Here is a 115343-nt window from a genome sequence, read left to right on the forward strand (position 1 = left end):
AGCGGGGGAATATCGTGCGGGGACATGGGTGCGGACCTCCTTCAGGTTCTGGCCCACAACCAGCCTGCCACCTAGGGAAAAACTAGGAATTTGGTGTTGTGACCAACGAGCTTGACACCAAATTCGCGCTTTTCGAGTAGGCCCTGAAGCGTTTCCCCAGGTCGCGAAAATCCAATGCGGGAATTTGGTGTCACCCCAACCGAGCCGAGTGCCAAAAGACGCAACACCTTTTTCGCGACCTGGGCTTTTCCCGAGTTCCTCGGAAGGAAATGCGTCCTTTGGCACTGGCTCCTAGAGCGCTAGCGGCAACCTACCTGAGGCGCTCCTTGCGCAGCTGGTCCACCTCGGGCAACGCGAGTGGGGTGAGTTCCTGGGCGTCGATGCCGAGGGCGCGGGCGAGGAGGAGGTCGGCAAGTTCGGGGTTGCGGGCCAGGGCGGGGCCGTGCATGTAGGTGGCGATGACACTGCCCTGCACAACGCCCTCAACGCCAGCCCGAGAACCAGCACCCACGTTGTTACCCACGCCGCGTTTCACCTGGCCGAGTGGGGAGGCGTCGGGGCCGAGGGTGGTGCCGCCCATGTGGTTTTCGAATCCGGTGAGGGGGGCGGAGAGGCCGTCGAGAAGTGGGTGGGATTGGACTTCCCCGATGGCGCGCTCCGGCATGGGGGAGGTGTGGACGTCGAGGACGCCGATGCCGGCGACTTCCTTGCCGTGGGCGGTGAAGCTGTGGCCGAGGACCTGCATGCCGGCGCAGACGGCGAAGACGGGGCGGCCGGCGTCGATGGCGCGCTGCAGGCCGGGGGACGCGTTGAGGCGGGAGGCCGCGATGATTTGGGCGGAGTCTTCGCCGCCGCCGAGGGTGTAGATGTCGCAGTCGGAGGGGATGTCCTCGGTGAGGGGGATGGGCCGGATGTGGGCGTCGATGCCGCGCATGCGGGCTCGTTGGCGCAGGACGAGGGCGTTGCCGTCGTCGCCGTAGGTGCCGAGTACGTCGGGCAGCAGCAGGCCGATGGTCAAAGTGTTAGTCACGGTCCAGCTCCTTGTGTAGGTCCTTTTTGAGGTCGCGGAAGGCGGTGTAGTTGGCCAGCACTTCGACGCGGCCGGGTGGGCAGGCGCGGATGGCGTCGACGCAGTTGTGGATCAGTTCGTGTTCGATGTCGGCGTAGAGCAGGCGCACGGCGAGGTCGGTGCCGCGTTCGCCAGCGGCTTTGACGGCGATGCCGTGGAAGTCTTCGAACTTGACGTCCCAGAGCCAGGAGAGGTCTTCGCCGTCGGCGACTTGGCCGTTGACGGCGATGACGAGGCCGTCGGCGGTGCGGTCCACCATGGAGAGGGCCTCTTGCCAGCCTGCCGGATTCTTGGCCAGCAGGAGGCGGACTTCGTGGTCGCCGAAGTGGATGGTGGAGTAGCGTCCTGCGACGTCTTGGACGTCGGCGACGGCGGCGAGCGCGGAGGCGAGTGGTACACCGAAGACGTCGACGGCGCAGGCTACGGCCTGTGCGGCGTTGCCGCGGTTGGCCCGCCCCGGCAGCGCCAGGTCAAGCGTGACGACGCCCCCATCCGGGCAGCGCAGGCCGTCGTCGGTGACGGCGTAGGTGGGGGTGGGGCGTCGAAACTCGGAGCCGTCGGGGAGGGGTTCGACGGCGTACCAGTCGTCCTCGGTGCGTACGACGTGGCCGCCGCTGCGGGGGTTGGTGACGGAGTCGCCGAGCCAGCCGACGCCCGCGGAAACCCAGATGACGTTGGGGTGGTCCCAGGCGACGGAGGTCATCAGCACGTCGTCGCAGTTAGCGATGACGGTGGCCTCCGGGTGTGCGTTGACGGCGCCGCGGAGGGCGCGCTCGATCTTGTTGATCTCGCCGACGCGGTCCAGCTGGTCGCGCGACAGGTTGAGCAGCACGAACGCCTTCGGCTGCAGCCGGTCGGCGACGTGGGGGACGTGCAGCTCGTCGACCTCGAGGGCGATCGTGGAGGCGTCCTTGCCCGCCATGAGCGCGGAGATGATGCCGGCGTCCATGTTGTCGCCGCCGTCGTTGGTGGCGACGGTCCTGGTGGAGCGCAGCGCCGCTACCAGCATCTTTGTGGTGGTGGACTTGCCGTTCGTGCCCGTCACCAGCACGGACGGGCGCCCCTTGGACAGGCCTGCCATGATGTTCGGGTCGATCGCGTTGGCAACGAGCCCGCCGATCATGCCGCCGGCGCCGCGGCCGGTGGCGCGCGACGCGAACGTGGCGGCCTGCGCGGCGGCCAGCGCAACAGAGGTACGCAGTTGTGAGAGCATGCCTCTACGTTAGTCGCGCGCTACGGCCTGGAGAAACTCTTGCGCGCTGAGCACCGGGATGTCTTTGCGGTGCGCGTGCATCGCTTTGCCTCGCAGTTCGGCGCCGCGGGATGGGGCGTCGGAGACGACGAGGGAGGCGGTGCGTGTGAGCTTTTCTTGGTAGTTCAGCCCGGCGTCGAGCGCGGCCTGGATGAGCTCGTCGGGGTCGACGGCGACGTCGTCGGAGATGGAGATCTCCATGCCTGGCTTGAGGCCCGCACCCGTGTAGACGCCCGGATTATCGACGTCCCCTTCGCGCTTATGCGCGTCCACCCGCAGTGCGGAGCGCTGCAGGCCGAAGCGGTCCGCCTTGAGGTCCTCCGGTTCGATGCTGGTCAGCGTGCCGTTTTCGCGCAGCTGCAGGTACACCGCGACGAGCTTCAGTGTGGCCGCCCGGGAGAGTTCCTCCTCGGGGACGCTGGCGCGCTCGACGGTGGCGGTGGCCGGTTCGGAGAGCACGCCGACTTGGTTGGCCACGGCGTTGAGTCGCTCGTCGATGAGGATGTGGCCCTGGCGGCGTGCGCTGCCGAGGATGTCCACGATTGCTTCGGGGCGCGGGATGTGGCCGACGCGCTGGCGGCGCCGGTTGTGCTTGCGGGCGCGTTGGCGGTTGGCGCGGGCGGCGGCGTTCATGGCGCGGCGCGACTCGGAGACGAGGTACCCCCACTCCGTGGGGCTGTCGAGCACGATGAGGGTGCGGCCGTCGATAAGCTTGTTGAGTGTCTTGAGGTGCCGCGCGAACCGTGGCGCCTGGGCGAAGTCGCTCTTCTCCAGGTTGTGCAGGTGGCGTGGGCCGGCGTCTTTGACCGGGTTGAATACGGCGTGGAAGTCCTCGCCGACCTCGCCGTTTTCGTCGAACGTGACCGCATCGAGGGTGAGCAAACGCCCCGTGGAGGGGTGGATGCTTGTCGAAAGGGCGCTTACCGCGACGAACGGAAAGAGCTCGTGGTCAGGTGTTGTCATCACTCTGATAGTAGCTATGGCCACTGCACGCGGTGTAATGGCCCGCCGAGCGGCGTGTCCGACTGGATCTGCAGGCCGCCGAAATTGTACTGGTAGTCGGGGGCAGGCGCTGGTGCAGGGGCCGGCGCGGGCTGTTCCTGCGCGGGAGCGGGCTGCTGCACAGGCGCTGGTGCAGGCGCAGGGGCGGGCACGGGCGCAGGCGCTGGGGCCTGCCACACCGGGGCCGGTTGTGCTGGCACCTGGTACGCCGGTTCCTGTTGCGCCGGGGCTGGCGCCGAGGCCGGCTCAGACGCGGGCTCCGAAGAAGGCGGCGTGGTCTCCTCGGTGGTCTGTTCCGTCGACCGCTTCGAAGGTTCCGGCTTCTGGCCGGACTTGCTCGGGGAGTGCGCAGGCTCCGTCATGTACGTGGAAACTGTGTCCGGCGAGCCGCTCCACTGCTCGCTGAACGCCACCGAGCCGATCAGCGCGATCAGCAGCGCGCCGATGACAGCGGCTACCCAGCGCATCGGGTGGATCGGCTGGTTCTTCTTCGGCTGCGCCTCCGGGGCCTTCTCGTCCGCCGGGGTCTCCACGGCGGGGAACTCCTCCGAATCAGCCTTCGCTGCGGCGGACTTGGCCACCGCGTCGGCGCTGTCTTCCAGCTCCTCTGGGCGTACCACGGGGATCACGGTGGTCGCCGACATCGCCGAGGTATCCGGGTGGCGCGGGTGGACCTGCACCGGCGGAATCGGGGAGAGGGGCGGAAGCACGTCCGGGGCGAGTGGGCCAACGGTCACGCTCAACGACGGCTTGCCACCCAGCGGCGCGAGGTAGCCGTGAGCTACCGCCAGCAGGCCACGCTCGCTGAGGGACTGCAGCGTCGGCAGCAGCGCGGTGGCCACTGGCCCCACCAGGGTGCCGACGGCCCGATCCCCAATCGCGACCTGCACAGTATCTTCGGCGGCATCCTCAGTGGCGCTCAGCGTGAGCAGGTAATGCTTCCGGTCCAGCACCGAAACTTCCTGGGCTTCCTGCGCGTCCGGGAGGAAGGAGACGTCGTAGGTGCGGGTGTCGTCGAGAAACACCCACGGCTCGGTCGGGGGCTGGTTGGTGGGGATGCACAGGCCGGGGCGTGGCAGGCGGAGGACGGTTTGCAGGGAGCCGTCCGCAAGGCGGGTGGCGCGCACCGTGACCTGCGGGATCATCGAGGCTTCCACGATCCAGGACAGCTCCGCGTACTCGCGCGCGTCCGAGGCGCTCATGCTGCCGAGCACCGAGTCCTGGAAGTGAATGTCGAACCCGCCGCCCACAGCGCGCGGGATAAGCAGCGCCGCGAGGTCCGCAACGCCCGTATCGGCAGAATCGAGCAGGTGAATGATGTGCTCTTGCTCCGCCTCGTGCACCGGGATGTTGCGAACAGCACCAAGCCCGTGGTCTGGAACCACGTATGTTGTTGCCATTTCGCCCTGCCTTACCCGGTGCTGCCTCGCCAGTAGATAAATCTCCGAGCAATGAGTATAAGGCGCGCACCTGGGTAAACGCATGTCGACCTGTGGAGGCGTGTGACGCGTCACGGTCGTACGCAGCGCGGATTCTTATACGCTGAGAGAGGCGTAAGAGAAGCGAGCGCGCTTTATCACTCGCATCTCAGTCCGCCAGGCAGAACGACCCCCCTGACGGGGGTGGAGCTATGCGACGGTCGAGCGGTTCACCGCGGACACGATGGCCTGCATCGACGCCAACGTCGTCGATCCTGCCACGCCAGCGCCCCACGCACACTTGCCGTCGACATCCGCGTAGATGTAGCAGGCCGCGTCGGCGTCGTCACCCGCGGAGCGGGCGCGCTGCGAGTAGTCCTGCACCTCGACGTTGATGCCGATGTTCTCCAGAGCGTTCGCGAACGCCGCGATCGGGCCGTTGCCGACACCTGTGACTTCGTGGTCCTGGCCGTTGTAAGTCACCTTGGCGCGGATCCCGGTCGTCGTGGCGTCCTTGCCTTCCTCATCCGACGTGCGGAAGGAGTGCAGCTCCAGTGGCGAATCCGGGTCCAGGTAGGTCGTGGCGAAGATGTCCCACATGTTCTTCGAGTTGACCTCGCCGCCCTCGTTGTCGGTGATGTTCTGCACCACCGCGGAGAACTCCGGCTGCATCGCCTTCGGCATATCGATGCCGTGGTCCGTCTTCATGATGTAGGCAACGCCACCCTTGCCGGACTGGGAGTTGACGCGGATGACGGCCTCGTAGTCGCGGCCCACATCCTTCGGATCGATCGGCAGGTACGGGACCTCCCACACCGTCTCGCGCAGCTCTTCCCACTGCACCTCGGTGGAGTTTGCGCCTGGGCGCACCTTGCTCGCCAGTGCGTCCAGGCCTTTATTAATAGCGTCCTGGTGCGAGCCGGAGAACGCCGTGAAGACCAGGTCGCCGCCGTATGGGTGGCGCTCGGGGACGCGCAGCTGGTTGCAGTACTCCACGACGTCGCGGATGCGCTGGATATCAGAGAAGTCGATCTGCGGGTCGACGCCCTGCGTCAGCATGTTCAGGCCCAGTGTGACCAGGTCGACGTTGCCGGTGCGTTCACCGTTGCCGAACAGGCAGCCTTCGATGCGGTCCGCGCCCGCCATGTAGCCCAGCTCGGCCGCGGCGATGCCTTCGCCGCGGTCGTTGTGGGGGTGCAGCGACAGGATGATGGAGTCGCGGCGCTTCAGGTTGCGGTGCATCCACTCGACCGAGTCCGCGTACACATTTGGGGTAATCATTTCGACGGTCGCCGGCAGGTTGATGATCATCGGCTGCTCAGGGGTCGCGTCCATGATCTCGACGACGGCGTCGCACACCTCAGCCGCAAAGTCCAGCTCAGTGCCGGTGAAGGACTCCGGCGAGTACTGCCAGCGCCAGTTCGTGTCCGGGTAATCCTTCGCGATGCCCTTGATCAGCTCCGCCGCGTCCGTCGCCAGTTTCTTGATCGCCGGGCGGTCTTTCCGGAACACCACTTCGCGCTGCAGCTTCGACGTCGAGTTGTAGAAGTGCACGATCACGTTCTTCGCGCCCGAGCACGCCTCGAACGTGCGACGAATCAGGTGCTCACGGGCCTGTACCAGCACCTGGATGGTGACGTCATCCGGGATCATGTCCTGCTCGATGATCTCGCGCACAAAGTTGAAGTCAGTCTGCGAGGCGGACGGGAAGCCCACCTCGATCTCCTTGTACCCCATCTCCACCAGCAGGTTGAACATGCGGCGCTTGCGCTCTGGGTTCATCGGGTCAATCAGGGCCTGGTTGCCGTCGCGCAGGTCCACCGCGCACCACTGTGGTGCGTGCGTGATGGTGGCGTCTGGCCAGGTGCGATCCGGCAGGCGGATAGGCTCTACCTCCTGCGCAAACGGCAGGTAGCGGTGCGCTGGCATCTTCGATGGCTGCTGCTTATTCCAGGCTGGTTGGGTGGTCATTGTGGCTGTTCTCCTTCGTGGCGAGTTTCACGGTCGGCGTGCACAAACTCCGCGACGGGCGCCGGCCGTGTTACAACGAGGCCTGTATCCCGCCGCGGCAGATTAGGAGCAGCAGCTGATGTGACATGCGCCAAAGCATACACGGTTTGCGCCTATCCCACTTGAATACTGACCCGTGTGAGCATCGCCGCGCTGGCCAGCATCATAATTATCGACGCCACCATCGCCACCCAACCCCCAACACTGGACACGGCGAAGTTCTCCCCAAGCAGCACGATGCCCAAGGTGAGTGCAACCAGAGGCTCAACAACCTTCATGGCCGGCAGCGTGGTGGCCAGCTTGCTGGCGCCGAACGCGAACTGCTGCACTGCCGTGCCCAGCACCGCGCAGGCCAGCATGGCCCAGAACTGCCACGACTCCACAAGTCCAACGACTCCGCCGTGTACGTAGGCGTCCACAGCCACCTTGGAAAACACCGCCAGGTAGCCGAAGATCGCGCCGCACAGGATGCCGTAGGCCAGCGCCTGCGTAGCGGCGCCACGGGTGCGGGCGAACGCGACCGTCCCGACCATCCAGGCCAGCCCAACCCCGATTGCCAGCACCCAGCCGACCATTCCCGGCGGGGCGGTGCCCGGCACCGGGCGGCCCACCAGGATCACCACCGCAACGAAAATGGTCAGCAGCGTCGCCCACGCCGTGCCCTGCGGCGACATTGTGCGGTGCTCCACGCGCGCCGAAAGTAGCAGCGTGAACATCAGTGACAGCACCAGAATCGGCTGGACTACCAGCAGGGATCCGAACGCCAGCGCCAGCGCCTGAAATCCGTACGCGGCCAGCGCAAGGGCGAGCGATGCCCACCAGGCGGGGCGTCGCAAAGAAGAAAGCGGTGAGGGATTGACCTCCGTTGTGGAGCGGCCGGCGCGCAAGATGCGGTGGCGCCACACCGTCCCCACCGCGATGAGCAGCGCAGACGTGAGCGCAAAGCTAATCGCAAGGAAGTCGTTCTGCATGGTCAACGATAATACTAATTTTCTGTGCCATGTCGCCCCATAGTCGTTTTTGGGACGCTATTCTTATAGTGCGGATTTTCACGCGACAGTTTTTACACCGATGGAAGGTTCTACCATGGCATTGATCGTGCAGAAATACGGGGGCTCGTCCCTCGAAAGCGCCGACCGCATACGCGCGGTTGCTGAACGCATCGTTGCCACTAAGAAGCAGGGGCACGATGTCGTGGTGGTGTGTTCCGCAATGGGCGACACCACCGACGAGCTGCTGGACCTCGCCGCCCGCGTCAACCCAACGCCGCCAGCCCGCGAGATGGACATGCTGCTCACCGCAGGCGAGCGCATCTCGAACTCGCTGGTCGCGATGGCGGTCGCATCCTTCGGCGCTGATGTGCAGTCCTTCACCGGCTCGCAGGCGGGCGTCATCACCACCGAGCGCCACGGCAACGCCCGCATTATTGAGGTGACGCCGGGCCGCGTCCAAGAAGCTATCGACGCCGGCCGCATCGCCATCGTCGCCGGCTTCCAGGGCGTCAACCGTGACACTAAGGACGTCACCACCCTCGGCCGCGGCGGGTCCGACACCACCGCCGTCGCCCTCGCCGCCGCCCTCGGCGCCGACGAGTGCGAAATCTACTCGGACGTTGACGGCGTTTACACCGCCGACCCACGCATCGTCCACGATGCCCGCAAACTCGACAAGCTCTGCTTCGAAGAGATGCTTGAGCTCGCCGCGTCCGGCTCGAAAATCCTTGTGCTGCGCAGTGTGGAATATGCGCGCGCATTCAACGTACCCATGCGGGTGCGTTCGTCATACAGCAACGATCCCGGCACCCTCGTCGCCGGAGCATTGGAGGATATCCCCATGGAAGAAGCAGTACTGTCCGGCGTTGCCACCGACGCGTCCGAAGCGAAAATCACCATCCTCGGCGTCAAGGACCTGCCAGGGGAGGCCGCCAAGGTGTTCCGCGTCCTCGCCGACAACGAGATCAACATCGACATGGTGCTGCAGAACATCTCCAGCCTCCACAACCTGACCACCGACATCACCTTCACCCTCCCAATTGCCGACGGCCCCCGCGCCATGGAACTGCTCAAGGCCCTCCAGGCGAAAGAAGGCTGGGACAACATCACCTACAACGACCAGATCGGCAAGGTGTCCCTCATCGGTGCAGGCATGAAGACCCACCCGGGCGTCACCGCCGACTTCACCGAAGCACTTCGCGACGCCGGCGTGAACATCGACATGATCACCACCTCCGAAATCCGCATCACTGCCGTTGTACGCGAAATCGACCTTGAGGAAGCTACCCGCGCTATCCACGACAAGTTCGAACTCGGCGGCGACGAACCAGCCATCGTCTACGCTGGCACCGGACGCTAAGAAAGGACACACTTCATGACCACCATCGCAGTAGTAGGTGCAACCGGCCAGGTCGGCCGCGTCATGCGCGAAATCCTCGCCGAACGAGACTTCCCAGCGGACAAAGTGCGCTTCTTCGCATCACCACGCTCCGCGGGTAAGCACCTCGAATACCGCGGCCAGGACGTCGTCGTCGAAGACCTCACCCAGGTCACCGAAGACTCCGTCGCCGACGTCGACATCGCGCTCTTTTCCGCAGGCGGCGGCACCTCCAAGCAGTGGGCCCCAGTCTTCGCAGCCGCCGGCGCCACCGTCGTAGACAACTCCTCCGCGTGGCGCAAGGACGACGACGTCCCCCTCATCGTCTCCGAGGTCAACCCCGACGAAGCCAAGGCGCCAGCCAAGGGCATCATCGCGAACCCGAACTGCACCACCATGGCAATCATGCCCGTGGCCAAGGCACTCCATGACGCCGCCGGCCTTCACACCATGCGCGTAGCCTCCTACCAGGCCGTATCCGGCTCCGGCCTCGCCGGTGTGCAGGCGCTTGCAAACCAGGTCGCCGAAATCGGCGAGCGCAACACCGAACTCGCCCTCGACGGCTCCCTCCTCCAGCCCGAGGAGCTCGGCCCATACGTCGCACCCATCGCCTTCAACGCGCTGCCACTCGCCGGCAACCTCGTCGACGACGGCACCGAAGAAACCGACGAGGAGCAGAAACTCCGCAACGAATCGCGCAAGATCCTCTCCATCCCAGACCTGCGCGTCTCCGGCACCTGCGTCCGCGTCCCAGTGTTCACCGGGCACACCATGGTCGTCCACGCCGAGTTTGAGAAGGAAATCACCCCTGACCAGGCTCGCGCCGTCCTGGAGGCCGCGCCGGGCGTCTCCGTCGTCGACGTACCGACCCCTCTCGCCGCCGCCGGCAAGGACGATTCCCTCGTCGGTCGCATCCGCCAGGACCAGGCCGTCGACGGCAACCGCGGCCTCGTGTTCGTCGTCTCCGGCGACAACCTGCGCAAGGGCGCCGCACTGAACACGATTCAGATCGCGGAGCTGCTTGTGAAGTAGCTTTTCTGGCTTCTTGAGGGCGCTTGAGGGCGGTCCCCTGGGGTTTGCTCCCTGGCGGGGCCGCTTTTCTGCTTCGGCTTTTGGGGCAGGCCGGTCCGTGACCAGGGAAATGCCCCAATACTTTCTTGGATCCTGGGTTTGAGGTGTGGTTGCTAGGTAGCCAGTGCCAATGGACGCACCGGAAAACATCTAGCACATTGCTGACCTGCAGTGTTGAATGGCTGCACCAAAACCGGTTGCGTCCTTTGGCACTAGGCCTCTCTGGGTGCACACCAAATTCGCCCATGCAGAATCAACGACCTGGGGAAACGTTCCGACTCCTCTCCTGGCACTAAGGGGAAAAACAGGAATTTGGTGCGCTCACCCTTGTAAGAGCCAAAGAAAAAGTGCCAAAGCACGCATCTTGCGTCCCTTGGCACTTGGCTGGGCAGGATTATTTAGCCTGGCTCTCAGCCTCTTCCGTCTCGAGGACTTCTTCCGCTTCGAGGGCCTGCTCGGCCTCTTCGATCATGGCTTCCTTGAAGTCCTTATTTTCCATGACGGACTTCTCGGTAATCTTGTCCAGCTCGCGCTGGTCGTGGCGGGTGAACTTCACGCGCGGATCGAGTTTGTCCTTCATGAGCTCGAGGGCGCGGCGTCGCAGGCTGCCTTCGTGGCGCAGGGTTTCCGAGCCGCGGATGCGGGCTGATGTGACCACGACGATGAGTACCAGGCCCAGGTAGCCCAGGATCGGGTAGACGAACGAGATTAAGTCCTTGAAGCCGACGAAGGACAGGACGAACCCGATCAGGCACGCGGAGATGTAGATGACGCGGAACTTCTGCTGGCGACCGCGTGCCAGGCGCTTGCCCAGGGCGTAGAACATGCCCAACGAGGTGGCGAAAATCATGCCGAAGATCACGAACGTCATGATGAGGCCGAGTGTTGGGTTGATGTTGTTGATGAGGGTGAGCATCGGCATGTCGTGGCCGTTGACGTCGCTGATGCTGACCATGAGGCCCATGCCGAGCAGGAGCAGCATCGCGAGGTAGGCAATACCGCCGAAGAGGCCGCCGAGGCCGGTTTCGCGCGGATCGAGGTAGTTGCCGCCGATGACGACCGCCATGGACACAACGCAGATGAAGTTCAGGCCGGTGTAGTTCAGTGCGGCGATCCACCAGTTTGGCAGCTCGGTTGCGACGTCCTGGGCTGCGATGTTGATGCTATCCCAGTCTGGCTGCGCGTTGACGATGGTCCAGGTGCAGCCGCCGATCACGAAGATCAGGAGGAATGGGGTGAGGATGCCGATCGCGCTGGTCACCTTATTGACGTCCAGCATGCCAACGCCGAGCACCATTGCCAGCATGATGACCGCGCCGATCCAGACCGGGATACCGAACTGCTGGTTCAGGTTCGCACCCGCACCTGCGAACATGATGAACCCGATGGAGAACAGCGTGATGATGGTCGAGATGTCCAGAACCCAGCCCATGACCTTGCCAGTGATGTTACCGAGCACTTCCATGTGTTCAGTCGCCTGGAAGTAGGAGCCAAGCTGGAGGATGGAGATACCGCCGACCAGCATCAGGGCCGAGCTCAAGAGTGCTCCCCAAATGCCTTGCGTGCCGAAGGCTACAAAGTACTGCATCGCTTCCTGGCCGGACGCAAACCCGGCGCCGACAACGATGCCGATGAAGGCAAAGGAGATCGCTATTGCGTTTCGAATCATAAAAGGCAGTGTAGTTGATGGGTTGGGCCTGGTCGGTGAATTCGGAACCTTTTTGGTTTGGTTCCAGGTGGATCATTCGTCCGTGTTGGCGCGCTGCGCTGCGTCCCTTTTGCGTTTGAATGCGAAGACGTCGTCGGCGTAGAGGCGCCGGTGCGCCCCGACTTTGTGGCCGGCTAATTGGCCGGTGTCGATGAGCTTCACGACGTGAGGTCTGGACACGTGGAGGAGGTCCGCCGCCTGCTGGGTGGTGAGCTCTTTTTGTACCGGAACAATTTCAACCGGCCTGCCCTCCGCCTCGTTGGCGAGCACTTCGCGTAGTGCAGAGGCGGCGGATCGTGGAATCCGTAGCGGCTGCTGGGACCCATCGACGACAATGTCGACGCTGCTCGAGTGGGGTTGTGAAAGCGCGATGTCAAGGTCTTCGAGGGCCTGCTGTGCAATAAACGAAAAGGGGGTAATGAGCTAGGTCTGTTCCGTAAGTCGCATGATGTCTTTTCGTGCGCGGGCGACGCGGGAGCGGATGGTCCCGATGCGCACGCCAGCGATTTTGGCGGCTTCCTCGTAGCTGTAGCCGAGCACTTGCGTGAGGACGATGGCTTCGCGCCTGTCGGGGGCGAGTTCGTTGAGGAGGTTGTGGGCGTCGATAACTTCGGGCCACAGGTTCGGGTCGTCGGTGCTGGGCTGTTGGTTGGCGACGTCGTCGTAGTCACTGTTGGTGGCGCGCGGGCGACTGCGGTCGTGGCGCACGGAGTCGATCCAGGTGCGGCGCGCGATGGAGAGGAGCCACGTGCGGGCGGTGGAGCGGCCGGCGAAGCGCGGGAGGGCGCCGAGGGCGCGCAGGTAGGTCTCTTGGGTGAGGTCGTCGGCGGCGTCGTGTCCCGCGAGGTGGGCGAGGAGGCGCCAGACGTCGTCTTGGGTGGCGGCGATGAAGTCGGTGAGGGCAGCTTTGTCGCCCCGGCCGGCCCGGAGGGCGAGGTCGGTGACGTACTGGCTATCGCTGCTGTTCACGAATAAAAAGGGTACCAGTATTGGAAAAACCCTTGATGCCACTCTGATATTCGCGTACTGTATAAATCGAACCCTAACAATAAGGAGGGCCTAACAATGGCAGAGAAGAACGTAGACCACATCCTTTCGAACGGCGAACGTCCAGCGGGCAAGGGTCAAACCACCCAGCTCAGTGGCCAGCCCGTCCCATCGGAAAACGTGAGTGTTACGCAGGGCCGTCAGGGCGCGAATGTCCTGGATGACATTCACCTCATCGAGAAGCTTGCGCACTTCAACCGCGAGAATGTCCCCGAACGTATTCCACACGCGAAGGGCCACGGAGCATTCGGTGAGCTGCACATCACCGAGGACGTGTCCAAGTACACGAAGGCGAAGCTCTTCCAGCCTGGCACCGTCACCCCGATGGCTGCACGCTTCTCCACCGTTGCTGGTGAGGCAGGCTCCCCAGACACTTGGCGTGACGTTCACGGTTTCGCACTGCGCTTCTACACCGAAGACGGCAACTATGACATTGTCGGCAATAACACCCCGACGTTCTTCCTGCGCGACGGCATCAAGTTCCCGGACTTCATCCACTCCCAGAAGCGCCAGCCGAACTCCGGCCTGCGCGATGACGAGATGCAGTGGGACTTCTGGACCCGCACCCCTGAATCTGCTCACCAGGTGACCTACCTGCTCGGCGACCGCGGCACTCCGAAGACCTCCCGTCACCAGGACGGATTCGGTTCCCATACCTTCCAGTGGATCAACGAGGAAGGCACCCCAGTTTGGGTCAAGTACCACTTCAAGACCCGCCAGGGCTGGGAGTGCTTCACCGACGAAGAAGCCACCGAGAAGGCCGGCACGGACCCGGACTTGCAGCGCGAGGACCTCTTCAATGCCATCAAGGATGGGGACTACCCAATCTGGGACGTCAAGGTGCAGATCATGCCGTTCGAGGAGGCGAAGGACTACCGCTTCAACCCGTTCGACCTCACCAAGACTTGGTCGCAGAAGGACTACCCGCTTATCGACGTCGGCTACTTCGTCCTCAACCGTAACCCGAAGAACTTCCACGCCCAGATCGAGCAGCTGGCACTCGACCCAGCCAACCTGGTCCCAGGCGTTGGCCTGTCCCCGGACCGTATGCTGCAGGCGCGCGTCTTTGCGTACTCTGACCAGCAGCGTTACCGCATCGGCGCCAACTACAAGGACCTGCCGGTCAACCGCCCGATCAACCAGGTGAACACCTACGCAGAGCGCGGCTCCATGGCGTACTTCTTCAACGAGGAGAACGAGCCAAACTACAGCCCGAACTCCTACGAGAAGGGCGCCGGCTACCTCGACGACGGCGAAACCTCCGCCAGCGGCCAGGACCTCGGCCTCGCCGAGAACCTCTACATCAACCCGGACCCGGAGGGTACCGATCTGGTGCGCGCCGCCTACGTCAAGCACGCTGAGGATGACGACTTCGGCCAAGCCGGCACCCTCTACCGCGACGTCTTCGACGACGCCGCCAAGGAACGCTTCGTGCACAACATCACCAACAAGATGATGGCGATCACCAACAAGGAGATCGAGGAGCGCGTCTACGAGTACTGGGGCAAGGTCGACGCTGACCTGGAGACCAAGGTTCGCGAGTCCCTTGCTGCTAAGCGCGCTGCGCAGCAGAAGTAACCCTTAACGATTTAAGCCCGCCAGGACGGTGACGTCCCGGCGGGTTTAGGTGTTTGTTGGGTACAGACACGGCGCCACCCCGAGCGTTTTGTTCGTGTCGAGGTGTTAATGGAGTGCGATGCTGGTCGCCGGAAATCGGCTCGGGCGGGTGAAAATGCGCGACCTGCATCGCACTCCTTTAAGCCCACGCTATGAATGGTTTTGGGCGCCAGCAAACCCCAGAACCGGAACCTAGATCCGGTGGTTCGGCCGGTTCGGGTGCCGGTCGCGCTTATCGGAGACGGTCACGCCGTAGAGGGTGCGGCCCATGATGAAGGAGCCGACGGAGCCGACGATCCATACGCCGGCGATGGCGATGATGGCGCGGAGGAAGTCATTGAGGTCGAATCCGGTGGTGGACCAGGACCAGATCAGCTTCGCAACGACCAGGATCGGGAAGGCCAGGCAGACGGTTGGGCCGAGCAGGTTCGCGCGGGTTAGGGCGTCGGGGGCGCGCAGCTGCAGGAGCGCGGTGGCGACTACGAGCAGGGTGGCTACGACGACGAGCGCTGCGACTATGATTTCGATGATGGTCATTAGCGGCGTCCTCTCGTGATGATGCGGGCCATGGAGATGGTCGGGATAACGCCACAGACGAGGCCTGCGAGGATGGCGATTTCGTAGCCGATCATGGTCTGGGTCCAGATGGACCAGACGAGGAAGATGGTGACCATGGCGTAGAAGATGAGGTCGGCCATGACGGCGCGGGAGAGTTCGTCCTTGACCAGGATCAGACCAGCGAGGCCGACGAGCAGGCTGAGCGCCATGACGATGACGCAGCCCATGAGGATCGTTTCAAACATGTTCTAGTCCATCCTTTCCGCTGGTGGCAGGGTGTGGTCGTCGGGGTCGCCGAGGTCCACGTAGGGGTCCCACCCGATGGATGCGGGGTCCAGCGGGGTGGCTTTGACCGCCGGGTTGATGCGCTCCTCCATGTCGATGAGGCCGGCGATCTGATCTAATGGGTCGCTGCCGAACGCCGCTTGGACCAGCAGCACCATCGGTCTGCCTTCCTGGGCGGGGTAGCGCAGCCCGAGGGACAGCGTGCCCGGGGTGACGGTGATGGAGGTGGAGTACCAGAAGACCTGCCAGTCGGTGGTCAGGCGCAGCGGGTAGTAGATGATGATCGGGTCCAGCCCGGTGTTGGGCTTGAAGGCGGCCGCGGCGGCGCTGAAGCCTGCGGCGAAGATTTCCTTGATGAGCCAGGCGGTGTAGCCCACGCCGTGTACGAAGCGTTGCAGCATGGTTAGTTACCTCCTTGGAGGGTGTCCACATCGGGGATGCCGATGGCGTCGTCGCCGAGGACGGCGGTGGTGTAGGAGTCGACGTCGAGAAGGCTATCGACGGCCGCGGTGCTGGCTGCCCAGAGTGGGCCGGCGCCGATGAACATGCCGAGGGACATGAACATGAGCAGCGCGGACGGTGCGAGCAGCTTCGCGCGGACGTTGAGGGCCTTCGGGTAGTGCTGCATTGGGCGGCCCCAGAAGACGCGCTTCCAGACGCGCATCATGGACAGCAGCGCACCGAAGGACGCGACGATGATGGTGGTGATTGCCACCCAGGAGCGCCAGTCGCCGGGTGTAGCGGCGGCGAGCACGATGGTGACCTTGCCGAAGAGGCCGGAGAACGGCGGGAAGCCGACGATGGAGAACGCGCCGGCGACGAAGACGGCGGAGGTGAGCGGGTCGCGGCGTGCGAGGCCGGACAGCTTCGAGATGGTGCCGGTGCCGTAGGTTTCCTCGATGGCACCGACGTTGAGCACGAGTGCTGCGATGGTGATCATGTGGTGCAGCGTGTACATGAGGCCGGCGGCGAGGGCGTAGCGGGCGTCGTCGTTAGTAAAGGCCAGCATGATGAGGATGAACGGCATGCCGTTGACCATCTGGTAGCCCAGGACGCGGCGCATGGTGTGCTCGGCAAGGCCGGCGAAGCCACCGATGAGCATGGAGATCACCATGATGACGATGATCAGTGCGTTCCAGCGCGCGTCCATGTCGAAGATGACCACCCAGATGCGGAAGAGCATGTAGACGGCCACCTTGGTGTGCAGGCCGGAGAACAGGCCCATGACGGCGGCACTGGTGGAGGGGTAGGTGCGTGGCAGCCAGGTATGGACCGGGAAGACGCCGGCTTTGGCGGCGATGGCGATGACGACCAGGCCGGTGGCCACGGTGATCGGGCCGTTGCCGGCCGCGGCGCCGCGCAGGGCGGCGATGTTGACGGCGCCGGCAACACCGTAGATGTAGCCCACGCCCATCACGAGCAGTGTCGACGCTGCCAGGTTCACCAGCACGAACGTGCGGGCGGACAGCAGGCGGTTGCGGGTGCCGGTCATGGCGATGAGGCCGTAGGACGGCAGCAGCATGACCTCGATCATGACGAAGAAGTTGAACAGGTCCGCGGTGAGCAGTGCGCCGGAGACACCGGTGATAAGCACCAGGGTTAGCGGCGTGAAGTAGCGCGCCTGGGTTTCACCGGCCACGCTGGCGAACCAGTTGGAGGTCAGCGCCACGATCATGGTGGTGATCAGCATGATGGCCGAGAACTGGTCGGCGGCGAAGGAGATGCCGACGCCGCCCTGGTACAGGCCGATGACGTGGGAGATGGTGCCGTGCTCGGCGGTGTAGCTGTACAGCCAAATTGCCAGGCCGAGGTTGATGGCGGGGATGATGAGGCCCAGGGCGTCGTTGCCGCGCTTCCAGGGACTGAGCGTCGTCACCGCTGCCATGATGAGCGGCAGGGCGACGAAGACTGGGAGGATTGCGTCCGCACTCATGCGCGTGGTGCTCCTTCCGTGTTGTTCATCTTGTTCGGGTTGAGGCGCGCGGTGCGGCCTGCGGTGGACAGCGCGGACGGGCTCAGGCGCATCAGGTCGTAGGTGCCTGCGACGCCGGTCGGGTTGTCCATGGTGTCGTCATCCTTGCCAAGTGAGGCCAGCATGAGCAGGATCGTGGTCGTCGCCATGGCGATAACGATGGCGGTGAGCACGAACGCCTGCGGCAGCGGGTCGGACAGGTCGGCGAAGGCGGTGCGGGAGGGGAATGCCTCGCCGCGCCAGGCGCCGATGCCGGTGGCCAGCAGTGTCAGGTTGGAGGCGTGTCCGAACAGGGACATGCCGAAGATGATGCGGACCATGCCGCGCTGGAGGATCATGTAGACGGACCCTGCAACCAGGACCGCGATGGTAAGTGCCATGACCATGTGGTTTACAGCTCCTTCGTGGTAACTGGGCGCGGGTTTTCCGCGGGGTTGAGTGGGGCTGGGTGAGCGTCGACAGGCTCGGCGGGCGCCTCTGGCTCTGGCACGTCCGGCAGCGGGTTTTCGCCGCCGCGGGTGTAGGTGAGGTCGGAAATCTCGGTGCCGGGGCGTAGGTAGCCGCCGAGCGCGTTGAGCGCCTGCGTGACCATGCCGAGCACGGCGAGGTAGATGCCGAAGTCGAAGATGAGGGACGTCGTCATGTGCTCCCCGGCGATGGTGCCGTGGATGGCGTACATGAATCCGCCTTCGAGGAATCCGAGGAAGCCGGAGCTGATGGCGATGATGATGCCCCAGCCCGTCAGCCTGATCGGGGTGAGTTGCTTGACGACGTACGCGTCCGCGCCACGGGACAGGTAGTTGAGGCCGAACGCGGTGGCCAGCACGAGCGCTGCGACGAAGCCGCCGCCGGGCGCGGTGTGGCCACGGAAGAAGATGAGGACGGACAGCAGTGCGAGGATCGGTACGACGAGCGCGGACGCCTTGCGCAGTGGCAGCGAGTTGAGCTGCGACTGGCCGAATGGGCGTGGGCGGGTGCCGGCCTCGAACATGTGGCGTGGCATGGACTGGACGACGGCCGCGATGACCACTGCCGCCATGCCGAGCACGGAGAGCTCGCCGAGGGTATCGAAGCCACGGAACTCAACGATGATGACGGCGACGATGTTGTCGGCGCTGGTCATCTTTCCTCCCTCGGTGAGGTACCACAGGGCGAGGTCGGAGCGGTCGTGGCGGCCCAGCAGGGCGTAGACGCCGAGGAAGGCGACCACGCCGGCGATGGCAGCGACGACGGCCGCGAAGACCTTGCGTGAGGTCGGGGTCTTGGGGAAGGTGCGTGGCTGGTAGCGCAGCACCACCATGATGATCACGACGGTCAGCGACTCGACGAGGAACTGGGTCAGCGCCACGTCGGGTGCGCCGAGCATGAGCATCTGCAGCGTCATGCCCACGCCGGTGGTGCCCAGCAGTACCGCCGCGGCGAGGCGGGAGCGGGTGCGCACCAGGCCGATGACGGACAGGGTGATGATGGCGAATGGGATGAGGTCCCACCACACGTCGATGCCTTCGGCGCGCGGTGCGAGTGGCATCCCGTCGACACCCTCGGTGAACACCGCGGTGCTCACGCCGAGGACGAGGATGCACAGCACTGTCGGCAGCAGGTGGCGCGACGGGTTGAACGTGTCCGCCATCGCGCCGAGCCAGCGGCCCACCTTGGAAAGCCCGCGGACCATGGCGTTGAGCAGGTCATTGCCGCTGGTTGGCAGCAGCTGCTTGTTCTCGACGGCCGCGAAGAACGGCTTGCGCACGAAGAGGACGAAGCAAACACCCAGCACGAGCACGATGAGCGAGACGATGAACGGCGCGTTCAGGCCGTGCCACAGTGCCAGGTGCGAGTGGAACTCGGTGTCGCCAGTGATGGTGCGCACGCCCGCGTTGATCGGGTTGTCTACCCAGCCGAGCGTGAACGGCAGGACCAGGGAGGTCAGGCCGGGCAGCGCGGCTGGCAGCCAGAGCGCGACGGGCGCTTCGGTGACGTGCGGCATGGGCTTGGTGCCGTCGATAAATGCGCCGAAGACGATCTTCGCCGAGTAGATGAAGGTCAGCAGGGCGGCAAGCCCGGCGATGGCGAGCAGCAGCGGGCCGAAGCTTGTGGCGTCGAACGCCGTGAGGATGGATTCCTTCGAAATGAAGCCGAACAGCGGCGGGATGGCGGCCATGGAGGCCGCGGCCACGCAGGTGGAGGCGAAGGTGAACGGCAGCTGCTTGTACAGCTGGCCGAGACGGCGGATGTCGCGGGAACCTGCCTGGTGGTCAATGACGCCGATGAGCATGAACAGGGAGGACTTGAACAGCGCGTGGGCCAGCGTGTGCACCATCGCGGCGGCAAGCGCCGCCGGGGTGCCGATGCCGATCGCCGCGACGATCCAACCCAGGTGGGAGACCGTGGAGTAGGCCGTCAGGTGCTTCAGGTCCGTCTTCGTAATGGCGAAGGCTGCCGACATCAGCGCGGTAAACAGGCCGGTGACCAGTAGCAGCGTGTTCCACGCGGTGACGTCGTGGAAGATGGTGGAGAAGCGCAGCAGGACGTAGACGCCCGCCTTGACCACTGCCGCCGCGTGCAGGAACGCGGAGACTGGCGTGGCTGCCGCCATGGCTTCAGGCAGCCAGAAGTGGAAGGGGAATTGCGCGGCCTTGGTGAAGGCGGAGAAGCCGATGAGCAGCGCCACCGTGGTGGTCAGCCCCGGCGACTGCGCCCAGACCGGCGACGCGAGCACTGCGCTGAGCTGCGTCGTTCCTGCCGCGACGGAGACGACCGCCAGGCCCGCCAGCAGCGTCAGCCCGCCGAAGAAGGTCAGGATGAGCGTGCGGTAGGAGCCGGCCTCGCCGCCGGAGCCGGAGCGGGCGATGAGCATGAAGGACGCGATCGAGACGAGCTCCCAGCCGATGAAGAGGAGCACGGTGTCGTCCGCAAGCACGAGCAGCAGCACCGAGAGGGTAAACGCCGTCATGATGGTATAGAAGCTGGTGTTGCCCTCGCGCTTCGGCAGGTATGCGGCCGAATATATAAGGACAATGCCGCCAATGACGAGCGCGAGCAACGCAAAGAAGATGCTCAGGCCGTCCGCGCGCAGTGAGAACGCGATTTCGGTGCCGGGCCCGAGGATGTCGTTGGCCCAGGTGACGGACCACGTTTCCACGTTGCCTTGGGAAATGCTGGGAAATTCGCGGCCCAGCGTGACCGCTGCGGCGAACAGCAGGAGCGCCAGCGGCCAGCCTGCTTTCCTGTCGAAAACTCGCACGAGCAGCGGCGATAGCGGAACCGTCGCGGCCACGAATGCGAGCACGAGAGGTAGTGCCATGGTGAACCCTCTCTGAGTTTGGGATTTGAAAACTGTCAGTTGCTTTAAAGGGTAGCAACAAGCTTGGACAAGGCCACAACATCTTTGGGAGCGTGCGGTGTGCCTTCCAGCATTCATGCAGTTGCAGGGGTTACATTGTGCACCATGAAGTGGCGCGTGTTGTGTGTGTTGTTGGTGTGTATTGTTGCGGCGTTCCTGCCGCTGAGTCCGGTGAGTACCTGGATGTCCACGCAGGGGGACGCCAGCGCGCCGCAGCTGCCGTCGGATCGCGGCAACCCGAACGAGGCGCGCCGCGCGGCGGGGGAGGCCAACACGCAGGCGGGCTTTCTCACGCAGGGCACCAAAGAGCTTGTCGACGGCACCTCCCAACTCACCGGCGGCGCCGACGAACTCGTCGCCGCGATCTCCCAGGCGCAGGCTGGTGCGCAGGAGTTGTCGGCCGGGATGGTGCAGCTACAGGCGGCGACGGGCCAGCTCGGGGGTGGCGCGACGGAGGTCGCGGACGCGATTGGCCAGGTTGTTGAGCAGGCCACGGCCTTCGATGCGGTGCGTGGCCAGGTCACCGCTGCCATCGACCGCGCCCTCGTATCGACGAAGGCCTCCAAGGACCCGGACGTCATCGCCGCACGCGAGCAGCTTCAACAACTGAAGGTCCAGGCGGACAATGCCCAGTTGCCGCCGGAGGTTGTCGCCCAGATGAACAAGCTGCGCGACGGCTCCCGCGAGGTAGCCAACCAGCTAGCGGTGCCGGGCTACGCCTACCACGACGGCGTCTACACGGCCACGAACGGCGCCCAGCAGCTGGCGAGTGGACTGACTCAGCTCAATAACGAGGCGCAGGGCGCGGTCGGCGGTATTGCACAGCTTGATGAGGGTGTCGCAAAGATTGACCACATGGCGAACCTGACCGCCGACCAGATTCGCGCGGTGCGTGGCGCGCTCCCGGCGCCGGCGGCGGCGCAGGCGGGTGCGGAGGGCGCAGCGCAGGAGCCGCAGGAGTCCTCGCTGGCCCCGGTCGCGGCGATGCTGGTCGCGGCACTCGTGGGGTTGGGCGGCGTCGGCGTCGCCGCGGCGGCGTGGCTGTCCCGCACGAGGCGCTGGCTGGCGCTGGCGCTAGGCGTCGTGCTCCTGGCGGTTGCTGGCTGGGTGCTGGTGTTCATCCTCGGCCACAACCTGAGCCCGGCCGCTCTGGGAATCGCGGCTCTCGCGCTGCTGTGCGGTGCGGCCGCCTCCGTTGGTGTGACGACGGCGCTCGCGGCGCTGTTTGGCCGCGGATGGGGGAGTCTGGTTGCCGCAATCCTGATAATTCTTCAGATGGGGGTAGTCGGGTGGGTTTGGAAAGCCGCCGCGGCTGCCCCTGTTAGTGGGGTCCTCGAGGCACTTTCTTCGGCGATGCCGATGCACTGGCTGGCCGCGTCGCTCTCGAGCGCGGGCAATAACGGCTCTGCGCAGGCACTATGGATTGGTATCGCTATGAGCGCGCTCGTCGCGGCGGTCGGGCTGCTGGGCGGAGTACCGCAGCGACGTGACGTTGCGGTTCACGTGGAGGAATAATCCGAGCACACGGACATGGTTCCTACTTTCGGATGGGTTTGTGTTAATCTAGCGGTGCTCATTTCAAGTAATAGGGGCTTGGATTGAGTGGTCTCCTTTCGCCCATTGTGGGCAAGAAAGGGGTTAGGGATGGGGAAGGCCCCGTCGGCTTCGGCTGGCGGGGCCTTCACTTATTGCCACTTATGCAACGTTAAGAGTGTACGAAGCACACAGCCCGAATTACGCTGTTACTGACCAATCGTTGTGAAAAGTGAAGGGCAGCCACATGCAAGGCACATTTCCGGGCGCGGGGCGTCGGAAAGTACGTGTTGGAATTACCGTAACGTCTGCGATAGCGCTCGCGTTGGGGAGCGCGGCTGTGGTTGTACCTTCCCCTGCTGCATATGCGCAGGAGAACTTGGCGTACACCGGTGCGGTGATCGGCGCTGAGCAGCAGGCGAAGTCAGAGGGGCTGGGCGATGATGCCTGCCGAGTGGTGCTGGAGAAGGACGATGTCGGCAAGGACGTTGCGGGTTTCAGGTTTGACGCGCTCAACCCTGGCGAGTACTCCGAGAGCGCAACTGAGTTCGGCATCCAGCTGCACTTCAACGCGGACAAGCAGCGCACCTTCACGGATACAGGGTTTAGCGACAGCGGGCCTGTTCCAGTCGAAGCTGGCGAGCTAGGCGTTGTCCCCGCGGACGAGAAGCTCGATGGCGGTAACCCGTTCACGGTGAACAACACTGCTGAGCCCGCCGAAATTACCGCTTCCCGAGTTCAGCGCAACTTGAACGGCGCGTTCCCCTTCACGGAACAGTTCCAGCAACAAGCCGTGAGCCCGGAAGGGCTCACCTTTGCGTGGAAAGGGGCTTACACAAAGGAAGACTCTGACCACAGGTTTTTCAAAAGCCAAAACTTCGTAGCTGACGCGAACGCCAACCCCTGGCCGAGCGAGACAGACGAATGCGTCCCCCTCAAACTTGATTGGGAACACATTTCGAAGGCCGTGATCAAGCCGGGGGAGAAGGTCAAAATCGCTTCCGCTGGCGGGATGTTCACGGAACGTGACCTGGATCGTCTGCGCATTCAGGTCGCGGACGGCAGCGGCAAGGTGCTCGAGCACGTCACCATCACGCGCGATGGCTCCGACTTCTTCCTTACCTGGCCGAAGTTCGCCGACGACGCCGAGCTCGACGGCCTCCAGGGCCTCACGTTTACCGCGGTTGCGCTGCCGCGCAGCGTCGAGGAGCTCGAAGCTATCGCTCAGAACCACGCGTACGAAGATACAAGGGTTGGGGTAACGGCCAGCTCCATTGCGCTGCCACGCTACAACACCGCCAACGAGCTCAGCTCGCACGCGATCAGCGTGGATGACACGCTTTACCACGATCCGCAGTTCACCAGGTCTGAGGTCAACATCACCTCCGGGATCTCAAAGGATGCGATTGTCTTCGAGGAGCTTCCCGACGCAAACGGGCACACCCTCGCCGACCTGAAAGAGAAGTTCGACGCCACCATCGCCCTCGACGAGAGCCTCGTCTACGACGGCTGGACCGCCAAGTTCGCCGACGAGGAAAAGGGCGACTACAGGGTGATCATGACGGCGCCGGAGGGCGTCGATAAGCCGACCCCTGGGACGTTTGCGCAGCCTGTGGTGCATGTTCGCTACTCGAACGGCTCTCAGGACGCGATCCCGCTGCTCGTGGTTGTCGAGCCGAATCACACGCAGCAGACCAACCTCGAGTACCCCGCGGAGCCAGTGCAGGGCTCCCAAAACACAACACTTACCGCGAAGGCGAGCCTGACACGGGTGCTGGGCAAGGGGGACGTCATCAAGCCGAAGAAATTCGAGCTTATCGACGCCCCCTCCGACAAAGACGGCTGGAACGTCACAGTCGATAAGGAAGGCACCGTCACCGCGAAGGCGAAGGCAACCGTGCCGAACTTCACCACCATCAAACCCGTGGTGAAGGCGACCTACCCGGACGGCACGACCGACGAAGCTCCGGTGTCCTTCCAGGTGTTCTCGGACGTGAAAGTGCCGTCGTATGGCTCGGCCTCGGGTGAGGTGGCAGACCGCATGACGCTCACGCCGACCGTGCCGAAGGTTGGCCTCGGCGGCAACGCGCACGACGAAACGCCGAACCGCTATACCTTCCCTAACGGCTCCCAGCAGTACAAAGTCGGCGACTGGAGCGTCACTCTCGACGCCACCACCGGCGAGCTGACCGTCACCATCCCGGACACCGCGCTGCCGGGCGCCTACATCACGGTGCCGGTGCGTACCCACTACGCCAGCGGCGCTGTGCCGCAGGAAACCACCGCCACCATCAACGTGATCGGCGACGGTACGGGCACCGACGTTGCGAACTACCCGCAGAGCTTCACCAAGCCCGGGCTGCCGGTCTCCTCGATGATCAGCACCCTGCTGGCGGACCCGATGAAGGCGAAGTACAGCCTGCCGGAGCAACTCCCGGACGGCTGGACGTTCGACGTGTCGAAGAAGGGCGTGGTCACGGCCACTCCGCCGAAGGACGCGCGGCCCGGTGACCAGGCGATCATCGACATCCACGTCCGCTACCCGGACGGCTCCGAGGCGGACGTCCCGGCGGCGTTCACCGTCGTCGGCGACGACAAAGGCATGAACAACCCGCGGTACCAAACCAAGTCGGGCAAGCCGGGAACCACGGTCACGAGCAAACTGGACACTGGAAGCGTCCGGGACATTTCGGAACCGAAGTTCGCACTGATCACGGACCCGGAGGACAAGCACTACATCGCTCCGCCGCGTAACCTCCGGTGGGAGCAGGTCAAGATCGACCCGAAGACGGGCACCATCACCACCCCGGTCAGCGAGCGCGCCGTACCGGGCAGCTCCGCGGACATCCCGGTGCGCGTGACCTATAAGGACGGCACGACCGCCATCATCGTCGCCACCGTGGTCGTCCTCGGTGAGCAGCGCGCCGTCTACGAGCCGCGATACGAGCAGCAGGAGGCGAAGCCGGGCGTCGACAAGCGATCTGAGATCACCGAGCCCACCCGCATCCCTGCCCGCGACCTCGCGGAAAAGACGCCGTTCAGCGTGCCCGCGAGCCTCGACGGCTGGAAGCTGCGCGTGAACGGCAAAGGCACCGTCACTGCGACCCCACCGAAAGACGCCGAGTCTGGCGACCACCTCAACGTCCCCGTCACCGTCACCTACCAGGACGGCTCGAAAGACGAGGTCACCGCGACGTTCGTCGTGGTCAGGGAGCCCGCGCCTGATGCCTCCTTCGACATCAACACCGAGTACGAAGTCATCGTGCCGTTTGAGACGCAGATCGTCTTCGACCCCACACTCGACGTAGGCACGCAGGTCGTCGACGCCGAACACCCCGGCGTGCTCGGCACCGACAAAGTGAACACGACCAGGACCATCACGAACTCCGAGGTGGTCAGCACACGCATCGAGCAGACGCGCATCGCGGACCCGCAGGATCGCATCGTGCGCGTCGGCACGAAGGAAACACCGGGCGTCACGCCGGAAATCCACTGGTCTGAAGAGACGCCGTACCGCGTCATCATCCGGGAAGACCCGACGCTCGAGGCCGGCACCCACAAGGTCGGACAGCGCGGCAAGGTGGGCAGGATCTCCTACAAAATTATCGACGGCATCGCGCAGAAACCGCAGGTCGTGGAGGCCGAGGACCAACTCATCCTGGTCGGCACCAAGAAGGAATCCAAGCAGACAGAGCTACGCGAGACCATCCACACCCCCGTGCCGTTCGAGACCGAAATCCGCCAGGTAGACAGCCTGCCCGCCGGCGTGGTCAAGACCATCCAGGAAGGCTCCTACGGCCAAACCATCACGGAGAAGACCTGGCAGCTTGTCGACGGCCACGTCGTCGGCAACCCAGTCGAACACACCACCACGACCAAGACCCCGGTCAAGCGCATCATCGAGGTCGGCGTCGGCCACATCGTGCCAACCTACGGCAAGGTCGTCCAGGAACCGGGAGCAACCGACGAGGTCCCTCTCCACGAAGGCTCCAAGGTTCCTTCCGACGCCACCTTCGAAATCGACCCCGAGTGGAAGCCAACCATCCCGGGCTGGACCGCCACCGTCGACGAGCACGGCCGCGTCTTCTCGACGCCACCAGCCGACGCCAAGCCCGGCGACTCCATCCTCATCCCCGTCAAGGTCACCTACACCGACGGAGCCATCCTGGTCGTTCCGGCATTCGCGGCCATCAAGGAAACCGACGAATCCCCGCACGTCAGCTACGCCTCCGCCTCCGTCCTTCCCGGCGAGACGAGTACTCAGCCTGCAACCAACGCCACCGACGGCAACCGCTACTCGGTACCCGACCGGGTCAATGGCTGGAAGGTCAGCGTTGACGAGCACGGCACCGTTACCGCGACTGCGCCGAAGTCTGCCACCCCAGGTGCCTGGATCGGCGTCCCTGTCACCGTCACCCCAGCCCACGGCGAGGCTTACACCACCCAGGCCGTCTTCACCGTGGCCAACGTGCCGACCGGGCCAGTTGAACCTACTTCTTCCGCGACTGCTGCGCCGGAGCCGTCCCCGACTGCCACTCCGACTGCTCCTTCAACTGCGCCGACTGAAGCGCCAGCACCGTCGTACCCGCCGGCCATCACCGCGCCGGGCGTGCCGACGTCCATCAAGATCAGCAGCCACACCGACGGCAACACCTACAAGCTCGGCGCCCTGCCGACCGGGTGGCGGGCCTCCGTGTCCGCCTCGGGAGATCTGCTGGTCACCCCACCCGCCTCCGCCGAAGTCGGTGAGAAGGTTGACATCCCAGTTACTGTCACCACCGCCACGGGCGCAACGTACGAGGTGAAGACCGTCGTGGGGGTCATCGCGAACGGCGGTGCAGCCCCGAGCTCGACCACGCCTGCGCCTTCTACGCCTACTCCCGCTCCCGCCGATTCATCTGCCGACGGCTTCAAGCGCTGCATGGCCAACATGTTCGCGCTCAACAGCCCGATCCTCTGGCTGCTACCAATCGGGCTCGCCGCCGCAGTTGGCATTGGCGTTGCGAACACGATGCAGCCACAGATCAACGCCGCTCTTGGGCAGTTCAACGACTCCCTGCGCCACGTAGGCCGCGGGTTCGAGGACCAGATTGCCGCCGTCAACAGGCAGTTCGGTATTGATGCCCGTCAGCTGCAGCCCGTTGCTATCGCGCTTGGAGCCATCGCAGTCGGCGGCCTGGCGATCTCCCTGATCGTCCAGGCATGCCAGCCCGAGGGATTCGACCACGGCATGACCGTCCTCGGATCCTCCAAAGATGGTGAGCCAGTGCCAAAGGACGCATCTTCCGAAAAGTAGGCCTTTTGGGACCTGCGGGTTTAGATGTCTGGTCCAAATGATGTTGCGTCCTTTGGCACTCGCCCCGGTTGGGGTGACACCAAATTCCCACCCTGCCCCTTGGCGACCTGGGGAAACGCCGACGGTGCTCCCCAAAAACAAGGAATGTGGTGCGCGGGTCCCAAGCCCATCTGAGCAACGCGAAACCCCGCCGCGAAAGCGGCGGGGTTTCTATTGGTCGGGATAACAGGATTTGAACCTGCGACCTCTTCGTCCCGAACGAAGCGCGCTACCAAGCTGCGCCATATCCCGTGGGCACCTGGTTACTTTACTCCTGTGCCCGCGAAAAACAAAAGCCGTGGTCAGGGCCGCTCCGTGATGTGGAGGAGCGCCGCGGATGGCGGGCAGAAGATCCGTACGGGGGCGTACTTGGAGGTGCCCAGCCCGTTGGAGACTTCCATCCACATACGGCCGAAGCGGTGGAGGCCGGAGGCGCGCTCACGGTCGATGTCGGCGTTGGTGACGATGGCGCGCTCGCCAGGTAGGCAGATCTGCCCGCCGTGGGTGTGGCCGGATAGCGCCAGTTGGTAGCCGTCGCGCTCGAAGGCGTCGAGGACTTCCCGGTAGGGGGCGTGGAGGAGCGCGATGGCGAGGTCCGCGTCGGGGTTGGGGGCGCCGGCGATGGTGGAGTAGTCGTGCAGGTTGTGGTGTGGGTCGTCGACGCCGGCGAGGGCGAGGCGGACGTCGTTAATTTTGAACTCGAGCCTGCGGTGTGTGGCGTCGTGCCAGCCGTGCTCCTGGAATGCGGCGCGCATGCCTTCCCAGGGGAGGTCGACGTAGGAGGGCTCGCGCTTGGTGCCGAGGAGGTATTTGAAGGGGTTGACGGGGCGGGGTGCCCAGTAGTCGTTGGTGCCGAAGACGAAGGCTCCCGGGATGTCGAGGAGCGGGCCGAGGGCCTGGAAGACCCAAGGCACGCCCTTGGGGTCGGAGAGGTTGTCGCCGGTGTTGATCACCAGGTCGGGTCGGAGTTCGGCGAGGCTGGAGACCCAGGCGACTTTTGCGCGTTGGCCTGGGATCATGTGGAGGTCGCTGACGTGGAGGATGTCGAAGGAGTCGCGTCCGTTGAGGGTGCCGGGCGGGAGGAGGGGGAGGGTGTATTCCTTCAGTCGGTAGTTGTTGAGTTGGCTCACGCCGTACGCGGCGGTGGCCATGCCGGTCGCAGCGATGACGCCGGCGGCACGCGTGAGGCGTTTGAGGGAAGTATTCACGCGTCCTAGCGTACAGATGGACTACGCTTTCCCACATGAGTGAATTGAAAGCACAGCTGCGCGCAGACCTGAAAACCGCGATGAAGGCGAAGGAGAAGGAACGCACCGGCACGATCCGTATGTTGCTGGCCGCGATCCAGACCGCTGAGACCGAGGGTACGAAGCACGAGGTGGACGATGCGGAGATCCTGAAGATCATTGCCCGCGAGGTGAAGAAGCGCCGCGAGTCCGCGGAGATTTACGCCACGAACGGCCGCCAAGAGCTTGCCGACGCCGAACTCCACGAAGCCGAAATCCTCGAGGCATACCAGCCCGCCCAGCTCACGGACGAGGAGGTCGATGTCCTGGTGGAGGAGGCCGTCGCCGAGGTCGGCGCCGAGTCCATGGCGCAGATGGGGCAGGTCATGAAGGCTGCGAACGCGAAAGCCGCCGGCCGTGTTGACGGCAAGCGGCTCTCCACGGCGGTCAAGGCCCGCCTGAGCTAAGGCTGAGCTAGCACCCAGCCTTATTGGAAGACGTTCGTGAGCGCATCGCGGGCGTCGTTGAGCGATTGCTGGATGCCGTCGAGGTCGACGGCGGGGGCCTGCGTGCTCGTTGGTGGCGGGGTGGACGCCGACGGCGACGCGGTGGGGGAGGCGGCGCTGCCGTCGGACACGTTGAGGGTCACCATGGTGCCCTGCGTGAGCGCGGGGTTGGCGGGGATCGCTGCGATGACGTTGCCGGCGGGCGCCCCGTTGCCGAAGACGGTTTGGGTGGTCACGTTGAACCCTTGCGCCTGGAGCTGCTGCTTCGCGGTGGCGGCCGGGAGGCCGACGACGGCGTCGAGCGCCGACTGCTTCGTGCCGCGCGTGTAGGTCGCACTGGTCGGTGGCAGGCCCGCTGCCGCGGCGCCGGGCACGCCGTGGGCGGCCTGGAACCAGGTGCGCGCGGCCTCGTTGCCGCCGAACAGGTTGCCTGCGGAGCACTGGCGCACCGGGCCGGTACACAGCGGGGTGGTCTGGGTGCCGTCATTGAAGATGTATGGCGCGCCGGCCATCCCGCGGGTGAACCCGAGGAACGCGGAGGACTGGTGGGACTCCGTGGTGCCGGTCTTGGCCGCGACGGGCGCGGTCCACCGGGAGGCGGCGGCTGCGTCCTTGGCGGTGCCGTCGATAGTGTCGTGTGACATGCCGAGGGCGAGCGCGCCGGCGATGTCTGGGTCGATGACCTGCTCGCACGGCGGGCGTTGGATGAACACTTCCTGCCCGTGCTTATCCACGACGCTCTTGATCGGGTTCGGCTCGCACCAGCGGCCACCGGCGGCGAGCGTGGCGCCCACGTTGGACAGTTCGAGCGGGTTCACAGCCGTGGGGCCGAGCACGAAGGAGCCCATGTTCTCTTCCTTCGCGGCTTGGGCGACGGAGCGGCCGTCGCCAAACGTATTGGGTTCGGTGTAGGAGCGAAGGCCCAGGCGCACCGCCATATCCACTGTTGGGGTGACGCCGACGCTCTGGATGAGCTCGATGAACGAGGTGTTCGGGGACTGAGCTAAGGCGTCGCGCAGCGTCATCTGCGGCGGGTAGACGCCGGCGTTCTCCACGCAGTAGGCGCCCGGCGGGCAGCCGGCGGCACCGCCCTTGCCCATGCCGTAGACCACGGAGCGCGCCGGGGTGTTCAGCATGGAGTCGAGGCCGTAGCCCTGCTCGAGCGCTGCAGCCGCCGTGAAAATCTTGAACACGGAACCGGCGCCGTTGCCCACCATGGAGGTCGGCTGCGGCATGATCGTCTGGTGCTTCTCCAGCTCGAGGCCGTAGTAGCGCGAGGATGCCATCGCGAGGATGTCGCGGGAGTCCGTGCCAGGCCGGATCACGTTGAGGACCTCGGCCACGCCGTGGGTGGCTGGGTTGACGTTGTTACGCACCGCCTGCACCGTCGAGGCCTGCACCGCCGGGTCGAGGGTGGTGGTGATGGTGTAGGAGCCGCGCTCGATCTCGTCGAGGCTTAAGCCTTTGCTCTCCAGGTACTGCAGGGCGTAGTCGCACATAAAGCCTGCGTCACCGGCGGTGATGCAGCCGTCCGGCAAACCCTTCGGCTTGTCCACCACGCCCAGTGGGGTCGCCGCGTAGCGGTCCGCTTCCGCCTGCGTGAGGTGGCCTTCGTTCACCATGTTCTGCAGCACGGTGTTGCGGCGCTGCGTCGCGCCCTCCGGGTTCGTGTACGGGTTCAGGTACTCCACGGACTGCAGCAGCCCCACCAGCAGCGCCGCCTGTGACGGGTTCAGTTCAGCGGCCGGGATGTCGAAGTAGATGCGGGCCGCGGCCTCGATGCCGTAGGCGTGGTTCCCGAAGGAAACAAGGTTGAGGTAGCGAGTGAGGATCTCGTCCTTCGTCAGCGTCTTGTCCAGGTCGGAAGCCATGCGCATTTCTCGCAGCTTCCTCGGGATCGACTGCTCGGTCGCCGCCTGCGCCTCCTCATCATTGCCTGCCTCAACCAACCACAGGTAGTTCTTCACGTACTGCTGATTAATTGTCGACGCCCCCTGCTCGACACCACCCGCCAGCACATTGGTCACCATGGCCCTCGCAAAGCCCTGCATATCAACGCCGTCGTGCATATAAAAGCGTCGATCCTCTGTGGAAACCAGCGCATGTTTTACATGCGCTGAAATTTTTTCGCTCGGAACCTCGTATCTACGCTGTTTGTATAACCACGCAATGGGGGTGCCGTTGACGTCCGTAACGGTCGTGACACCGGGGACATCGCCGTGTGTCAGGTCGAGCAGATTCGACTGCATTGTATTCGCGGTGCGCGCAATCGCGAGGCCCGTCAGGCCTGCGACCGGCGCCAAACACAGGGCAATCGCCAGCGCAACGGCGCAAAGGCCGAGCAGGAGGTTTCCAAAGGAACGAAGTGCAGTCACACCGTTACCTTAAATGAAACGCGGGGGAGAGTGAATAGGACGCCCCCACCTTTCGTGTGATGCATTTTACAAGGTGCATACCCTGTGAATACACTTACAAGCGCTTAATGGGTCTAAGTATTATACTTTGCCTCCGCTTGAAAGGAGACCGATTCATGACTGCCACTCTTGGAACCGCGACTTGCGAGGACACCCGCGCCATTCCGCGCCGCGTGAACTCTGCTGGGGATCTTGTGTTTGACCGTGGGGAGTGGATTACGCGTGCAATCTGTCGCACAGGTGACCCGGATGCTCTCTTCGTGCAAGGTGCCGAGCAGCGCAAGGCCGCAGAAATTTGTCGACGCTGCCCCGTCCAACTCGAGTGCCTCGCCGAGGCCCTCGAGAACCGGGTTGAGTTCGGCGTGTGGGGCGGCCTGACCGAGCGCCAGCGCCGCGCAGTCCTGCGCAAGAACCCACAGGTCAACGACTGGGGCGAGCACCTCGTCGCCGGCCGCGAGATTATCGGCCTCTAGAATTCGTCTAGGGTAGTGGCCATGACGAAATGGGAATACGCAACGGTTCCGTTGCTCACGCACGCCACGAAGCAAATCCTGGACACCTGGGGTGAAGACGGCTGGGAACTGGTCACCGTCACCCCAGGGCCGACGCCCGACAGCGTCGTCGCCTACATGAAGCGCCCGCAGGAGTAGGCCATGGCACACACTGATTGGGCCGCGCGCCTTACCGAACTCGGCATCACCCTGCCCGCCGTCGCCGCGCCCGTCGCGGCCTACGTTCCCGCGGTGCAGACCGGCAACCACGTGCACACCTCCGGGCAGCTCCCATTTATCGACGGCACCCTGCCCGCCACCGGCAAAGTCGGCACGGACGTCTCCGCCGAGGACGCCTACAGCTACGCCCGGCAGGCCGCCCTCAACGCGTTAGCTGCCGTCGATAATTTGGTGGGCCTCGAGCGCATCAAGCGCGTGGTGAAAGTCGTGGGCTTCGTCGCCTCCTACCCAACCTTCACCGGCCAGCCCGGCGTGATCAACGGCGCCTCCGATGTCATCGGCGACATTTTTGGCGATGCCGGCGCCCACGCCCGCTCCGCCGTCGGCGTTGCCGTGCTGCCGCTCGACAGCCCAGTCGAAGTGGAGCTCGTCGTCGAGCTGCAGTGATACCGCGCGGTGCCCCTAAGCGGGGGAATCGCGTTGTTTCGCAGCAAAATCCGCGCGCAAGGCGGTAGGGTGGGTGGCATGCAGCATCCCGCTTATAGTCAGTTGCGTCCTGTAACGGCATCCGTCGCGGTCGTTCTTGCGCCCAATCCAAGCTACGCGGCGCTCGAAGGCACAAACTCCTGGGTTGTGCGCGACCCCGAAGACGAGTACAGCATCGTCGTCGACCCGGGCCCAGAAGACGAAGGCCACCTCAACGTCCTGCAGTCCAAAGCGGACAAGGTTGCCCTCATCCTCCTGACTCACCGCCACCACGACCACGCCGACGGCGCCCGCCGCTTCTCGCAGCTCACCGGCGCCCCAATCCGCGCTCTTGACGCCCGCTACACCCACGGCGCCGAGCCGCTCACCGATGGCGAAATCATCTCCATCGAAGGCGTCTCCCCTAAGATCCAGGTCGTCGCGACCCCGGGTCACACCGCGGACTCTACCTGCTTCTTCGTCTACACCCACGACGTCGAAGACGACCAGCTCGAAGGCATCATTACCGGCGATACCATCGCCGGCCGCCACACCACCATGATCTCCGAAACCGACGGCGACCTGGCGCAATACCTGGAAACGCTGTCCATGCTGGAGCGCCGCGGTAAGAGCATCCCGCTGCTGCCAGGTCACGGACCTGATGCCCCGGACCTCTCCGCTTTCGCCCGCAAGTACATCGACCGCCGCGAGCAGCGCCTCGACCAGATCCGTGAGGCCCTGAAGAAGTACGGCGAGGACGTAGACATCAACACCCTTGTCGACGCCATCTACGACGACGTCGACCCAGTCCTCCGCGGCGCCGCCGAACAGTCCACGCGCGTCGCCCTGCGTTACCTGAAGGAACACTAGTTGTTGGTGTTTTGAGTTCTAGAGCCCTAGTTGCCTTAGTCGTGGATGCTGGCAGCTAGGGCTTTTGTGTTGCCTTTGGTGCTTGGCTGAATCCGCTCGGCACCAGATTCCCGGTTTTTGGCAGGGTAGTCTGCAAAAGCCCAGGTCGCCGAAGCCGAGTGTGGGAATTTGGTGCTTGGCTCAATCCGCTCGGCACCAGATTCCGGGATTTCTACAGGCCGGTCTGCAAAGGCCCAGGTCGCTGAAACCGAGTGTGGGAATTTGGTGCACACTCCCAGGGCTCCAGTGCCAAGGGACGCAATCCAGAAGAAGCTAGACATTCAAACAGCCTGGTAGTAAAAGGGCTATCCAAAATAAGGTGCGTCCTTTGGCACTGACGGTGAAAGAGGTCCCCACAAGTGCAGAAGAAAACCCCCGGGGAAGGCCCGGGGGCTCACAAAACAGGCAAAAACTAGAACAGCAGCCTACCGCGCGCGGCGGGCGAGGTGCTCCGTGTTCACGATGACCACGGACTTGCCTTCGAGGCGGATCCAGTCGCGGTGGGCGAAGGTTGCCAGGGCTTTGTTGACGGTCTCGCGGGAGGCGCCGACAAGCTGGGCGATTTCTTCCTGGGTGAGGTCGTGGTTCACGCGCAGGACGCCGCCTTCCTGGGTGCCGAACCGGTTGGCCAGCTGGAGGAGGGTTTTGGCAACGCGGCCGGGGACGTCGGTGAAGATGAGGTCGGCGAGGGACGCGTTGGTGCGGCGGAGGCGGCGGGCCAGGACGCGGAGGAGCTGCTGGGAGATCTCTGGGTGGTTGTCGATCCACTTCTTCAGCAGCGTGGAGTCCATGGTGGCCGCGGTGACTTCGGTGACGCACACTGCGGAGGAGGTGCGTGGTCCTGGGTCGAAGATGGACAGTTCGCCGAACATGTCGGAGGGGCCCATGACGGAGAGGAGGTTTTCGCGTCCGTCGGGGGCGTGGCGCGCGAGTTTCACTTTGCCGCTGATGATGATGTAGAGGCGGTTGCCGGGTTCACCTTCGTCGAAAATGGTGGTGCCGCGGTTGAAGGTGACTGTTTCCATGTCTTGGATCAGTGCTGCGACGGCCGCGGGATCCACGCCTTGAAATATGCCCGCGCGGGCGAGAATTTCGTGTGCGCCTTCCATGAATCCTCCTTGTGGACGGGTGTGACAGTCCGTGTCGGTTGTCACGTTAGCTCTTGAAGTGTGCGTGAGTCACACCACATTGGAACTGTACCACTAGTCGACGACTGCGGACTCTAAGTGTTCCATTTCTATGGTGAACAGCCCGAGAATGAGGGGAATCGCGACGACTAAGAGTACTGCCATGCGTCCATCGTATCGCTTACCCCGTTAAGGTGAGAAAGCATGTCTGGTTCGTTGACGCCGCAGCAGCGGCGGGTCCCTGGTAAGCATCCGGTGTTGAAGGGGGAGGAGTCGCCGTTGACGCGGAAGCGTCGCGCGCGGAGGATTAATCGTACGCTGGCGAAAGCGTTCCCTGATGCCCATGCGGAGTTGGATTTTTCGAACCCGCTGGAGCTGCTTGTGGCGACGGTGCTGTCGGCGCAGACGACGGATGTGCGGGTGAATCAGGTCACCCCCGCGCTGTTCCGGGCGTACCCGACGGCGGCGGATTATGCGGCGGCGTCGCAGGCGGAGGTGGAGGAGATCATTCGCCCGACGGGCTTCTTCCGCGCGAAGGCTGCGAACTTGATTGGCTTGGGGCAGAAGTTGGTGTCGGATTTTGGGGGTGAGGTGCCGGTCGCGTTGGAGGACCTGGTCAGCTTGCCGGGTGTGGGGCGCAAGACGGCGCACGTTGTGCGGGGGAATGCGTTTGGGAGGCCGGGGCTGACCGTCGATACGCATTTTCAGCGTTTGATGCACAGGCTGAAGCTTATCGACGCCTCCTTGGGCTCAAATGCGGTGAAAATTGAGCATGCTGTGGCGGAGTTGATTGAGCCTTCGGAGTGGACGATGTTTTCGCATCGGATCATTTTTGAGGGCCGGAGGGTGTGTCATGCCAAGTCGCCGGCGTGTGGTGTCTGCCCTATCGCGTACGATTGTCCCAGCTTTGGTCTGGAGGGTCCGACGGATCCTGCTGAGGCGGCGAAACGTGTCAAGGGCGAGATGGAGCAGGTGTGAGCGCGAGTAGGTCGGTGGTTGCGAGCGTCGCTGCGATTGTGGTGGTGTCGGCGCTGGTGGTTGGGGGTGCGTGGCAGTTGTTGCGCCCTGGGGAACCGGCGCAGCCGGGTAACCAGCCCGCCACGACGGCGCAGGTGGCGCAGCGCCCGGATTGCCCGGGCCCGACTGTGGCCGGCGTCGCGTTGCCGTGTTTGGGTGGGGAGTCGGGCCAGGAGGCGGAGTCGGGCTTGACGGTGGTGAACGTGTGGGCGTGGTGGTGCGAGCCGTGCCGCGCGGAGTTGCCGTTGTTTGACGCGCTGGCGAAGGCGCACCCGGACGTGCGCGTGGTGGGTGTGCACGCGGATGGTAACGCTGCGAATGGGGCGGCGTTGTTGGGGGATCTGGGCGTCGATGTGCCGAGTTACCAGGACAGTGAGAATGCGTTCGCGGGCGCGTTGGGGCTGCCTGCGGTGGTGCCGTTGACGTTGGTGCTGCGCGACGGGCAGCAGGTCGGGTTGTTCCCGAAGGAGTTTCACTCGCTGGAGGAGCTTGAGGAAGCGGTGGGGCTCTAGTGCTTATCGACGTCCTCATTCTCATCATCGTGCTCGCCGCCTGTGTGAGTGGTTGGCGGCGCGGTGCGTTTTCGGCGGTGCTGTCGGCCCTGGGGATCGTGGCTGGCCTGACGCTCGCGGTGGTGGGGGTGCCGCCGTTGATTCAGCGCGCGGACGCGCAGTGGGTGCGCGTGGCGGTGCTGATTGTGGTGGTTGTGCTGGTGGTCTGCCTGGGGTCCTTCGCGGGATCGACGGTGGGTGACTGGGTGCATGACAGGTTCCGTCGGAAGTCGGCGCAGCGTCTCGATTCGCTGTTCGGTGCCCTGTTCCAGGGGGCCGTAGCGGTGGCGTTGGTGTGGTGCGTGTGTATGCCGTTGGCGGCGTCGTTGCCGGGGGCATGGGCGAAGCACCTGCAGAGCTCGCGGGTGCTCACGCAGATTGATGCCGCGATGCCGGCGGCGGGTAAGCAGTTGCCGTCGCAGGTGGCGGCGGTGCTGGCGGATTCGGGCCTGCCGCCGCTGATTTCCCCGTTTGCCTCGGATGGGCATGCGGAGGTCGACGCCCCGGACCCGTCGGTTGCGCGCCCCGAGCTTGTCGACGCCGTCCGCGCCTCCGTGGTGCACGTGATGGGGGACGCGGAGTCCTGCAGTCGGCGGCTGATGGGCTCCGGCTTCGTGATCGCGGACGGCTACGTGCTCACCAACGCGCACGTGGTGGCGGGTACGGAGACGGTGTCCTTGGACACGGTGCTTGGGGTGAAGAAGGCCAAAGTGGTCTTCTACGACTCGGAGGCGGACATCGCGGTGCTGCACGCGGAGGCGCTGGGGATCGCGCCGCTGCGCTGGGCCGAGGGCACGCTGCGCACCGGCGACAGCGCCCTGGTGATGGGTTTCCCGGAGTCCGGCCCGTTTGAAGCGATGCCGGTGCGGGTGCGCAACCAAGTCAGCCTGTCTGGCCCCGATATTTACGCGAAGCGGCACGTGCAACGCCAGGTGTATACGATCCGCGGCAATATCCGTCAGGGCAACTCGGGTGGGCCGATGCTGACCCCGTCCGGCGCTGTCGCGGGCATGGTGTTTGGCGCCTCTGTGGACGCCACGGAGACCGGTTACGTGCTCACCGCGCAGCAGATCCTGGAGCGTACGGGCGAGATCGCTGGGCTGCGTGAGCAGGTTGGTACGGGGGCGTGCGTCGGGCGCTAGCTACATGCGGGCTTCGATGCGCGCGAGCTCCAGAATGTAGGGCAGCGCGTTGGTGATGTGGGTGCCGTCCCGGCGCAGGCGCAGGTGGTCGGCGGTGGCGTCCTCGGGCTGGTTGCGCAGCAGGTCACGCAGCCACAGTTGGTCGAAGAGGGCCGGGAAGTGGCGGTAGAGGGGCGTCGGCACAAAGGCGGCTTTGCTGCCGGTCCATGGTGCTGAGGTGTGGCGCGTGACCAGGTGCGGGGACCGCTCCCGCAGCGTGTTCGTGATCACGGTGGAGGCGCCCGCGCTGATCACCTCCGCGGAGTCGTGGCCCAGCGTGTGGATCGCGCCCTTCAGGTCACCGGCGTGCAGCAGGAGGGCGTCGCCGCTGCGGCGCACCGGCTTGTCGGACAGACCGCAGCCACGCAGGTCGAGGGCTGCGACGTGATAGCCGGAATCGGCAAAGTCGGCGATGCGGTTGCGGTAGTCATACCAGCCGCCGAACGCGCTGTGCAGCAGCAACAGCAGGGGATTCGTAGGGTCGCCCGCGACGGCCGCATGCAGACGCAACCCACGAGTGTGCAACCACTCGTGGGTAAAAGGACCAGGTAGGTCGATAGCCGAAGGGGACGTCGAAAAGTCTGGCACGCCCTAGTTCGAGCCCGTGTAGAGCCCCGAGCTGTCCTTGGCAAGGTTCTTCTGCGCCTGGCCTGGGCGCAGGTTCTTCAGCTCGTTGACGGAATCGATGGTCTTCTTCGGCGCGCGGATCTTCTTCAGGCTCTTCACGCCGACCAGCGCCAGAATGCCCGCCAGGGCGATCATGATGGCGAAGACAATCAGGAACGCCCAACCCCGGTGCATCCAGGAGGACAGCATCTCGGCGAACGCGAAGAAGAGGAAGAAGGAGGAGTACAGGGCGATAACCCCTGCGACGCCCAGCAGGCCGCCGCCGACGGCGCCCTTCTTGGCCTCGCCGATGACCTCGGCCTTGGCCAGCTCAATCTCGCCGCGAACCAGGGTGGAAACCTGCTCGGAGGCGTTCGAAATCAACGTACCGATGGAGTCCTTGCCCGGGTGGGTGACATCGGTGTCGTGCAAAGGAATCGAGTTAACCTTTGCGGACACTGCGGACGTTCCACTGGTGTACAGACCTTCGTTGCTCACTGTATGTTCAACCTTCCTGCGATTATTGAATGCACTCAACCCTAGCAACCATTGATGGGATTTGTCGCACACCCTCAGGGTCTAGGCAGACTTATCTTTCTTGATGGCCTTCGCCAGCAGCGTCCCTGCCACGGCTAACGCGGTCACGCCCGCGATGACGGACGCCCCGATACCGACCTCTTTCGCGTTCGGCATCTGGATCAGCGGCTCCGGGTTCTTGAACGTCTGCACGTCCCAGCCCTCCGCCTGCGCGTGCTTGCGCAGCGCCCGGTCCGGGTTGACGGCGACGGGGTTGCCAACCAGCTCCAGCATGGGGATGTCGGTGGCGGAGTCGGAGTAGGCGTAGCTGCGATCCAGGTCGTAGCCGTGTTCGGCGACGAATTCGCGGATGGCTTCGGCCTTGGCGTCGCCTTTGAGGTAGCGGGTGATGCGGCCGGTGAGGGTGCCGTCGACAACCTCGACCTCGCTGGCCACAATCATGTCGATGCCCAGCTCCTTCGCAATCGGCGCCACCAGAATATTTGCCGACGCCGAAATAATAATGACGTCGTGGCCGAGCGCGCGGTGCGCCTCGATGAGCTCGCGGGCCTCCGAGTAGATCGCCGGGGTGATCACGTTGTGCATGGTCTCAGTGGTCACAGCGGTGACATCCTCGACGCTCCAGCCGGTGATCATGTTGGCCAGGTTGTCGCGGGTGGTGTCCATCTTTTCGCTGCTCTGCCCGATGAGCATGTAGGCGGCTTTGGTCAGGTAGAGGTCCAGCGCTTCCTGGCGCGTGATCATGCCGTTGTTCAGGAACTCTTTGCCGAACGCGAACACGGACGAGGTGGCGATGATCGTCTTATCCAGATCAAAAAACGCCGCTACCGGTGCCGAGTTCGAAGCCATGTGGCACATTCTAACGCCATATACACGAACGCGTTGGGCTGTGCAGCGTCTTATCCACAAAAGGAGGTTGAACGTTCAGGCAGCGCGGGAGTTATCCACAGGCGCGCCTTGAACCGTTGTAGTGGCGGTGTGACGTCAGCGATGCTCGAAGCCATGAGCACGCACAACATCACCATCGCCGTCAACGACGCGGCGCTGCACCCCGAGGCCATGCACCTCGCGGCGGCAACGGGGATGCCCGTCACCGACCTTAGCGGCGCCGAGCCAGCGGAGGTCGCCCGCCGCTGTGAGCAGGCCTTCGCCATACTTATCGACGCCCACTTCGCCACCCACCTGCCACCCGCAGTGCTGCGCCGCCCGAATTGTTTCGAGCTCGGCCAGCAGCGCGGCGCCTACGACGTCCCGGATCAGTCCGGGCAGCTACTGCGCGCGCTCGGGGCGCTGCGGACACCGAAGGAGCGGGGTCGGGTCATTGGTGTGGTGGGCGCGTCCGGTGGGGTGGGGGCCTCGGTGTTCGCGGCGGCGTGCGCCAGGGCTGCGGCGCCGTCGACACTGGTGGATGGGCACGCGCACTCCGGCGGGCTGGACCTGCTGCTCGGTATCGAGGAGGAGATCGGCGCCAGGTGGGGCGAGATCGCGATCGGGGAGGGTGCTGTTGCCCGCGAGGACGTGCGCCGCGCGCTGCCCGCCACCCCGGACGGCGTGGCGGTGATGACGTGTAGCAGGGAGGTCGCTGGCGCGGGATTGGGCTCTTTCGCTTCTGTTGACGAGCTGGAGGCGCTGGTGGAGGTGCTCGGCGCCGGCGGGGTGACCGTGGTGGATGCCCCGTGCACGCAGCTGCCTGCGCGCGTTGACGTGGTGGCGATCCTGGTCGCGCCTCAGGTCAGGGCAGTTTCGGCGGCGGCGCAGCTGGTCGCCGAGTGCGAGCGAGCAGGGCTGCGGCACGTGCTGGTGGTCAGGGACATCGGATGGGCAGGCATCGGGGTGGATGAGATCGCCGCGATTGCGGGTTCGCGGGTGGTGGCCACCATCGGCCAGGTCCGCGGGCTGACGAAGCGCGTCGAGCAGTGCGGCCTACCGTCGCGCTTGCCTATGGGGCTTGCGAAGGCGGCAAAAGCTGTGCTCGAGGAGGTGGCCTAGTGGATCGGGACTTGTTACTACGCGTGCAACGCCGCATGGCCGACGAGCCCGGGGAGGTCGACGCCACCCGGCTTGCGGCGCTGATCCGCGAAGAGGCCGTCGTTATCAGTGACGTGGACGTGCTGGCCGCGATGCGTCAACTTCGCGACGACACCTCCGGCGCCGGGCCCCTGGAACCGCTGCTCGCCGGCGGGGAGGTGACCGACATCTGCGTCAACGCCCCCGACCGCGTGTTCGTGGACCGCGGGCACGGCCTTGAGTGCAGCGAGATTCGCTTCGACTCCGAGGAGTCCGTGCGCCGACTGGCCACGCGCCTGGCGCTGCGCTGCGGGCGCCGCCTTGACGACGCCCAACCCTACTGCGACGGACATTTCCGCAGGCCGGACGGCTCGATTATCCGCTTCCACGCGGTGCTGGCGCCCACGGCCGTGGCGGGCACGTGCCTGTCGCTGCGCGTGCTGCGCACCACCACCGCCACCCTCGACGAGCTGGTGGCTAGCGGCACGATGGACGAGGAACGCGCCGAGATGCTGCGCGAAATCGTGCGGGCCCGGCGCGCCTTCGTCATCGTGGGCGGGACCGGTTCGGGCAAGACGACGTTGCTCTCCGCGATGCTTGCGGAGGTGGCGCCGCACGAGCGGATCCTGGCGATCGAGGACACCCTGGAGCTGACCCCGAATCACCCGCACGTGCTGAACCTGAATACGCGGGCGGTGAACACGGAGGGCGCCGGCCAGGTCACGATTGCGGACCTTGTCCGCCAGTCGTTGCGGATGCGCCCGGACCGGATCGTGGTGGGGGAGATCCGCGGGGCGGAGGTGACGGACCTCCTCGCGGCGCTCAATACCGGCCACGAGGGCGGCGCTGGCACCTTGCATGCCAACGCGATCGAGGAGGTCCCGGCCAGGTTTGAGGCGCTCGCCGCGCTCGGCGGGATGGGGCGCGACGCCCTGCACGCGCAGCTTGCGCCGGCGCTGGACACGGTGATTGTGATGCAGCGCCGCCCCGACGGCCGCCGCGTCCTGCACCAGATCGGTGCCCTGGAGGGCAACCCGGTGACCACCCGAGTGATCTGGCAGCGGCCATGACGTACCTGTTCGCATTCGCGGCCTGTGTGGCATGGACGGGAGGGGTGCCTGCGCGCCGGATTCGCCCGCGCGCGGTGTCCTGGGGGTGGGGGCCGCCGGTGGCACTCGCGGTGGCGCTGCTGGTCATCGTGACGGATCGCGCGGCGGTGGTCATCGCTGCCGCGCTCGTCGGGGCGACGGTGCTCTACGCCTACTCGCGGCGCCGCGCCGGGCAGGCGTTGGTGCGGCGCCAGGAGGCGGCCTCGCAGTTTCTCGGCCACATCAGCGCCAGCCTGCAGGCAGGTTCCTCGCTTCTCGACGCCACCCTTCGCGCCACCGACCAACTCCCCGACACCACCCCCACCGACCTGCTTGCCGACGCCTCCCTGTTCTGCCACGTGCTACGCACCGGCGACGCCGCGGGGCTTCGCACCCCGGAGCTGTCCCGGGTGGAGGCGCTGTGGCGGGTCGGGGTGCAACGCGGCGTGCCGATCGCCTCCCTGGTCACCGCCGCACGCGAGGAGATCGACGCTGCGCTGCGCCACCGCGCCGCCACCGCTGCGGCGTTGGCCGGGCCGAAGACGAGCGCGGTGGTGCTCTCCCTGCTCCCGCTGGCCGGGATCGGGATGGGGGCTGCGATGGGGGCGCGCCCGCTGCACTTTTTGGCCGGGACCAACTTGGGCGGGGTGTTGCTCATCGTTGGCACTGCGCTGGTGGGGGCCGGTTTCTGTACATCACAACACATCATTGAAAGGGCAACCCAATGAGTACGTTTGTTACCGCTTTGTGCGTCGCTGGCGCGATGGCCGTCGCCGGGCACAGTCCGCGCGGCCGGGTGGGGCGCGACGTGACCCGTGCGCCGAAGACTCCGCGGGACGGGCCGTCGCCAAGCCCCGGCAGGAGCGCAACCGACATCCGGCTCTTCGCGGCGTGCTGCCGCGCCGGCCTGCCCGTTGCAGCCGCCGTGGGCGCAGTGGCCGACACCCACGGCGAGGACCCAAGCCCCTGGCACACCGTCGCGGCGCTCAGCGCACTCGGGGCCGACCCGGCACGCGCCTGGGCGGAGCTACGCGCGGTGCCGGGTGGGGAGGAGCTCGCGCACCTGGTGGCCTTATCTAACGCCACGGGTGCCACCCTCGCCGCGGGGTGTGAGCGCATCGCGGTCAGCCTGACCGCGGACGCCGCCGACCACGCCACCGCCCGCGCCGAGCGCGCCGGGGTGCTCATCGCACTCCCGCTGACCGTCTTTTTCCTGCCGGCGTTCTTCGTGCTCGGCCTGGCGCCCGTGGTGGTCAGCCTGGGCCAAACCCTGTTTTAAAACACCAACAACTAATAAGGAGATAAAAATGTCTATGAATCTTGTTCACGCTGCCGCTGCCCGAATTATCACGCGTATGCAGGCGAAACTGTCCAATGACGACGGGCTTTCGACCATCGAATACGCCTTTGGTACTTTGGCGGCCGCCGCCCTTGCCGGGGTGCTGTACATGGTGGTCACCAGCAACGGCGTCTCCGACGCCATCGAAGGAGTGATCACCGACGCCCTGACCAACAAGCCGGGTTAGGCCATGAACACCATCGAGGCAGCGCTCTCACTGAGCGCCCTGGTGGTCGTCGCCGGTGCGATCGTCGCGGCGCTGGCCGCGATGGGCGCCTACATCTCGGCGGTCGACATCGCCGGGGCCGCAGCCCGCGCGCACGCCATCGGCCTGGACTACGACCCGCCCACCGGGCGTGTCACCACCCAGGAACGCAGCGGCATGGTCACCGTGACCGCCCGCGTGCGCGGCATGGAAGCCACCGCAGTCTTCCCAACCGAGTTCGGGGGCTAGCCATGCTTGGTCAACTCCGAAGTGAGGAGGGCTCCGCGTCCGTCACCACGGCCGGCATCATCGCCGCGGTGACCGCGCTGGCTCTTGCCATTGCGGCGGTGGTTGCCGGGGTGGCGAATACCCATCGGGCGCGCGTCGCCGCCGACCTTTCGGCCGTCGCCGCGGCCACCGCCCTCTACCAAGGTGTCGACGCCTGCTCCGCCGCCAACGACACCGCCCAGGCCAACGGTGGAAGCGTCGAAACGTGCGAAGTCGACGAGCCGGACGTGCAGGTCAGCGTGCGTGTCGGCAGGGCCGTGCAGAAGGCGCGCGCCGGTCCGGTCTAGCGTTGCGAGTGCCGTATCGTCGTGAGCATCTCAGTGCGTGTGTGGTCTGCGCGTGGCTTGCCCCTCAACCGCAGATGCAGCGACGGAGATGTGCGTACATTGAACTTCCCCGAATAGTTACGACTCCCCAATGGCACGGGAACCACCTCGCCGGAGGCCTCCATGTCTTCGGCAACCTCAGTCACAAGATCAATCAAACCGCGCTCGGCCTGGTGTCGATCCGCATCCAGCCACGACAACGAGGGGAACTCAGCCACGGTCGCCACGTACTCCTGATCTTCTTCCGACCAGGAGACTTGATAGGTGTACTTATTGATGTCCATGCTGGCTACTCCGATTCATTCTTCTGCGTGCCCAGTTTCTCAATCGCTTCGAGAACTTGGTTCACCTGATATGGTTTGGCCTTGCCCTTCGCATTTTGGATATTGACACGAGGATCACCCGGCCACGGGGTCTTGTAGGTGCGGTGCGACGTCTTTCTTGAGCAACCTCCGCCTTGCCGATGTCCTTGGCGTACTTCATGAGCGTCTAGGCGTTTTCGCTTAGCGGCACACGAGCATGAGAGCTAACACCCTCCGAATGAGACAACACACTCCACTTACTCCTAGTCCTAGGAGGAGCATACAAATCCAACCCAGCCCAACGCCCGCAGTTTCGCCGGAATACTGGATGATGAGGTATCCAGCAACACCTAGCAAGAGAAATAAAATGTCGACGTAGAAAATTCTGATCGGAACGAAACTGAGGGGCAGCAGGCCGATAAAGGACAATAAAACTATCACATAAATAAGTTCGACGTCTGATTCGGAGAAACAGTCAACCGCGAACGTGGTGAGCAAAAGAGCGATCTCGATAAAGGGAATGCCATACCATTTTGCGCGGAATAAGGGTCTGTTGCTGCTCATGATGCTTTGCCTTTTCGGTTTGCGTGTTTGGCTTTTTGAAAGTGCTTTACTGCAGCGTACATATAGTTCGCTGTCGAAAAGCATCCTCGGTTTGTGACTTTATCCCGTTTCGTGCAGTTTCACTTTCGGGTAAGCGGGTGATTATCTATCCACGGGCGGACACATTAGTGGGTTGATGCCGGGATAGTTGCTGGTAGTTGGGGTGCCGCGGACAGTGGAAGCAGCGGTGCCTTTCTTATCGACGCCCCTTCGACACCACGTTTATCTTTAACGCCATGACCCGGCTTCCGGATGAGTGGTGAATGCCTGCCTGCGCCGCGGAACCCAGCGCCGTATATAACGTCGGCGATCTGTCCGCCCCGCGGAAAGCCAGCGCAGATGTTGGTTGTCCGCCCCGCGGACACCTCGAGCGCCGACCCTGTTGTCCGCGGCGCGGAACTTTGCATCAACACCCGACGCCCTATTCACCGGTGGTAATCTGTCCGCGCGGCGGACACCTAGATGAGCTTCAGCTCAGAAAGCCACTGATAGCTGTGCTGCCGCGGACAGTGAAAGCAAGATGATTTGCTGCCCCGCGGACACCTCGAGCGCCAACACTAGTGTCCGCCCGGCGGACACTTGAATACCGACTGTTGTCCGCCTCGCGGAATTGTATTCACCAGTGGCGACCTGTCCGCTCCGCGGAATTCCGTAGTGAGTTCGCTATCTCTCAGCTCTAAAGTTCTCCCGCGAACGCGTGAGAGGACAGGGAAACGTAGAGCTCATTTAACCTGTGTGCTTTCTCCTCTTGAAGGACGCGCGCCTGTCGGAAACCCGAAACGCGATCCGCTAGCTCGGCTTGCATCTGCTGGCTAAGTAAAGGGATTTTCAAGCTCCGAGCCTGTGAAATCGAAAACCCATTCAGCCCTGACGTTGTTCGTGCAAGCGCGACTAATTGTCGGCGCACAGGCATGCTGTTTATTGCTTGTTCTAGATAATCAGGGTGTACATCATTTTTAGGGCGTGCTCTAAAAAGATGGTTTTGGTACACCGTTGGGGTATCAAACTCTGGGACTTGGGCTGCGCGGCCTACTTCGTATGGGTTCGCGTTGGCTTCAACGAGCAACACGTCGCCTTTTCGCAGTTCACACCGTTGTATTTCGTTTTCTTTGCAGCGAATTGTCTTAACGGTTGAAAGCTCAAGAGACCTTCGTTGGACGTTGCCAACGCGAAGGTAATTCACTTCAATTGGATTATCTTTCCGGCGCTTGTTGAGGGTCAGTCCACCTTGAAGGTCTGCAATTTCCTCGAGCCGTATTTGTTCAGTGGCAGCGCTAAAGATCGCATCGCAAACTGCTATTTCGAGTGAGCTCAGCTCAGAGATGAGAGCGTCTTGTTTCGTCCGAGCCTCTTCCACCGTGCCCAGAATTGTCGCGATGCGCTGCTGCTCCTCCAAGGGAGGGATGTCAGGAACCGTAAGATTCAAAAAATCTTTTGTTGCTGCTCTGCGTCGGCGGGGGACGGACCCGTAAGAGATCGTGTCATACCTCTTGAGCATTAATGGGCTGAGAAGTAGGGCGAAAATATAACCAGGGTCAAACCCCTCTTTCAGCCTAAACGTGGGGTATACCGGTGAAATGATGCCTGGGTCGGGCCTTTCATTGACTGCAATTGCACCCGCCCAGAGAAGGTACGGGTTGTAAGCAAAATCTCCGGTATTGACAACTCGGTACTTGCTAGTGTCCTGAGTTGCAAGCCGCTTGTGAAAGCGGTCAGCTTGAGGAACAAATCCGTTTTTCTCAGTCAGCGTGAGAACTTCGAGGTTTTCGTGCGAAGGTAATTCTTTATACTCTTCCAGGATATCGCTCACCTTCATCTAGATCAGCCCCTTGAGTGTGCTCATGGCGTCGGCGATTTGGGCGTCGAGGGCCTCGATGTCGGCGAGGATGTCTTTCGGGTCGCGGGTTTCTTCGGTTTCGAAGACGATTTCTTTGTACCGGTTCATCGACAAGTCGTAGTCCGCCTCGCGGATCTCGTCGACAGGGACAGTGAAGGATGCTTCGGTGCGGGCGCGGTCGCGTTCGGCGGTCTGGTTGTGGAAGCGGGCCACAACGTCGGGCAGGTTGTTCAGGCGCAGCTGGGCGTCGTCAAGTGGAGTAGCGGGCCAGGGGCCGAGCAGTTCCTCGGCGAGCAGTGGGGTGCGTTTGTCGTCGAGGGAGCGCCCGTCAGCGGTGATGTCGTAGAACCAGATGTGCTCATTTTGGCCCGGCGAGTCGGTGCGGGTAAAGCACACGATGGCGGTGGACACCCCGGTGTACGGTTTGAACGCGCCGGACGGCAGTTTGATGATGCCGTCGATTTTTTGGTTGTCCACAAGCTCTTTGCGCAGCGTTTTGTGCGCGCGCGTCGAGCCGAACAGCACACCCTCCGGCACAACGACAGCCGCCCTGCCGCCCAGCTTCAGCAAGGTCAAAAACCTCGCGATGAACAGCAGCTCCGTCTTCTTCGTCTTTATCGACGCCAACTCCGGATCCAAAATGTCCTGATTAATCGAGCCCGCAAACGGCGGGTTCGCCAGCAGCACATCGAACGCTTCAAGCCGCTCTGGCGCCAGCTCCTGGAGGGAGTCAAGGTAGGAGATGTTCGGGTCCGCAAAGCCGTGCATCACCATGTTCATTGCGGCGATGCGCACCATGGTGGAGTCGAAGTCGAACCCGGTCAGGCCGCAGGCGAGGTACTGTTCGCGCTGCAGTTTGGTGGCGTTTTTGAAATCACCACGCAGGTATTCGCTGGTGGCGGCGAGGAAACCTGCGGTGCCGCAGGCTGGGTCGATGAGCCGGTCGGTGATTGTCGGTTCGGTGAGTGCCACGATGAGTTCGATGATGTGGCTTGGTGTTCTGAACTGTCCGTTCGTGCCGGCGGTGGCCAGTTTGGACAACATGTATTCGTACAAGTCGCCGGTCATGTCCTTATTGGAGAACTCCAGCTTCGAGATCATCGTCGCGACCGTCGTCAGCGTCGCCGGGTTCGGAATCAGGAACGCTGCGTCTTTCATGTGGGTGACAAACCCGCTGTCACGCGCGGCGCCGAGCTGTTTGATGTAGTCGAACCCTTCGCGGAACGCGGTAAAGCGTGCCTCGGGTGAGTCGACGGCCAACAACTTGGAAAAGCGCAGGTGGTCGTGGGTGGCGTCGTAAAATATTTGGGTGTCATCCGGCTGCGCACCCAGCGTGTTGGCGAGGAATTCGGCCTGTGCTTGGCGTTCGTCGAGCTGGCGCATGAACAGCAGGTAGGTGAATTGCTCGATGACGGTGATTGGGTTGGAGATGCCGCCGGACCAAAAAGCGTCCCAAATGCGGTCTACCTGGGACTTTAGTGCGCCTGTAATCATGGCGTCATTCTAACAACCGCGCGGGACAGAAGAGAACGGTGTCCTGGTACTCTGCCGTGTATTTCCTGCGTTGCTGGCTCCCGAATGACCACGCTCGAACGGACGCATCATGGGTGTCCGCTAAACGAGGATGACCCAGTAAGTTTTGGTTCGCAAGATTTATCTCAGAGAACGCTATGCACAATTCTTCGTTATTCCCGACATTCCTTGATGGACACGTACCCTTCCCGTTCGTCCCCGGGAAGGCATAGTGGCTGCTTTCCGAAATTCTCTCTTCGCTCATTGATGGAAAAAACAAATTGCGAAAACCGGGGAATGATCTGCGTCGAGGGGAATGAATCTCTCAAGGCGTACGTGATATCCCAGCCCGCGTCATACCATTGAAATCTATCGAATTGGTCTTTCCAGCGCGGGCGCTGATGAAAGCTATCGGGTTTCTCGAGAAAATTATCCTGAAATTCCCTCGTCCACTCAAGGATTTCGTTTCCTAAAGCTGGCTTAATCCCTATCTCCTCGGGAAGATAGAACCCTAGGTTTTTAGGCTCAGAAACTACTAGTTCTTTAGACGGCCATAAAGAGCTTGGATGGCTATACTCTGGACGAAGCAGAATTTTTCGAGAGGGCATAAACTACAGTATCCCAGCTTTACCTCCAGAGAAGCGGAAGATTTTTGATATACCCTGCCCCGATCGGTCTAGCGCGGGTTTATCCGGTGAGCAGTACTCCAAGCGCCGCGAGCGCCGCCAGGACACACGGCAGGACCTCCGCCTTGCCGATGTCCTTAGCGCTCCACCGCTTCCCGCGACGCGCGCTGAGTGGGAAGTACACCGCGCGGGCCAGTGCCAACACCAGTACCGCGACCATCCACCAACCGAACCCAACAAGGAGGGCATATACGACCATCACCACGATTGCCGCCACGTGGTAGCCGATACTGAACGCCAACATGGCGCTGCTGCCGCGGTCACGCACCATCGTCTTGACCAGCGGTACTGTCCCGGTGAAGTAGAGCGCCAAAAACGTCGTCGCGACGATCGCCGGGCTGGACCAACCAGTCGGCAACCCGGCTAGGTGCGCGATCACCGCGACCAACAGCGCGGAGGCGACCGTCGTCGCCGCGCCACTGGCCAGCGAGCGCGGCCTGCGTTGCGGCGTTTCCCACACCGCGATCCAGACCAGCGGCGCGTAACGCCACGCCCACTCGAGCACCGACGGATCCTGCACGACCACGATCGTCACCGCGACCAGGGAGATCGCTCCGTAGGTGAGTACTGGCGGCATGTACTGGCGGCGACGCTCCACGGTGCGCGCCCGCGCTGCCTGTCCAAATGCGAAGAACGCGCAATATCCAATTAACCACGCAATCAACAACCACACGATCGCGGCCGGGAAGCGCTCTGCACCGAACGCGACGCCGAGGGTCCCCACAATGGCGGGGGTGAGCGCCATCGCCCACGCGCCGTGCTGGTTCGGGATCCACATGCGGAGTGTGCGTTTATCCATGCCCAGCAGTGTATCAATCAAAAAGACTACGATTAAGCTGAAAAACCAATAACCCCGGCGATTTACTCCTACTTTCGTAGTGCAGGGATCGTTCCGGGGCTTTCAACACACAGACTAGCATTTCCATAATGAGTAATTCAAGATTGACCCCAGCACCGTTAGCACAATGGTTTTCGTCCGCGCGGATGAGTCGGTACGTTGACCACCCCGCACCAGAAGCGCTATATCTTTGGAATACTCACCTCACGAAGACCTATCTTGCCGACATCGAGCATCTTGAAGTGCTCCTCCGAAATTGCATTCACTATGCCTTAAGCAGAAGGTACGGTGACCGATGGTTTGACGACACTCGAATACCGTTCAACGACGCAGCTAAGAAGAACATCCGGAAGGCGAAGAAACGGGTTGGTAGAGAGGATGCGCCACCAGGAAAAATCATTGCTGAGCTAACCTTTGACTTCTGGCGCTTCCTCTTAAGCAGCCACTACCAAGCGGTCGTCTGGCCTCAGGTACGCAAGGCATTGAAGACGACCCCCGAAAGCAGACGACAGTTTGAAGATCTTGTAGTCATTGTCTACAAAATGAGAAATAGGTGCTCTCATCACGAATCAATCGTCCATCAACACGACAGAGCGCGTGAGGTTGCATATCTCAATTCGATTGATAACGCCATCCAAAAGGTAGCCTGCTTCATTGATCCTGATGCTGCGGAATGGATCAAGCAGAACTCCAGAGTCCCCGCTCTGCGAACACAGCGGCCTTAGCCGTCTACCGGGTACTGCCACGGGCAACAACGGAAATAGACTGCCTCCCGAACAAATCTGGTTGCACGACAGTGCCGCCTACTGCCGTGACACCTTGCTCAGGAGCCCCAACACCTTCAGCGCCGCCTGCTTATCCAGCGGCTGGTTCCCGTTGCCGCACTTCGGCGACTGGATACAGGACGGGCAGCCGTGTTCGCACGGGCAGGACTCCACCGCGCCGTAGGTGGCGGTGATCCACGTGTGGAAGCGGGAGAAGCCTTCGTCGCTCATGCCGGCGCCGCCGGGGTGGCCGTCGTAGACGAATACTGTGGGGAGCAGCGTGTCTTGGTGGAGGGCTGTCGATACGCCGCCGATGTCCCAGCGGTCGCACGTCGCGATGAGGGGCAGCAGCCCGATCGCCGCGTGCTCTGCAGCATGCAGCGCGCCGGGTACTTCGCCCGCGCTGATGCCCAGCGAGTCCAGGACCAGCGGGTCGATCGTGTAGGCGACGGCGCGGGTCTCGAGGTGCTGCGCGGGCAGGTCCAGCGGGATGTGCTCGCTGACCGAGCCGTCCGCCAGGCGGACAACGTAGCCGGTGACGCGGTCGGTGACCTCGACGTCCACGCTGGCCACCCACACGCCCTTCGCAAGCTGGCGGGTCTCGTGAGCTTCGCCCAGGATGCGGATGTCCGTCGTGGAACGGGCGCGGGTGGTGTAGTCCGGCTGCGCGGGCTCTACGAGGGCCACGTAGTCGTCCAGGTTGAGCTCCTGCACCACGAAGTGCTCTCCTTGGTGCACATACACGGCGCCCTCGTGGACCTGGGTGAGTGCGCGGGCGGCATCGACGGTGCCCAGGAGGCGGCCGTCGCTGACGTCCACGATCATCACCTCGGCACCAGCACCGCCGCGGATGGAGACGGTCACCTCCGCGTCGGGCGCCGGGAACCAGCCGCGGGGGCGCTTGCGCAGCAGGCCCTCCTCGCACATCTGCTCCACCACGTCGTGGGCGCCGAAGTCGTCGACGTCCTTCGAGGTCAGCGGGCGCTCAAGTGCTGCGTGGTAGAGGTGGCCGCGCAGGATGTACGGGTTCGACGGGTTGAACACGCTGCGCTCCACTGGGCGGCCCAGCAGTGCTTCGGGGTGGTGCACCAGGAAGGCATCCATCGGCTCATCGCGGGCAACGAGCACCACCAGTGAGCCCTGCCCGCGGCGCCCTGCCCGGCCCGCCTGCTGCCGAAACGACGCCACCGTCCCCGGGTAGCCCGCCATCACCACGGCGTCGAGTCCGCCGACGTCGATACCCAGCTCGAGCGCGTTCGTCGTCGCCATGCCCAGGATGTCGCCCTCGTCCAGGGCGCGCTCCAGCGCACGACGGTCCTCCGCCAGGTAGCCCGCCCGATACGCCGCGATCCGCCGCGCAAAATCCGGCCGCCCCGCAGCACTCAAATCCTCCTGCGCGCGCATCGCCACAATCTCCGCCGCCGGCCGCGAGCGCACAAACGTCAAAGTCCGCGCCCCCTCACGCACCAACCAGCCCATTATCGACGCCGCCTCCGTCGTCGCCGCGTACCTCACCGGGGCACCGTGCTCACCCTCCGCGCCCTCGATGAAACCCGGCTCCCACAACACCACGGTGCGCTCACCCGTCGGCGCCGTATCCACATCCACCGCCCGAACCGGCCTGCCACACAGCAGCTCGGCGTGCTCCGCCGGGGCCGCCGACGTCGCTGACGCAAACACCAACGTCGGCTCTGAACCGTACGCGCGGGCGAGGCGAAGCAGGCGTCGAAAAACAAGGGACACATTGGCGCCGAAAACCCCCCGATAAGTGTGCGACTCATCCACCACGATGAAGCGCAGGTGGCGCAACAGGCGCGCCCACCGCTCATGCGAACCAAGGATGCTCGCGTGCAACATGTCCGGATTCGTGAACACGAACCGCGACTGATCGCGAATCGCGCGCCGCGCATCAACCGGCGTATCCCCGTCATACGGCGCTGGCGTAATCCCAGGCAGATCCTTCGTCAGCGCCAATGTCGCCTGCAACTGATCCGACCCCAACGCCTTCGTCGGCGTGATGTACAGCGCGCATGCCCGCTCGTCCGCCGCCAGCGCAGACAGCACCGGCAGCTGATACCCCAACGACTTACCTGACGACGTCCCCGTCGCCACCACAACGTCCTCACCCCGCCAGGCCGCCTCGGCACACTGCTGCTGATGGCGAAACAGCCGCTGCACACTGCGCTCCTCCAGCGCGTGACGCAGCGCCGGATGCACCCACTCGGGCCACTCGCCGTACTCCGCCGGGCGCGCCGGAATCTCCTCCACGTGCGTGATTGTGGAGTGGGGGAACTGCTCGCGAAGCCCGCGAACGAGCTCGCCCCCAAAAGAACAAAAATCCTGCTTCATGACACAGCAAAGTATGCCAGTTTGTGGCACACTGGTTGGCAGTAACAAATTTTGTGCGCGCCTTCAACGGTGCTCGCGAGGGATTGTTTACGCGGGCGCCAGGACATCAGCCCTGGTGGACGGCTTCATTTATCCATCTTTTGAAAGGGAACACACCAATGGCTACAGGCATCGTGAAGTGGTTTAACGCAGAAAAGGGCTTCGGCTTCATCGCTCCAGACGACGGCTCCGCCGACGTCTTCGTTCACTACTCCGAGATCCAGGGCAGCGGTTTCCGCACCCTCGAGGAGAACCAGAAGGTCGAGTTCGAAATCGGCGAGGGCGCCAAGGGCCCACAGGCCCAGCAGGTCACCGCTCTCTAATCTATATAGGTGCACACCCCGGCTCCGGCCGGGGTTTTTGCTTTTGAGTTCCATTCACGTGCCAGTGCCAATAGACGCAATTCCTTCCGGGGGATTCGAGAAAAGCCCAGGTCGTGAAAAGCGGGGTGCGTCCTTTGGCACTGGCTCCTGTTTACTAGCACCAAATTCCCTCGCCGAAATTAGCCACCTGGGAAGCACGCGCGCAGCACTCAAGACCTACACGGCGGAGACGCCGCGCCGGACGTCGAAAAGTTCGAAGATGTAGGACTGGATGCGCTGCATGATCCCGCCGACGAGGGCGCCGAGGGCGATGCCGACGATCATGCCGAGGAGGGGGAAGTCGGAAAGGAGGGAGCCGCCGGCGTAGCCGAGGCCGACGGAGAGGCAGGCCCAGATGATGACGCCGATGGTGTCGTAGAGGAAGAAGGCGAACCAGTTGTAGCGCACGCTGCCCAGCACGATCGTGGCAACCCAGCGTGCCCAGGGTAGGAACCTGGCGACGAGGACGGTGATGCCGGCGCCGCGGTTCATGTTGCGGCGCACCCAGTCGATGGCTTGGCCGGCTTTGGAGTTGGGGTCGAGGCGGTCGACGACGTGGATGAGGCGTCCGCCGAGGAGGAAGCAGATGTTGTCGCCGATGATGCCGCCGATGATGGCGGCGGCGATGATGCCCCACGCGTTGGGGACGCCTTGGGATGCGGAGAAGGCGCCGGAGAGGTTGAGGACGGTTTCGGAGGGGATGAGGGGGATCAGGGCGTCGCCGAGGATGAGGAGTATGACGAGTGGGTAGAAGAGGGGTGTGCCCATCAGGGTGTGGAGGAAGCCGATGAGGGAGTCGATCATCTGGGGTTTTACCTCCTTGGGTGCCCGATGGTGCTCTTGGGGGTTCAGTGTAGTTGGTGGGGGTGAAAACGAGGAGTTGTAGGGTTGCTATTTATATTGTCTGATACAACTTATGTGAGTTAACGAACATAGTTCTTGAAGTGAGGTGTCACGAAGCGTGGCTGAAGACGGCAAGACCCTCGTCATCGTGGAGTCCGCGACGAAGGCGAAGAAGATCCAGAAGTATCTGGGGAGTGACTACATTGTGGAAGCTTCCGTGGGGCACATTCGTGATCTTCCGGGCCGTGCTGCTGACATCCCTGCGAAGTACAAGAAGGAACCGTGGGCGAAGTTGGGTGTGAATCCGGAGTCTGGGTTTGCACCTATATATGTTGTCAGTCCTGACAAGAAGAAGAAGGTCACTGATCTTCGTGCGAAGTTGAAGCAGGCGGACAGGCTGCTGCTGGCGACAGACCCGGACCGCGAGGGTGAGGCGATCGCGTGGCACTTGTTGGAGACGTTGAAGCCGAAGGTTCCGGTGGAGCGCATGGTGTTCAACGAGATTACGGAGTCGGCGATTCGGGAGGCTGCGGAGAATACCCGCGAGCTGGATATGGATCTTGTCGACGCCCAGGAGACCCGCCGCATCCTGGACCGGTTGTATGGCTACGAGGTCTCTCCGGTGTTGTGGAAGAAGGTCATGCCGAGGCTGTCGGCGGGTCGTGTGCAGTCGGTGGCGACGCGTGTGATTGTGGAGCGTGAGCGTGAGCGCATGGCGTTTATCCCGGCGGAGTACTGGGATGTGACTGCGACGTACGGTGGGGGTACGGCGTTTGACGCGAAGCTTGTGGCGATTAACGGTTCGCGGATTGCGCAGGGCAAGGACTTTGATGATCGCGGTCGGTTGAAGGGGTCGGCTGAGGGGGTTGTGGTCGTCGATAAGCAGGTGGCGGAGGAGCTTGCTGGGGCGCTGAAGGGCACCTCGATGACGGTGAGCGGCGTGGAGGAAAAGCCGTACAGCCGCAAGCCGTACGCACCCTTTATGACGTCCACCTTGCAGCAGGAGGCCGGGCGGAAGCTGCGGTTTACGTCGGCGCGAACGATGCGTATTGCGCAGCGCCTGTACGAGAACGGACACATTACGTATATGCGTACGGACTCGACGTCGCTGTCGCAGCAGGGGCTGTCGGCGGCGCGGGCTGCGGCGACGGAGCTGTACGGCGCGGAGTATGTGGCGGACAAGCCGCGTATCTATGACCGGAAGGTGAAGAACTCGCAGGAGGCGCACGAGGCGATCCGCCCTGCTGGTGAGCGGTTTGCTACGCCGGGGCAGTTGTCGAAGGTGCTGGACGCGGAGGAGTTCAAGCTTTACGAGCTGATTTGGCAGCGCACGGTGGCGTCCCAGATGGAGAACGCCCGCGGGAACTCCACGAAGGTGACCGTTGCGGGCGACTTCGATACCGAGTTCGCAGCAACCGGCCGCACGATTACGTTCCCGGGTTGGCTGCGCGCCTACTCGGATACGCGAGACAGCGAGACGCACTTGCCGCAGCTCACCGCGGGCGACGAGCTGCCCACCACCGCGATTTCGGCGGATGGGCACTCCACGAACCCGCCGGCCCGCTACACGGAGGCGAGCCTGGTGAAGAAGATGGAGGACCTTGGGATTGGGCGTCCGTCGACGTATGCGTCGATTATTAAGACGATCCAGGACCGCGGCTACGTCTTCTCCCGCGGCAACGCGCTGGTGCCCAGCTGGGTGGCGTTTTCCGTCGTGGGGCTTTTGGAGAACAACTTCGACGCCCTGGTGGACTACGACTTCACGTCCTCGATGGAGGACGAGCTCGATGAGATCGCGCACGGCAACGAGGACCGCACCCGCTGGCTGACTAGCTTCTACTTCGGCGACGCCGACGCCAGCGACAACACCGCTGAGGCGATTGCGCGTCGCGGTGGCCTCAAGCACATCATCGAGGACAACCTCGAGCGTATCGACGCCCGCCAGGTCAACTCCCTGAAACTCTTCGACGACGCGGAAGGCCGCGCCGTCAACGTGCGCGTGGGCCGCTACGGGCCGTACATGGAACGCCAGGTGGGCGTCACCGCCGAGGGCGAGCCGGAGTACCAGCGCGCCAACATCCCTGAGGCGACCACGCCTGATGAGGTCACCCTGGAACTGGCGGAGAAGCTGTTCGCTACCCCGCAGTCCGGCCGTGAGCTGGGCGTGAACCCAGCCAACGGCCGCATGGTGGTGGCCAAGGAGGGCCGCTTCGGCCCCTACGTCACCGAGAAACTCGGCGACGACGAGCTGGAGAAGGCGCAAGCCCACGCCGAGGAAGTCATCGCCGAAGAGCGCGCCGCCGAGGACAAGCAGCGCGCCGAAGAGGGCAAGCGGAAGAAGAACTGGGACACCAAGACAGCCGCGAAGCAAAAAGAAAAGCGCATGACCGAACTTGTCGACGAGCAGCTCAAGCCCGCGACGGCGTCCCTGTTCCAGTCGATGGACCCGGCCTCTGTCACGCTTGAGCAGGCGCTGCAGCTGCTGAGCCTGCCGCGCGAGGTGGGCGTCGACGATGGGGAAGTGATCACGGCGCAGAACGGACGCTACGGCCCGTACCTGAAGAAGGGCACTGATTCGCGCTCCCTGGCCAGCGAGGAACAGATCTTCAGCATCACGCTGGAGGAGGCGCGCCGCATCTACGCGGAGCCGAAGCGCCGTGGTCGCGGGGCTGCGAAGGCGCCGTTGAAGCTGCTCGGGGACAACGACGTGTCCGGCAAGCCGATGTCCATTAAGGACGGCCGCTTCGGCCCGTACGTCACTGACGGCACCACCAACGCGTCCCTCCAGCGCGGCGATACCCCGGAGACCATGACGGACGAGCGCGCGAACGAGCTGCTCTCTGCGCGCCGGGCCCGCGAGGCGGAGAACCCGAAGCCAGCCAAGAAGGCCGCGCGCAAGACCACGCGGAAGAAGGCGACGAAGAAGACGACGCGCAAGAAGGCGACGAAGAAGGCCGCGAAGCGCTCGTAAGCGGGGTTGGCTAGTAGCGGTCCGCCAGGGTGGAACGCACCGGGCGGGCCAGCTGCGTCATGCGGTTGCGCCCACGCAGTTCCACTGACTTCATCAGCGTCCAGCGCTGCTGCTCGACCTCGTTGGCGGCGCGCAGTGTTGCGGCGTTGGTGAGCACGCAGCCCGGGGTGTCCTTGGCCAGTTCGGTGAGGCGGGCGGCGGCGTTGACGGCGTCGCCGATGACGGTGTATTCGAAGCGGTCGGACCCGCCGATGTGGCCGGCGACCACGTGCCCTGAGGCCACCCCGATACCTGCCTGCAGCTCGAGGCCTGCCAGTTCGCGGCGTAGTTCGCGGGCGGCCTGGAGGGCGTGGGAGGCGGCGTCGTGGATGGAGACGGGTGCGCCGAATACGGCCAGTGCCGCGTCGCCCTGGAACTTGTTGATCACGCCCTTGTTACGGTGCACCACCTCAACGACGATCTCGAAGAAGTTGTTCAGCGCGGCCACGACCTGTTCCGGGGTGTGGTTGACGGCAAACGTGGTGGAGCCGATGACGTCGATGAACACGACGGCCACGCGGCGGTCCTCCCCGCCGAGTTCCGGCTTCTCCTCCAGGGCCTTCTGGGCGACCTCGGTGCCAACGTAGCGTCCGAAGATGTCGCGGACGCGCTGGCGCTCGTTGAGCCCGCGCATCATCTCGTTGAACCCGGCCTGCAGTACGCCGATTTCGGAGCCGTCGTAAATGTCCACCTGGGTGTTGCGTTCCCCGCGCCGCACCTTATTGATGGCTTCCTGCAGCTCCTTGATGGGGTCCACCACGCTCATGATGGCGAACGCGGTGCCGATGAAGCCGGTGGCCAGCGCGGTGAGCGTCAGCGCGAGGACGGCTGGCATGAGCTCGCCGGGGCGGTTGTAGAAGAAGCCGTGGCGCTGCGCGAAGAACAGGGCGAGCACCCCGAACATCGGCACGGCGGAGGTAGTGAACCAGGTTAGGTACAGGCGGTGCTTGATCGGCGGCTCCAGGGTGGAGTCCTCGAAGCGCCGCGCGAGTGCCGACGCCGCCACCGGCCGCACCAGGCGCTCTGCCTGCAGATACGTCATCACGGCGGTGACGAAGCACGCCAGCGACGTAGACCCTAAGGTCACGATCGCCAGCTGGTGGTCGATGCGCCAGGCGGCCACGGTGATGATCATGATGCCGATGGCCCACACCCCGACCACGATCACGGTCTGCAGCACCGGGATGCGCATGACCAGGTTGCGCACCATGTTCGGGTCGTGGTCGTCGGGGCTGAGCTGCCACTCCAGCACCGGGCGGAACAGGAAGAACGTGACCACGATGCCCACGAAGATGGCAAAGCAGAAGTAGGCCGCGCCGAGGAAGCCGAGGCTTTCGTCGTGAATGTTGAGCTGCTGCACCTCCCGCATGGGGATGAGGAACCGCACGAACAGCATGATCAGCACGGCGCCGATGACGTTGGTTCCGAGCACAGTTGCGGCGTAGAGGGGCCACGAGGTGCCCCACAGCCATTTGAAACTGCGCCAGAATCGTTCCATGCTGTAACACTTTAGCGGGTTTTCGCCCTGCTGTACGCTTGGGGCTTGTGCCTACCGTGAGTCAATTACTTGCCGACGCCCCCTCCGTCCAGCAGGTCATCATGAACGCTGCCGCGGCCGCCCGGGGGATCGGCGACGCGCGAGCCATGACGCACTCCTGGCTGTTCACGGGCCCTCCCGGTTCGGGGCGCTCCAACGCGGCGCTCGCGTTCGCGGCGGCGCTGGTGTGCACGGACCCCGACGAGATCGGCTGCGGGCGGTGCAAAGGCTGCCGCGACGCGCTGTCCTCCCAGCACACCGACGTCATGCACGTGGTGCCCAAGGAACTCACGATCAAGGTGAAGGAGACCCGCGAGTACATCGCGCAGGCCGCCCGCATGCCGACGGTCGCACCCTGGCGCGTGCTCATCATCGAGAACGCCGACCGCCTCGGCCAGGACGCCTCCGACGCGCTGCTGAAAACGGTGGAGGAGCCCCCGGCCCACACCGTGATCATTCTGTGCGCGCCGTCGACGGATCCGGAGGACTTCTCCCAGACGCTGCGCTCCCGCTGCCGACACCTCTATATCCCCGCCCCCTCCGAGGACGAGGTGGTGCGCATCCTGATGCAGGAGGAAGGGGCCACAGAGTCCGACGCTCGGCTTGCCGCCGCCACCACACTGCGCCACGTGGGCCGTGCCCGACGGATGGTCAACGACAAGTCCGTCCAAATGCGCCGCGCCCAAGCCATCAACCTCGCCGAGCTGGTCTTCCACGGCGCGCAGGCCTTCCAGGCCGTTGCCTCCTTGGTGAAGGCCACGGAGAAGACCGCCGTCGAGGACTATGCCGAGGAGGACGCCGAGGAGCGCGCCAAGCTTGAGCAGGCCCTCGGCGTCGGCGCGAAGGGCAGGGGAGCAGCGAAGGCGCTGCGCGGGGCGTCCGCCTCCGTCAAAGCGCTCGAGGCGAGCCAGAAAGCGCGCGGCACCCGCCGCAAGCGCGACGTCTTCGACCTCATCCTCGTGGACCTCGCCGGCATCTACCGTGATGCCCTCGCCGTCCAATCCGACGCCAAGGTCTCACTGACCCATCCCGACTTCCAACCACTCGCCGCGGAACTCGCCGAGAAGGTCCGCCCCGAAGGACTCGTGGCGTGCCTCGACGCTATCGCCCAATGCCGACTGCGCCTCCAACAACAGGTGAGCCCCGTCGTGGCGTTCAACGGGATGCTCGGCCACATCCGCCTCGCCTGCGAAGCCCGCTGACCTGGCAGTTTCGTAGATTCTTGGCGGTGCTGTAATATTGTGCAGCGTTGCCACCTTAGCTCAGTCGGCAGAGCGTCTCACTCGTAATGAGAAGGTCGCGAGTTCGATTCTCGCAGGTGGCTCAAGTAAAACCCCAGCTAGAACACGGTTTTAGCTGGGGCTTTGTTCGTATGCGGGGCGGTGCCCGGTACGCACTGGGGGGTACACACCAGCTTGGATGGCGGGCTTCTCCGCGCCCCGTCAGAATAGTTCCCCGAGATTCGCGGTCGCCGGAACTATTTTAGGCGACCATTCCGACGACCTGGGGAAACACCGCAGTTGAGCGCCGAAAACCGGGGCTGAGGCCAAAGTAGTTCCCGAGCCCGGGAACTATCTCGGACGTGCACAGACAATCGACCACGTGCGTATTGTCAGGCGTAGACCGAGCACAGGCCGAGCAGATTACGGCGCAGAAAGAAGACTAGCGTGACGGATTGCTAGGGTGATCCATGTGTTGCATGCATTTATTGATGAATCCGAGCACAAGGATAAATACTTCACCCTCACCGTCTTGATCGTGGAGGACGAAAACCTTTTACGCCTTGAGCAAGAATTGGATGCCTTGCTTGCGGACTATGCCGAGACCACCGGCTGCGTCAATATCGATGCTGAGTTGCATGGATACGACATGATGCAGCAAAAACGAGATTGGGATGGGGTTCCAATCAGAATCGCGAGATCGATTTATCTACGCGCTCTTGGGACAATAAACATGCTTGCATCTGCCATGTTCGTGGAGACCATTGACCGACATGAGCAAGCAAAGAAATATCGAAATGCTTACAATCCGCGGACGGTAGCAATCGGCTACATATTGGAGCGCGTGAATGAGTATGCCTCAAAAAGAAACGAGATTGCGAAGTGTTACCTCGATGACCACTACACCGCTCCGGAAGGGCGTAAAGAATTCATCGAGTATAAAGCCAAGGGGACATTCGGCTACCGAAGCTCCAAACTTGCCAATATAGAAGAAATGGAATTCTATGACTCACGGTCGGAGCGGGGGTTACAAGCCGCTGACCTCTGCTGTTATGTTTATCAGCGGCGTCTCAACGTGAAAGTCGGTAACCCAAAAATGCTCGCAACCCAAGAAAAGATGTGGGGGGCGATTGAAAACATTGTTAAAAGCGGTAGGCAACGAATTTGGCCGTAGACGCACAAAAACCCCGCACGGCGGGGTTTCTGGCAATGTGGAGTTGCGCACGGCGCGCAATCTCTACAATCAAAATGCTAGCTAGTCGGTGATGGAAAAACAAGATTCAGCGCGGTAAAAGCACGCAAGATGTAAAAAACTGCCGGGTGTCTCGTAGAGCGGCGTTCAGCCTGCTAGCGCATTATGGGGTGGGGAGATTCAGCGAGCAGACGCTGGGGTGGGCATGCCTGTCGGTTCAGGACGAAACGGAGATCAACAAATGGGCACGTCGAAAGGGATCGTACAGGTTCCATGGCGAGCTGTGGCAATGAAGTAGCAGCTTCACGACGTCCCCGGTGAAAACTTAACTTCACTTATATTCATAAGGCGTAGGACGCAGGCAGCGCTTCACGATGCATCGCAGGGCCCGCCCCACTTATCGACGCCCACTTCGCCCCACTCCCCGTTCCCACCACTGCAGAGGCGTGTTTGGCGAGCAAAACAAAACTCACCCCCGCCCGTGCAGGAAATGCGAATACTCAGGGTATTTCCCGGTCTCATGGGCGTTCGCGGTGGGGGTGCTGTGAAGTCTATATCGACATGCGTTATACCAATTCACTAAAATAGATGCGTAACTGCTGCTTGAAATACCATGTCAGTGGCACTTTTACAACAGATTCAGGAAGCTGGTTGTTTTTATCAGTTTCTTCTGAAGTATTTATGAGGAGTAAATTAATGGCCGAATCATCTCGGCGTTTTCGTAAGTCAACGTCTACTAGCATCGCGGCAACATCTGCGATTGCGCTCGCGCTTGGTGGCCTGAGCGTGGTCGGCCCGGGCCCGCTGGCGCCGTACGCTGCGGCTGCCACCCTGAGCGGTGGTATCCGCGACAAGTCCGGCGCTGTGGAGAAGGACGCCCAGCAGGCGTCCGACCTGCCGGCCGGGTCGTGTGTTGTTTCAGAGACCAACACCGCCGATCACAGCCAGGCTGGTTTCAGCTGGAACACCCTGGAGCCGAGTTCGACCAGTCCCGACCAGACCTTGTGGGGTCTGAGCGTCTCCTTTGATAACTCGAAGGACCGCACATTCGCCGATTGGTCCTTCACCAATGGGGGGAACCTTGGCGGACTTTTGAATCCCGGCGAGGTGCCTTCCATGGAGGCCGGCCAGACCTTCCTTGGCGAGAGCGTCACGCACAAGGCCGACGAAAGCATCGACATTTCTAACCCTTCTGGTCGTGGCCCACAGCGAAACCTGAATCTCTACGCAGAACTGACCGATGAGAAAGTCAAGCAGTTCGCATCGGCCACTGCCGCCAATCCCGTGCGCTACGCCTGGCAGAGCAACTACACGAAGGACAATCCTTCGGGCCTGAGAGCCACGCAAGGTCCCAGCTCGGAATTCAGCGCTGTTGTAAACCCGTGGCCGAGCGAGAACATCGAATGTAACCCGATTACGGTGTCGTGGGAGAACTGGGAGAAGCACGTCATCGTCCCAGGGCCTAAGGGTGAAACCAAGGTCGGTACCGTCAACATTCCTGCTGTGCAGAACGGCGGCAAGGACGACTCGATGTCCCGCATGGTCGTGGAGGCCTACGACGGCAACGGCAAGTTCATCGGCACCACGGACACGTCCGTCTCTGGCGGTGAACAGCGCCTGCGTATCGACGAAAAGACCGGTGAAATCTTCTTCACCTGGCCGGAGTACCGCGGTACTGACCTGGCTACCGACAAGAACGTCAACTTCTCCGTTCTGGCAAAGCCGCGTAGCGTGGATCAGCTCAAGGCTGCAGCTAAGAACAACAATGAGTACCTCGAACATGATGGAGCCTTCGACAGCTCCAACTCGCTGACACGCTACAGCAAGGCGAACGTCATCGATTCCGAGGCGTTCTCGCTGGATGACACCGAGTACCACGCCCCGAAGTACGACAAGACGGACGCGTCGATCATCTCCGGTGTCGATAGCGAGACCGGCCCGCTCGCGACCGAGCCACAGAAGGTCACCTTCACCCAGACCCCTGACCTGATCAAGGAACTGGCGAAGAAGAAGGATCAGAAGGGTTTCGAAGCTAAGGCCACCCTGGACGAGAAGTACGTCTACGAGGGTTGGAGCGTCGAGATGGACGAGGACTACAACGTCACCGTCATCGCTCCGAAGGAGCCACGCCCGGGCACCTTTGCACGCCCTGTGGTGACGGTCGAGTACTCCAACGGCTCTACGGACGAGCTGGAACTCCTCGTGGTTGTCGACCCGAACAACACCCAGGTGACCGACCTGGTGCGTCCGAGCCTGACCAAGGGCACCATCGGTAAGGATCTCACCGCCCAGGTGGGCACCAAGTCCATCATGAAGGGCCACAAGCCGGTCCACCCGGCTAAGTTCGAGATCGATGAGTCCACCGTGCCTAAAGGTTGGACCGTGACGGTCGATGAGACCGGCAAGGTCACCGCGAAGGCGGATGACACCGTCGCGCCAGGCACCATCATCACCCCAACGGTGTAGGCGACGTACCCTGACCAGACCACGGATGAGATCGAGACCCAGTTCCAGGCGATCGTCGACATCAAGATCCCCGAGTACGACACGGTGACGAACAAGCCGAACGCTAAGGTCAGCCTTACGCCGAACGTCCCTGAGCGTGGTTTGAGCGGTAACACGACCGATGAGGCACCGGAGCGCTACACCTTCGAGGACGGAACGACTGAGATCACCCTCACGAGTAAAGAGGGCAAGACGTGGACCGTAAAGATCGACGAAAAGACCGGTAAGATCACCACGACGATCCCGAAGGATGCACCGGAAGGTGACATCCTCGACGTGCCGGTTCTCGCGCACTACGAGAATGCGGATAAGCCGCAGAACGTCAAAGGCACCGTCGTTGTGATCAAGGGCGACGTTGCTCCGGTGTATGACGTGCAGGTCACCGGCCCGAACCAGGCTGTTAACCACCAGGTGACGGGTGCGCCGCAAGAATCGACGTACTCCTTCGGTAACGACGAGGACGGCAATCCGGTCACGGAGCAGGAAGTCGACGGCTGGAAGTACACCATCGACCCGAAGACCGGTGTTGTGTCTTCCACCCCGCCGGCAACCGCTAAGCCGGGTGACAAGAAGACCATCACCGTGACGGTCCAGACCCCGGACGGCTCCCGCCCAGAGGTCCCCGTCACCACCGTGGTGAAGCTGACCAACAGCTGGGAAGCTGAGCCGGTATACCCTGTGGAAACCGTCTACCCGGGTGAAGCCGCAACGTTGCCAGTTGATCTTCAAAAGCCGGACAACGTCAACGTCGCAAAGGAAAACCCCTACAAGTTGGGCAATGTTCCTGCTGGCTGGAATGTCAGCATTGATGACAACGGCCAGATCACGGCAACCGCACCTGCGGATGCAAAGCCGGGCACGCAAGTCAAGATTCCGGTCACCGTGACTTACGAAGACGGTTCTACGGATATTGCATACGCTGTCGTCAATGTCCTCGGCCTTCCGGAGCGTGAGGAACCGTTCAAGGTTGAGTACAAGTTCGACGACTCCATCCCTGCCGGCGAGTACAAGGTTGAAACCAAGGGCGAGCCGGGTGCAGCGAAGATGCACAAGGACGGCACCTGGGAGCAGACCAAGGCTCCGGTCAACGAGGTCGTCGTTATCGGCACCAAGCCGGCCGAGAGCGCCAAGGACGTCAAGTGGACGTTCCCGATCCCGTACCCGACTGAGGTCCGTGAAAACCCGGATCTCAAGCCTGGTGAGATGAAGACCGTCAAGGAAGGCGTGAACGGCGAGAAGACCTACACCGCTAAGTTCACCTCCAAGGGCTCTGAGGCACAGGTTGCTGAGGAAGAAACCACCAAGGAACCGGTTACTCGTATCATCGAGGTCGGCCCGGGCATCCCTGATCAAGAGCTGACCAGCAAGAAGACTCAAGAGGTTCCGTTCGAGATCGAGTACGTCTACGACGACACCCTCGAGTCCGGCGAGCAGGTTGTCGACGAAGAGGGCGTCCCGGGTGAGCAGACGATCACCTCCACCCAGAAGATCAAGGACGGCAAGCCGGACGGCGAGCCGAGCATCAACATCGAGCAGACCAAGGCCCCGAAGAAGGCCAAGATCCGCATCGGCACCAAGACCACTGGTGAGAACACCGAGACCTACAAGGCTGAGGCGCCGTACAAGGTCGTCGTCAAGTACGACTCGAACATGCCTGCCGGTGAGTCCAAGGTGACCACCAAGGGTGAGCCGGGCGAGAAGACGGTGACGATCAAGCGTGACATCACCAACTCCAAGCCGGGCGATCCGCAGATCACTGAAGAGATCACCAAGAAGCCTGTCGACGAGGTCATCACTGTCGGCACCAAGCCGTCCGAGGCCTCCGAAAAGGTCACCTGGACTGCCCAGGTTCCGTTCGACGTTGAAACCCGTCCGAACCCGGAGTTGAAGCCGGGTGAGATCAAGGTCGTCCAGAAGGGCGAGCCAGGCGAAAAGACCTACACCGCAGATTTTGCGGCCACGGGCGATCAGGCAACGGTCACGCCGGAAGAGAAGCAGACCAAGGATCCGGTTAACCAGATCATCGAGTACGGTCCGGCGGCCGAGGACACCTCTGTGGTGACCAAGACCGAGAAACCGGTTCCGTTCGAGACCGAGATTGTCTTTGACAATACCCTTAAGGAGGGTGAGCAGGTCGTCGATGAGCAGGGCGAGCTTGGTACCGAGGTTGTGACCTCTATCCAGAAGATCAAGGACGGTAAGCCGGACGGCGAGCCGACCGTGACCTCTGAGCAGACCAAGGCCCCGAAGAACGCGAAGATCCGCGTTGGTACCAAGACCACCGGTTCTACTACCGAGACCGTGGAGTCTGAGGTTCCGTTTGGTGTGAAGATCGAGTTCGATCCGAACCTGCCTGCTGGCACCTCTGAGGTTGTTACCGAGGGCAAGCCGGGTAAGAAGAAGGTGACGATCGAACGCGACATCACCAACTCCAAGCCAGGCGAGCCAAAGCTCTCGGAGGAGATCACCGAAAAGCCAGTGGATCAGGTGATCAAGGTCGGCACCAAGCCAGCCGAAGCACCTGAGGCCTCCGAGAAGGTCACCTGGAAGGCACCGCTTCCGTTCGAGGTTGAAACCCGTCCGAACCCGGAGTTGAAGCCGGGTGAGATCAAGGTCGCCCAGAAGGGCGTCCCGGGTGAGAAGACCTACACGGCTGACTTCACCGCAAAGGGCGACCAGGCTTCCGTGAAGCCGGAAGAGAAGCAGACCAAGGATCCGGTCAAGGAGATCATCGAGTACGGTCCGGCTATCGAAGACGGCGAGCTGGTCACCAAGGTGAAGAAGCCAGTTCCGTTCGAGACCAAGGTCATCCTCGACGACACCCTTGATTCGGGTAAGCAGGTCGTCGATCAGCAGGGCGAGCTTGGTGAGGACGTTGAGACCTCCACCCAGAAGATCGTCGATGGTAAGCCTTCCGGGGATCCAAAGGTCACCACTGAGCGCACCAAGGAGCCGGTCAAGCAGATCATTCGCGTTGGCACCAAGAAGGAGCCGACTCCGCCGACGCCGGATCCGGATCCGTCCATCGAGGCGAAGATCGTTGAGCTTCCGTTCACCACGGAGATCATCTACGACGAGAACCTTGAGCCTGGTACGGAGATTGTCGACCAGGAGGGTAAGAACGGTGAGATTGAAGTAACCGCCGAAAAGGGTCAGCCTTCCGTGAAGACGACCAAGGAGCCGGTCAAGCGTATCGTGCGCGTCGGCACCAAGCCGCCGGCTGGTCAGGAGTGGAAGGAGCGGATCCCGTTCGAGGTAAAGGTCAAGGTTGACCCCACCATCCCTGCGGGTGAGCACAAGGTTGAACAGGAAGGTAAGCCCGGCCTGGTTCAGCACAATTCCGACGGCACTGAGGAAAACCTCGTAGAGAAGCAGGATCACGTTATCCTCATCGGCACCAAGAAGCCGGGCAACGATCCGGAGAACCCGGAGCAGCCTGAGCAGCCGGCGCCTGGTGGCGACCTGGAGATCAAGGTCCGCTACACCACCCGGATTGTCTACGACCCGAACCTGAAGCCAGGCGAGGAAGTCGAAGACGTTGCTGGTAAGGACGGCCGCTACACCATCAAGGTTGTCGACGGCAGCCCCGTCGCCGAAATGGTAGAGAAGCCAGTTGAGCGCGTTGTTCGCGTTGGCACCAAGCCACCGGCGGGCACCAGCTGGACTGAGGAAGTCGCCTACGACTACGAGGTTGTCGAGGACCCGAACCTCGAATCGGGCAAGCACGAGGTTGTGCAGCCGGGTAAGCCTGGTCAGCGCATCCATAAGGAAGACGGCAGTGTCGTCGAGGTTGCTCCGCAGAAGCTGATCATCAAGGTCGGCACGAAGAAGAACCCGACTGACCCGAGCGAGCCTTCGAACCCGAACGATCCGAACAACCCGAACCAGCCAGGTGGCAAGCCGAACCCGAACGAGCCTTCGACGCCTGCTGAGCCAGGTGCCAACGGTTCCTCGGAGAAGGCGAAGCGCTGCGCTGCGAACGCGTTCGCGGTGAACAGCCCGCTGCTGTGGTTGCTGCCGATCGGCCTGCTTGCTGGTATCGGCTACGGCGTGAACGAAGCGTTCGGCCCGCAGCTGCAGCAGGTCGGCGCTGAGTTGAACGCCCGCTTCCAGGAGTCCATGCCGAAGCGTGACTGGGGCCACGGTCAGCAGGGTCGCCGTCACGAAGACCCGGAGTGGGTCCGTGAGCTGCGTGCGAAGGCTGACGCCGTGAACCGCCAGTTCGCTGGCTACGGTGAGCAGCTGCGCCCGCTGGGTATCGCGCTCGGCGCGATTGCTGCGGTCAGCATGCTCGGTGTCCTGATCGCCCAGGCGTGTGAGGAGGATGGGTTCAACAACGGCCTGACCATCCTCGGTTCGTCGAAGGGCGACACGCCTGCCGACAAGGCCAAGGCCGGTTCTTCTGAGCAGAAGTAAACCGCGCAGAGTCGAATGAAAGGCGCCACCCACACCGGGTGGCGCCTTTTGGCGTTCCGGAGCGGATAACACCTACTAGGAATTGCTCAACCTGTGACAGGCAAGGGCGAATCACAGAGTGCAGGGCGAAAGAAAGCGCCAGAGGTTCAGGAAGACCAAGACAAAAGGCTAGAGGCTGTCCGCAAAGACGAACCTAAGTCGGCGAGACCGCTCGAGACACTGCGAACTGGTGTACAGAACCCATCCCAGAGTGAGCCAAAGCCCCGGAATTGGGGAGAACACCTGGATTGGAACAGGCACAAGTTTGCTCAATGGCTCGTTGTCGGCACGCTTGTTGCGATCCTAATCTTTCAGTCATCGAATACGCGTGGCCACGTGAGGACCAGACGTTTGCCGGTACCATCGACGTCTTCCAGATCATTGCCACTACTGCACTGGGTATGTGTTTGGACGATCTGAGAGGAAGAACGATGGCGAAGGCACGCGCTAACTGCCCTCCGACCCTGCGCCTCGGCTTTCGTTAATCACATGTGTCGGTACCATTGGCGGCTATTAATCCAGAGGAACCGCAAAGGAGCGTCATGCCAGAGGAATACGAGATTGAGAAGTTTGAAGATTCGCTCGGAGAGTTCATCGTCTACCGCACAGAGGATGACGAAACGGAGGTGCATCTCAAGCTTCGTAACGGCTCTGTCTGGATGACCCAAGGGGAGATGGCCGAGCTGTTCGATATAGGGGTGGCCACCGTCAGCCGCCATCTCAAAACAATCTTTGAAGACGGGGAGCTCAAACGCCCGGCAACTGTTTCATATTATGAAAGAGTTGCCCTTGAGCGGGGAAGACAGGTCACTCGGAGATTGGAACACTACAACCTCGATGCCATCATGGCGGTCGGCTACAAGGTTCGTGGGCGGCGCGGGGCACAGTTCCGAAACTGGGCGACGGAGGTGCTTACAGAGTACTTAGTCAAGGGCTTCGCGATGAACGACGAAAAGCTCAAGGACCCTACTGGTGCCGACTACTTCGACGAACTGCTGGAGCGGATCCGCGACATCCGTGCCTCGGAGCGCCGCTTCTACCAACAGATCCTTGAAGTCGTGGCGACGGCAACGGATTACGACAAGGATAATTCGGCACAACGAAACCTCTTCGCTGCTCTGCAGAATAAGCTCCACTTTGCGGTCGCAGGCCAAACGGCCGCGGAAATCCTCGAAACAAGGTGCGACCCAAGCCAGCCAAATATGGGGCTAACATCTTTTGCCGGTAAGAAGGTGCGCAAAAAGGACGTCACGATCGCAAAAAACCACCTCGAAGAGGGAGAAATGCGCACGCTGAACCGGCTCACCACAATGTACTTGGAGCATGCCCAGCTGCAGGCAGAGCGTCGTAAGGCGATGACATTCAAGGATTGGATCGAGCAGACGGACAAATTCATCCAGTTCAATGACTATCCGGTTCTCGAAAATTCAGGGCGAGTTACTACGGCAGCCGCCAAGCGCCACGCGGAAGAGCGGTACGAAATTTACGACCGGGCACGGAAAAAAGAACTCGAGGCCATCGAGCTATAGAAACAGATTGAAGACATGCAGCGCATCGAGAAGGAGATTCTGTCCAGCAAGCGACGCCTGGCGCGCTAACCCACATCCGGCACGGCACGTATCCGACCACGCCGGACACTACGAGCCTGCAGATGATCCGCGCGCGGCGCCGCGTCCGCGCCTGCGGCAATCGCCACGGTTGCACCCATGTACTTCAACGCGCACGTGTCGATGCCACCGAGGCCAGCGTCCTCGCAGTCAACAGCTAGCTGCTGTCAACCGCCATTTCGCAGGCTACGGCGAGCAGTGGCGCCTTTTGGCGTTCCGTAACCGTCTCAGAGTTTGCTCAGCGTTCACCCAAAATTGCGCCAAACATAACCGGAATGTCTCCGGAAACTCACATTGCTTTCGCAGAATCGTTGTGTCGCCAACCCGGCGGCTCGAACCAAGTACTGATTCTGTGAAGGAAACTCATGGCTTTTACCAACCCACGTGTCGCCGCTGCAGCAACGTCCGCAGTGGTGGCGCTCGCTGTCGTCGCAACGCCGGCGCAGGCCGCTGAACCGAAGGCGCCAAAGAACATCATCTACATGATCGGCGACGGCATGGGCTACAACCACGTCGCAGCCGCCAACCTCTGGCAGACCGGCCAGTCCAAGTGGATGCTCAACGGCGAAAACAGCATCAACAGCATCTCCAACGTCGACGGCAAACCAGTCCAGACCTTCGAGCAGGAGGACAAGGGCTGGAAGCACACCTCCATGACCACCTTCCAGTACGGCAACGAGTACGACGAAATCAAGGCGTGGAGCGACCGCGACTGGATCAACAAGAACTTCACCGACTCCGCCGCAGCCGCCACCGCCATGGGCACCGGCGTCAAGACGGACAACGGCAAGATCGGCGTCGACCACAAGGGCGAGAAGCTGGAGAACACCTCCCAGCGCGCCGTGAAACAGGGCAAGGCCGCCGGCGTCGTGTCCACCGTGCCGTTCAACCACGCCACCCCGGCAGGCTGGGGCGGCCACAACGAGAACCGCAGCAACTACACCCAGCTCGCCGACGAAATGCTCGGCCCCGACAGCCCACTGTCCGTCATCATGGGCGCCGGCCACCCGCTCTACGACGACAACGCCCAAAAAACCGGCAAGTTCAACCCCAAGTACATCACCGAGGAGACCTACAACAAGGTCGCCAACGGCGAAACCGACTGGAGCCTCGTCACCGACCAGGCGGACTTCGAGTCCCTCGCCAAGGCAGCCAACAAGGACGCCAAGAAGGTCTTCGGCCTCGCCCCCGTGGCCAACACGCTGCAGCAGGGCCGCGCAGGCTCCGACGGTGAAGACAAGGCAAATGTCGGCCCGTACCTGACCGAGTTCAACAAGGGCGTGCCAACCCTGGCCACCATGTCGCTCGGCGCCCTGAACACCCTCAACCAGGACGAAGACGGCTTCCACCTCATGATTGAAGGCGGCGCCATCGACTGGACCGGCCACGCCAACACCATCGGCCGCTCCATCGAAGAGACCATCGACTTCTTTGACGCGGTAGAGGCCGTCGAAAAGTGGGTCGAGGAGAACTCCTCCTGGGAGGACACCCTGCTCATCGTCACCGCCGACCACGAAACCGGCTACCTCGCAGGCCCGCAGGACCCATCCAAGTACAGCGAGCTCAGCGGCGAAAAGGGTGCCAAGCCGGAGCACACCTACAACTCCGACAACCACACCAACCAGCTCGTCGGCTTCTGGTACAAGGGCGCAGGCTCCGACGACATCTACGAAGAGGCCACCAAGCACACGGACAAGATCCGCGGCTCCTACATCGACAACACCACCGTCGCCCGCCTCACCCTGGACAAGTGGTGGAACGGCGAAAAGCCAGCAGACAACAAGAAGCCTGCCGACGGCTCCTCCGCCGACTCCCCGTGGCTCATCGCCATCCTGTCCATCCTCGGAGTCGCCGGTCTGCTGGCTGTGATCGCGCAGGCAGCACCATCCCTGGTGGACAACCTGCGCACGCAACTGCCTAAGTTCTAGCAGCTACTACCTGCCTACATAGGAAGCATCGGCAACTTCACGCCGAGCTTCGGCAACGCGGCAATCAGGCCAATGATCGCGAGCACCGCCGCGATCACGCCACCAACAATCGCCGCCACGTTCAGCTCCGGCTCCGCCGTCGGGTACGCAACATCCGCCTGGGCGCCCTTCGCGCAGGCAGCGGCCGCGGCGGAGTCGGCGTCGTCAAGCATTGCCTGCTTCTCGGCGAACTTCCCAGCCGGCGTGGCGGCCCACGCCTTGTACAGCGCCGCATCACTCTTCTCGACGCCAAACGGCACCTCAACGCGCTCCACCCCCGGGCCGACCTGGCGCTTGGCCGGGACAATGTCCTCGAGCGTGCGCTCCTTCGTCGGCTTCGTCTCCTTCACCGTCTTCTGCGCCTCGGCGTACTTCTCAGCGAGCTTGGTTGGGCGCTTCGTGGCGTCCGGGTAAGCAGTATCCACGGCGGCCACGAAGTCACGCGCCTGCTCGTGGGCGCCAATTGCCTTCGACTCGTCGAACCAGGCCCTCACGAAGCGCTGCTCGGTGAGCGAAAGCTGCACCGTGCACATGCCGTCCTTGTCCTTCACGCTCACCGTCGCGGCGTGGGCAGGTGCGGCAATGGTGCCGAGCGCGATCGCGGTGGCTGCTGCGCAGGTAACGATACGTTTCATGGTGTCCTCCTTGAGGTCGAGTGGGTGTACCGGGTGTACGTGTTTAGTTTCTGACACCGCATGTTGCGACAGCGTTAACGTGGGAATCCGGGGGTAGGTGGGGGTGGTTTGCGGCTGGTCTCCGGGCGGTTCTCGCTCCGGTCGAGGTGTTCAAGGAGTGCGACGCAGGTCGCCCATTTTCGCGTCGCCTGGCTGATTTCCGGCGACCAGCATCGCACGCTTCTAAGACCTCGACCGGAACGAAAACAAAGCAAGTGAGTATCGAGATTGCAGGCGTGAGCGACTAGGATGAACGCAATTCTGAATTTGGACGCTGTAACGAGAACGGCCTGGTATTACTGGTCACCGTGTTCATGTCTGAACGCTGAGTACAGTTGATCAGTAATACAGTAATGACCAAGCTGTGAGGGGAACGAACGTGGGTACAAGGACAGCACTTGAGATCGCACACTGGTTTGTAGCGTGGGCAGAACAGATGGATGCGGATCTGTCGCAGCTCAAGCTCCAGAAGCTCCTGTACTATGCGCAGGGCGAACACATCGGATCGGCTGGAACCAAACTGTTTTCTGATGAGATCCAGGCATGGCAGCATGGTCCCGTCGTTGCTGACGTCTACAAGGCGACCAAGCAGTATGGGCGTAACCCCATTGATCCTGACGCGTTCATTCCTGAGGACTTTAATTGGGATGATTACGCTGATATCCAGGATGAGCTGGTAGCTGTGTGGCGCAAATACGGTATCTACTCTGCGTGGGCCTTGCGTGAAAAGACGCACTCGGAAAAACCTTGGCGCGAAGCGTTCTATGCCGGTAAAAATGTCGAGATTACCGAAGCTGCCCTGAAAGAATTCTTCAGCGCGGCCTAGTCCAATGGGGAAGAACAGGCGTTAGCCAACACCGCCTCCCTTACAACTCCCGCGGCACCACTTTTCCGGTGGCGTTGCGGGGCAGTGCGTCGACGAAGTGGACGTCGCGCGGAACGGAATGCTCGGCGAGGTGGTCGCGGACCCAGCCCTGGACGCTGGCAGCCGTCAACGCCTGGCCGTCTGGATCGTCAGCGCGGACGACCCAGACGGCGACGCGTTTGAAGGTGTCGGGGTCGTCGACGCTGCCGACGTAGAGGTCGTCGATACCTGGCATGCGCTCGAGGACTGCTGCGACGGATTGGGGGTGGACGTTTTCGCCGCCGACGATGATCATGTCGTCGCTGCGGGACACGACGTGCAGGAGGCCCTGGTTGTCGAAGTAACCGAGGTCGCCCATTTCGATGAGGCCGTCGATGGTGACCATGGGCGTGTTGGGGTTGGTGTAGCCGCGGAGTGCGGTTTCGTTGTTGAGGAAGATGCGGCCGACAGTGCCGGTGGGGACTTCGCGTCCGGCGTCGTCGTAGATGCGCAGGGTGGTGCCGGGTGGGACGCGGCCGACGCAGGTTGGGTCGTTGGCGACGATGGTGGCGTCGGCAGCCGCGGCGAGGGAGAGTTCGGTGGAGCCGTAGATGTTGGCCACGATGGGTCCGAAGCGGTCGATGAGTCGCTCGGCGAGCAGTGGGGTCAGGGCGTTGCCGGCGGTGCCGATGAAGCGCAGCCGCGAGGTGTCGTAGTCCTCCTCGAGGTCAAGCATGTGTTTGAGGAAGATGGGGGAGGAGATGAGGCCGTCACAACGGAAGTGCTCGAGTTGGCGGAAGGCGTTGGCAGGGTCGAAGACACGCTGCGTAACGATGGTGCCGCCGACCCCAAGCGTGATGTTGAGCGCGGACCAGCCCCAGGTGTGGAACATGGAGGCGGTCATCTGGACGGTGTCGCCGGCGCGGAAGGGGATCGCCTCGAGGTAGCCGGTGACCACGAAGGGGAGGGCGGGCTCGGCGCGCAGGATGCCCTTGGGGATGCCGGAGGTGCCTGAGCTCATGAGCACGATGTCGCCGTGCTTCGGGAACAGCGGCAGCGTGGCGTCGCCCCCGCCCATACTTATCGACGCCAACTTCGCCCCATCAACCACCACCATGGCGGTGCCCATGTCTGGGATGCGGGGTAGGAATTCGTCGTCGGTGAAGAGGATGTTGATGTTGTTTTCCTCGATGCAGCCGCGGAGTTGTTCGGTGGAGGAGCCGACGTTGAGGAGGAAGATGGAGCCGCCGGTGTAGCCTTTAGCGCCGAGCGGAAGGATGATGCCGCGTCCGTTTCGGGCGATGACGCCGATGCGCGGCTGGTCGGTGACGCTGAGGATCCAGCGGGCCACGTTGCGCGCTTGGGTGCGGAGGTCGCGGTAGGTGAGGAGGCCGGTGTCGTCGATAAGGGCGGTGCGCTCGGGGGCGGCGAGGTAGCCCTGTTCGATGGCGCGGGCGGTGGTGAAACGGAAGCGGAGCAGATTTGGTATAACCCCTAGCGCTGCTTTCGGGCTGTTGCCGAGGCTGATCATTCCGGCGCGGTGGGTGGCCCTGAGAAAGCGGAGAAACATTGCTCTATTCTATGACATCTGGCAAAGTAGGCGTAGTTCTTGTTGTAGATGTGAAAGAAGTGCACTTGTGTTTCGTAAGTTGACGGCGGCGATCGTCGCGACCGCGCTGGCCATTGTGCCAGCGCAGGCCACCGCGCAGCCGCGTAACATGGTGGTTTTCGGCGATTCAGTCATTGCCGACCCAACAGTCCACGACTGGGCGGCAGGAAAAATCGGCGCCACGCCACAAGGCTCCTCGGATGCGAAGGTCTGGTGCCCAACCGGTGCGAGGAATTGGGGCAAGCAGGCGGCTGCGCGCCTCGGGTTGCGGGCAATGGACTACTCCTGTGCCGGCACCGTTTCAACTCGCGTTGGCCCCTATTTCTCCCTGCAGGTTGACCGCGCGTTGCGCGACCGCGCCCTGAACCCGGCAACGGCCCGCGTCATCATCTCGACCGGCTTCAATGACACCTATTCGACCGGCGGCCGGTCCCCGGAGCAGGTGCGTCGCGCCTTCGTCGACGCGATGGTGCCGCAGGTGAACCGTATCCGGGCGGCGGCGCCGAACGCGCGCATCCAGATTGTCGGCTACCCGAAGATCACGCAGGGCGACCGCGTGTGCCTGTTTCAGCTGGGCAACAACATGCACGACGCCACCCCGATGCCCTTCGTGCAAGCGTGGGAGGACACCGCGCAGTGGATGCAGGTGGACCTGGCGCGCGCAGCGGGTGTCGAATTTTTGGACCTGAAGCCGTCCACGTGGAACAACAACATGTGTGCCCCGGACCACATCCGGATGTGGGCCGGGCTGGTCGATTTCGGCCCTTCGCCACGCAACATGCCGCTGCACGTGAACCAGCGCGGCCACGCCCACGTCGCGGACGTCATCGCGCATTCCTAGAAACTAGCTACTTGGCCAGCGCGTCCTCGATGGCCTGCTCGAAGGCCTCGTAAGGCTGCGCGCCGATGATCTCCTGGCCGTTGACCAAGAAAGACGGGGTGGAGTTGAAGCCTGCGCGCTGCGCCAGGTTGTTAGCGTCCTGGAGTGCGGCGTCGTACTTGTCGCTGGCGGCGTCGGCCTTGAACTTCTCCATGTCCGGAATGCCTGCGGCTTCAGCGAAGCGGACGAAGTCCTCCATGGCGAAGTCGGGGTGGCCGTTCGCCTTGATGGCCTCTGCCATGTAGGCGTCCTGGTACTCGAAGAATTTGCCTTGGTCGGCGGCGGCGCGGCCCGCGCGGGCTGCTTCGACGGCGGCCTGGCTGTTGACTACGAAGTCGTTGAACTCGATGCGCACCTTGCCCTCATCGACGTAGTTCTTGATGATCTGCGGCATGATCTCAACGTTGGCCTTGATGCAGAATGGGCAGTCCCAGTCGGAGAACTCGGAGAGGACGACGGGGGCGTCGACATCGCCGAGGGCCATTGGGTCGTTGGCGTCGCGGCGCTCGATCTCGGCGGCGGCCTCGTTCATAGTCGGTTCGGCGGCAGGCTCTTCAGCGGCCTGAGACGGTGCAGTCTGGGCGGTCTCCGTGGCGGGTGTCGCGGAGTTCGCGCCGATGACGTAGCCGCCCACTCCGGTGCCGATTGCCAGTACTGCCGTAAACGCCCACATCAGTGGTGGGATCTTGGTATCACTCATTGTGCTCCTTTGGTTGTTCTGCGTTTTGTAATGCTACCGCCCGCGCCAACCTGGCGTAGCGCAGCTCCTGTTCACGGAACCTGGTCCAGGTCGAGATGGTGGTGAAGAAGAACGCGATGATCAGCACGTACAGCATCAGGTCCGTGCCGCGGGCAACGCCCAACCAGTTGGCAAGGATGGTGACGTCGTTGGGGCGCAGGATCGCCCAGATGGCGGCGATGAACATCGCGCCGAAGCCGATCTTCACCCAAGCTTTCGCGTTCGCCTTGCGGCGGTTAGCAAAGAAGTAGAGCGCCAACAGGACGGTGGCGCAGATCAGTGCGAACTGGATCATGGGAGCCTCCCTGCCACGATGTTGTCGGCCAGGATGTTGACGCCGTTAATGAGCGACTGGCCCTTGCTCATCGAGTACTCGGTGTACAGGATCTCCACGGGCTCCTCGGCGACGCGCCACTTATGCTGGTCGATCAGGGCGACGATCTCGGATGCGTGCGACATCCCGTTCATCCGCAGGTTCATCTCGTTGGCCACTTTGAGGTTGAAGGCGCGTAGGCCGTTGTGGGCGTCGCTAAGGCCGAGGCGACGAGTGCGCGGCGAGAGCATCACCACCGTGCGCAGCACCACGCGCTTGATCCACGGCACCTGCGAGCTATCTTGGCCGGCGAAGCGAGTGCCCACCACGATATCGAGCGGTTCGGTGCGCAGGCGCTGCACCATGCGCAGGACGTCCTTGACCTGGTGCTGGCCGTCGGCGTCGAAGGTGACAAAGTACTTCGCACCCGGCTGGGCGCGCGCGTACTCCACCCCGGTCTGGATCGCAGCGCCCTGGCCCAGGTTCACCGGGTGGTTCACCAGGTGGGCGCCGGAGGCGCGGATGGCGTCGGCCGAGTTGTCGCGGGAGCCGTCGTTGACGGCCACGATGTTCGGGAACGTTTCCCGCGCATGCTCAATGACCTGCTGGATAACGGGGCCTTCGTTATAGCAGGGGATGATGAGCCAGGTGTCGTCGTTCATGTTGCCCGAAATGTTACCCCGCGCGGTGGAAAAGCCGCGCATAAACGCGCTTCAGCAGTGGCTTCGGTAGCAGTCGGTAGAGGGTGCGCACTGCGACGTTCACCATCGCGCGCGTGCGGCCGATCAGGCCGTAGCGCACCAGTCGGATCTGCATGTCTACCTCCGAGGTGAACATGTCGCTGCCGGTGCGGCGGTCGAACTGCTCGTCGGTGACACGGAAGTAGGTGAGCGGCTCCTGCATGTTGTACAGCGTGTAGCCCTCGGCGATGAGGCGCGCGAACAGGTCGTAGTCCTCCATGAGGTGCACGTCCTGGTACCCGCCCACAGCCTTGACGTCCGCGGTGCGGTACATCACGGAAGGGTGGTTCATCGGCGAGTTCATCTTGGCGTAGTGTGCGGGGTGCTCGGGCAGGCGCCGGATGCCGCCGGTGCGCTCACCGTCGAACTCCTGCACGGCGGTACCCACCACGGACACCTCGGGGTGCTGCCGCAAAAACTCGAGTTGTCGCTCAATGCGCTGGGGGAACGCCTTGTCGTCGGAGTCGAGCTGCGCCACGAACTCGCTGTCGATCGTCTCCAGCGCCGCCTGCAGCGCGGGGCCCGCACCGCGGTTTTCGTCACAGCGCACCACGCGCGCCCCATACTTCTCGACGACCCCTTCGACCCCTTCCGCCACCGGCCCATCAAAGACGACCACGACCTCGTCCGCGGGACGGGTCTGCTCAGCGAGGGATTGCAGCGCCTCAGCGAGCTGGTCAGGAACAGTGCCGTGGTAGGCAGACAGGAGCGCAGTAACGGTGGACATGGATACCGATACTAGTTGCGTGCGGCGTCGAGAAGAAATGTGCCGTAGCCCGACTTCACCATGGACTCACCTAGGCTGACCAGCCTGTCCACAGAGATGAACCCCTGCTCGTAGGCGGCGACCTCCGGCGAGCCAATCACCAGGCCGGTGCGCTTCTGCAGCACCTCCACGTAGGCGGAGGCCTCCGCCATCGAGTCGATCGTGCCGGTGTCCAGCCACACGTCACCCCTGTTCAGACGGTGGACCCGCAGCTGGTTCGCCTTCAGGTACGCCTCGTTCACGCTGGTGATCTCCAGCTCACCGCGGGCGCTCGGCGTAATCGTCTTCGCGATGTCCACGACTTGATTGTCGTAAAAGTACAGCCCGACCACGGCGAAGTTGGACTTCGGGTGCTCCGGCTTCTCCTCAATCGACGTGGCCACGCCATTCGCGTCGAAGTCCACCACGCCGTAGCGGTGCGGGTCGGAGACCTCGTAGGCGAAGATGGTGCCGCCGGTGCCGTCATGGCTTAAGTCCAGGGCGCCGTCGAAAATGTTGTCACCCAGCACGAGCGCCACCGAGTCATCCCCGATGAAGTCCTCGGCGATCAGGAACGCCTGGGCAAGGCCGTCGGGGGAGGGCTGGATGCCGTAGTGGAGCATGATGCCCCAGTCGGAGCCGTCGCCAAGCAGGCGCCGGAACGCGGGCGCGTCCTCCGGCGTGGTGATCACCATGATCTCCCGGATACCAGCGCTGATCAGCGTGGTCAGCGGGTAGTAGATCATGGGCTTGTCGTAAATCGGCATCAACTGCTTCGAAATACCCTTCGTAATCGGGTAGAGCCGGGTGCCGGACCCGCCGGCCAGAATGATGCCCTTCATCGACTTAGCGCTTCGGCAGGATCTTATCCAGCGGCAGCTTCTCGATCACAGCCAGCACCGTGGTCAGAATGCCCATGATGAACAGGACGAGCGCCGGGGTGGACACGTTCGACGTGTCACCGGCGGACAGCGCCATCGCCGGGTCCGTCGGAGCGGTGTTCGTCGTGGTGGTGGCCTCAACTGTCGGGGTGACCGTCGCCGTCACCGTCGGGGTGACGGTGACCGTGGTGGTTGCCGGGGCCGAAGGGGTAGAAGTTTGGGTGGAAGCGAACGCCGGGGTTGCCACCACCAGTGCCCCCGCCACCGCGAGAGCTGCAAGAGAAGTGCGATTCATGCAGTACAACCTACCCAAGATAGAGCGCCAACGCAGCTCTCCAGTTCATGGGGGCAAAGCCCGTCGCCTTAATCTTGTCCAGCGCAAGCGTCGATTCCGCAGGCCGTGGCGCCTTGTCCCCGTACTCCTTTGAGGTCACCGGGTGTACCTGCGCGGGGTCCTTGCCCATCCCGATGAATACCGCCATCGCGATCTCGTCACGCCCCACCGAATCCCCATCCGAGGTGATGTTGTACACACCGTACTCAGTTTCGTTGGCCAGCAGGTGGCGGATGCCCTTCGCCAGGTCCTCCGCTGACGTCGGCCGCCCGCGCTGATCCTTCACCACGCGCGGCTCCTTGCCCGTCTCCGCGAGTTGGCGCATCGTCGCCATGAAGTTTGCCCCATCGCCGAACACCCACGACGTCCGAATCACGTAGTGCCTGCGCGCCAGCTGCGCCGCCGTCTCCCCGGCAGCCTTCGACGCCCCGTAGCGGCTCAGCGGGCTCGGCAGCTCCTCCTCCGTGTGCACCTCCTGGGTGCCATCGAAGATGTAATCACTGGACACGTGCACCAACACCAAGTCGTGCTCGTTGGCCGCCCGCGCCAGCTGCGCTGGGGCCTCCGCGTTCACGCGCCACGCGCCCGCCGGGTCATCCTCCGCGCCGTTGACGTCGTTGTAGGCCGCGCAGTTGATCACCGCCCAGTACTTCGACCAGTCCACGCCCTCCAGGTTCGTGATGTCCAGCTGGTCCCGCCTGCAGAACTCCGCCTCATCCGGCCCGTAGAGCTCCTGCAGCGCGCGGCCCAGCTGCCCGTTCGCGCCCGTCACGAGGATTCTGCGCTGGGGGACGGGGGTGGCGTCGACAAGCATGGGGTGGGTGAGGTCAGCCTCCGAAAGCTCCGTGGGCTCCATCGGCCACTCGACCTCCTTGTAGGAGCAGTAGGCGTAGCGCGCGCCGGGCTGGTATCGCTCGTTGACCAGGTAAATGTACGTCGTGTCGTCCTCGAGCGCCTGGAAACCGTTGGCCACCCCGCGCGGCACAAATACTGCCGTCTCCGGGCCGATCTCGCAGCTGAACGTCTCCCCGAACGTCGCGGAGCCCTCCCGCATGTCCACCCACGCCCCGAACACGCGGCCCGACGCCACCGACACCCACTTATCCCACGGCTCAGCGTGCATGCCGCGAGTCGCCCCGCGCCGCGCGTTGAAGCTCACATTCTGCTGCACCGGCACCAACTTCTGCCCCGCCCAGTTCTCCTTGAACCAGCCGCGGTTGTCGCGGTGCACCGCAAGCTCGTGGACTTCCAACCCAGCAATCATTACTGTCCTCTCGCCTCATAACGCTTCTCGACGTCCCCCTTCGCCCCTTCCCACCACCAGCGGTTCTCGCGATACCACTCGATGGTTTGCTGCAGCCCGTCGCGCAGATCCTTCGTGTAACGCGGCCGCCACCCAAGCTCGGTAGTGAGCTTCGTGGAGTCCATCGCGTAGCGCTGATCGTGCCCGGGGCGGTCGTTGACGTGCTCGTACTCGCCACCCATCAGCTCGCAGATCATCTCGATGACCTGCTTGTTCGTGGTGTGGTCGTTGTCCGCGCCGATGTTATACGTCTCACCCAGCTTGCCGCGTTCCAGGATGGTCAGCACGGCGTCGTTGTGGTCGTCGACGTGGATCCAGTCACGCACCTGCGCGCCCGTGCCGTACAGCTTCGCGGGCTGCCCGCACAGGATGTTCGTGATCTGGCGCGGGATGAACTTCTCCACGTGCTGGTACGGCCCATAGTTGTTGGAGCAGTTCGAAATCGTCGCCTGAATACCAAAACTGCGGATCCAGGCCCGCACCAAATGATCCGAGCCGGCCTTCGTCGCCGAATACGGACTCGACGGCTTATACGGCGTCGCCTCCGTGAACTTCTCGTTGCCCGTCAGCGGCAGGTCTCCGAACACCTCGTCCGTGGAAATGTGGTGCAGCCGCGCCCCGTGCCTGCGCACTGCCTCCAACAACACATACGTGCCGATCAAATTCGAGTGAATAAACGGCGACGGGTCCTCCAACGAATTATCGTTATGCGACTCCGCCGCGAAATGCACCACCACATCCGACGCCCCCACCAAGTCACCCACCAGCGCCTCATTAGCGACGTCCCCCTCCACCAACTCCACGTCCAACCCCCGCAGATTCGCCGGGTTGCCCGCGTACGTCAGCTTGTCCAGGACCGTGACCTTGTAGTCAGTGCGCTCGGTGACCATCCGCACGAAATTCGCGCCGATGAAGCCCGCACCACCAGTGACCAGCATTGTTCCCATGGGCTTCTACCTTAGCCGGAGCGCCACCAAATGTACCGCCGCCCCCGCCAGCGGGCCCGCGAACAAGGCCGTGAGCACGACGGAGTGGACGTCGACATCCACGAGCCGCGGCATCACCCCCAGCACCGCGAACGCCACCGCCGTCGCCGTCAGCCACCCCGCGACGTACCAGCCGTGCCGCTCCAGCGACAGCACCGCCACCCCCGTAATAATCAGCGCGCCCATAAACGCCGACGCGAACGTGAGCACCCCAAGCGTCAACCCATCGACGTAAAACTCCGGGTCAAACGCCAGTTTTAGAATCCAGGGGCCCACCGCCCACGCCGCGGCGAAGCCCACAACGCCCAGTCCGAGCACCGCAGCCACCGGCTGCACCAACGCCGCAAACAACGCTTCTCGACGCTCCACAAACCTCACCACCAGCGCCGACTGGAAACGCTGCAACGGCACCAACACCGGCGCCCGCGTCAAAATCACCGCGTTCATAATCGCCGCCACCGACGCCTGCGGGAACGCCGCGTTCACCGCCGTCGGGAAGCCCGTGATCAGCGCCGCCGACGCCCCCGACGCCACCATCGCCGTCAACACCCGGCGCACGAACACCCCACGATGCACATCCAGCGGCACCCGCAAATGCTCCCGGCGCAACACCACCAGCCAGCTCAACGCGCCGACCACCGTAATCACCAAAAACGCAGGCAGGCCCCACCCCAGCGCCCACGCCAGAAGCGCCAATACCAGCCGCACACCCGAATCCAGCGCCACCAGCGCCGCGTAGCGCTCCCACAACTGCGCCCCCGATAGCACCCCGCCCAGCACCGCCTGGAACACGTACATCACCAGGCCAACCTGCAGCAGGGCAGTGGCCGTCAGCGTACTTCCGGGAACAGCAGTGCCGATGAACAGCGCGCCCGCCACCGCCGCCACAACGACCACCACCAGCGCCGTCCACGCCCCCAACCGCCACGGATTCGCCGAACCCCGCCGGCCATCCTCGCGCGCCGCCGCGACGGCACGCGTGGTCTCGTGGGTGAGGCCGTCGATAAGCCCGGTGGACGCGAAGAACAACCCCCAGTACGCAGCGAAGTAGCGGTAGGCCGTGTCGGCGTCGAGTGCTTTCGACGCCACCCACAACACCACAAAGCCGCTGACCGCCGCGAACAGCGTGGCAAAAGAAAGGTGCTTCACCTGGCGTTACATCGCCTTACATTCCGAACGACGGCGCGATCGTGGTAAACCACGCCTTGTGCAGATCCTCGCGCCAGTACGGCCACGAGTGCGTCCCCGCATTCCGGAACTCATACTGCGCTGGAATATTCAGGCCTTCCAGCTTCGCTCGCAAATCATGCGAACACTTATTAATCGCAGCCTCAATCACGCCGCCTTCAACCTGCAGAATCGCCGAACCGACACTCGCCGCAGGTTGCGGAAGCCCCTGGCCAACCAAGTAACTCACCTGATCCTGGCGGCCCGCCAGGCCCGTGCCCGTCGAAATATACAAGCGGGTCCCGCGCAGCTTCTCCGCATTCACAAGCGCATCGTTGTAGCGGTTATTCGGGCTGCCCATCGGGCCCCACATCATCTCCGGGGTCACCGTCCGGTAATCCAACGTTCCCGATGCCCGGTTCACCGTAATCCGGCCGAACTGGTACGCCTCAGGCGTCGACGTCGCCGCACAGCCCGAGAAGGACGCCGCGGACTTATAGAACCCGGGGTAGTGCGTCGGCAACACCAGAGACGTGGTCCCCGACATCGAGAATCCCACAATCGAACGGCGATTCTTGTCCGCCCCCAGCAGCCCCTCAATCGGCCCCGGCAACTCCTTGACCAGGAACGTCTCCCACTTCTGTGGGCCGTTAATGTAGCGCGAGCGCACATTGTCACTCACCCAGTCCGTGTAGTACGAAAACGCGCCCTCCTGCGGAATCACAACATTGACGCCCTTGCCTGCGAAGAACTCGCGAGCATCACTCATGCTCAACCAGTCCTGGTGCTGCTCCGCACCACCAGCGCCGTTGAGCAGGTAGATCGTCGGCGCGTTCTGTACGCGCTGCCCCGCAGTATTCGTCGCAGGCAACACCGCCACCGGGATATCCCGGCGCATCGACGGCGAATACACCAAGAAGCTCAACACCTGCTTATGGTCAACCTTCTCGACCCACTTCTGCGGCTTCCCGTCCGTCTTCGCCAACGGTGGATTCGCAATTGCGTTCCAGGGCTTCACCGTACCCACGGGCTGGGCCGATGCTGCTGGCGTAACTGCTGGGATCGCCTGGAGTGCCGACAAAGGAATGGCTACAGCCATCGCTGTAGCCACAACCGAACGAGTGATGCGCTTCAACATGGAAGCCATCCTACTTTACAGATGTGGCAATTGGGGCTTCTGGTGTCACTTTGTTCGGCGTTTCGTGCAAGAATGTGGGAAGTATTTCGTTCGTACAGAATTTCTCTTTGAAAGAAGGTAGTTGCAATGAACCCGATCGAGTCCATGCAGGTCGCCATCAACAACGTCCTCGGCGAGCTGATCCACTTCGGCTCCTCGACGTCTTCCACCATCGCATACGGCATGGGCCTGTTCTAGAGGCTTGGGCCGATTTGGCCCGATTGAACCCGCCGCGCCACCTTTTGCTGGGTGGGCGACGGGTTTTTGTGGTTCGTGCAGGGCGCTGCGCACCAAATTCCTTAATTTTTGGGGGCAGGTTTGTGTTTCCCCAGGTCGCTGAGCGGGGCTGAGTGGGCGTGAGGGAATTTGGTGTCTTGTGGAAACGCTGGAGTGCCAAAGGGCGCAACCTTATTTAGGTTAGACATTCAAACCTGCAGGTGAGAAAAGTGCTAGATGTTAAGGGTTGCGTCCTTTGGCACTGGTCGACCAGGGGGCGCGCCAAATTCCTAGTTTTCGGCGGGATGGTTTGCGTTTCCCAGGTCGCCGAGTGGGCGTGAAGGAATTTGGTGTCTGGGGTGGGGGCTACAGTCCAAGCGCCGGCTTGATGGTCTGCTTCCAGGACAGCTCCAGGTCTTCCTTCCAAATGCGCCAGGAGTGGGTGCCGGTGGCGCGCAGGTTGGCGTTGTATGGGATGTCGTTGGCCTTGAGCTTGACCAGCAGGTCGTGGGTGCAGGCGTTCATGGCGGCTTCGATCACGCCGCCCTCGACGATGAGGGTTTGGGCGTTCGCGGAGGCCTGGACGAAGTCCATGTCGCGGGTCTTGCGGAGGAAGCCGACGGTGTCACTTTCGGCGAAAAGGCCCGTTGCGCTGGAGATGTACAGCTTGGTGCCCTTGAGCTTCTCGGCGTTGACGAGGGCGTCGTTGTGTCGGTTGTACTCGCTGCCGGCGCGGCCCCACATCTCCTCGGGCTTGGCGCCGCCGCGGTTGACGGTGAGGTTGACCCAGCCGTTCGGGATGCCCGTCGAGGTAGCGGCGCAGCCGGAGAAGGAGCCGACGGCGGCGTAGCGGCCCGGGTTGTGCTCGGCGAGGAGGAGTGCAGAGGTTGCGGACATGGAGAACCCGACGACGGCGCGTTTGTCGTTGTTGGTGCCGAGGTAGGGCTCGATGGCGTCAGGGAGCTCGGAGCCCAAGAATGTGGACCACAGCTGTTTGCCCTGCAGGTAGCGGGAGTTCGGCTCGTAGAGCCAGTCGATGTAGTAGGAGAACGCACCCGCCATCGGGATGACGACGTTGACCGGCTCGTCTTCGAAGACCTTCTTCACCACGGTGCCGGCCTGCGCGATCCAGTCAGTATCCTGCTCGGAGCCACCGGCGCCGTTGAGGAGGTAGATGGTCGGTGCGTTTGGTACGCCCGCGCGGATCACACCGACTGGGATGTCGCGCTCCATAGCGGGGGAGTAGACGCTGAGCTTCTCGGAGCCCTTGATGCCGTCGATGTTGGTGAACCAGTACTGATCGCCGCCGCTGGGTTTTTGCGGTGCGGTTTCCAGCTTCTTTACGCGCGCGATGGCATCGTTTGTGGTTTCGGCACCCTCGGCTGTGGGGATGTCGGCGTCGTCAAGCGTGGGTTCGGTGCTGTCTTCCTCTACGACTTCGACGACCGTCGTTTCCTCAACCTTGGTTGTGGTCGTGGTGGTCTTCGAGGAAGAGGTCGTCGTCGCCTCACTTATCGACGTCTCCTCTACGCTCTGGGCGGCAGAGATAGTCGTTGCCTGTTCGGATGGTGCAACGGCATACCAGCCTCCTGCAGCGATCGCCACGGCGGCGGCTCCGGCGATAGCTGGACGCGCAATATTCACGGGGTGCTCCTCAACTTTTTGTAGGTGGTGAAGGGGGTCCTTCAAGCATTCTATTAAAGTGTCCGATATTGAAGCGAAAACGTTACAAGCAACGTATTCTATGTGGCGTGACTAAAGAGCATTATGACGTTGTTGTCCTCGGCGCTGGCCCTGGTGGCTATGTCGCCGCCATCCGAGCAGCGCAGCTGGGCCTGAAGGTTGCGGTCATTGAGAAGCAGTACTGGGGAGGTGTGTGCCTCAACGTTGGGTGTATCCCGTCGAAGTCGTTGATTAAGAACGCGGAGATCGCCCATATCTTCAATCATGAGGCGAAGACGTTCGGCATCAAGGGTGATGTCGAGTTTGATTACGAAGACGCCCACAAGCGCTCCCGCAAGGTCTCCGAGAAGATCGTCGGTGGCGTGCATTACTTGATGAAGAAGAACAAGATCCAGGAAATCCACGGTCTTGGCTCCTTCACCGATTCCAACACGATCGAGATCACCGAAGGCGACGACAAAGGCAAGACCGTTACCTTCGACAACTGCATCATCGCGACGGGCTCCGTCGTGCGTACCCTGCCAGGCATCGAGCTGAGCAAAAACGTTGTGTCCTTCGAGGAGCAGATCCTCAACGAGGACGCACCGAAGTCCATGGTCATCGTGGGTGCGGGCGCTATCGGCATGGAGTTTGCGTACGTGCTGTCCAACTATGGCGTGGACGTCACCGTTATCGAGTACATGGATCGCGTTCTGCCGAACGAGGACAAGGACGTGTCCAAGGAGATCGCGAAGGCGTACAAGAAGCTCGGCGTCAAGCTCATGACCGGCCACGCAACCACCGCGGTGCGGGACAACGGCGACTCGGTCGAGGTGGACGTCAAGAAGAATGGCACCGACAAGACTGAAACGCTCACCGTTGAGCGCGTCATGATCTCCGTCGGCTTCGCCCCGCGCGTCGAGGGTTACGGCCTGGACAAGGCCGGCGTCGAGCTCACCGAGCGTGGCGCCATCGCCATCGACGACCGCATGCGCACCAACGTCGACGGCATCTACGCCATCGGCGACGTCACCGCGAAGCTGCAGCTCGCGCACGTTGCCGAGGCGCAGGGCATCATCGCCGCCGAGACCATCGCGGGTGCTGAAACCCTCGAAATCGAGGACTACATGATGACGCCGCGCGCCACCTTCTGCAACCCTCAGGTTGCTTCCATGGGCTACACCGAGGAGCAGGCGAAGGAGAAGTGGCCAGACCGCGAAATCAAGGTTGCGACCTTCCCGTTCTCCGCGAACGGCAAGGCAGTCGGCCTGGCTGAGACCGCGGGCTTCGGCAAGATCGTCGCCGACGCCGAATACGGCGAGATCCTCGGCGCACACCTGGTTGGCGCCAACGTTGCCGAGCTGCTGCCGGAGGTCGTCCTCGCCCAGCGCTTCGACCTCACCGCTGGCGAAATCGCCCGCTCTATCCACATTCACCCAACCCTGTCTGAGGTGCTGAAGGAAGCGGCCCACGGCATCGAAGGCCACATGATCAACCTGTAGCCTTTTTCTTCTCGACGCCCGGTCCCGCCTGTTGGTGGGACCGGGTTTTGCGCTGTGTGGGTGGGGTTCTCGCTCAGTTGCCCTGCCTTCGCGCCTTCTTACATTGCTCCGGTCGAGGAGTTAAAGGAGTGCGATGCTGGTCGCCTCTTTTGGCCAACCCCGTCCGATTTTTACCGACCTGCATCGCACGCTTCTAAGCGCACGCTTCGAACGTTTTGGGGCGCGCTGACGGGGTAGTAAAAGGACCGCTCACCCTCCCATTTCCCGATGTTTGAAGCAGACTCTTGACTACCGACCTTTGGGGGTAGTTCGAAGATTTTATAGACGTTACGCGCAGGTCGTGAGTAACATCACAAATTAGGTTTACCTTGGTTTGTTCTCATACTGAATATGTGCAGGGTGTCGCCATGCTTAAAATTTCGAAAATTTGCCAAGCGCGTCCGGGCGGTGAATTTTGGGTGAAAATCAGGCGAAAGAAACATGCTCTGACTAGGCAATAGTGAAGAATGGTGCCTAAAGTGGTTGTGACACTGGAGGTGCCATGACTGTACAAAAAACAGACCGTGAAGCAATTCGTCACGGAAAAATTACTGAGAAGCCGCTACGAGAGCGGCCAGGGTTCCCAACATGGGCAGTAAAGCTCGAGATGGCCATCACTGGCCTCATCTTCTCGCTCTTCCTTCTTGTTCACATGGTGGGCAACCTGAAGATTTTCATGCCGCTTAAGGCTGATGGCGGCGCACACATTGATGACTACGGCGAGTGGTTCCGCACGTTTGGTGAGCCACTGTTCCCGCGCGGGGGATTCCTGTGGATTCTCCGTATCGTCCTGCTGACCTGCCTGATCCTGCACGTGTATGGTGCGTTCACTCTGAAGAAGCGTTCCGCCGAGTCGCGCGGTACGTTCAAGCGCACGAACCTGATGGGAGGCTGGCAGTCCACCGCTACGCGTTGGATGCTGGTGACCGGCGTCATCCTGCTGCTGTTCATCATCTTCCACATCCTGGATCTGACCGCGGGCACGGTTGTTGCTTCTGAGCAGTTCGTTCATGGCAATGTTCGTGACAACCTGATTGCAACCTTCGCTCCTGAGCGTTGGTACGTGACCCTGTTCTACCTGGTTGCCATGCTGGCGCTGCTGCTGCACCTGACGCACGGTGTGTACTTGGCAGTTTCTGACCTTGGATGGCTCGGCGAGCGTGGGCGCGGCGTAATGGTCGTGTTGGGGTACGTACTGCCGTTCATCGTTGTTCTTGGAAACGTCATCATGCCACTGGCCATCATGGCTGGTCTTATCCCGGGGTACACCCGCTAACGGCTGATTAGGAGAAACTTTAATGACTACCTCTTTGAACCAGACGCAGGACGAGGTGTTCCGCCAGCCGGAGTCCTCGGCTCCTGGCGTCACCATTGGCCGCATTCTTGATAATGCAATGCCGGACCGCCACAAGGTCCGGATGAAGGACATGTGGGAGTACCAGAAGGACCACATGCAGCTGGTGTCCCCACTGAACCGTCGCAAGTTCAAGGTGCTCGTTGTGGGCACGGGCTTGGCTGCCGGTGCTTCTGCCGCCGCATTGGGCGAGCTGGGCTACCAGGTACAGGTCTTCACGTACCATGACGCTCCTCGTCGTGCACACTCCATTGCAGCGCAGGGTGGCGTCAACGCTGCTCGCGGCAAGAAGGTTGATAACGACGGCGCGTACCGCCACGTGAAGGACACTGTCAAGGGTGGCGACTACCGCTGCCGTGAGGCTGACTGCTGGCGCCTGGCCGTCGAGTCGGTCCGCGTGATTGACCACATGAACGCGATTGGTGCTCCGTTCGCGCGTGAGTACGGTGGCTCCCTGGCTACCCGTTCCTTCGGTGGTGTGCAGGTCTCCCGTACCTACTACACCCGTGGCCAAACGGGCCAGCAGCTGCAGCTGTCCACCGCTTCGGCGCTGCAGCGTCAGATCCACTTGGGCAACGTTGAGATCTTCACGCACAACGACCTGATCGATCTGATCATTACTGAGGAAGACGGCAAGAAGCGTTGCCGCGGTATTGTTACCCGCAACCTGATTGACGGCTCCCTGACCCCGTTCACCGGCCATGCTGTTGTGCTGGGTACCGGTGGTTACGGCAACGTGTACCACAAGACCACGTTGGCGAAGAACTCGAACTCCTCCGCGATGATGCGTGCGCACGAGCTTGGTGCGTACCTGGCGTCGCCGGCGTTCATTCAGTTCCACCCGACCGGCCTGCCGCTGAACGCGAGCTGGCAGTCGAAGACGACGCTGATGTCCGAGTCCCTGCGTAACGACGGCCGCATTTGGACCCCGAAGGAAAAGGGTGACGACCGCGACCCGAACACCATTCCAGAGGACGAGCGCGATTACTTCCTGGAGCGTCGTTACCCGGCGTTCGGTAACCTCGTGCCGCGTGACGTTGCGTCTCGTGCTATTTCGCAGCAGCTTAACGCCGGTTTCGGTGTTGGCCCGCTGCACAACTCGGCGTACCTGGACTTCAAGGATTCCATCGAGCGCCTCGGTGAGGACACTATCCGTGAGCGCTACGGCAACCTCTTCGAGATGTACGAGGACTCCACCGGCGAGAACCCATACAAGGCTCCGATGCGTATTGCGCCGACGGTGCACTTCTCCATGGGTGGCCTGTGGACCGACTTCAACGAGATGACGTCTATCGACGGCCTCTTCGCAGCCGGTGAGTGCTCCTGGACCTACCACGGTGCGAACCGCCTGGGCGCGAACTCGCTGCTGTCCGCATCGGTCGACGGCTGGTTCACCATTCCGTTCACGGTGCCGAACTACCTGGCGGATCACCTGAACGAGCCGGTGTACGGCGAGGACGCTCCGGCATCCGTCGAAGCCGTTGAGCGTGCGCAGAAGCGCATTGACAGCCTGATGAACATCAAGGGCTCCGACCCGCACGGTCCGGAGTACTACCACGTCAAGCTGGGCGAGATCCTCTACCTGCACTGTGGCGTGGCACGTACCGCGGACAGCCTGCGTGAGGGCATCGACAAGATCCGCGCACTGCGCGATGACTTCTGGGCGAACCTCCACATCCCAGGCCGCGCTGATGAGATGAACCAGGTCCTCGAGGCTGCGCTTCGCCTGGTTGACTACATCAACCTCGGCGAGCTGATGTGCATCGACGCACTTGACCGCGACGAGTCCTGTGGTGCTCACTACCGCATGGACCACCTCACCGAAGACGGCGAGGCCCGCCGTGACGACGAGAACTGGTGCTTCGTTTCCGCATGGGAGACCGTGGGCAACGACCAGTTCGTGCGTCACGCCGAGCCACTGTACTTCGATTCGATCCCACTGATGACGAGGAACTACAAGTAATGAAACTGACACTTGAGATCTGGCGTCAGGCCGGACCCGATACTGAAGGCCACTTCGAGACCGTCGAGGTGCCGGACGCAGTTGAGCAGATGTCCATCCTGGAGCTGCTCGACCACGTCAACAACCGATTTGTTGAGGAAGGCAAGGAGCCTTTCACCTACGCTTCTGACTGCCGCGAGGGCATCTGCGGTACCTGTGGCCTGACCATCAACGGTCGCCCGCACGGTGCGGACCAGAACGTCCCTGCATGTCTGCAGCGCCTGGTGAACTACAACGACGGCGACACTCTCAAGATTGAGCCGTTCCGCTCCGCTGTGTTCCCGGTAATCAAGGACCTCGTGGTTGACCGCTCCGCGCTCGACCGCGTGATGCAGCAGGGTGGCTACATCTCCGTCTTCCCGGGTACCGCCCCAGACGCAGACACCCTGTCCGTCAACCACCACGACTCCGAGCTTGCGCTCGACTACGCAGCCTGCATCGGCTGTGGCGCTTGTGTGGCTGCGTGCCCGAATGGCGCCGCGCACCTGTTCACTGGTGCTAAGCTGAAGCACTTGAAGCTGCTGCCACTGGGCAAGCTGGAGCGCAGCCGTCGTGCACGCAAGATGATCGACGAGTTGGAAACCAACTTCGGTCCTTGCTCCCTGTACGGCGAGTGCGCAGACGTCTGCCCTGCAGGCATTCCGCTGGACGCGGTCGGCGCGATCAACGCCGAGCGTGCTCGCGCGGCTGTCCGTGGCGGCGACGACTAAACAGAGAATAAAACGAGGAAGGAAACAACGATGGCGTCCCAACATGCTGTAGCTGATATCCGCAGTGAATCGTTCCCTGAGTACGAGGGCAAGATTCAGGACCTGTACGTCGAAGGCTACGACCCGGTGTCGTACTCCGCGCCGCACTCTTCGCTGCTGCGCTACTCCACGTGGGTAGCGATGGGCCTGATCTTGGCGTCACTGTTCGGTATGGGGCTTGCCATCTGGGGCGCAACTGTTGGCACGTACGGGTATGGTGCGTCTGCTGAGGTCAGCAGCCAGCTCATCCTGTACGGCCTCGTAGAGGCGGTTGTGACGTTAGCACTCGGCGCGTTCCTCATCGTGAAGGGTCGCGCGGCCTACCGTCAGTACCGCGAGCAAACCGGTCGCGTCAACTAGCGGCTACCTCCAGGTCTCCCCGTCACCACGCTCAATATGGTGGCGGGGAGATTTTTGCTTTAATCAAGTGCATGGCTACACACGCGTTAATGGAGCTCACCGAGGCGGACGAACAGCGCCGCAGGACACTGCGGAAGTACAAGATCGGGGTGACGGCCCTGCTGGGGCTGATGGCCGTGATCTTCCTGACGTGTTCGTGGTGGCAGTCGCAGGGTACCGCGCCGTTGTGGGTGGGGTACGTGCGCGCGGCGGCGGAGGCCGGGATGGTCGGCGGGCTGGCGGATTGGTTCGCGGTCGCGGCAATCTTTAAGCACCCGATGGGGCTGCCTATCCCGCACACGGCCCTGGTGCCGAACAAGAAGGACCAGGTGGCTGACGCGCTGAGTGACTTCGTGAGTGAGAACTTCCTCAACGCGGAGACCATCACCGAGAAGGTGATGGCGGCGGGCATCCCGGAGCGTGCCGGAAGGTGGTTGTCGCTTGAGAAGAACGCGAAGCGGGTGTCGGAGGAGGTCGGCAAGTTTACGGTCAAAGCCGTCGAGGCGGTCGACCCAGCGGAGGCTGAGGAGTTTCTCAACTCACAGGTCATTGACCGGTTCGCGGAACCGATCTGGGGACCGCCGATCGGGCGCGCGCTGGAGGGCTTCATCGCGGACGGCAAGATCGAGCCGGTGGTCGACGACATCGTCGCCTGGGGCAACGAGCGCCTCGCCGGCATGGAGGACGCCATCGTCCGCACCATCGACGAGCGCATGCCCGCTTGGGCGCCGAAGTTCGCCAAGGACCTGGTCGGTGCGAAGGTCTATAACGAGCTGGTGGCGTTCATGGCGGACGTCGATAAGGACAAGGACCACGAGGCTCGCCGAGCTATTCGACGCCAAATCAACCAGTTCGCGCAGGACCTGCAGTTCGACGGTGCCATGATTACGCGAGTGGAGGAGCTGAAGGTGGATGTGATGGCGTCGAATGCGGTGCAGAACGCGGCCGCGGGGCTGTGGGGGCAGGTGTCGGCGGCGATTATTGAGTCGGCGTCGGATCCGGAGAGTTTGGTGCGTCGAAAGATAGCCCTGACGGTGCACGAGTGGGGCGAGAAGCTAGTCAACGAGCCGACGACGCGTGAGGCGGCCGAGCGCAACCTGCAGAAGTGGACGCACTTCGCTGCGGAGAACGGCGCGGGGCAGATCGTCGGCATTATTTCGGAGACGATTCAGAAGTGGGATGGGCAGGAAGCCGCCGACAAGATCGAGCTGATGGTGGGCAAGGACCTGCAGTACATCCGCGTGAACGGCACGATCGTGGGTGCATTGGCCGGACTTGTTATATACGCTGTGTCACAGTTGCTGTTTTTCTAAAAGGAGAATGATGATGTCTGAGAACAATTCTGGTTTGCGCGATATTGCGGATGCGTTGCTGGTTGCTGGGCAGTCGGTCGGAGAGGCCGTCGGCAAGCTGGGCGGCGATGTGACTGAGCAGCTGAAGCAGGCTGTGGACAACGCTCGTAGCACGTTTGACGGTGCGGGCGACGACAAGGAGCTGAAGGACGCAGTGTCCTCCTTTGCGAGCGACGCCGAGTCCATCGTGCGCAACATCGGCGACTCCGCCGAGGCCGGCGAGGCTAAGGATGCGTTCAAGCTGGTCGCTGAGGAGATCCGCGACGCGTTCGGCAACATCGACGCTGATGACGCGAAGCAGCGCATCGAGTCCGTGGTTGCGCGTGTGCAGGAGCGCGTCGCTGACCTGGGCGGCAAGAAGTAATGTCCCTCACTGCTGAGCAGCTGATCATGTCGCTGCCCGTGATGGCGAACGCGCTGCTGTTTTGGGTGCTAGCCATCGCGGGCATTGTGGCGGCGGTGATGGCGGCGTCGACGCGCCCGGACGCGTTTGAGGCGGCGGGGCGTCAGTCGAAGGGCACGTGGGTGGCCATTCTGGCCGGTTCCGCGTTTGCCTGCATGCTGTCGTTGCCGTTCGTGGCGTGGATTGGCGCGGTCGCTATCGGTGTGTACTACTTCGATGTGCGGCCGCAGATCAACAACATTTTGCGGGGGAATTACGGCTGGTAAGCAGGCCTACTGCTGGTAGGCCTGAAGTTCGGCGAAGTCCACGTTGTGGCCCTGCATGGTAACGCGGAGGCCGCCGGGGACGACGTCGAAGCCGGTGATGCGCATCGTCTGGTCGGTGTACTCGGCCACGCCGTTGGTGAGGGCCTCGGTAATCGCGGAGGAGATCTCATCCGGCAGCGTGTTGCCGAACAGCGAGGTGTCGACGGCCTGGACGGAGAACCCTCCGGCGTCGTCAATTTCGGGGTGAAGTGAAACCGCAGCGGCGCCACCGCTGAACTCGACGGTGAAGGTGCCGTCCTCGGGGGAGGTGGTCACCTCGGACACGTTGATGAGCGCGGAGAGGAAATCGCTGCCGATGTTCTGCTGCAGCTGCGTGTTCAGCATCGCGCGCACGAACTCACTCGGGACCTCGGTAGTTGCGGTCAGGGTGTCCGCGACGGACTTGCCGCTGGCGTCAACCTTGATGGAGTCCATCTCCACGGTGGAGGCCGGCTGGCCGGTGGTCTCATCGCCGTTGACCACCAGCGTGGATGGCGTGGTCACCGTGACGTGCGGGATGGTGCCGCGCAGCATACCCAGCGTCAGGGGGGAAGCGCCGAAGGAAACCTCGGTGCCCTCCGGGGCTTGGTCGCGCATCTGGCTGCCGATGTAGGCGCGTGAGCCGGCTTCGGCGGCGATGAACAGGACCAGGATGGCGGCGAGGATGCCGATCAGGACTTTCCAGACGGTTTTCATGCGCACTAGTGTAGCGACTCACCTTTGGGCGCCACAGCCGCCCAGTCGACGGTGACGGTGTTGTCGCTGAGCCGACGGCGCACCGGGGTGATCGGCCAGTTGCGGGCAAGGGCCTCGCGGGCGTGGCGCCACCGCACCCGGGGGCCGTGCGGCTCCCAGCCGGCGGCGTGTTCCCAGGCGGAGTCGGCGTCGCGAAGAAAGTCGTGGATGGGCTCGCCCGGGACGTTGCGGTGGATGAGCGCCTTCGGTAGGCGTTCGGCGAGGTCGCTGGGCGTCGAAATGTCGAATGGGTCCCAGGACAGGGTGAGCGTTTGGGGGCCGGTGGCGTCGAGAAGCACCCAGGTGCTGCGGCGGCCGAGCTCGTCACAGGTGCCCTCGATGAAGAGACCGCCGGGGGCGAGCTTGGAGGTGACGGTGCGCCACACGTCGGGGACTTCCGCGACGTCGTACTGGCGCAGCACGTTGAACGCGCGCACAAGCTGCGGTTGGTAACCGGCGAGCTCGAAGCCGCCGAGCTCGAAGCGGACGCCGTCGCGCGGCGGGAGTACCCGCTCGGGGTTGATCTCCAGGCCCACGACCTCGACGTTGGGGTTGATGCGCCGCAGCCAACCCGCCCACTCGCAGGTGGTGGTGTGGGAGGCGCCGTAGCCGACGTCGAGTGCTAGTGGGGTTCCTTCTCGCAAAAGCGAAATGACCCGCGCGTTGTGGCGGGTCCATCGATCGCAGCGCCGCAGCCGGTTGATGCCGGTCGTGCCCCGGGTGATCACCCCGTAGGGCTGCCCGCGGCCCGCCTGCGAGCGCAGATTGTGGTGGTGCTTAGAGATTGTTGGAGATCCATTCCTCGGTGAGCTTCGCCTCGTTCTCGACGATCTCCTCGAGCGCCTCAGCAACCTTCGGCTCCAGCGCAGCGCCCATGAACGGGATGTCTACCTTTGCCTCGTTGTCGTAGGCCAGGGAGGTGGTGTCGCCGTTGTCGGTCAGCGTGATCTCGCCGCCGAAGTCGACCGGGGTGCCCTTGACGTCACCGGTGAAGGTGATCGGGTCCGTGCCGGTGTTGACGGTGCGCTTCAGCTTCAGGTCCTGCGAAATCATGGCCTGCGCGGCCTCAGGCAGGATGGACTTCGGCAGGATCTCGAAGAGGACGGCAGTGGAGCCGTCGAACTCGTGGAGCTCGCCCGGTTCGGGGGAGAGCTTCTCCGCGATGAACGCCCAGTAATCCTTGCTTGCGAAGGCGTCGCGCACCTTCTGCGCAGGGTGGTTGATGGTTACGGTGATTTCACTACGTGCAGTCATAGTGAACAGACTACCGTTGATGGGGTGTCTGATACATCTTTTGCCTCAATGACAACTCTGCGCGTCGGCGGCACCCCCGCCGATGTGATCCGCTGCGACACCGCCGAGGACCTCGCGGCGACGGTCGCGCGTCTCGACGCCGCGGGCGCGCCGCTGCTCGTCGTGGGCGGCGGCTCCAACTTGGTGGTCGCCGACGGCCCGCAAGGAGTCACGGCGGTACTCGTGCGCAACGAAGGCATCGAACTTCTCGACGACACCCTGCTCCGCATCGGTGCCGGCACCGTGTGGGACGACGTGGTTGCCTACGCCGTGGAGCACGGCCTGGCCGGCATTGAGGCCCTGTCCGGCATCCCCGGCTCCGCGGGGGCCACCCCGGTGCAGAACGTGGGGGCCTACGGCGCCGAGATCGCCGACGTACTGCACCGCGTCCGCCTGTGGAACCGGGAGACCGGCGTGGACGAGTGGGTTACCCCGGAGTCGTTGGAGCTGGCATACCGCTACTCCAACCTGAAGTTCACCCACCGCGCCGTGGTCCTCGAGATCGAGCTGAAGCTGACCGAGTCGGACCTGTCGGCGCCGCTGCGCCACCTCGGCGGCAAGCGGGTCACGCTCGCGGAGGCACGCGAGTCAGTCCTGGAGACGCGCCGCACGAAGGGCATGGTGCTCGACCCTGCCGACCACGACACCTGGTCCGCGGGTTCCTTCTTTACCAACCCGGTGGTGGACGCCTCGGTCGCAGATGCGATCGGTGTTGAGGGGATGCCGCGCTACCCGCAGGAGGACGGCCGTGTGAAGCTCTCCGCCGCCTGGCTCATCGAGCGCGCCGGGTTCCCCCGCGGCTACCCCGGCGAGCACGCCCCGGCCCGCCTGTCCACCAAGCACACCCTGGCGCTCACCAACCGGGGCAACGCGAAGGCCGACGACATCGTGGCGCTCGCCCGCGACGTGCAGGCCGGCGTGGAACGCGCCTTCGGCGTCCGGCTGGTGCCGGAGCCGGTGTGGGTCGGGATGTCGATTTAGTCACCTACAAGCGGGACAGTAGCTCCTCCTGCACCTTGCGGCGCGACAGCTTGCCCAGCTGGTCCTTCGGCAGTTCCTCGAAGTGGTAGAAGGTACGCGGCACCTTGTAGCGGGTGAGGTTCTTGCGCGCGAAGTCCTTCAGGCCCTCCGGGTCGAGTGGGGCGCCGTCGCGAAGCGTGACGCAGGCGACGACGTCCTCTGAGCCGTCCTCGCGTGGGCGGCCGACGACGGCGACGTCGACAACATCGGGGTGGGTGCGCATGACGGTTTCCACCTCGGCGGGGTAGACGTTGAAGCCGCCGGTGATGATGAGCTCCTTGAGGCGGGAGACGAGCTTGATGAAGCCGTCCTCCTCCATGACGCCGAGGTCGCCGGTGCAGAACCAGCCGTCGTGGAAGGCCTGCTCGGTGGCTTCCTTGTTGTTGAGGTAGCCGGAGAAGACCTGCGGGCCGCGGGCGAGGATCTCGCCGGGCTCGCCGTAGGGCATGTCCTCGTCCAGGTTGTCGGGGTTGACGATGCGGATCTCGGTGTCTGGGAAGGGGATACCGATGTAGCCCGCGCGGCGGTCCGCGGTGCCTGGGTTGCCGATCAGGATCGGGGAGGTCTCGGTCAGGCCGTAGCCTTCGACGAGGTGTCCGCCGGTGACGCGTTCCCACGCCTCGATGGTTTCCACAGGCAGGGAGGCCGCGCCGGAAAAGCCGGTGTTGACGCCCTCGATGTTGAGGCCTTCGTTGTTGGCGGCGTCGATAATTCGCTCGAACACGGTGGGCACGCCGGGGATGAAGGTGGGCTTGAACTTCTTGATGGAGCTCATGACAAGGTCCATCTTTGGCGCCGGGAGCAGGTCCACTTCGGAGCCGATGAGCACCGTGAGCGTGAGCGAGAAGGTCAGGCCGTAGGCGTGGAAGAACGGGAGGGTGGCCAGCATGCGCTGCTGCTGCGTGGACTGCAGGTCCTTGACCCAGGCGACGCCCTGCCACGCGTTGGCGTGCAGATTCTTGTGCGTGAGCACCGCGCCCTTGGGCTCTCCAGTGGTGCCGGAGGTGTAGAGGATGAGCGCTGGGTCGTCGGGGGCGATGTCGGCCTCGGTGGCCAGATCGTCGCCCTCGCCGCCGATGGCGGAGCCGAGCAGCGTCTCCCACGGCACCGTCTTGAGTACGGTGTTGGAGCTTTGCACGGTGAGCTGCTCGCGGGCGTTGCGGATCTTCGCAATCGGGATGCGCAGCGCGAGCTGCTGCAGCTTCGGCATCGCCTTGGTCATGTCGACGGAGATGACCGTCTCCAGGTCTGTGGTGGCGCGCAGCGTTTCGAGGGTGTCGGCCGCCTTGTCCCAGGCGATGGCCACGCGGGCACCGTGGTTCTGGAACTGTGGGCGAAGCTCGTTCGCGGTGTAGAGCGGGTTGTGCTCGACGACGACGCCCCCAAGCTTCTGCACCGCGAAGAACGCGATGACGTGCTGCGGGCAGTTCGGCAGCAGGATGGCCACGCGGTCACCCTTGCGCACGCCGAAGGCCTTGAGCCCCGCGGCAGCGCGGCGGACTTCCTTGTCCAGCTCGGCATAGGTCATGGAGCGGCCGAAGAACCTGGTCGCTGGCTTGTCGGCGTTGCGTTCCAGGTTGTCGTCGTAGATGCCTGGCAGCGTGGTGAACCCGTACTCGAGCGAGTGCGCGGTCCACTCCGGGTAGTACTGCAGCCATGGCTTTGTGGTGTTTGCGTCCAAGGTCATGGCCCTACCCTACGCTACCGTAACCTATTGTGTGGACTGCAGCATGGCCACCAGTTCCTGCTGGACCGCGCGGCGTCGGATCTTGCCGGTCTGGTCCCGGTTCAAGTCCTCGAAATGGTAGAAGGTGCGCGGCACTTTGTAGCGGGTCAGGCGCTGGCGAGCGTGCTCCTTCAACCCTTCCGGGTCGAGCGGGGCGCCGTCGCGAAGTGTGACGCACGCAACGACGTCCTCGGAGCCGTCCTCGCGCGGGCGGCCGACGACGGCGACGTCCTCGACGTCTGGGTGCGTGCGCACCGCCTCCTCGACCTCGTCCGGGTAGACGTTGAATCCGCCGGTGATGATGATTTCCTTGATGCGCGCCACCAGGCGGATGAAGCCGTCGGGCTCCATGACGGCCATGTCGCCGGTTCGGAACCAGCCGTCGTGGAAGGACTTCTGGGTGGCCTCTGGGTTGTTGAGGTAGCCGGAGAACACCTGCGGGCCGCGCGCGAGCAGCTCGCCGGGTTCGCCGTCGGGCATGGTCTCGCTGGGGTTGTCCGGGTTCGCGATGCGGATCTCGGTGTTCGGGAATGGTACACCGATGTAGCCGGGGCGCCGGTTGCCGTCGAGGGGGTTGCCGCACAGGATCGGGGAGGTTTCGGTGAGCCCGTAGCCTTCGATGAGCTGCCCGCCGGTCACGCGTTCCCACAGCTCAATGGTGCTTTGCGGCAGCGTTGCGGCGCCGGAGATCGCGCTGTGGAAGGAGGAGAGGTCCACATGCTTTTCGACGGCCCACTGCGCAATCCGCTCGTACAGCAGTGGCACGCCAGGCAGGAGGGTGGGGCGAGTCTTCAAGATGGCCTGCTGGTAGAGCTTCGGCTTCGGTGCCGGGACGAGCACCATCTGGCCGGCGACGGTCAGGGGGAACCCGTAGTTCAGGGCCAGGCCGTAGATGTGGAACATTGGCAGGATGGCGAGCACCTTCTCGTTGACGGCGCCCCAGTCCTTGACCCACTGTGCGCCGGCGACCAGGACGGAGAGCACGTTGGCGTGTGTCAGCGGCACGCCCTTGGGGGTGCCGGTGGTGCCGGAGGTGTACAGGATGAACGCGGTGTCGGATTGCGCGATGGTCGGCAGGTTCGTCGGTGTGGCGGGCTTCGCCACGAGGGATTCCCACGCGATCGCCTTCGGTGCGGGCTTGTGCAGTTCCTCGCGCTGGCTGCGCACCGACCCGAGCGGCACCTGCAGGGCGAGCTGCAGGTGGCGGGGCATGGCGTCGATAAGGTTGACGGCGATGACGGTCTCGAGCGCCGTCGTTTCCTGCAGCGTGTGGAAGGTCTCGGCCTCCCGGTCGAACACGATGGCCACGCGCGCGCCGTGGTCCAGGAACTGTTTCTCCAGCTCGTAGGCGGTGTAGAGCGGGTTGTGCTCGATGGCGACGGCCCCGATGCGCAGGATCGCGGTGATGGCGATGACGTGCTGCGGGCAGTTCGGCAGTGCGATAACAACGCGGTCGCCGGGTGCCACGCCGAGGCGCTGCAGGGCGGCAGCGAGGCGGTTGACCTGCTCGTTGAGGGCTTGGTAGGTGAGTGTTTTGCCCATGAACCAGGTGGCGGTGCGGCCCGGGTGGGTGGTTGCGGCGGTATTGAACAGGCTGACGAGGGTGTCGCTGCCGACGATCGGGTTCGGGTCGGTCCATTCGGGGTAGTGTGCGAGCCAGGCTTTGGTTTCGTAGGCGCCCATGAACACTCCTTTGTTAGCTAGTCGAAAGTAGGTGAGGGAAAGTATAACCTACGGGTTGGTAGGTTTTGCTAGTTTTCCACATCAGGTACGCTCGTGAGCCATTGGGGAAACACAAGGGGGGATTCCATTGACCACATTTTTCGACGCCACCACTGACCTCACACCGCCAACCGGCCTCGACCAAAGCAACCTGGTCGATCCCGTGAAAGCACCGCCGAAACAGGGCTGGCGCAAACTTGTCCACAGCGCCAGCCGCGGCCGCATCAACCCGGGGCGCTCCCGCGCCCAAGCCGAACGCGACGAACTCATCGACGCCATCCGTGCACCCCTGCGCGGCGACTACCGGATTGCCGTCATGTCGCTGAAAGGGGGCGTCGGCAAGACAACAACAACCATTGCTCTCGGCGGCGTCTTCGCCGAAACCCGTGGCGACCGCGTCATCGCTATCGACGCCAACCCGGACCTCGGCACGCTCGCGCAACGCGCCACCGCCAACTCACCCGCCACCATCCGTGACCTCCTGCTCGCGCAGGACACCTCGCGGTACCCGCAGGTCCGGGCATTTACCAACCAGGCCAGCTCACGCCTCGAAGTCATCGGCTCCGAACGCGACCCGGCCGTTAGCGAAGCCTTCTCCGAACTTGATTACCGCAAGGCCATCGACATCCTGCAACACCACTACAACGTCATCCTCACCGACTGCGGCACCGGCCTCATGCACTCCGCCATGGCCGGCGTCCTCGACCTGGCCAACGCGCTCGTCCTGGTCACCTCGCCAGCCCTCGACGGCGCCCAGTCCGCCGCAGCTACCCTCGACTGGCTCAGCCTCCACGGCTACGACCAGCTCGCCTCCAATGCGGTCGTCGTCATTAGCGCGGGCGCGCCGGGCAAACCCACCATCGACATGGAGCGCCTTACCGAGCACTTCGCCGCCCGTACCCGCGCCGTCCACGCCATCCCATACGACCGCCACCTCGCCGAAGGTGCCGTCGTCGATATGGACCGCCTCGCACCCGACACCCTGCGCGCCTACCAGCAGCTCGCCGCGACCGTCGCAGCGGACTTTGGGTCGTGGCACCGCCACGCGGTGATGTAATACGCTGGCGGGCATGCGCGTCGCCATGATTTCAATGCACACCTCGCCCCTCGAGCAGCCCGGCATCGGGGATGCCGGGGGGATGAACGTGTACATCCTCAATATCGCCCAGCAGCTCGCGCGCCAGGGCATCGAAGTCGACGTGTTCACCCGCGCCACGCGCCCCAGCCAGCCACAAATCGCCGAGGTCGAGCCCGGCTTCCGGGTCATCCACATCGTCGCCGGCCCCTACGAAGGCCTGCCCAAAGAGGAACTGCCCACGCAGCTCGCCACGTTCGCCGGCGGCATCGTACAGTTCTGCCGAATTTACGACGCCCACTACGACATCATCCACGCCCACTACTGGCTCTCCGGCCAGGTCGGCTGGCTGCTTGCCGAACTGAGCGACGTCCCCCTCATCTACACCGGCCACACCTGGGCCGCCGTCAAAAACGCCTACGCGTCTGGCGCCGAAAGCTCCGAAAGCGAAGCCCGCCGCATCTGCGAACAACAACTCGTGGACAACGCCGACCGCCTCGTGGTCAACACCGAAGACGAAATCACCGAACTGTCCCGCCACTACGACGTCGACCCCGCCAAAATTGCCGTGGTCACCCCCGGCGCCGACACCGAGCTCTACACCCCCGGCACCAACCGCAACACCGAAATGTCACGCCGCCACCTCGGCATCCCCGTCCACGCCAAAGTGGTCGCCTTCGTCGGCCGCCTCCAAGAATTCAAAGGTCCGCAGGTGCTCATCCGGGCCATCGGCCAACTCGTTCGCGACGGCGTCGACTACCCCCTGCGCGTCCTCATCTGCGGCGGCGCCTCCGGCGGCGGGGTGAGCGTCGATACGTATCAGCGACTCGCCGAGGAGGAGGGCGTGGGCCACATCGTGCGCTTCCTCGGGCCGCGACCGCCGCAGGAACTCGTGAACGTCTACCAGGCCGCCGACATCGTCGCCGTCCCCAGCTACAACGAGTCCTTTGGCCTCGTCGCCGTTGAAGCCCAGGCCACCGGCACGCCCGTTGTCGCCGCCGCCGTCGGCGGCCTACCGATCGTCGTCGCCGACGGCGAAACCGGCACTCTCGTCCCCAGCCACGACCCCGTCGACTGGGCCAACGCCATCGGCACCCTCCTCCGCGACGACGACACCCGCATCGCCATGGGCCAAGCCGCCGTCGCCCAAGCCAGCAAGTTCAGCTGGCGCGAAAGCGCCCACGACCTCACCGGTATCTACCAGGACGCCCTCGACCACTTCGACCGCGGCCTCTGCGACCGGAAGGCCATCGGGAGCTAGTCGCGTGTTTTTGGGGGGTTGCGCACCAAATTCGATGTTTCGTTTCGTTCTAGTGCTGGCGCGTTTCCCCAGTTCACCGGCGCTGCGTGAAGGAATGTGGTGTCACCCCAGCAGACCCGAGTGCCAAAGGACGCAACCCACTTTTCGCGACCTGGGCGTTTGCCGGAATCGGCGGACAGGATTGCGTCCTTTGGCACTGGCTCCCCAATCTATGTACCAAATCCGATGTTCTCCCCTCGTTGACCGGTGCTACATTCAAATCGAAAAGGATTGGACTGTTAGTCTTTCATGGAGGAGTTACTGTGATGATGAAATTTAGATTTCTTGTACCCGGATTGGTCACAGTGGCTGTGGCGGCATCTGGGGCTACCCATAGCGCTTCTGCCGAAGTCACGGAGCCCCAAGCAGCAAGCAACGTAGCGGAGTCAAGCAAAACAGACAACGTGTTCGATTTCGCCGATACGATGGGGTATGTATTCAAACATCGCGAGCTCTCTGGAGAGATGTATGAGGCGATTGTCTGGGGAGTGACATCAGAAGAAAAAGCAGCGAAGTGTCGTGAGCTGCGGAAGTCTCCGGTCCAGCCTGCAATTGGTGAGCCAATTTGTCCATCTCAGGCATATACGTCGGCAGACGTGGCCCTAGCGAAGTATGCCTCCACGTTTGCCAAAGGGTCGCCGATTTTGGCCTTGCGGATAGCTGTCGCGGTCTTGGCCGCGCTTGGTGGTGCTGTGTACGCGGCTGGCCCTCAGCTGGCGGCTTGGGGTGTGCCGGTCCCCTGGCTGTGAGGCTGTAAAACCAAAAGGTTGTCGGACGGGGTTTGCCAAGGGATGGCTAGGGTTTGTCCATCAATTGAGTGAAGCCGTCCCAAGCGTCTCCACCGCCGCGGCCGCGCCCCACTTGCCGAGCTGCTGCGCGTGGTGGTCGACCGCACCTGAGACGTCGGCGGCGAGGCGTTGCGCCTGCTCAACGGTGCGGACCTGTCCGGCGCGCTGGGCGGCAACGTCGGCGTCGCGTTGGGCTGCGGCGACGGCCTCGTCGAAGCCCTGCTTGCCGGTCTTGCGCGGTTTCAGTTCGGGGTTGTCCTGCATGATCTGGCCCATCAACGCCCCTTGCTCCTGGTTGAGTGGGGTGAAGTCGCCGTGGGGCGCGGTGGAATCGGGGAGTGCGAAGGCTTCGTTGACTTTGCCGTCGGGGACGTTGAAGGCGTCTTCGATGATGCGGTCGGCACGCTGGGCTTTGCCGAGGGGTCCTATGCCCATGGAGCTGACGCCGAGGACGGCGCCGTCGCGGGGGTCGTAGTTGATGCCGCCGGAGTCGCCGTGTTCGTAGCGCAGGCCCCAGGAGTAGATGCTGTTGCGGGAACGCGCGAGTTGGTGGCCGCAGGTGCGGCCGGTGGTGGCGCCGTCTTTGCAGATGGGCTGGCCGAAGTTGGAGGTGTCGAAATAGTTGTAGGGCAGGTTGCGGGTGTCCTGGATGTAGCGCAGTTCGCGGGGTGCGCCGTGGGCGTGGCCGTTGGCGTCGCGGGAAAAGGACATGCGGGTGGCTGGGGTGTCGGGGGCGGCGGTGACGACGCCCCAATCCGGGGTGTTGACGGTGTCCCAGAAGAACTGTGAGGGGAGGTAGACGTCGGCGTAGTCGGTGGAGGGTTTGAGGTTGGTTGGGGTGCCGATGGGGCGGTAGCTGGCGTCGATAGGCACTTCGACGCGGTGGGTGCGCATGACGTCGGTGGGCTCGTTGTCGACACCCTCGGAGAGGTCGAAGCAGTGGCCGGCGGTGAGCATGACGAGCTGGCCGTTGATGGTGCCGCTGAAGCCTTGGGAGCAGGACGCGGCGCTGGCGTGTTCGGGGATGGAAATTGTGTGATTGCCCACTCGCATTGTGGTCGGCGGCTGCTCCGGGAGGACGCGAAATGGCGCTCCAGGTGCGAGAAGTGCGGCAGTGAGCGCGGCGGCGACGGCGTTGGTGTGGATCATGAGACCCAACCTTAAAGAAAAATCATACGATTCGTGGCATGATTGGTGCCATGACGAATGGAAAGTTGATTCTTGTCCGTCACGGACAAAGTGAATGGAACAAGTCCAACCAGTTCACCGGCTGGGTCGATGTCAATCTGACTGAGCAGGGTGAGCAGGAAGCCGTCAACGCCGGTAAGTTGATGGCAGAAAAGGGCGTGCTGCCGGACATCGTGTTCACGTCGCTGCTGCGTCGTGCGATCCGCACCGCGAACATCGCGCTGAACGCTGCGGACCGTCACTGGATCCCAGTTGTGCGTAACTGGCGCCTCAACGAGCGTCACTACGGCAAACTGCAGGGCCTGAACAAGGCAGAGATCCGTGAAAAGTACGGCGAGGACCAGTTCATGAGCTGGCGCCGTTCCTACGACACTCCGCCACCAGAAATCGACGCCGACAACGAGTACTCCCAGACCGACGACGTGCGTTACGCGTTCCTCCCAGAGGTGCCACGCACGGAGTGCCTGAAGGACGTTGTGGAGCGCTTCCTGCCGTACTACATCGACGTCATCCTGCCTGAGGTTCTCGACGGCAAGACGGTCATGCTGGCTGCGCACGGTAACTCGCTGCGCGCGCTGGTGAAGTACCTGGACAACATCTCCGACGATGACATCGCTGCCCTGAACATCCCGACCGGCATGCCGCTGGTCTACGAGATTGACAGCAAGGGCAAGGTGCTCAACCCAGGCGGGACGTACCTTGATCCGGAGGCGGCTGCGGCAGGTGCTGCTGCGGTTGCTAACCAGGGCCAGAAGTAAGTAGTCGCATTGTCCCCGCTACTGGCGTTTTTAGGGGGCGTAGTTCTCGCAGCGCTTGCTGCACCGTTGGTGCGGCGGGCGCTGCGTTGGCGTTTACGCAACCGGGTTGATGGTGGTTCGGATTCCCGCAGGGCGGCCACGATTAGTGAGGTGCTGCAGCTGGCGGTGCAGGGCTCGCCGACGGGGATTGCGGTGATGAACCAGGAGGGCAAGGTGCTGCTCTCGAACGCGAGGGCGCACGATATGTCGCTGGTGTATGACCGCACGGTGCAGCCGGAGGTGTGGGACACCGCTCAGCAGGTCTTTGAGGATCAGGAGACGCACGTCCTTGACCTTGACCTGCCGATTCGCGCGACGGGGTCCCGCATTCGGAACGTGCGCGTGGTGGTCAAACCGCTGACGCTGACGGAGAACTCCTACGTGATTGCTTACAGCACGGACGAGTCCGAGAACGTGCGGATGGAGCACGCGCGCCGCGACTTCGTGGCGAACGTCTCGCACGAGCTGAAGACGCCGGTCGGCGGGATGGCGCTACTCGCGGAGGCGCTGCTGCAGGACCCGGATGACCCGGAGATGGTGGACTACTTCGGCACGAAGGTGCTGAAGGAGGCCCACCGGATGGGCGACATGATCACGGACCTGATTTCGCTGTCGAAGCTGCAGGGTGCGGAGGCGTTGCCGGAGATGTCGCCGGTGAGCCTCGACGAGGTGATTGACGACGCCATCACCCGCAATCACGTCACCGCCGAGGGCCGCAACATCGACCTGATCCGTGGGGAACCCACCGGGATTACGGTGATGGGGGACCAGTCGCTGCTGACGTCCGCGGTGAGCAACCTGGTGTCGAACGCCATTAACTACTCGCCGGACGGCCAGCCGGTGAGTATTACGCAGCAGGTGCGTATGTCCGGGAAGCAGAAGGTGGCGCTTGTGCGCGTCACTGACCGGGGGATCGGAATTGCGCTGGAGGATCAGAAGCGCGTGTTTGAGCGTTTTTACCGCGTCGATAAGGCGAGGTCTCGCTCGACTGGGGGGACTGGCTTGGGTTTGGCCATCGTGAAGCACGTGGCGCAAAACCACGGGGGTACTATCAGAGTGTGGTCGCGCCCGGGGACCGGGTCGACTTTCACGCTCGAGTTGCCGATGTAGCTTTTGCAGGAGGGTTTCCCTAACCGTGTCTACGAAGATCCTGATCGTTGAAGATGAAGAGTCCCTGGCGGATCCGCTGTCGTATCTGCTGGAAAAGGAGGGCTTTTCCACGGTGTGGGCGGCCGACGGCCCGGCGGCGCTCGAGGCGTTCGAGGCCAACGAGGTCGATCTTGTCCTGTTGGACCTGATGCTGCCGGGCATGAGCGGCACGGATGTGTGCCGGAAGCTGCGCGCGAGTTCGTCGGTGCCGATCATTATGGTCACGGCGCGTGACTCGGAGATCGATAAGGTGGTGGGCCTCGAGCTCGGCGCGGATGACTACGTGACCAAGCCGTACTCGACTCGCGAGCTCATTGCGCGCATCCGGGCGGTGCTGCGCCGCGGCGGGGAGTCGGCGGCGGAGGAAAAGGACGAGCCGAGCCGCGACGTACTCATCGGCGGCCGCGTCACCATGGACGTCGAGCGCCACAGCGTGCTTGTCGACGGCCAACCAGTCCGCATGCCGCTCAAGGAGTTCGACCTGCTGGAGTACCTGATGCGCAACGCCGGCCGGGTGCTTACGCGTTCCCAGCTCATCGACATGATCTGGGGTGCGGACTACGTCGGCGACACCAAGACCCTGGACGTGCACGTCAAACGGCTGCGTTCGAAGATTGAGGAGGAGCCGTCGAAGCCGAAGCAGCTGGTGACGGTGCGCGGCCTGGGCTACAAGTTCGAGGCCTGATCGCTGGCCGGGTGCGTGGTCTTCGCCTCACGCGGGAGTTTCGCGCGGGCGGCGCAGTGCGCGGCGAGGACCTCGTAGGGTTTCTCGCCGATGAGCTGCTGTAGCTCCTGCTTCATCGACTGCCACACGGGTGTACCGCCGGTGTGGCAGGCGGGCGCGTCGGTGCACCACCAGTCGAAGTCTTCGCCGCCGCCACCCCACTGGCGACGGTCGTACTCGCCGATGGTGGTGCGCAGGATCTCTTGGCCGTCGGCGCGTTCCTCCCAGGAGTCCTCCCGGGAAAACGGGACCTGCCAGCACACTTCCGGTTTGGATCCGATGATGTTGCGGCCCTCCGCCATCGCCCACTGGTGCAGGGAGCACCCCGGGCCGGTCTCAGCGCCGTTGCGGTTGGCGAAGATGCAGGCGCCATCCACCACGCGCGTCTTGATGTGTGGGCCGTCGTCCTCTTCTTCGGTGTCGTCCCATTCCAGCCAGGGCTCGAGGATGGTGGGGTCGGCGGCCGCGATGTAGGAGTCGACGTCGCGGGGGCGCAGCTGCCAGTACTTCGCAGGCATCTCGGCGACCGCATTATAGAGGTCGTCGCGGTCCGTTTCGTCGGAGAGGTAGGCGCCGTGGATGCAGCAGCCGACAACGGAGAAGTCCTCATCAATCCCGTGACACTGCGGCGTGCCAAACCGGCATGACCAGGTGGATTCCACCCACGTCAGGTCGATGCTGAAGTAGTGCAGCGGGTCCTCCGGGTGCATGAACACGAACCATTCGCGGGGGAAGTCGGTGGGCACTTCGCGTCCCGCGAGAATAGAGCGGCCGGCGGGGGATTCGGCGGGGAATCCGAGAAAAACTGGTTGATTCACACCAACACACCGTAGACGCACTACGCTGAGGGTGTGCGATTAGGTGTATTAGACGTAGGCAGTAATACGGTGCATCTCGTGGGGGTAGATGCCCGCAGCGGTGGCCGCCCCACCCCGATGAGTGACTGGAAGCAGCCGCTCCGGCTCGTCGAACTCCTCGACGACGAGGGCAGTATTGAGCCTCGGGGCGTCGACAAGCTTGTCGACGCCGTGGGGGAAGCCGCAGGTCTAAGCAGCAAGCTGAAGTGCGAGGAGTTCCTCGCCTTTGCGACGTCCGCCGTGCGCTCGGCGACGAACTCCGAGGATGTGCTGAAGAAGGTTGAGAAGAAAACCGGCGTGCGCCTCGAAGTCCTCTCCGGCGAGGAGGAGGCGCGGCTGACGTTCCTCGCGGTGCGCCGCTGGTACGGGTGGTCCGCCGGGCGCATCACCAACCTGGACATCGGCGGCGGCTCCCTGGAGATGTCCACCGGCACCGAAGAAAGCCCCGACCTGGCCGTGTCCCTCGACCTGGGCGCCGGGCGGCTCACCCACGAGTGGTTCGAATCCGACCCGCCGGAGCGCAAAAAGATCAACCTTTTGCGCGACTACATCGACGCTGAACTCGCCGGGCCCGCCCGGGAGTTCCACGCGCTGGGGGAGGCGGGGCTGGCCGTCGGCACCTCGAAGACGTTCCGCTCCCTCGCCCGGCTAACCGGCGCTGCACCCTCCTCAGCTGGGCCTTTCGTGAAGCGAACCCTCACCGCGCCGGGCCTGCGCCAGCTCATCGCATTCATCTCCCGCATGACCGCAGCCGACCGTGCGGAGCTCGAAGGCATCAGCGCCGACCGCTCACACCAGATCGTTGCGGGTGCCCTAGTTGCAGAGGCTGCCATGCGAGCGCTTAAGCTTGATAAGTTAGAGATCTGTCCATGGGCGCTACGAGAAGGCGTGATCCTCCGTTGGATCGACCAAGGGCATGACTTAGGAGATGACGAAGGAGACAACGACTGATGTCTGAGGACAAGCAGCTGACGGTTGCGGAGCTCCTCGCCCGGGCCCAGAAAACCAACCCGGACGTGGGTAAGCGTCCCCGTCGACGCCGCAGCTTGGAGGAAGGCGGCGTCTCGGTCGCGGAGCTGACCGGCTCCTTCAAGGCTGTCGACGCCCGCCCGGCCGAAGCGAAGCACTCCAGCGTGCCACTCGACGCACCAGCCGAACCCGCACCGGCGAAGCCTGAGCCTGCTGCAGAGAAGCCTGCTGCCGAGAAACCTGCGGCTGCAAAGCCTGCGGCCGAGAAGCCGGTTGACCCGCCCGCGCCTGCGCCTGCCGCGCAGAAGGCCAGCCCTTCCGAGGACGAAACGACGCAGATCCGCGTCGTGGAGGACACCAAGGAGCCAGCGCAGCGCACCAAGGCTGAGCCTGCTGAGAAACCCGCCGAGGAAGACAGCCTCGACCTCTTCGACGACGACCATGTAGAGGATGTGGACGTCGAAAAGGCTGAAGCCGCCGAGGTCGCCGAAATCGATGACGACGGCGCCGTCAACCCCATCATGCTGGTGCTCTTCGTGTTCATCGGCGTAGTCCTGGGCGTGCTCGGGTTCATGCTGTTCAGCTGGATCTGGGCGAACCTGGCAACCGCACTCGCAGCCATCCTGGGCGCCGCCGCTGTTGCGGGCGTCGTCTTCGGCGTGCGCGCGATGCACACTGGCCGCGATGGTCTGACCATGACGCTCGCGGGCGTCGCCGCCCTGGTCATGGCGTTCGGTCCGGCCCTGCTCTAAGGGCGTTTTCCACCACAGTGCCCCCGTGGCGCTAGTGTGTGGTGCATGGAAAAAATCGCAATCATTGGCGTTGGCAATATCGGCGAGGCCCTGCTGCAGGGGCTGATCGCCTCAAAGGTCGAACCGCACCACATCATTGCCACCTGCCGCTCCGAAGAGCGCGTGGCGGCGCTCGCCGAGCGCTACGCCATCCAGGCCACGACGGACAACGTCGAGGCCGCCGCCGACGCCGACGTTGTCTTCCTGTGCGTCAAACCCAACCAGATCATTGACGTGATCGGGGAGATCGCGGAGACCGTCGCGAGCAACTCGGTGCCCACCGTGCTCGTCTCGATGGCAGCCGGCGTTGACATCGCCGACATGGAAGAGGCCATCTCGTCCGCGGGCACCCCGATCATGCGCGTGATGCCGAACACCCCGATGCTCGTGGGCAAAGGTGTGCTCGCCGTCTCCGCCGGCCGCTACGTGGAAGACGAGCAGCGGGAGGCCGTCGAAAAGCTCTTGACGTCCGCGGGCCGCGTCGTCGCCGTCCCCGAAAAGGCAATGCACGCCGTCACCGCGCTCTCGGGGTCGGGGCCCGCCTACTACTTCCTGCTCACCGAAGCACTTATCGACGCCGGCGTTGCCCTCGGACTGCCCCGGGACCTCGCCACGGAATTGGCCACCCAAACCTGCGCCGGCGCCGGAGCGCTCCTGGACCAGCACCCCGACCCGGTTGGCCTGCGCGCTGCCGTCTCCTCGCCGGGCGGCACCACTGTTGCCGCGATCCGCGAACTCGAGGAGTCCGGCCTACGCGCAGCGATCTACCGCGCCACCGACGCCTGCGCGACGCGCTCCGAAGCCTACTGAGCCTACTGAGTCGATTGCGCCGGTTGCGCCGGTTGCGCCGGTTGTGCCACAGCAGTCACCGCTTTCACACCAGATACGGGGTGTTTCTCCAGGCACTTTGAAAAATTATCGGCACATGAGTCGCATTAGGCCCAGTGTTCACGATAAGGTTGTTTGAAGCACGTGCGTGTTTCGTCCTGCAGGAGGGGAAGCCTGCAGCGCGACCGTGCTGAAGGGTTTATGAATTAATGGCAAATGAAGATAAAGGCAAGTTCTTAACCGTCGCTGAAGTCGCCGAAATTATGCGCGTCTCCAAGATGACGGTCTACCGCTTGTTGCACTCGGGTGAGCTGCCGGCAGTACGCGTCGGCCGCTCCTTCCGCGTCAACGAAACGGCGGTCAGTGAGTACCTTGAATCCTCCGTGTACGACGTCGGATAAATAGCACTCACCTTGCCCGAACCTTTTTGAGTGCCAAACACCTTGGTTGTATGCTTACACCCATTGCGTGCACCCCGGGTGGATGCCGGCACGTCAAGAACGTACTACGAAGAAACGAGGAAACCTTATGGGTTCAGTGATTAAGAAGCGCCGCAAGCGTATGTCCAAGAAGAAGCACCGCAAGATGCTTCGTCGCACGCGTGTTCAGCGTCGTAAGCTTGGCAAGTAAGCTTTTGCAGCGCCCGCACCACATGGTTGGAGCGGGCGTTTTTTCATGCGTGTGGCTCGCGCTCCATACCGGTGAGCGAGCGAATTAGCCTGGGGAAATGCGGTTGTGGGCGTGGCTAAAACCCAAATGGTAGTAACAGGATTGTAGTAATCCCCGTTTTGGGGGCCCCCTTTTCGAGGATTACTACATTCCTGTTACTACACTTTGCAGGTCAGGCGGGTGTTCGGGCGGGTGGAGTACCCCGAAATTGCGAAAAGTTCCTCGGATTTCTGTGATCGCGGGAACTTTCTTTGTGGACAGTCGTCGCGACCTGCAGAAACGTAACCGTTGGTCGACCGGAACCGGCCCAAACCGCAAAATGGTTCCCGGGCACGGGAACTTTTTGGTGTGGGTGGAGGTTGGGGCACGAAACACCTGAACGGTGTTCAATTGCGGTCTACACTGATGCGTACTTACAACACGTCCCCGCACTGAACGGAGCGCATTACCATGACCGACATCCTCGATATCGCACGCGAAAAAGCCCTTGAGCGCGGCGAAGGCCTGAACAAGGAAGAGCTCGTGCAGATCCTCACCATCGAGGACGAGCGCCTGCCGGAACTGCTCGACCTCGCGCATCAGGTCCGCATCAAGCACTGTGGCGTCGACGTCTCCCTGGAGGGCATCATCTCCTTAAAGACCGGCGGCTGCCCCGAGGACTGCCACTTCTGCTCCCAGTCCGGACTGTTCGAGTCCCCGGTCCGTGCCGTCACCCTGAATATCGACGAGCTCGTGGAGGCCGCGAAGCAGTCCGAGAAAATGGGCGCCTCCGAGTTTTGTATTGTCGCCGCCGTGAAAGGCCCGACGCAGGACCTGCTGGACCAGGTCGCGGCGGCGGTGACTGCCATTCGGGAGGAGGTGGACATCTCTATTTCTGCCTCGCTTGGCATTCTGACCCGTGAACAGGCGCGCCAACTCGCGCAGATGGGCGTGTCCCGCTATAACCACAACTTCGAAACCGCCGAGTCCTTCTTCCCGAACGTGGTCACCACCCACACCTGGCAGGAGCGCAAGGACACTCTCGAGCACGTGCTCGCTGAGGGGATGGAGACCTGCTGCGGCGGCATCATCGGTCTGGGGGAGACGATCGAGCAGCGTGCCGAATTCGCCACCCAGCTCGCTGAGATCCAGCCTCACGAGGTGCCTATGAACTTCCTCGACCCACGTCCCGGCACCCCGTTCGCCGACCGGCCACTCGTCCCGCAGGGGGAGGCGCTTCGTGCCGTTGCGGCGTTCCGCCTGGCCATGCCCACAACCCAGCTCCGTTTTGCCGGTGGCACGGAGCTCGCGCTTGGCGACGACGGCACCGAAGCCGGCCTGATGGGCGGCGCGAACGCCATCATCGGCGGTAATTACCTGACCACGTTTGGCCGTCCGATAGAGGAGGACCGCGACGCCGTGGACCGCGTCCTCGACGGGAGCTCCCGGCCGCGCATCAACCTGGGCATTACACCCGTCGGCCAGAAGGTGAACTCCGGCCACGGCATCCTCTACGACACGATCAAGTCACTCTGATGCGCATTCCAGACAACACCGAGCTCGCGGATGCCATCCTCTCCGGCGATATTGCCTGGCCCCTCGACCCAGCCCGCCCCTACGACGCGCCACGCATCTGCCCGCTGTGTCAGCGGCGGATGGTGGTGAAGATTTCGCCGATGGCGTGGTCGGCGGCGTGTTCCCGCCACGGATTGCTGCGTTCGGAGTGGCTTGAGCGATGATGCCCGCACCTAAACGCTAACGCCGACGCAGCGCCATCACACCAGCAGCGACACCGGCAGCGAGCGTGCCACCCGCCAGAGCGCCGAGGGCCGGGAGCATGTAGCGGCGCAGCGAGCGGTAGTCCTCGATGGTCCAGCCTTGGCCGGTCGCGTACCGGCGTAGCGCGCGGTCCGGGTTGATAGCGACCGGGTTGCCGACCATGGACAGCATCGGCAGGTCGTTGATGCTGTCGGAGTAGGCGGTGCACTTTTCCAGGTCGAGCTTCTGGATGGCCGCCAGTGCGGCGACGGCGTGTTGCTTGCCGGGGCCGTGGAGGATGTCGCCGACGAGGCGGCCGGTGAACTTGCCGTCTTCCTCTTCGGCGACGGTGCCGAGGGCACCGGTGAAGCCGAGGCGTTCCGCGAGCGCCTGGCCGATTTGGACCGGGGTGGCGGAGACCAGCCAGACTTGTTGGCCTTGGGCGATGTGGCGGGACGCGGCGTCGATAGTTGATTGGTAGGTCTTGTCGAGCATTTGGCGGTCGACGATTTCGGCGCAGAGCTCTTTGAGCTGCTCGACGTTCTTGCCTTTGACTACTTGGAGGGCCTGCTCGCGGCCTTTGGCGATGTCTTTGGCGCTTTCGGAGCCGGAGACGCGGTAGCGGATTTGCTTGGTCAGCGCGGGGAGGAGCTCGCGAAGGGTGATGAAGCGCTGCTTGGCCAAGCCTTTGGCCAGCAGGATGAGCGAGGAGCCCTGGATGAGGGTGTTGTCGATGTCGAAGAACGCGGCCGCCTCGGTGTCTTGGGGGACGTCGGGGTCGGGCTGGGTGATTTTCTCCCGGCCGGCGGTTTTGAAGGCGCCTCCGACGGAGTCGACGCCGGTGGCGAATTCTTCGATGCTGATGCCGAAGGTTTCTTCGATGGCGGCGGCTGCGGCGGCGTTACCAGCGGTGCGTTGGGATTCGGCGTCGAGAGGTGGGAGGGCAACTTCTTCGAGGAAGCGGCGAAGGTTGCCTTGGGTGAGTGACCATTGGGCCAGGAGTTCTTTGTGGTCGGACATTGCCAGCGAGCCTTTCACCGTGTGGCAGACGTGATAGTTTGTATCGTAAACAAGATTGGCGGAGAGATGAAACAGGTTGAACTGATGGTGCGCGCGACCTGCGGGTCGTGCGAGCGGGTGGCTGCGCAGATCGCCCCGGTGGTCGAGCAGTGCGGCGCGCAGCTCACGCTTGTAGATGTCGACGCCTCTCCGTCGCTCAACGCCGAGTTCGGGGATCGTGTCCCGGTTGTAGTGATTGATGGGGACGAGTTCGCGTGTTGGGAAGTGGATAACGCAGACCTGGCCGAGGCGCTGTCAGAGTGACGCGCTATCCTTTGGTTTGATTCACGGCTGACTGGAGGGATTGAGTGAGTGTTCTCGTTGTAGGGATGTCGCACCGCTCGGCGCCCGTTGCGTTGTTGGAACGCTTGAGTATGGATGATGCGGTGCAGCATTCGGCGGCGTCGGCGCTGGTGGAGCGCCCGTCGTTGTCTGAGGCGATGATCATTTCGACGTGTAACCGGCTGGAGGTGTACACGGTTGCCAACGCGTTCCATGCGGGTGTGCAGGATGTGTTGGCGGTCCTGGCGGAGGTCTCCGGGGTGAGTGAGGCGGAGCTGCGCGGCTACCTGTACGTGCGGTATTCGGACGCGGCTGCGGAGCACTTGTTGACGGTCGCCTCCGGCCTGGATTCCATGGTGGTGGGGGAGCAGCAGATCATCGGGCAGGTGCGTACCGCGTATACGCACGCGGCGGAGCAGGGCACGGTGGGCCCGGCGTTGCATTCGCTGGCGCAGTCGGCGTTGCATACGGGCAAGCGTGTGCACACGGAGACGTCGATTGATGATGCCGGCGGCTCGATGGTGACCTTCGCGCTGGATACGGCGATGGAGACGATGGGGGTGGACACGCTGGAGGGCCAG

General features: G+C 63.2%; 105 protein-coding genes, 2 tRNA genes and 1 pseudogene (1 of these 108 running past the window's edge). 56 read left to right on the forward strand and 52 right to left on the reverse strand.

What is annotated here, in order from left to right:
- Nucleotides 1-310: 310 nt before the first annotated feature.
- The 6 genes from KBX13_RS07655 to KBX13_RS07680 form a co-directional block, all read right to left on the reverse strand.
- Nucleotides 311-1030, reverse strand: coding sequence for a glutamine amidotransferase (locus tag KBX13_RS07655; RefSeq protein ID WP_256021527.1), 720 nt, complete (start codon nt 1028-1030; stop codon nt 311-313).
- Entirely contained in the window at nt 1023-2282 is a 1260-nt protein-coding gene (locus KBX13_RS07660; protein ID WP_256021528.1) for a Mur ligase family protein, read from the reverse strand. The genes KBX13_RS07655 and KBX13_RS07660 overlap by 8 nt, the downstream gene beginning before the upstream one ends.
- Nucleotides 2283-2291: 9 nt before the next feature.
- Nucleotides 2292-3284 (reverse strand): DNA polymerase III subunit epsilon, encoded by a 993-nt coding sequence (locus KBX13_RS07665; RefSeq protein WP_256021530.1) that lies wholly within the window; start codon nt 3282-3284, stop codon nt 2292-2294.
- A gap of 14 nt (nt 3285-3298) precedes the next feature.
- A complete protein-coding gene (locus KBX13_RS07670) occupies nt 3299-4723 on the reverse strand; it encodes a hypothetical protein (protein ID WP_256021657.1) in 1425 nt (474 codons plus the stop codon).
- A gap of 228 nt (nt 4724-4951) precedes the next feature.
- Entirely contained in the window at nt 4952-6712 is a 1761-nt protein-coding gene (gene leuA, locus KBX13_RS07675; RefSeq protein ID WP_256021532.1) for a 2-isopropylmalate synthase, read from the reverse strand.
- Between the two features lie 152 nt (nt 6713-6864).
- Nucleotides 6865-7722 carry a DMT family transporter gene (locus KBX13_RS07680; RefSeq protein ID WP_070363273.1) on the reverse strand — a complete coding sequence of 286 codons (858 nt, stop codon included), beginning with the start codon at nt 7720-7722 and terminating at the stop codon, nt 6865-6867.
- A gap of 115 nt (nt 7723-7837) precedes the next feature.
- On the opposite strand from KBX13_RS07680, the gene KBX13_RS07685 reads away from it, so the two are divergent.
- Nucleotides 7838-9103 (forward strand): aspartate kinase, encoded by a 1266-nt coding sequence (locus KBX13_RS07685; protein WP_070363272.1) that lies wholly within the window; start codon nt 7838-7840, stop codon nt 9101-9103.
- A 15-nt stretch (nt 9104-9118) separates the two neighbouring features.
- On the forward strand, nt 9119-10153 hold the full coding sequence (locus KBX13_RS07690; protein WP_070477284.1) for an aspartate-semialdehyde dehydrogenase: 1035 nt from the start codon (nt 9119-9121) through the stop codon (nt 10151-10153).
- Between the two features lie 433 nt (nt 10154-10586).
- Here the strand turns inward: KBX13_RS07690 and KBX13_RS07695 are convergent, their stop codons facing one another.
- From KBX13_RS07695 to KBX13_RS07705, 3 genes are all read right to left on the reverse strand, one after another.
- Complete coding sequence (locus KBX13_RS07695; protein ID WP_070363270.1) at nt 10587-11861, reverse strand: hypothetical protein; 1275 nt, start codon at nt 11859-11861, stop codon at nt 10587-10589.
- Between the two features lie 72 nt (nt 11862-11933).
- Entirely contained in the window at nt 11934-12170 is a 237-nt protein-coding gene (locus tag KBX13_RS07700; RefSeq protein ID WP_256000666.1) for a helix-turn-helix domain-containing protein, read from the reverse strand.
- 153 nt (nt 12171-12323) lie between these two features.
- Entirely contained in the window at nt 12324-12869 is a 546-nt protein-coding gene (locus KBX13_RS07705; RefSeq protein WP_070363268.1) for an RNA polymerase sigma factor, read from the reverse strand.
- 96 nt (nt 12870-12965) lie between these two features.
- On the opposite strand from KBX13_RS07705, the gene KBX13_RS07710 reads away from it, so the two are divergent.
- Nucleotides 12966-14525: a catalase gene (locus tag KBX13_RS07710; RefSeq protein ID WP_256021534.1), complete on the forward strand. Its 1560-nt coding sequence runs from the start codon at nt 12966-12968 to the stop codon at nt 14523-14525.
- Nucleotides 14526-14756: 231 nt separating this feature from the next.
- Here the strand turns inward: KBX13_RS07710 and KBX13_RS07715 are convergent, their stop codons facing one another.
- The 6 genes from KBX13_RS07715 to KBX13_RS07740 are packed head-to-tail and all read right to left on the reverse strand — an operon-like array spanning nt 14757 to nt 20680.
- Nucleotides 14757-15101 (reverse strand): Na+/H+ antiporter subunit G, encoded by a 345-nt coding sequence (locus KBX13_RS07715; RefSeq protein WP_256021536.1) that lies wholly within the window; start codon nt 15099-15101, stop codon nt 14757-14759.
- Nucleotides 15101-15367, reverse strand: coding sequence for a cation:proton antiporter (locus KBX13_RS07720; protein WP_256005993.1), 267 nt, complete (start codon nt 15365-15367; stop codon nt 15101-15103). The genes KBX13_RS07715 and KBX13_RS07720 overlap by 1 nt, the downstream gene beginning before the upstream one ends.
- Nucleotides 15368-15370: 3 nt before the next feature.
- Nucleotides 15371-15808: a monovalent cation/H+ antiporter subunit E gene (locus tag KBX13_RS07725; RefSeq protein ID WP_256021537.1), complete on the reverse strand. Its 438-nt coding sequence runs from the start codon at nt 15806-15808 to the stop codon at nt 15371-15373.
- 2 nt (nt 15809-15810) lie between these two features.
- Complete coding sequence (locus tag KBX13_RS07730) at nt 15811-17340, reverse strand: monovalent cation/H+ antiporter subunit D family protein (RefSeq protein WP_070477295.1); 1530 nt, start codon at nt 17338-17340, stop codon at nt 15811-15813.
- A complete protein-coding gene (locus KBX13_RS07735) occupies nt 17337-17765 on the reverse strand; it encodes a cation:proton antiporter subunit C (RefSeq protein WP_071569559.1) in 429 nt (142 codons plus the stop codon). The genes KBX13_RS07730 and KBX13_RS07735 overlap by 4 nt, the downstream gene beginning before the upstream one ends.
- A 5-nt stretch (nt 17766-17770) precedes the next feature.
- Nucleotides 17771-20680 (reverse strand): DUF4040 family protein, encoded by a 2910-nt coding sequence (locus tag KBX13_RS07740; protein WP_256021540.1) that lies wholly within the window; start codon nt 20678-20680, stop codon nt 17771-17773.
- A gap of 144 nt (nt 20681-20824) precedes the next feature.
- Between KBX13_RS07740 and KBX13_RS07745 the strand changes: the two genes are divergently transcribed.
- Entirely contained in the window at nt 20825-22234 is a 1410-nt protein-coding gene (locus KBX13_RS07745) for a hypothetical protein (protein ID WP_256021542.1), read from the forward strand.
- Between the two features lie 358 nt (nt 22235-22592).
- The gene (locus KBX13_RS07750) at nt 22593-27548 is read left to right on the forward strand and encodes a YPDG domain-containing protein (RefSeq protein WP_256021543.1); all 4956 of its coding nucleotides are present in this window, start codon (nt 22593-22595) and stop codon (nt 27546-27548) included.
- 214 nt (nt 27549-27762) lie between these two features.
- On the opposite strand, the gene KBX13_RS07755 is transcribed toward KBX13_RS07750, so the two are convergent.
- Nucleotides 27763-27839, reverse strand: a tRNA-Pro gene (locus tag KBX13_RS07755).
- A 50-nt stretch (nt 27840-27889) separates the two neighbouring features.
- Nucleotides 27890-28738 carry a metallophosphoesterase gene (locus KBX13_RS07760; RefSeq protein WP_256021645.1) on the reverse strand — a complete coding sequence of 283 codons (849 nt, stop codon included), beginning with the start codon at nt 28736-28738 and terminating at the stop codon, nt 27890-27892.
- Between the two features lie 92 nt (nt 28739-28830).
- Between KBX13_RS07760 and KBX13_RS07765 the strand changes: the two genes are divergently transcribed.
- Nucleotides 28831-29280, forward strand: coding sequence for a GatB/YqeY domain-containing protein (locus KBX13_RS07765; protein ID WP_256021545.1), 450 nt, complete (start codon nt 28831-28833; stop codon nt 29278-29280).
- Between the two features lie 20 nt (nt 29281-29300).
- Here KBX13_RS07765 and KBX13_RS07770 read toward each other — a convergent pair whose 3' ends face one another.
- Complete coding sequence (locus tag KBX13_RS07770) at nt 29301-31694, reverse strand: transglycosylase domain-containing protein (protein ID WP_370687322.1); 2394 nt, start codon at nt 31692-31694, stop codon at nt 29301-29303.
- 155 nt (nt 31695-31849) lie between these two features.
- On the opposite strand from KBX13_RS07770, the gene KBX13_RS07775 reads away from it, so the two are divergent.
- The 4 genes from KBX13_RS07775 to KBX13_RS07790 all read left to right on the forward strand — a co-directional run bounded on the left by KBX13_RS07775 (nt 31850) and on the right by KBX13_RS07790 (nt 33739).
- A complete protein-coding gene (locus tag KBX13_RS07775) occupies nt 31850-32206 on the forward strand; it encodes a WhiB family transcriptional regulator (RefSeq protein WP_083290794.1) in 357 nt (118 codons plus the stop codon).
- A 21-nt stretch (nt 32207-32227) separates the two neighbouring features.
- On the forward strand, nt 32228-32383 hold the full coding sequence (locus KBX13_RS07780; RefSeq protein WP_071569552.1) for a DUF4177 domain-containing protein: 156 nt from the start codon (nt 32228-32230) through the stop codon (nt 32381-32383).
- 3 nt (nt 32384-32386) lie between these two features.
- Entirely contained in the window at nt 32387-32851 is a 465-nt protein-coding gene (locus KBX13_RS07785; RefSeq protein ID WP_256021547.1) for a RidA family protein, read from the forward strand.
- Nucleotides 32852-32929: 78 nt separating this feature from the next.
- On the forward strand, nt 32930-33739 hold the full coding sequence (locus KBX13_RS07790; protein WP_256021550.1) for an MBL fold metallo-hydrolase: 810 nt from the start codon (nt 32930-32932) through the stop codon (nt 33737-33739).
- Nucleotides 33740-34203: 464 nt separating this feature from the next.
- On the opposite strand, the gene glxR is transcribed toward KBX13_RS07790, so the two are convergent.
- Nucleotides 34204-34887 carry a CRP-like cAMP-activated global transcriptional regulator GlxR gene (gene glxR / locus KBX13_RS07795; RefSeq protein ID WP_070363256.1) on the reverse strand — a complete coding sequence of 228 codons (684 nt, stop codon included), beginning with the start codon at nt 34885-34887 and terminating at the stop codon, nt 34204-34206.
- A gap of 222 nt (nt 34888-35109) precedes the next feature.
- Between glxR and nth the strand changes: the two genes are divergently transcribed.
- From nth to KBX13_RS07810, 3 genes are read left to right on the forward strand one after another with little or no spacing between them, the layout of a single operon-like run.
- Entirely contained in the window at nt 35110-35883 is a 774-nt protein-coding gene (gene nth, locus KBX13_RS07800; protein ID WP_256021551.1) for an endonuclease III, read from the forward strand.
- Nucleotides 35880-36434, forward strand: coding sequence for a TlpA disulfide reductase family protein (locus tag KBX13_RS07805; RefSeq protein ID WP_256021553.1), 555 nt, complete (start codon nt 35880-35882; stop codon nt 36432-36434). The genes nth and KBX13_RS07805 overlap by 4 nt, the downstream gene beginning before the upstream one ends.
- Nucleotides 36434-37615, forward strand: a complete 1182-nt coding sequence (locus KBX13_RS07810; protein ID WP_256021555.1) for a MarP family serine protease — start codon at nt 36434-36436, stop codon at nt 37613-37615. The genes KBX13_RS07805 and KBX13_RS07810 overlap by 1 nt, the downstream gene beginning before the upstream one ends.
- On the opposite strand, the gene KBX13_RS07815 is transcribed toward KBX13_RS07810, so the two are convergent.
- The 3 genes from KBX13_RS07815 to KBX13_RS07825 all read right to left on the reverse strand — a co-directional run bounded on the left by KBX13_RS07815 (nt 37616) and on the right by KBX13_RS07825 (nt 39646).
- On the reverse strand, nt 37616-38242 hold the full coding sequence (locus KBX13_RS07815; protein ID WP_071573609.1) for an alpha/beta fold hydrolase: 627 nt from the start codon (nt 38240-38242) through the stop codon (nt 37616-37618).
- 3 nt (nt 38243-38245) lie between these two features.
- Nucleotides 38246-38758 (reverse strand): phage holin family protein, encoded by a 513-nt coding sequence (locus KBX13_RS07820; RefSeq protein WP_070363251.1) that lies wholly within the window; start codon nt 38756-38758, stop codon nt 38246-38248.
- Nucleotides 38759-38839: 81 nt separating this feature from the next.
- The gene (locus KBX13_RS07825; RefSeq protein ID WP_070363250.1) at nt 38840-39646 is read right to left on the reverse strand and encodes an HAD family phosphatase; all 807 of its coding nucleotides are present in this window, start codon (nt 39644-39646) and stop codon (nt 38840-38842) included.
- A 153-nt stretch (nt 39647-39799) separates the two neighbouring features.
- On the opposite strand from KBX13_RS07825, the gene KBX13_RS07830 reads away from it, so the two are divergent.
- The 7 genes from KBX13_RS07830 to KBX13_RS07860 are packed head-to-tail and all read left to right on the forward strand — an operon-like array spanning nt 39800 to nt 44011.
- Entirely contained in the window at nt 39800-40786 is a 987-nt protein-coding gene (locus KBX13_RS07830; RefSeq protein WP_256021557.1) for a hypothetical protein, read from the forward strand.
- A gap of 35 nt (nt 40787-40821) precedes the next feature.
- Nucleotides 40822-41874, forward strand: a complete 1053-nt coding sequence (locus KBX13_RS07835; RefSeq protein WP_256021648.1) for a TadA family conjugal transfer-associated ATPase — start codon at nt 40822-40824, stop codon at nt 41872-41874.
- Complete coding sequence (locus tag KBX13_RS07840) at nt 41871-42620, forward strand: type II secretion system F family protein (RefSeq protein ID WP_256021558.1); 750 nt, start codon at nt 41871-41873, stop codon at nt 42618-42620. The genes KBX13_RS07835 and KBX13_RS07840 overlap by 4 nt, the downstream gene beginning before the upstream one ends.
- Nucleotides 42621-42655: 35 nt before the next feature.
- On the forward strand, nt 42656-43171 hold the full coding sequence (locus KBX13_RS07845) for a type II secretion system F family protein (RefSeq protein WP_256021650.1): 516 nt from the start codon (nt 42656-42658) through the stop codon (nt 43169-43171).
- 34 nt (nt 43172-43205) lie between these two features.
- Nucleotides 43206-43418, forward strand: a complete 213-nt coding sequence (locus KBX13_RS07850) for a DUF4244 domain-containing protein (RefSeq protein ID WP_070363246.1) — start codon at nt 43206-43208, stop codon at nt 43416-43418.
- Nucleotides 43419-43421: 3 nt separating this feature from the next.
- Nucleotides 43422-43685: a hypothetical protein gene (locus KBX13_RS07855; protein ID WP_256021560.1), complete on the forward strand. Its 264-nt coding sequence runs from the start codon at nt 43422-43424 to the stop codon at nt 43683-43685.
- A 2-nt stretch (nt 43686-43687) separates the two neighbouring features.
- Entirely contained in the window at nt 43688-44011 is a 324-nt protein-coding gene (locus tag KBX13_RS07860; protein WP_256021562.1) for an Rv3654c family TadE-like protein, read from the forward strand.
- Here the strand turns inward: KBX13_RS07860 and KBX13_RS07865 are convergent.
- The 6 genes and pseudogenes from KBX13_RS07865 to KBX13_RS07890 form a co-directional block, all read right to left on the reverse strand.
- The gene (locus KBX13_RS07865) at nt 44008-44334 is read right to left on the reverse strand and encodes a type II toxin-antitoxin system HicB family antitoxin (RefSeq protein ID WP_256021563.1); all 327 of its coding nucleotides are present in this window, start codon (nt 44332-44334) and stop codon (nt 44008-44010) included. The two genes, KBX13_RS07860 and KBX13_RS07865, sit on opposite strands and share 4 nt — an antisense overlap.
- Nucleotides 44335-44339: 5 nt before the next feature.
- A pseudogene (locus KBX13_RS07870) lies at nt 44340-44489 on the reverse strand (toxin HicA); the annotation flags it as partial.
- A 591-nt stretch (nt 44490-45080) separates the two neighbouring features.
- Nucleotides 45081-45362 carry a hypothetical protein gene (locus tag KBX13_RS07875; RefSeq protein WP_256021565.1) on the reverse strand — a complete coding sequence of 94 codons (282 nt, stop codon included), beginning with the start codon at nt 45360-45362 and terminating at the stop codon, nt 45081-45083.
- A 269-nt stretch (nt 45363-45631) separates the two neighbouring features.
- Nucleotides 45632-46771, reverse strand: coding sequence for a restriction endonuclease subunit S (locus KBX13_RS07880; protein ID WP_256021567.1), 1140 nt, complete (start codon nt 46769-46771; stop codon nt 45632-45634).
- Nucleotides 46772-48286: a class I SAM-dependent DNA methyltransferase gene (locus KBX13_RS07885; RefSeq protein WP_256021569.1), complete on the reverse strand. Its 1515-nt coding sequence runs from the start codon at nt 48284-48286 to the stop codon at nt 46772-46774.
- Nucleotides 48287-48991: 705 nt separating this feature from the next.
- Nucleotides 48992-49789 (reverse strand): YwiC-like family protein, encoded by a 798-nt coding sequence (locus tag KBX13_RS07890; protein WP_256021570.1) that lies wholly within the window; start codon nt 49787-49789, stop codon nt 48992-48994.
- 128 nt (nt 49790-49917) lie between these two features.
- On the opposite strand from KBX13_RS07890, the gene KBX13_RS07895 reads away from it, so the two are divergent.
- Entirely contained in the window at nt 49918-50553 is a 636-nt protein-coding gene (locus KBX13_RS07895; protein WP_256021572.1) for an Abi family protein, read from the forward strand.
- Nucleotides 50554-50631: 78 nt separating this feature from the next.
- Here KBX13_RS07895 and KBX13_RS07900 read toward each other — a convergent pair whose 3' ends face one another.
- Entirely contained in the window at nt 50632-52941 is a 2310-nt protein-coding gene (locus KBX13_RS07900; RefSeq protein WP_256021574.1) for a DEAD/DEAH box helicase, read from the reverse strand.
- A gap of 158 nt (nt 52942-53099) precedes the next feature.
- On the opposite strand from KBX13_RS07900, the gene KBX13_RS07905 reads away from it, so the two are divergent.
- Entirely contained in the window at nt 53100-53303 is a 204-nt protein-coding gene (locus KBX13_RS07905; RefSeq protein ID WP_070363240.1) for a cold-shock protein, read from the forward strand.
- A gap of 216 nt (nt 53304-53519) precedes the next feature.
- Here KBX13_RS07905 and KBX13_RS07910 read toward each other — a convergent pair whose 3' ends face one another.
- The gene (locus KBX13_RS07910; RefSeq protein ID WP_256021575.1) at nt 53520-54146 is read right to left on the reverse strand and encodes a DedA family protein; all 627 of its coding nucleotides are present in this window, start codon (nt 54144-54146) and stop codon (nt 53520-53522) included.
- Between the two features lie 157 nt (nt 54147-54303).
- Here KBX13_RS07910 and topA point away from each other — a divergent pair, with 157 nt between their 5' ends.
- Nucleotides 54304-57156, forward strand: a complete 2853-nt coding sequence (gene topA, locus KBX13_RS07915) for a type I DNA topoisomerase (protein WP_256021578.1) — start codon at nt 54304-54306, stop codon at nt 57154-57156.
- Between the two features lie 10 nt (nt 57157-57166).
- Here topA and KBX13_RS07920 read toward each other — a convergent pair whose 3' ends face one another.
- Nucleotides 57167-58693 carry an adenylate/guanylate cyclase domain-containing protein gene (locus KBX13_RS07920; RefSeq protein WP_256021580.1) on the reverse strand — a complete coding sequence of 509 codons (1527 nt, stop codon included), beginning with the start codon at nt 58691-58693 and terminating at the stop codon, nt 57167-57169.
- Nucleotides 58694-58740: 47 nt separating this feature from the next.
- Between KBX13_RS07920 and KBX13_RS07925 the strand changes: the two genes are divergently transcribed.
- From KBX13_RS07925 to KBX13_RS07955, 7 genes are all read left to right on the forward strand, one after another.
- The gene (locus KBX13_RS07925) at nt 58741-59934 is read left to right on the forward strand and encodes a DNA polymerase III subunit delta' (protein WP_256021581.1); all 1194 of its coding nucleotides are present in this window, start codon (nt 58741-58743) and stop codon (nt 59932-59934) included.
- 49 nt (nt 59935-59983) lie between these two features.
- Nucleotides 59984-60056: transfer RNA gene (locus KBX13_RS07930), tRNA-Thr, on the forward strand.
- A 368-nt stretch (nt 60057-60424) separates the two neighbouring features.
- Nucleotides 60425-61126: a DUF3800 domain-containing protein gene (locus tag KBX13_RS07935; RefSeq protein WP_256021583.1), complete on the forward strand. Its 702-nt coding sequence runs from the start codon at nt 60425-60427 to the stop codon at nt 61124-61126.
- Between the two features lie 714 nt (nt 61127-61840).
- Nucleotides 61841-63610: an adhesin domain containing protein gene (locus tag KBX13_RS07940; protein WP_256021585.1), complete on the forward strand. Its 1770-nt coding sequence runs from the start codon at nt 61841-61843 to the stop codon at nt 63608-63610.
- A gap of 84 nt (nt 63611-63694) precedes the next feature.
- The gene (locus tag KBX13_RS07945; RefSeq protein WP_370687323.1) at nt 63695-68065 is read left to right on the forward strand and encodes a G5 domain-containing protein; all 4371 of its coding nucleotides are present in this window, start codon (nt 63695-63697) and stop codon (nt 68063-68065) included.
- Nucleotides 68066-68646: 581 nt separating this feature from the next.
- Complete coding sequence (rhuM, locus tag KBX13_RS07950; protein WP_256021587.1) at nt 68647-69633, forward strand: RhuM family protein; 987 nt, start codon at nt 68647-68649, stop codon at nt 69631-69633.
- Between the two features lie 443 nt (nt 69634-70076).
- Nucleotides 70077-71639 (forward strand): alkaline phosphatase, encoded by a 1563-nt coding sequence (locus tag KBX13_RS07955; RefSeq protein ID WP_256021589.1) that lies wholly within the window; start codon nt 70077-70079, stop codon nt 71637-71639.
- Nucleotides 71640-71653: 14 nt separating this feature from the next.
- Here the strand turns inward: KBX13_RS07955 and KBX13_RS07960 are convergent, their stop codons facing one another.
- Nucleotides 71654-72313 (reverse strand): hypothetical protein, encoded by a 660-nt coding sequence (locus KBX13_RS07960; RefSeq protein WP_256021591.1) that lies wholly within the window; start codon nt 72311-72313, stop codon nt 71654-71656.
- Nucleotides 72314-72731: 418 nt separating this feature from the next.
- Here KBX13_RS07960 and KBX13_RS07965 point away from each other — a divergent pair, with 418 nt between their 5' ends.
- Nucleotides 72732-73178 carry a Panacea domain-containing protein gene (locus tag KBX13_RS07965; RefSeq protein WP_256021594.1) on the forward strand — a complete coding sequence of 149 codons (447 nt, stop codon included), beginning with the start codon at nt 72732-72734 and terminating at the stop codon, nt 73176-73178.
- Between the two features lie 40 nt (nt 73179-73218).
- On the opposite strand, the gene KBX13_RS07970 is transcribed toward KBX13_RS07965, so the two are convergent.
- Nucleotides 73219-74766 carry an AMP-binding protein gene (locus tag KBX13_RS07970; protein WP_256021595.1) on the reverse strand — a complete coding sequence of 516 codons (1548 nt, stop codon included), beginning with the start codon at nt 74764-74766 and terminating at the stop codon, nt 73219-73221.
- 67 nt (nt 74767-74833) lie between these two features.
- Here KBX13_RS07970 and KBX13_RS07975 point away from each other — a divergent pair, with 67 nt between their 5' ends.
- Nucleotides 74834-75646, forward strand: a complete 813-nt coding sequence (locus tag KBX13_RS07975; RefSeq protein WP_070363231.1) for a GDSL-type esterase/lipase family protein — start codon at nt 74834-74836, stop codon at nt 75644-75646.
- A gap of 7 nt (nt 75647-75653) precedes the next feature.
- Here the strand turns inward: KBX13_RS07975 and KBX13_RS07980 are convergent, their stop codons facing one another.
- From KBX13_RS07980 to KBX13_RS08030, 11 genes are all read right to left on the reverse strand, one after another.
- The gene (locus KBX13_RS07980; protein WP_256021597.1) at nt 75654-76385 is read right to left on the reverse strand and encodes a thioredoxin domain-containing protein; all 732 of its coding nucleotides are present in this window, start codon (nt 76383-76385) and stop codon (nt 75654-75656) included.
- Entirely contained in the window at nt 76378-76719 is a 342-nt protein-coding gene (locus KBX13_RS07985; RefSeq protein WP_256021599.1) for a DUF2304 domain-containing protein, read from the reverse strand. The genes KBX13_RS07980 and KBX13_RS07985 overlap by 8 nt, the downstream gene beginning before the upstream one ends.
- Entirely contained in the window at nt 76716-77399 is a 684-nt protein-coding gene (locus KBX13_RS07990; RefSeq protein ID WP_256021601.1) for a glycosyltransferase family 2 protein, read from the reverse strand. The genes KBX13_RS07985 and KBX13_RS07990 overlap by 4 nt, the downstream gene beginning before the upstream one ends.
- Nucleotides 77400-77412: 13 nt before the next feature.
- A complete protein-coding gene (locus KBX13_RS07995; protein WP_256021604.1) occupies nt 77413-78204 on the reverse strand; it encodes a glycosyltransferase in 792 nt (263 codons plus the stop codon).
- An 11-nt stretch (nt 78205-78215) separates the two neighbouring features.
- Nucleotides 78216-79064, reverse strand: coding sequence for a glucose-1-phosphate thymidylyltransferase RfbA (rfbA, locus tag KBX13_RS08000; RefSeq protein ID WP_070975181.1), 849 nt, complete (start codon nt 79062-79064; stop codon nt 78216-78218).
- A 4-nt stretch (nt 79065-79068) separates the two neighbouring features.
- Entirely contained in the window at nt 79069-79398 is a 330-nt protein-coding gene (locus KBX13_RS08005) for a hypothetical protein (protein ID WP_256021606.1), read from the reverse strand.
- A 10-nt stretch (nt 79399-79408) separates the two neighbouring features.
- Entirely contained in the window at nt 79409-80701 is a 1293-nt protein-coding gene (gene rfbD, locus KBX13_RS08010; protein WP_252931926.1) for a dTDP-4-dehydrorhamnose reductase, read from the reverse strand.
- A complete protein-coding gene (gene rfbB / locus KBX13_RS08015) occupies nt 80701-81687 on the reverse strand; it encodes a dTDP-glucose 4,6-dehydratase (RefSeq protein WP_252931924.1) in 987 nt (328 codons plus the stop codon). Before rfbB ends, rfbD begins: the two co-directional genes overlap by 1 nt.
- Nucleotides 81688-81693: 6 nt before the next feature.
- Complete coding sequence (locus tag KBX13_RS08020; RefSeq protein WP_256021608.1) at nt 81694-82875, reverse strand: hypothetical protein; 1182 nt, start codon at nt 82873-82875, stop codon at nt 81694-81696.
- Between the two features lie 16 nt (nt 82876-82891).
- Entirely contained in the window at nt 82892-84031 is a 1140-nt protein-coding gene (locus tag KBX13_RS08025) for an alpha/beta hydrolase family protein (RefSeq protein ID WP_255366076.1), read from the reverse strand.
- Nucleotides 84032-84652: 621 nt separating this feature from the next.
- Nucleotides 84653-85930: an alpha/beta hydrolase family protein gene (locus KBX13_RS08030; RefSeq protein ID WP_256006047.1), complete on the reverse strand. Its 1278-nt coding sequence runs from the start codon at nt 85928-85930 to the stop codon at nt 84653-84655.
- A 107-nt stretch (nt 85931-86037) separates the two neighbouring features.
- On the opposite strand from KBX13_RS08030, the gene lpdA reads away from it, so the two are divergent.
- The 8 genes from lpdA (at nt 86038) to KBX13_RS08070 (ending at nt 94014) form a co-directional block, all read left to right on the forward strand.
- Nucleotides 86038-87450, forward strand: coding sequence for a dihydrolipoyl dehydrogenase (lpdA, locus tag KBX13_RS08035; RefSeq protein WP_205634835.1), 1413 nt, complete (start codon nt 86038-86040; stop codon nt 87448-87450).
- 541 nt (nt 87451-87991) lie between these two features.
- The gene (locus KBX13_RS08040; protein ID WP_070363223.1) at nt 87992-88765 is read left to right on the forward strand and encodes a succinate dehydrogenase cytochrome b subunit; all 774 of its coding nucleotides are present in this window, start codon (nt 87992-87994) and stop codon (nt 88763-88765) included.
- Between the two features lie 22 nt (nt 88766-88787).
- Nucleotides 88788-90806, forward strand: a complete 2019-nt coding sequence (locus KBX13_RS08045) for a fumarate reductase/succinate dehydrogenase flavoprotein subunit (RefSeq protein ID WP_256007633.1) — start codon at nt 88788-88790, stop codon at nt 90804-90806.
- Nucleotides 90806-91555 (forward strand): succinate dehydrogenase/fumarate reductase iron-sulfur subunit, encoded by a 750-nt coding sequence (locus tag KBX13_RS08050; protein ID WP_256021610.1) that lies wholly within the window; start codon nt 90806-90808, stop codon nt 91553-91555. The genes KBX13_RS08045 and KBX13_RS08050 overlap by 1 nt, the downstream gene beginning before the upstream one ends.
- 30 nt (nt 91556-91585) lie before the next feature.
- The gene (locus KBX13_RS08055; protein ID WP_256021612.1) at nt 91586-91954 is read left to right on the forward strand and encodes a hypothetical protein; all 369 of its coding nucleotides are present in this window, start codon (nt 91586-91588) and stop codon (nt 91952-91954) included.
- A gap of 71 nt (nt 91955-92025) precedes the next feature.
- Nucleotides 92026-93306: a DUF445 domain-containing protein gene (locus KBX13_RS08060; RefSeq protein ID WP_256021614.1), complete on the forward strand. Its 1281-nt coding sequence runs from the start codon at nt 92026-92028 to the stop codon at nt 93304-93306.
- 13 nt (nt 93307-93319) lie between these two features.
- Nucleotides 93320-93709: a CGLAU_01105 family protein gene (locus tag KBX13_RS08065; protein WP_145945274.1), complete on the forward strand. Its 390-nt coding sequence runs from the start codon at nt 93320-93322 to the stop codon at nt 93707-93709.
- Nucleotides 93709-94014, forward strand: coding sequence for a DUF2516 family protein (locus KBX13_RS08070; RefSeq protein ID WP_256472911.1), 306 nt, complete (start codon nt 93709-93711; stop codon nt 94012-94014). The genes KBX13_RS08065 and KBX13_RS08070 overlap by 1 nt, the downstream gene beginning before the upstream one ends.
- A gap of 6 nt (nt 94015-94020) precedes the next feature.
- On the opposite strand, the gene KBX13_RS08075 is transcribed toward KBX13_RS08070, so the two are convergent.
- The 3 genes from KBX13_RS08075 to KBX13_RS08085 are packed head-to-tail and all read right to left on the reverse strand — an operon-like array spanning nt 94021 to nt 96042.
- The gene (locus KBX13_RS08075; RefSeq protein ID WP_256021616.1) at nt 94021-94749 is read right to left on the reverse strand and encodes a DUF2993 domain-containing protein; all 729 of its coding nucleotides are present in this window, start codon (nt 94747-94749) and stop codon (nt 94021-94023) included.
- 5 nt (nt 94750-94754) lie between these two features.
- Complete coding sequence (locus KBX13_RS08080) at nt 94755-95573, reverse strand: class I SAM-dependent methyltransferase (protein ID WP_256021654.1); 819 nt, start codon at nt 95571-95573, stop codon at nt 94755-94757.
- Complete coding sequence (locus KBX13_RS08085; protein ID WP_070477357.1) at nt 95566-96042, reverse strand: DUF2505 domain-containing protein; 477 nt, start codon at nt 96040-96042, stop codon at nt 95566-95568. Before KBX13_RS08085 ends, KBX13_RS08080 begins: the two co-directional genes overlap by 8 nt.
- Before the next feature lie 48 nt (nt 96043-96090).
- Here KBX13_RS08085 and KBX13_RS08090 point away from each other — a divergent pair, with 48 nt between their 5' ends.
- Nucleotides 96091-97062, forward strand: coding sequence for a UDP-N-acetylmuramate dehydrogenase (locus tag KBX13_RS08090; protein WP_370687325.1), 972 nt, complete (start codon nt 96091-96093; stop codon nt 97060-97062).
- Between the two features lie 4 nt (nt 97063-97066).
- Here the strand turns inward: KBX13_RS08090 and KBX13_RS08095 are convergent, their stop codons facing one another.
- The gene (locus tag KBX13_RS08095) at nt 97067-98782 is read right to left on the reverse strand and encodes a long-chain-fatty-acid--CoA ligase (protein WP_370687326.1); all 1716 of its coding nucleotides are present in this window, start codon (nt 98780-98782) and stop codon (nt 97067-97069) included.
- A gap of 30 nt (nt 98783-98812) precedes the next feature.
- Entirely contained in the window at nt 98813-100510 is a 1698-nt protein-coding gene (locus KBX13_RS08100; RefSeq protein ID WP_070363215.1) for a long-chain-fatty-acid--CoA ligase, read from the reverse strand.
- A gap of 127 nt (nt 100511-100637) precedes the next feature.
- On the opposite strand from KBX13_RS08100, the gene KBX13_RS08105 reads away from it, so the two are divergent.
- The 3 genes from KBX13_RS08105 (at nt 100638) to KBX13_RS08115 (ending at nt 103673) form a co-directional block, all read left to right on the forward strand.
- A complete protein-coding gene (locus KBX13_RS08105; protein WP_070363214.1) occupies nt 100638-101606 on the forward strand; it encodes a MinD/ParA family protein in 969 nt (322 codons plus the stop codon).
- A 13-nt stretch (nt 101607-101619) separates the two neighbouring features.
- Nucleotides 101620-102885 (forward strand): D-inositol-3-phosphate glycosyltransferase, encoded by a 1266-nt coding sequence (gene mshA, locus KBX13_RS08110; protein WP_252931911.1) that lies wholly within the window; start codon nt 101620-101622, stop codon nt 102883-102885.
- Nucleotides 102886-103328: 443 nt separating this feature from the next.
- Nucleotides 103329-103673, forward strand: a complete 345-nt coding sequence (locus tag KBX13_RS08115) for a hypothetical protein (RefSeq protein WP_145945272.1) — start codon at nt 103329-103331, stop codon at nt 103671-103673.
- Nucleotides 103674-103733: 60 nt separating this feature from the next.
- Here the strand turns inward: KBX13_RS08115 and KBX13_RS08120 are convergent, their stop codons facing one another.
- A complete protein-coding gene (locus KBX13_RS08120; protein ID WP_252931909.1) occupies nt 103734-104861 on the reverse strand; it encodes a S1 family peptidase in 1128 nt (375 codons plus the stop codon).
- Nucleotides 104862-104911: 50 nt separating this feature from the next.
- Between KBX13_RS08120 and KBX13_RS08125 the strand changes: the two genes are divergently transcribed.
- From KBX13_RS08125 to KBX13_RS08135, 3 genes are read left to right on the forward strand one after another with little or no spacing between them, the layout of a single operon-like run.
- Nucleotides 104912-105658: a phosphoglyceromutase gene (locus tag KBX13_RS08125; protein WP_070363602.1), complete on the forward strand. Its 747-nt coding sequence runs from the start codon at nt 104912-104914 to the stop codon at nt 105656-105658.
- Nucleotides 105659-105667: 9 nt separating this feature from the next.
- Nucleotides 105668-106807, forward strand: coding sequence for a cell wall metabolism sensor histidine kinase WalK (locus KBX13_RS08130; RefSeq protein WP_083290798.1), 1140 nt, complete (start codon nt 105668-105670; stop codon nt 106805-106807).
- A gap of 25 nt (nt 106808-106832) precedes the next feature.
- Nucleotides 106833-107531 (forward strand): response regulator transcription factor, encoded by a 699-nt coding sequence (locus tag KBX13_RS08135; RefSeq protein WP_070363208.1) that lies wholly within the window; start codon nt 106833-106835, stop codon nt 107529-107531.
- On the opposite strand, the gene KBX13_RS08140 is transcribed toward KBX13_RS08135, so the two are convergent.
- On the reverse strand, nt 107513-108388 hold the full coding sequence (locus KBX13_RS08140) for a hypothetical protein (protein WP_070363207.1): 876 nt from the start codon (nt 108386-108388) through the stop codon (nt 107513-107515). The genes KBX13_RS08135 and KBX13_RS08140 overlap by 19 nt on opposite strands.
- A 33-nt stretch (nt 108389-108421) precedes the next feature.
- Here KBX13_RS08140 and KBX13_RS08145 point away from each other — a divergent pair, with 33 nt between their 5' ends.
- From KBX13_RS08145 to KBX13_RS08175, 7 genes are all read left to right on the forward strand, one after another.
- Nucleotides 108422-109378, forward strand: coding sequence for a Ppx/GppA phosphatase family protein (locus tag KBX13_RS08145; RefSeq protein ID WP_256021622.1), 957 nt, complete (start codon nt 108422-108424; stop codon nt 109376-109378).
- Nucleotides 109378-110148 carry a hypothetical protein gene (locus KBX13_RS08150; protein ID WP_256021624.1) on the forward strand — a complete coding sequence of 257 codons (771 nt, stop codon included), beginning with the start codon at nt 109378-109380 and terminating at the stop codon, nt 110146-110148. Before KBX13_RS08145 ends, KBX13_RS08150 begins: the two co-directional genes overlap by 1 nt.
- Before the next feature lie 45 nt (nt 110149-110193).
- Nucleotides 110194-110997 (forward strand): pyrroline-5-carboxylate reductase, encoded by an 804-nt coding sequence (gene proC / locus KBX13_RS08155; protein ID WP_071573639.1) that lies wholly within the window; start codon nt 110194-110196, stop codon nt 110995-110997.
- Between the two features lie 227 nt (nt 110998-111224).
- On the forward strand, nt 111225-111416 hold the full coding sequence (locus KBX13_RS08160) for a helix-turn-helix domain-containing protein (protein WP_070363204.1): 192 nt from the start codon (nt 111225-111227) through the stop codon (nt 111414-111416).
- Between the two features lie 127 nt (nt 111417-111543).
- The gene (locus KBX13_RS08165; RefSeq protein WP_003855542.1) at nt 111544-111645 is read left to right on the forward strand and encodes a 30S ribosomal protein bS22; all 102 of its coding nucleotides are present in this window, start codon (nt 111544-111546) and stop codon (nt 111643-111645) included.
- Between the two features lie 489 nt (nt 111646-112134).
- On the forward strand, nt 112135-113199 hold the full coding sequence (gene bioB, locus KBX13_RS08170; RefSeq protein ID WP_256021627.1) for a biotin synthase BioB: 1065 nt from the start codon (nt 112135-112137) through the stop codon (nt 113197-113199).
- Nucleotides 113199-113402 carry a hypothetical protein gene (locus KBX13_RS08175; RefSeq protein ID WP_256021629.1) on the forward strand — a complete coding sequence of 68 codons (204 nt, stop codon included), beginning with the start codon at nt 113199-113201 and terminating at the stop codon, nt 113400-113402. The genes bioB and KBX13_RS08175 overlap by 1 nt, the downstream gene beginning before the upstream one ends.
- Before the next feature lie 16 nt (nt 113403-113418).
- Here KBX13_RS08175 and KBX13_RS08180 read toward each other — a convergent pair whose 3' ends face one another.
- Nucleotides 113419-114441, reverse strand: coding sequence for an HAD-IB family hydrolase (locus tag KBX13_RS08180; RefSeq protein ID WP_256021630.1), 1023 nt, complete (start codon nt 114439-114441; stop codon nt 113419-113421).
- Nucleotides 114442-114507: 66 nt separating this feature from the next.
- Here KBX13_RS08180 and KBX13_RS08185 point away from each other — a divergent pair, with 66 nt between their 5' ends.
- Complete coding sequence (locus KBX13_RS08185) at nt 114508-114744, forward strand: glutaredoxin family protein (RefSeq protein ID WP_070363200.1); 237 nt, start codon at nt 114508-114510, stop codon at nt 114742-114744.
- Between the two features lie 44 nt (nt 114745-114788).
- A protein-coding gene (locus KBX13_RS08190; protein WP_256021633.1) for a glutamyl-tRNA reductase crosses the window boundary here: on the forward strand, nt 114789-115343 show its start. It continues 771 nt past the right edge of the window; 555 of the gene's 1326 nt are visible here — the first part of the coding sequence; its start codon is at nt 114789-114791; its stop codon lies beyond the right edge, outside the window.

It is taken from the genome of Corynebacterium sp. CCUG 51687 (assembly GCF_024453995.1).
GTDB classification, from domain to species: Bacteria; Actinomycetota; Actinomycetes; order Mycobacteriales; family Mycobacteriaceae; genus Corynebacterium; species Corynebacterium pseudogenitalium.

Coding starts and splice junctions, on each gene's coding strand:
- KBX13_RS07785 (WP_256021547.1), top strand. CDS start 32,387: ATGGCACACACTGATTGGGCCGCGCGCCTTACCGAACTCGGCATCACC.
- KBX13_RS07740 (WP_256021540.1), bottom strand. CDS start 20,680: ATGGCACTACCTCTCGTGCTCGCATTCGTGGCCGCGACGGTTCCGCTA.
- KBX13_RS07690 (WP_070477284.1), top strand. CDS start 9,119: ATGACCACCATCGCAGTAGTAGGTGCAACCGGCCAGGTCGGCCGCGTC.
- rfbD (WP_252931926.1), bottom strand. CDS start 80,701: ATGATTGCTGGGTTGGAAGTCCACGAGCTTGCGGTGCACCGCGACAAC.
- KBX13_RS08025 (WP_255366076.1), bottom strand. CDS start 84,031: ATGTTGAAGCGCATCACTCGTTCGGTTGTGGCTACAGCGATGGCTGTA.
- KBX13_RS07850 (WP_070363246.1), top strand. CDS start 43,206: ATGAATCTTGTTCACGCTGCCGCTGCCCGAATTATCACGCGTATGCAG.
- KBX13_RS07835 (WP_256021648.1), top strand. CDS start 40,822: ATGGCCGACGAGCCCGGGGAGGTCGACGCCACCCGGCTTGCGGCGCTG.
- proC (WP_071573639.1), top strand. CDS start 110,194: ATGGAAAAAATCGCAATCATTGGCGTTGGCAATATCGGCGAGGCCCTG.
- KBX13_RS07970 (WP_256021595.1), bottom strand. CDS start 74,766: ATGTTTCTCCGCTTTCTCAGGGCCACCCACCGCGCCGGAATGATCAGC.
- KBX13_RS07745 (WP_256021542.1), top strand. CDS start 20,825: ATGAAGTGGCGCGTGTTGTGTGTGTTGTTGGTGTGTATTGTTGCGGCG.
- KBX13_RS07670 (WP_256021657.1), bottom strand. CDS start 4,723: ATGGCAACAACATACGTGGTTCCAGACCACGGGCTTGGTGCTGTTCGC.
- KBX13_RS08045 (WP_256007633.1), top strand. CDS start 88,788: ATGACTACCTCTTTGAACCAGACGCAGGACGAGGTGTTCCGCCAGCCG.
- KBX13_RS07775 (WP_083290794.1), top strand. CDS start 31,850: ATGACTGCCACTCTTGGAACCGCGACTTGCGAGGACACCCGCGCCATT.
- KBX13_RS08160 (WP_070363204.1), top strand. CDS start 111,225: ATGGCAAATGAAGATAAAGGCAAGTTCTTAACCGTCGCTGAAGTCGCC.
- KBX13_RS07765 (WP_256021545.1), top strand. CDS start 28,831: ATGAGTGAATTGAAAGCACAGCTGCGCGCAGACCTGAAAACCGCGATG.
- leuA (WP_256021532.1), bottom strand. CDS start 6,712: ATGACCACCCAACCAGCCTGGAATAAGCAGCAGCCATCGAAGATGCCA.
- KBX13_RS07830 (WP_256021557.1), top strand. CDS start 39,800: ATGAGCACGCACAACATCACCATCGCCGTCAACGACGCGGCGCTGCAC.
- KBX13_RS08075 (WP_256021616.1), bottom strand. CDS start 94,749: ATGAAAACCGTCTGGAAAGTCCTGATCGGCATCCTCGCCGCCATCCTG.
- KBX13_RS07715 (WP_256021536.1), bottom strand. CDS start 15,101: ATGACCATCATCGAAATCATAGTCGCAGCGCTCGTCGTCGTAGCCACC.
- KBX13_RS07680 (WP_070363273.1), bottom strand. CDS start 7,722: ATGCAGAACGACTTCCTTGCGATTAGCTTTGCGCTCACGTCTGCGCTG.
- KBX13_RS07730 (WP_070477295.1), bottom strand. CDS start 17,340: ATGAGTGCGGACGCAATCCTCCCAGTCTTCGTCGCCCTGCCGCTCATC.
- KBX13_RS08005 (WP_256021606.1), bottom strand. CDS start 79,398: ATGAATCGCACTTCTCTTGCAGCTCTCGCGGTGGCGGGGGCACTGGTG.
- KBX13_RS07910 (WP_256021575.1), bottom strand. CDS start 54,146: ATGATCGACTCCCTCATCGGCTTCCTCCACACCCTGATGGGCACACCC.
- KBX13_RS07735 (WP_071569559.1), bottom strand. CDS start 17,765: ATGGTCATGGCACTTACCATCGCGGTCCTGGTTGCAGGGTCCGTCTAC.
- KBX13_RS08165 (WP_003855542.1), top strand. CDS start 111,544: ATGGGTTCAGTGATTAAGAAGCGCCGCAAGCGTATGTCCAAGAAGAAG.
- KBX13_RS08055 (WP_256021612.1), top strand. CDS start 91,586: ATGGCGTCCCAACATGCTGTAGCTGATATCCGCAGTGAATCGTTCCCT.
- KBX13_RS07985 (WP_256021599.1), bottom strand. CDS start 76,719: ATGATCCAGTTCGCACTGATCTGCGCCACCGTCCTGTTGGCGCTCTAC.
- KBX13_RS07760 (WP_256021645.1), bottom strand. CDS start 28,738: ATGGCCACCGCCGCGTACGGCGTGAGCCAACTCAACAACTACCGACTG.
- KBX13_RS08065 (WP_145945274.1), top strand. CDS start 93,320: ATGTCTGAGAACAATTCTGGTTTGCGCGATATTGCGGATGCGTTGCTG.
- KBX13_RS07995 (WP_256021604.1), bottom strand. CDS start 78,204: ATGTCCACCGTTACTGCGCTCCTGTCTGCCTACCACGGCACTGTTCCT.
- rfbB (WP_252931924.1), bottom strand. CDS start 81,687: ATGGGAACAATGCTGGTCACTGGTGGTGCGGGCTTCATCGGCGCGAAT.
- KBX13_RS07720 (WP_256005993.1), bottom strand. CDS start 15,367: ATGTTTGAAACGATCCTCATGGGCTGCGTCATCGTCATGGCGCTCAGC.
- KBX13_RS07875 (WP_256021565.1), bottom strand. CDS start 45,362: ATGCAAAGTTCCGCGCCGCGGACAACAGGGTCGGCGCTCGAGGTGTCC.
- KBX13_RS07790 (WP_256021550.1), top strand. CDS start 32,930: ATGCAGCATCCCGCTTATAGTCAGTTGCGTCCTGTAACGGCATCCGTC.
- KBX13_RS07905 (WP_070363240.1), top strand. CDS start 53,100: ATGGCTACAGGCATCGTGAAGTGGTTTAACGCAGAAAAGGGCTTCGGC.
- KBX13_RS08175 (WP_256021629.1), top strand. CDS start 113,199: ATGCGCATTCCAGACAACACCGAGCTCGCGGATGCCATCCTCTCCGGC.
- KBX13_RS07980 (WP_256021597.1), bottom strand. CDS start 76,385: ATGAGTGATACCAAGATCCCACCACTGATGTGGGCGTTTACGGCAGTA.
- KBX13_RS07990 (WP_256021601.1), bottom strand. CDS start 77,399: ATGAACGACGACACCTGGCTCATCATCCCCTGCTATAACGAAGGCCCC.
- KBX13_RS08120 (WP_252931909.1), bottom strand. CDS start 104,861: ATGATCCACACCAACGCCGTCGCCGCCGCGCTCACTGCCGCACTTCTC.
- KBX13_RS07685 (WP_070363272.1), top strand. CDS start 7,838: ATGGCATTGATCGTGCAGAAATACGGGGGCTCGTCCCTCGAAAGCGCC.
- rfbA (WP_070975181.1), bottom strand. CDS start 79,064: ATGAAGGGCATCATTCTGGCCGGCGGGTCCGGCACCCGGCTCTACCCG.
- KBX13_RS07865 (WP_256021563.1), bottom strand. CDS start 44,334: ATGGACATCAATAAGTACACCTATCAAGTCTCCTGGTCGGAAGAAGAT.
- KBX13_RS07780 (WP_071569552.1), top strand. CDS start 32,228: ATGACGAAATGGGAATACGCAACGGTTCCGTTGCTCACGCACGCCACG.
- KBX13_RS07960 (WP_256021591.1), bottom strand. CDS start 72,313: ATGAAACGTATCGTTACCTGCGCAGCAGCCACCGCGATCGCGCTCGGC.
- KBX13_RS07725 (WP_256021537.1), bottom strand. CDS start 15,808: ATGCTGCAACGCTTCGTACACGGCGTGGGCTACACCGCCTGGCTCATC.
- KBX13_RS07890 (WP_256021570.1), bottom strand. CDS start 49,789: ATGGATAAACGCACACTCCGCATGTGGATCCCGAACCAGCACGGCGCG.
- KBX13_RS07920 (WP_256021580.1), bottom strand. CDS start 58,693: ATGGAACGATTCTGGCGCAGTTTCAAATGGCTGTGGGGCACCTCGTGG.
- KBX13_RS08180 (WP_256021630.1), bottom strand. CDS start 114,441: ATGTCCGACCACAAAGAACTCCTGGCCCAATGGTCACTCACCCAAGGC.
- KBX13_RS07900 (WP_256021574.1), bottom strand. CDS start 52,941: ATGAAGCAGGATTTTTGTTCTTTTGGGGGCGAGCTCGTTCGCGGGCTT.
- KBX13_RS08070 (WP_256472911.1), top strand. CDS start 93,709: ATGTCCCTCACTGCTGAGCAGCTGATCATGTCGCTGCCCGTGATGGCG.
- KBX13_RS08090 (WP_370687325.1), top strand. CDS start 96,091: ATGACAACTCTGCGCGTCGGCGGCACCCCCGCCGATGTGATCCGCTGC.
- glxR (WP_070363256.1), bottom strand. CDS start 34,887: ATGGAAGGCGCACACGAAATTCTCGCCCGCGCGGGCATATTTCAAGGC.
- KBX13_RS08040 (WP_070363223.1), top strand. CDS start 87,992: ATGACTGTACAAAAAACAGACCGTGAAGCAATTCGTCACGGAAAAATT.
- mshA (WP_252931911.1), top strand. CDS start 101,620: ATGCGCGTCGCCATGATTTCAATGCACACCTCGCCCCTCGAGCAGCCC.
- KBX13_RS07855 (WP_256021560.1), top strand. CDS start 43,422: ATGAACACCATCGAGGCAGCGCTCTCACTGAGCGCCCTGGTGGTCGTC.
- KBX13_RS07880 (WP_256021567.1), bottom strand. CDS start 46,771: ATGAAGGTGAGCGATATCCTGGAAGAGTATAAAGAATTACCTTCGCAC.
- bioB (WP_256021627.1), top strand. CDS start 112,135: ATGACCGACATCCTCGATATCGCACGCGAAAAAGCCCTTGAGCGCGGC.
- KBX13_RS07940 (WP_256021585.1), top strand. CDS start 61,841: ATGGCCGAATCATCTCGGCGTTTTCGTAAGTCAACGTCTACTAGCATC.
- rhuM (WP_256021587.1), top strand. CDS start 68,647: ATGCCAGAGGAATACGAGATTGAGAAGTTTGAAGATTCGCTCGGAGAG.
- KBX13_RS07955 (WP_256021589.1), top strand. CDS start 70,077: ATGGCTTTTACCAACCCACGTGTCGCCGCTGCAGCAACGTCCGCAGTG.
- KBX13_RS08085 (WP_070477357.1), bottom strand. CDS start 96,042: ATGACTGCACGTAGTGAAATCACCGTAACCATCAACCACCCTGCGCAG.
- KBX13_RS07665 (WP_256021530.1), bottom strand. CDS start 3,284: ATGACAACACCTGACCACGAGCTCTTTCCGTTCGTCGCGGTAAGCGCC.
- KBX13_RS07695 (WP_070363270.1), bottom strand. CDS start 11,861: ATGATTCGAAACGCAATAGCGATCTCCTTTGCCTTCATCGGCATCGTT.
- KBX13_RS07885 (WP_256021569.1), bottom strand. CDS start 48,286: ATGATTACAGGCGCACTAAAGTCCCAGGTAGACCGCATTTGGGACGCT.
- KBX13_RS08150 (WP_256021624.1), top strand. CDS start 109,378: ATGTCTGAGGACAAGCAGCTGACGGTTGCGGAGCTCCTCGCCCGGGCC.
- KBX13_RS07840 (WP_256021558.1), top strand. CDS start 41,871: ATGACGTACCTGTTCGCATTCGCGGCCTGTGTGGCATGGACGGGAGGG.
- KBX13_RS08100 (WP_070363215.1), bottom strand. CDS start 100,510: ATGGGCGCCTACGAAACCAAAGCCTGGCTCGCACACTACCCCGAATGG.
- KBX13_RS07845 (WP_256021650.1), top strand. CDS start 42,656: ATGGCCGTCGCCGGGCACAGTCCGCGCGGCCGGGTGGGGCGCGACGTG.
- KBX13_RS07710 (WP_256021534.1), top strand. CDS start 12,966: ATGGCAGAGAAGAACGTAGACCACATCCTTTCGAACGGCGAACGTCCA.
- KBX13_RS07860 (WP_256021562.1), top strand. CDS start 43,688: ATGCTTGGTCAACTCCGAAGTGAGGAGGGCTCCGCGTCCGTCACCACG.
- nth (WP_256021551.1), top strand. CDS start 35,110: ATGTCTGGTTCGTTGACGCCGCAGCAGCGGCGGGTCCCTGGTAAGCAT.
- KBX13_RS07895 (WP_256021572.1), top strand. CDS start 49,918: ATGAGTAATTCAAGATTGACCCCAGCACCGTTAGCACAATGGTTTTCG.
- KBX13_RS08185 (WP_070363200.1), top strand. CDS start 114,508: ATGAAACAGGTTGAACTGATGGTGCGCGCGACCTGCGGGTCGTGCGAG.
- KBX13_RS07825 (WP_070363250.1), bottom strand. CDS start 39,646: ATGGCTTCGAACTCGGCACCGGTAGCGGCGTTTTTTGATCTGGATAAG.
- KBX13_RS08060 (WP_256021614.1), top strand. CDS start 92,026: ATGGCTACACACGCGTTAATGGAGCTCACCGAGGCGGACGAACAGCGC.
- KBX13_RS08050 (WP_256021610.1), top strand. CDS start 90,806: ATGAAACTGACACTTGAGATCTGGCGTCAGGCCGGACCCGATACTGAA.
- KBX13_RS07660 (WP_256021528.1), bottom strand. CDS start 2,282: ATGCTCTCACAACTGCGTACCTCTGTTGCGCTGGCCGCCGCGCAGGCC.
- KBX13_RS08125 (WP_070363602.1), top strand. CDS start 104,912: ATGACGAATGGAAAGTTGATTCTTGTCCGTCACGGACAAAGTGAATGG.